The sequence below is a fragment of the Saccharopolyspora karakumensis genome, assembly GCF_004349225.1.
Classification (GTDB): Bacteria; Actinomycetota; Actinomycetes; order Mycobacteriales; family Pseudonocardiaceae; genus Saccharopolyspora; species Saccharopolyspora endophytica.
Genome location: NZ_SMLA01000016.1, coordinates 1 through 113,235 on the forward strand (window position 1 = coordinate 1; position 113,235 = coordinate 113,235).

General features: G+C 70.9%; 101 protein-coding genes and 1 pseudogene. 57 read left to right on the top strand and 45 right to left on the bottom strand.

Annotated elements, in window-relative coordinates; all coding sequences use genetic code 11:
* The first annotated feature begins 86 nt into the window (after positions 1-86).
* The 5 genes from E1202_RS13265 to E1202_RS13285 all read left to right on the top strand — a co-directional run bounded on the left by E1202_RS13265 (position 87) and on the right by E1202_RS13285 (position 9,001).
* A complete protein-coding gene (locus E1202_RS13265) occupies positions 87-1,277 on the top strand; it encodes an FAD-dependent oxidoreductase (RefSeq protein ID WP_165943849.1) in 1,191 nt (396 codons plus the stop codon).
* A 45-nt stretch (positions 1,278-1,322) separates the two neighbouring features.
* Positions 1,323-2,597, top strand: a complete 1,275-nt coding sequence (locus E1202_RS13270; protein WP_235878236.1) for a helix-turn-helix domain-containing protein — start codon at positions 1,323-1,325, stop codon at positions 2,595-2,597.
* Positions 2,598-2,712: 115 nt separating this feature from the next.
* The gene (locus tag E1202_RS13275; RefSeq protein WP_207918617.1) at positions 2,713-4,518 is read left to right on the top strand and encodes an NAD(P)/FAD-dependent oxidoreductase; all 1,806 of its coding nucleotides are present in this window, start codon (positions 2,713-2,715) and stop codon (positions 4,516-4,518) included.
* A gap of 89 nt (positions 4,519-4,607) precedes the next feature.
* A complete protein-coding gene (locus E1202_RS13280) occupies positions 4,608-7,385 on the top strand; it encodes an ATP-binding protein (protein ID WP_235878289.1) in 2,778 nt (925 codons plus the stop codon).
* A 128-nt stretch (positions 7,386-7,513) separates the two neighbouring features.
* Positions 7,514-9,001, top strand: coding sequence for an amidase (locus E1202_RS13285; protein ID WP_132683361.1), 1,488 nt, complete (start codon positions 7,514-7,516; stop codon positions 8,999-9,001).
* Here E1202_RS13285 and E1202_RS13290 read toward each other — a convergent pair.
* Positions 8,998-9,771 (bottom strand): enoyl-CoA hydratase-related protein, encoded by a 774-nt coding sequence (locus E1202_RS13290; RefSeq protein ID WP_132683362.1) that lies wholly within the window; start codon positions 9,769-9,771, stop codon positions 8,998-9,000. The genes E1202_RS13285 and E1202_RS13290 overlap by 4 nt on opposite strands.
* A gap of 181 nt (positions 9,772-9,952) precedes the next feature.
* On the opposite strand from E1202_RS13290, the gene E1202_RS13295 reads away from it, so the two are divergent.
* Complete coding sequence (locus tag E1202_RS13295) at positions 9,953-11,125, top strand: lytic transglycosylase domain-containing protein (RefSeq protein WP_132683363.1); 1,173 nt, start codon at positions 9,953-9,955, stop codon at positions 11,123-11,125.
* A 53-nt stretch (positions 11,126-11,178) separates the two neighbouring features.
* On the opposite strand, the gene E1202_RS13300 is transcribed toward E1202_RS13295, so the two are convergent.
* Positions 11,179-12,297, bottom strand: coding sequence for an NADH:flavin oxidoreductase (locus tag E1202_RS13300; RefSeq protein ID WP_132683364.1), 1,119 nt, complete (start codon positions 12,295-12,297; stop codon positions 11,179-11,181).
* A 158-nt stretch (positions 12,298-12,455) separates the two neighbouring features.
* Here E1202_RS13300 and E1202_RS13305 point away from each other — a divergent pair, with 158 nt between their 5' ends.
* The gene (locus E1202_RS13305; RefSeq protein ID WP_132683365.1) at positions 12,456-12,896 is read left to right on the top strand and encodes an RrF2 family transcriptional regulator; all 441 of its coding nucleotides are present in this window, start codon (positions 12,456-12,458) and stop codon (positions 12,894-12,896) included.
* Between the two features lie 39 nt (positions 12,897-12,935).
* Complete coding sequence (locus E1202_RS13310; protein WP_132683366.1) at positions 12,936-13,775, top strand: MerR family transcriptional regulator; 840 nt, start codon at positions 12,936-12,938, stop codon at positions 13,773-13,775.
* On the opposite strand, the gene E1202_RS13315 is transcribed toward E1202_RS13310, so the two are convergent.
* The 4 genes from E1202_RS13315 to E1202_RS13330 all read right to left on the bottom strand — a co-directional run bounded on the left by E1202_RS13315 (position 13,757) and on the right by E1202_RS13330 (position 17,007).
* Positions 13,757-14,179 carry a thioesterase family protein gene (locus tag E1202_RS13315; protein WP_132683367.1) on the bottom strand — a complete coding sequence of 141 codons (423 nt, stop codon included), beginning with the start codon at positions 14,177-14,179 and terminating at the stop codon, positions 13,757-13,759. The two genes, E1202_RS13310 and E1202_RS13315, sit on opposite strands and share 19 nt — an antisense overlap.
* The gene (locus E1202_RS13320) at positions 14,176-15,129 is read right to left on the bottom strand and encodes a 3-hydroxyacyl-CoA dehydrogenase NAD-binding domain-containing protein (protein ID WP_207918618.1); all 954 of its coding nucleotides are present in this window, start codon (positions 15,127-15,129) and stop codon (positions 14,176-14,178) included. The genes E1202_RS13315 and E1202_RS13320 overlap by 4 nt, the downstream gene beginning before the upstream one ends.
* 17 nt (positions 15,130-15,146) lie before the next feature.
* Entirely contained in the window at positions 15,147-16,034 is an 888-nt protein-coding gene (locus tag E1202_RS13325; protein WP_132679939.1) for a BKACE family enzyme, read from the bottom strand.
* 379 nt (positions 16,035-16,413) lie between these two features.
* Positions 16,414-17,007, bottom strand: coding sequence for a TetR/AcrR family transcriptional regulator (locus tag E1202_RS13330; protein ID WP_235878239.1), 594 nt, complete (start codon positions 17,005-17,007; stop codon positions 16,414-16,416).
* Between the two features lie 108 nt (positions 17,008-17,115).
* On the opposite strand from E1202_RS13330, the gene E1202_RS13335 reads away from it, so the two are divergent.
* Positions 17,116-18,165: an NAD(P)-dependent alcohol dehydrogenase gene (locus E1202_RS13335; protein WP_132683369.1), complete on the top strand. Its 1,050-nt coding sequence runs from the start codon at positions 17,116-17,118 to the stop codon at positions 18,163-18,165.
* Positions 18,166-18,229: 64 nt separating this feature from the next.
* On the opposite strand, the gene E1202_RS13340 is transcribed toward E1202_RS13335, so the two are convergent.
* Entirely contained in the window at positions 18,230-19,702 is a 1,473-nt protein-coding gene (locus tag E1202_RS13340) for a bifunctional phosphatase PAP2/diacylglycerol kinase family protein (RefSeq protein WP_132683370.1), read from the bottom strand.
* A gap of 29 nt (positions 19,703-19,731) precedes the next feature.
* Positions 19,732-20,160: a GtrA family protein gene (locus E1202_RS13345; RefSeq protein WP_132683442.1), complete on the bottom strand. Its 429-nt coding sequence runs from the start codon at positions 20,158-20,160 to the stop codon at positions 19,732-19,734.
* Between the two features lie 351 nt (positions 20,161-20,511).
* Here E1202_RS13345 and E1202_RS13350 point away from each other — a divergent pair, with 351 nt between their 5' ends.
* Together E1202_RS13350 and E1202_RS13355 are read left to right on the top strand one after the other, a co-directional pair.
* On the top strand, positions 20,512-20,700 hold the full coding sequence (locus tag E1202_RS13350; protein WP_132627042.1) for a hypothetical protein: 189 nt from the start codon (positions 20,512-20,514) through the stop codon (positions 20,698-20,700).
* Positions 20,701-20,895: 195 nt separating this feature from the next.
* Positions 20,896-21,786 (top strand): diacylglycerol/lipid kinase family protein, encoded by an 891-nt coding sequence (locus tag E1202_RS13355; protein ID WP_235878249.1) that lies wholly within the window; start codon positions 20,896-20,898, stop codon positions 21,784-21,786.
* A 1-nt stretch (position 21,787) separates the two neighbouring features.
* On the opposite strand, the gene E1202_RS13360 is transcribed toward E1202_RS13355, so the two are convergent.
* Together E1202_RS13360 and E1202_RS32170 are read right to left on the bottom strand one after the other, a co-directional pair.
* Positions 21,788-22,882 (bottom strand): acyl-CoA dehydrogenase family protein, encoded by a 1,095-nt coding sequence (locus E1202_RS13360; protein ID WP_235878251.1) that lies wholly within the window; start codon positions 22,880-22,882, stop codon positions 21,788-21,790.
* Positions 22,818-24,095: an aldo/keto reductase gene (locus E1202_RS32170; RefSeq protein WP_235878253.1), complete on the bottom strand. Its 1,278-nt coding sequence runs from the start codon at positions 24,093-24,095 to the stop codon at positions 22,818-22,820. The genes E1202_RS13360 and E1202_RS32170 overlap by 65 nt, the downstream gene beginning before the upstream one ends.
* A 210-nt stretch (positions 24,096-24,305) precedes the next feature.
* On the opposite strand from E1202_RS32170, the gene E1202_RS13370 reads away from it, so the two are divergent.
* Positions 24,306-25,814, top strand: a complete 1,509-nt coding sequence (locus tag E1202_RS13370) for a serine/threonine-protein kinase (protein ID WP_132683372.1) — start codon at positions 24,306-24,308, stop codon at positions 25,812-25,814.
* Between the two features lie 32 nt (positions 25,815-25,846).
* Positions 25,847-27,883 carry an aminodeoxychorismate synthase component I gene (pabB, locus tag E1202_RS13375; protein ID WP_132683373.1) on the top strand — a complete coding sequence of 679 codons (2,037 nt, stop codon included), beginning with the start codon at positions 25,847-25,849 and terminating at the stop codon, positions 27,881-27,883.
* Here pabB and E1202_RS13380 read toward each other — a convergent pair.
* On the bottom strand, positions 27,818-28,717 hold the full coding sequence (locus tag E1202_RS13380; protein ID WP_132683374.1) for a LysR family transcriptional regulator: 900 nt from the start codon (positions 28,715-28,717) through the stop codon (positions 27,818-27,820). The genes pabB and E1202_RS13380 overlap by 66 nt on opposite strands.
* Before the next feature lie 121 nt (positions 28,718-28,838).
* On the opposite strand from E1202_RS13380, the gene E1202_RS13385 reads away from it, so the two are divergent.
* A complete protein-coding gene (locus E1202_RS13385; RefSeq protein ID WP_132683444.1) occupies positions 28,839-29,819 on the top strand; it encodes a YeiH family protein in 981 nt (326 codons plus the stop codon).
* On the opposite strand, the gene E1202_RS13390 is transcribed toward E1202_RS13385, so the two are convergent.
* Positions 29,809-30,396 (bottom strand): TetR/AcrR family transcriptional regulator, encoded by a 588-nt coding sequence (locus E1202_RS13390; RefSeq protein ID WP_207918619.1) that lies wholly within the window; start codon positions 30,394-30,396, stop codon positions 29,809-29,811. The genes E1202_RS13385 and E1202_RS13390 overlap by 11 nt on opposite strands.
* Before the next feature lie 88 nt (positions 30,397-30,484).
* Between E1202_RS13390 and E1202_RS13395 the strand changes: the two genes are divergently transcribed.
* Entirely contained in the window at positions 30,485-31,219 is a 735-nt protein-coding gene (locus E1202_RS13395; protein ID WP_132683376.1) for an SDR family NAD(P)-dependent oxidoreductase, read from the top strand.
* A gap of 166 nt (positions 31,220-31,385) precedes the next feature.
* Here E1202_RS13395 and E1202_RS31440 read toward each other — a convergent pair whose 3' ends face one another.
* Positions 31,386-31,523 carry a hypothetical protein gene (locus tag E1202_RS31440; protein WP_165943850.1) on the bottom strand — a complete coding sequence of 46 codons (138 nt, stop codon included), beginning with the start codon at positions 31,521-31,523 and terminating at the stop codon, positions 31,386-31,388.
* 181 nt (positions 31,524-31,704) lie between these two features.
* Here E1202_RS31440 and E1202_RS13400 point away from each other — a divergent pair, with 181 nt between their 5' ends.
* From E1202_RS13400 to E1202_RS13420, 5 genes are all read left to right on the top strand, one after another.
* Entirely contained in the window at positions 31,705-32,916 is a 1,212-nt protein-coding gene (locus E1202_RS13400) for an SfnB family sulfur acquisition oxidoreductase (protein WP_132683377.1), read from the top strand.
* Between the two features lie 13 nt (positions 32,917-32,929).
* Positions 32,930-33,550 carry a 3,4-dihydroxy-2-butanone-4-phosphate synthase gene (locus tag E1202_RS13405; RefSeq protein WP_132683378.1) on the top strand — a complete coding sequence of 207 codons (621 nt, stop codon included), beginning with the start codon at positions 32,930-32,932 and terminating at the stop codon, positions 33,548-33,550.
* Positions 33,551-33,658: 108 nt separating this feature from the next.
* A complete protein-coding gene (gene sfnG / locus E1202_RS13410) occupies positions 33,659-34,783 on the top strand; it encodes a dimethylsulfone monooxygenase SfnG (protein ID WP_132683379.1) in 1,125 nt (374 codons plus the stop codon).
* 30 nt (positions 34,784-34,813) lie between these two features.
* Positions 34,814-36,034 (top strand): acyl-CoA dehydrogenase family protein, encoded by a 1,221-nt coding sequence (locus E1202_RS13415; protein ID WP_132683380.1) that lies wholly within the window; start codon positions 34,814-34,816, stop codon positions 36,032-36,034.
* Positions 36,035-36,228: 194 nt separating this feature from the next.
* Positions 36,229-37,356 carry an NAD/NADP-dependent octopine/nopaline dehydrogenase family protein gene (locus E1202_RS13420; protein ID WP_132683381.1) on the top strand — a complete coding sequence of 376 codons (1,128 nt, stop codon included), beginning with the start codon at positions 36,229-36,231 and terminating at the stop codon, positions 37,354-37,356.
* Here E1202_RS13420 and E1202_RS13425 read toward each other — a convergent pair.
* From E1202_RS13425 to E1202_RS13435, 3 genes are read right to left on the bottom strand one after another with little or no spacing between them, the layout of a single operon-like run.
* Positions 37,286-38,131: an SDR family NAD(P)-dependent oxidoreductase gene (locus E1202_RS13425; RefSeq protein ID WP_132683382.1), complete on the bottom strand. Its 846-nt coding sequence runs from the start codon at positions 38,129-38,131 to the stop codon at positions 37,286-37,288. The two genes, E1202_RS13420 and E1202_RS13425, sit on opposite strands and share 71 nt — an antisense overlap.
* Complete coding sequence (locus tag E1202_RS13430; RefSeq protein WP_132683383.1) at positions 38,128-39,033, bottom strand: alpha/beta fold hydrolase; 906 nt, start codon at positions 39,031-39,033, stop codon at positions 38,128-38,130. Before E1202_RS13430 ends, E1202_RS13425 begins: the two co-directional genes overlap by 4 nt.
* On the bottom strand, positions 39,030-40,526 hold the full coding sequence (locus tag E1202_RS13435; protein WP_132683384.1) for a flavin-containing monooxygenase: 1,497 nt from the start codon (positions 40,524-40,526) through the stop codon (positions 39,030-39,032). Before E1202_RS13435 ends, E1202_RS13430 begins: the two co-directional genes overlap by 4 nt.
* Positions 40,527-40,624: 98 nt before the next feature.
* On the opposite strand from E1202_RS13435, the gene E1202_RS13440 reads away from it, so the two are divergent.
* Positions 40,625-41,860 carry a PucR family transcriptional regulator gene (locus tag E1202_RS13440; protein WP_132683385.1) on the top strand — a complete coding sequence of 412 codons (1,236 nt, stop codon included), beginning with the start codon at positions 40,625-40,627 and terminating at the stop codon, positions 41,858-41,860.
* A 168-nt stretch (positions 41,861-42,028) separates the two neighbouring features.
* On the opposite strand, the gene E1202_RS13445 is transcribed toward E1202_RS13440, so the two are convergent.
* The gene (locus E1202_RS13445; protein ID WP_132683386.1) at positions 42,029-43,096 is read right to left on the bottom strand and encodes an NAD-dependent epimerase/dehydratase family protein; all 1,068 of its coding nucleotides are present in this window, start codon (positions 43,094-43,096) and stop codon (positions 42,029-42,031) included.
* Between the two features lie 141 nt (positions 43,097-43,237).
* Here E1202_RS13445 and E1202_RS13450 point away from each other — a divergent pair, with 141 nt between their 5' ends.
* Positions 43,238-44,419 carry a zinc-dependent alcohol dehydrogenase gene (locus E1202_RS13450; protein ID WP_132683387.1) on the top strand — a complete coding sequence of 394 codons (1,182 nt, stop codon included), beginning with the start codon at positions 43,238-43,240 and terminating at the stop codon, positions 44,417-44,419.
* A 9-nt stretch (positions 44,420-44,428) separates the two neighbouring features.
* Here the strand turns inward: E1202_RS13450 and E1202_RS13455 are convergent, their stop codons facing one another.
* Positions 44,429-45,640, bottom strand: a complete 1,212-nt coding sequence (locus E1202_RS13455; RefSeq protein ID WP_207918620.1) for an ATP-grasp domain-containing protein — start codon at positions 45,638-45,640, stop codon at positions 44,429-44,431.
* A 152-nt stretch (positions 45,641-45,792) separates the two neighbouring features.
* Here E1202_RS13455 and E1202_RS13460 point away from each other — a divergent pair, with 152 nt between their 5' ends.
* Together E1202_RS13460 and E1202_RS13465 are read left to right on the top strand one after the other, a co-directional pair.
* Positions 45,793-46,659 carry an SDR family oxidoreductase gene (locus E1202_RS13460; protein ID WP_132683388.1) on the top strand — a complete coding sequence of 289 codons (867 nt, stop codon included), beginning with the start codon at positions 45,793-45,795 and terminating at the stop codon, positions 46,657-46,659.
* A 97-nt stretch (positions 46,660-46,756) separates the two neighbouring features.
* Positions 46,757-48,541 carry a thiamine pyrophosphate-requiring protein gene (locus E1202_RS13465; RefSeq protein ID WP_132683389.1) on the top strand — a complete coding sequence of 595 codons (1,785 nt, stop codon included), beginning with the start codon at positions 46,757-46,759 and terminating at the stop codon, positions 48,539-48,541.
* Positions 48,542-48,904: 363 nt separating this feature from the next.
* Here E1202_RS13465 and E1202_RS13470 read toward each other — a convergent pair whose 3' ends face one another.
* Positions 48,905-49,882 carry a TIGR03557 family F420-dependent LLM class oxidoreductase gene (locus tag E1202_RS13470; protein WP_132683390.1) on the bottom strand — a complete coding sequence of 326 codons (978 nt, stop codon included), beginning with the start codon at positions 49,880-49,882 and terminating at the stop codon, positions 48,905-48,907.
* Positions 49,883-50,029: 147 nt separating this feature from the next.
* On the opposite strand from E1202_RS13470, the gene E1202_RS13475 reads away from it, so the two are divergent.
* Positions 50,030-52,054: a CocE/NonD family hydrolase gene (locus tag E1202_RS13475; protein WP_132683391.1), complete on the top strand. Its 2,025-nt coding sequence runs from the start codon at positions 50,030-50,032 to the stop codon at positions 52,052-52,054.
* Between the two features lie 57 nt (positions 52,055-52,111).
* On the opposite strand, the gene E1202_RS13480 is transcribed toward E1202_RS13475, so the two are convergent.
* Positions 52,112-52,300, bottom strand: a complete 189-nt coding sequence (locus E1202_RS13480; protein ID WP_132683392.1) for a ubiquitin-like protein Pup — start codon at positions 52,298-52,300, stop codon at positions 52,112-52,114.
* 69 nt (positions 52,301-52,369) lie between these two features.
* The gene (locus E1202_RS13485) at positions 52,370-52,648 is read right to left on the bottom strand and encodes a WhiB family transcriptional regulator (RefSeq protein ID WP_132683393.1); all 279 of its coding nucleotides are present in this window, start codon (positions 52,646-52,648) and stop codon (positions 52,370-52,372) included.
* Positions 52,649-52,768: 120 nt separating this feature from the next.
* Between E1202_RS13485 and E1202_RS13490 the strand changes: the two genes are divergently transcribed.
* Positions 52,769-53,518: an alpha/beta fold hydrolase gene (locus E1202_RS13490; protein ID WP_165943851.1), complete on the top strand. Its 750-nt coding sequence runs from the start codon at positions 52,769-52,771 to the stop codon at positions 53,516-53,518.
* On the opposite strand, the gene E1202_RS13495 is transcribed toward E1202_RS13490, so the two are convergent.
* Positions 53,519-53,983: an ATP-binding protein gene (locus tag E1202_RS13495; protein ID WP_132683395.1), complete on the bottom strand. Its 465-nt coding sequence runs from the start codon at positions 53,981-53,983 to the stop codon at positions 53,519-53,521.
* Between the two features lie 65 nt (positions 53,984-54,048).
* Positions 54,049-54,423 carry an STAS domain-containing protein gene (locus E1202_RS13500; protein WP_132683396.1) on the bottom strand — a complete coding sequence of 125 codons (375 nt, stop codon included), beginning with the start codon at positions 54,421-54,423 and terminating at the stop codon, positions 54,049-54,051.
* Positions 54,424-54,492: 69 nt separating this feature from the next.
* On the opposite strand from E1202_RS13500, the gene E1202_RS13505 reads away from it, so the two are divergent.
* Positions 54,493-55,707 (top strand): PP2C family protein-serine/threonine phosphatase, encoded by a 1,215-nt coding sequence (locus E1202_RS13505; protein ID WP_132683397.1) that lies wholly within the window; start codon positions 54,493-54,495, stop codon positions 55,705-55,707.
* Here E1202_RS13505 and E1202_RS13510 read toward each other — a convergent pair.
* Together E1202_RS13510 and E1202_RS13515 are read right to left on the bottom strand one after the other, a co-directional pair.
* Complete coding sequence (locus E1202_RS13510; RefSeq protein WP_132683398.1) at positions 55,704-55,901, bottom strand: DUF2795 domain-containing protein; 198 nt, start codon at positions 55,899-55,901, stop codon at positions 55,704-55,706. The two genes, E1202_RS13505 and E1202_RS13510, sit on opposite strands and share 4 nt — an antisense overlap.
* 68 nt (positions 55,902-55,969) lie before the next feature.
* Entirely contained in the window at positions 55,970-56,860 is an 891-nt protein-coding gene (locus E1202_RS13515) for an alpha/beta hydrolase (RefSeq protein WP_132683399.1), read from the bottom strand.
* 290 nt (positions 56,861-57,150) lie between these two features.
* On the opposite strand from E1202_RS13515, the gene E1202_RS13520 reads away from it, so the two are divergent.
* The 9 genes from E1202_RS13520 (at position 57,151) to E1202_RS13560 (ending at position 67,050) form a co-directional block, all read left to right on the top strand.
* Positions 57,151-57,939 (top strand): MlaE family ABC transporter permease, encoded by a 789-nt coding sequence (locus E1202_RS13520; protein WP_132673170.1) that lies wholly within the window; start codon positions 57,151-57,153, stop codon positions 57,937-57,939.
* 3 nt (positions 57,940-57,942) lie between these two features.
* Positions 57,943-58,782 (top strand): MlaE family ABC transporter permease, encoded by an 840-nt coding sequence (locus E1202_RS13525; RefSeq protein ID WP_235878272.1) that lies wholly within the window; start codon positions 57,943-57,945, stop codon positions 58,780-58,782.
* Entirely contained in the window at positions 58,779-60,101 is a 1,323-nt protein-coding gene (locus E1202_RS13530) for an MCE family protein (protein ID WP_132683400.1), read from the top strand. Before E1202_RS13525 ends, E1202_RS13530 begins: the two co-directional genes overlap by 4 nt.
* A complete protein-coding gene (locus tag E1202_RS13535) occupies positions 60,098-61,126 on the top strand; it encodes an MCE family protein (protein WP_132683401.1) in 1,029 nt (342 codons plus the stop codon). The genes E1202_RS13530 and E1202_RS13535 overlap by 4 nt, the downstream gene beginning before the upstream one ends.
* Positions 61,126-62,151, top strand: coding sequence for an MCE family protein (locus E1202_RS13540; protein WP_408006395.1), 1,026 nt, complete (start codon positions 61,126-61,128; stop codon positions 62,149-62,151). The genes E1202_RS13535 and E1202_RS13540 overlap by 1 nt, the downstream gene beginning before the upstream one ends.
* Positions 62,148-63,332, top strand: coding sequence for an MCE family protein (locus tag E1202_RS13545; protein WP_132683403.1), 1,185 nt, complete (start codon positions 62,148-62,150; stop codon positions 63,330-63,332). The genes E1202_RS13540 and E1202_RS13545 overlap by 4 nt, the downstream gene beginning before the upstream one ends.
* A complete protein-coding gene (locus tag E1202_RS13550; RefSeq protein ID WP_132683404.1) occupies positions 63,332-64,474 on the top strand; it encodes an MCE family protein in 1,143 nt (380 codons plus the stop codon). Before E1202_RS13545 ends, E1202_RS13550 begins: the two co-directional genes overlap by 1 nt.
* Positions 64,471-65,577, top strand: a complete 1,107-nt coding sequence (locus E1202_RS13555) for an MlaD family protein (RefSeq protein ID WP_132683405.1) — start codon at positions 64,471-64,473, stop codon at positions 65,575-65,577. The genes E1202_RS13550 and E1202_RS13555 overlap by 4 nt, the downstream gene beginning before the upstream one ends.
* A gap of 285 nt (positions 65,578-65,862) precedes the next feature.
* Entirely contained in the window at positions 65,863-67,050 is a 1,188-nt protein-coding gene (locus E1202_RS13560) for a PucR family transcriptional regulator (RefSeq protein ID WP_235878274.1), read from the top strand.
* A 2-nt stretch (positions 67,051-67,052) separates the two neighbouring features.
* On the opposite strand, the pseudogene E1202_RS13565 reads toward E1202_RS13560, so the two are convergent.
* Positions 67,053-69,179 (bottom strand): annotated as a pseudogene (locus E1202_RS13565) (GH92 family glycosyl hydrolase); the annotation flags it as partial.
* Between E1202_RS13565 and E1202_RS13570 the strand changes: the two are divergent.
* The 5 genes from E1202_RS13570 (at position 69,090) to E1202_RS13590 (ending at position 73,387) form a co-directional block, all read left to right on the top strand.
* A complete protein-coding gene (locus E1202_RS13570; protein ID WP_132683407.1) occupies positions 69,090-69,311 on the top strand; it encodes a hypothetical protein in 222 nt (73 codons plus the stop codon). The pseudogene E1202_RS13565 and the gene E1202_RS13570 sit on opposite strands and share 90 nt — an antisense overlap.
* A gap of 419 nt (positions 69,312-69,730) precedes the next feature.
* Positions 69,731-72,004: a sensor histidine kinase gene (locus E1202_RS13575; protein WP_165943852.1), complete on the top strand. Its 2,274-nt coding sequence runs from the start codon at positions 69,731-69,733 to the stop codon at positions 72,002-72,004.
* A 5-nt stretch (positions 72,005-72,009) separates the two neighbouring features.
* Entirely contained in the window at positions 72,010-72,432 is a 423-nt protein-coding gene (locus E1202_RS13580) for a roadblock/LC7 domain-containing protein (protein ID WP_132683409.1), read from the top strand.
* Between the two features lie 3 nt (positions 72,433-72,435).
* The gene (locus tag E1202_RS13585; protein WP_132683410.1) at positions 72,436-72,810 is read left to right on the top strand and encodes a DUF742 domain-containing protein; all 375 of its coding nucleotides are present in this window, start codon (positions 72,436-72,438) and stop codon (positions 72,808-72,810) included.
* Complete coding sequence (locus E1202_RS13590; protein ID WP_235878276.1) at positions 72,794-73,387, top strand: GTP-binding protein; 594 nt, start codon at positions 72,794-72,796, stop codon at positions 73,385-73,387. The genes E1202_RS13585 and E1202_RS13590 overlap by 17 nt, the downstream gene beginning before the upstream one ends.
* Here the strand turns inward: E1202_RS13590 and E1202_RS13595 are convergent.
* Positions 73,341-74,684 (bottom strand): flavin-containing monooxygenase, encoded by a 1,344-nt coding sequence (locus E1202_RS13595; RefSeq protein ID WP_235878278.1) that lies wholly within the window; start codon positions 74,682-74,684, stop codon positions 73,341-73,343. The two genes, E1202_RS13590 and E1202_RS13595, sit on opposite strands and share 47 nt — an antisense overlap.
* Here E1202_RS13595 and E1202_RS13600 point away from each other — a divergent pair.
* A complete protein-coding gene (locus tag E1202_RS13600; protein WP_235878280.1) occupies positions 74,670-76,037 on the top strand; it encodes a tryptophan dimethylallyltransferase family protein in 1,368 nt (455 codons plus the stop codon). The two genes, E1202_RS13595 and E1202_RS13600, sit on opposite strands and share 15 nt — an antisense overlap.
* Positions 76,038-76,127: 90 nt before the next feature.
* Positions 76,128-77,420, top strand: a complete 1,293-nt coding sequence (locus E1202_RS13605) for an aspartate aminotransferase family protein (protein WP_132683413.1) — start codon at positions 76,128-76,130, stop codon at positions 77,418-77,420.
* Between the two features lie 105 nt (positions 77,421-77,525).
* Here E1202_RS13605 and arfA read toward each other — a convergent pair whose 3' ends face one another.
* The 6 genes from arfA to E1202_RS13635 form a co-directional block, all read right to left on the bottom strand.
* Positions 77,526-79,040: an arabinosylfuranosidase ArfA gene (arfA, locus tag E1202_RS13610; RefSeq protein WP_132683414.1), complete on the bottom strand. Its 1,515-nt coding sequence runs from the start codon at positions 79,038-79,040 to the stop codon at positions 77,526-77,528.
* Positions 79,041-79,055: 15 nt separating this feature from the next.
* Positions 79,056-79,886 carry a carbohydrate ABC transporter permease gene (locus E1202_RS13615; protein WP_132683415.1) on the bottom strand — a complete coding sequence of 277 codons (831 nt, stop codon included), beginning with the start codon at positions 79,884-79,886 and terminating at the stop codon, positions 79,056-79,058.
* On the bottom strand, positions 79,883-80,761 hold the full coding sequence (locus E1202_RS13620; RefSeq protein ID WP_235878282.1) for a carbohydrate ABC transporter permease: 879 nt from the start codon (positions 80,759-80,761) through the stop codon (positions 79,883-79,885). The genes E1202_RS13615 and E1202_RS13620 overlap by 4 nt, the downstream gene beginning before the upstream one ends.
* Before the next feature lie 11 nt (positions 80,762-80,772).
* Positions 80,773-82,068 carry an extracellular solute-binding protein gene (locus E1202_RS13625; RefSeq protein WP_132683417.1) on the bottom strand — a complete coding sequence of 432 codons (1,296 nt, stop codon included), beginning with the start codon at positions 82,066-82,068 and terminating at the stop codon, positions 80,773-80,775.
* Between the two features lie 322 nt (positions 82,069-82,390).
* A complete protein-coding gene (locus E1202_RS13630; protein WP_132683418.1) occupies positions 82,391-82,789 on the bottom strand; it encodes an alpha-L-arabinofuranosidase C-terminal domain-containing protein in 399 nt (132 codons plus the stop codon).
* Positions 82,786-83,094, bottom strand: a complete 309-nt coding sequence (locus E1202_RS13635) for a hypothetical protein (protein ID WP_132683419.1) — start codon at positions 83,092-83,094, stop codon at positions 82,786-82,788. Before E1202_RS13635 ends, E1202_RS13630 begins: the two co-directional genes overlap by 4 nt.
* A 568-nt stretch (positions 83,095-83,662) precedes the next feature.
* Here E1202_RS13635 and E1202_RS13640 point away from each other — a divergent pair.
* The 3 genes from E1202_RS13640 to E1202_RS13650 all read left to right on the top strand — a co-directional run bounded on the left by E1202_RS13640 (position 83,663) and on the right by E1202_RS13650 (position 87,156).
* Positions 83,663-85,393, top strand: a complete 1,731-nt coding sequence (locus E1202_RS13640) for a linalool dehydratase/isomerase domain-containing protein (RefSeq protein ID WP_235878291.1) — start codon at positions 83,663-83,665, stop codon at positions 85,391-85,393.
* A 198-nt stretch (positions 85,394-85,591) separates the two neighbouring features.
* Positions 85,592-86,053 (top strand): nuclear transport factor 2 family protein, encoded by a 462-nt coding sequence (locus tag E1202_RS13645; RefSeq protein WP_132683421.1) that lies wholly within the window; start codon positions 85,592-85,594, stop codon positions 86,051-86,053.
* A 53-nt stretch (positions 86,054-86,106) separates the two neighbouring features.
* Positions 86,107-87,156 (top strand): CobW family GTP-binding protein, encoded by a 1,050-nt coding sequence (locus tag E1202_RS13650; RefSeq protein ID WP_132683422.1) that lies wholly within the window; start codon positions 86,107-86,109, stop codon positions 87,154-87,156.
* A 46-nt stretch (positions 87,157-87,202) separates the two neighbouring features.
* Here E1202_RS13650 and E1202_RS13655 read toward each other — a convergent pair whose 3' ends face one another.
* Positions 87,203-87,853, bottom strand: a complete 651-nt coding sequence (locus E1202_RS13655) for a 2-phosphosulfolactate phosphatase (protein WP_235878284.1) — start codon at positions 87,851-87,853, stop codon at positions 87,203-87,205.
* A gap of 202 nt (positions 87,854-88,055) precedes the next feature.
* On the opposite strand from E1202_RS13655, the gene pip reads away from it, so the two are divergent.
* Complete coding sequence (gene pip, locus E1202_RS13660) at positions 88,056-89,024, top strand: prolyl aminopeptidase (RefSeq protein WP_132683423.1); 969 nt, start codon at positions 88,056-88,058, stop codon at positions 89,022-89,024.
* A 96-nt stretch (positions 89,025-89,120) separates the two neighbouring features.
* Entirely contained in the window at positions 89,121-90,323 is a 1,203-nt protein-coding gene (locus tag E1202_RS13665; protein ID WP_235878286.1) for a hypothetical protein, read from the top strand.
* Here the strand turns inward: E1202_RS13665 and E1202_RS13670 are convergent.
* The 7 genes from E1202_RS13670 to E1202_RS13700 all read right to left on the bottom strand — a co-directional run bounded on the left by E1202_RS13670 (position 90,320) and on the right by E1202_RS13700 (position 97,971).
* Entirely contained in the window at positions 90,320-91,150 is an 831-nt protein-coding gene (locus E1202_RS13670) for a methylenetetrahydrofolate reductase (RefSeq protein ID WP_235878287.1), read from the bottom strand. The two genes, E1202_RS13665 and E1202_RS13670, sit on opposite strands and share 4 nt — an antisense overlap.
* Entirely contained in the window at positions 91,147-91,770 is a 624-nt protein-coding gene (locus tag E1202_RS13675) for an MBL fold metallo-hydrolase (protein WP_132683424.1), read from the bottom strand. Before E1202_RS13675 ends, E1202_RS13670 begins: the two co-directional genes overlap by 4 nt.
* On the bottom strand, positions 91,767-92,852 hold the full coding sequence (locus tag E1202_RS13680) for an S-(hydroxymethyl)mycothiol dehydrogenase (protein WP_132683425.1): 1,086 nt from the start codon (positions 92,850-92,852) through the stop codon (positions 91,767-91,769). The genes E1202_RS13675 and E1202_RS13680 overlap by 4 nt, the downstream gene beginning before the upstream one ends.
* Before the next feature lie 14 nt (positions 92,853-92,866).
* Positions 92,867-93,460 (bottom strand): sarcosine oxidase subunit gamma, encoded by a 594-nt coding sequence (locus tag E1202_RS13685; RefSeq protein WP_132683426.1) that lies wholly within the window; start codon positions 93,458-93,460, stop codon positions 92,867-92,869.
* Positions 93,453-96,269 (bottom strand): sarcosine oxidase subunit alpha family protein, encoded by a 2,817-nt coding sequence (locus tag E1202_RS13690; protein WP_132683427.1) that lies wholly within the window; start codon positions 96,267-96,269, stop codon positions 93,453-93,455. Before E1202_RS13690 ends, E1202_RS13685 begins: the two co-directional genes overlap by 8 nt.
* On the bottom strand, positions 96,266-96,529 hold the full coding sequence (locus E1202_RS13695; protein WP_132683428.1) for a sarcosine oxidase subunit delta: 264 nt from the start codon (positions 96,527-96,529) through the stop codon (positions 96,266-96,268). Before E1202_RS13695 ends, E1202_RS13690 begins: the two co-directional genes overlap by 4 nt.
* A 212-nt stretch (positions 96,530-96,741) precedes the next feature.
* Positions 96,742-97,971 carry a sarcosine oxidase subunit beta family protein gene (locus E1202_RS13700; RefSeq protein ID WP_132683429.1) on the bottom strand — a complete coding sequence of 410 codons (1,230 nt, stop codon included), beginning with the start codon at positions 97,969-97,971 and terminating at the stop codon, positions 96,742-96,744.
* 419 nt (positions 97,972-98,390) lie between these two features.
* On the opposite strand from E1202_RS13700, the gene E1202_RS13705 reads away from it, so the two are divergent.
* The 4 genes from E1202_RS13705 (at position 98,391) to E1202_RS13720 (ending at position 104,332) form a co-directional block, all read left to right on the top strand.
* Positions 98,391-100,856, top strand: coding sequence for a GcvT family protein (locus E1202_RS13705; protein WP_132683430.1), 2,466 nt, complete (start codon positions 98,391-98,393; stop codon positions 100,854-100,856).
* Positions 100,857-100,956: 100 nt separating this feature from the next.
* The gene (locus E1202_RS13710) at positions 100,957-102,312 is read left to right on the top strand and encodes an L-serine ammonia-lyase (RefSeq protein ID WP_132683431.1); all 1,356 of its coding nucleotides are present in this window, start codon (positions 100,957-100,959) and stop codon (positions 102,310-102,312) included.
* A gap of 10 nt (positions 102,313-102,322) precedes the next feature.
* The gene (gene purU, locus E1202_RS13715; RefSeq protein WP_132683432.1) at positions 102,323-103,162 is read left to right on the top strand and encodes a formyltetrahydrofolate deformylase; all 840 of its coding nucleotides are present in this window, start codon (positions 102,323-102,325) and stop codon (positions 103,160-103,162) included.
* Positions 103,163-103,192: 30 nt separating this feature from the next.
* Positions 103,193-104,332, top strand: a complete 1,140-nt coding sequence (locus E1202_RS13720; RefSeq protein ID WP_132683433.1) for an aromatic ring-hydroxylating oxygenase subunit alpha — start codon at positions 103,193-103,195, stop codon at positions 104,330-104,332.
* A gap of 85 nt (positions 104,333-104,417) precedes the next feature.
* Here E1202_RS13720 and E1202_RS13725 read toward each other — a convergent pair whose 3' ends face one another.
* Positions 104,418-105,800, bottom strand: coding sequence for an MFS transporter (locus tag E1202_RS13725; RefSeq protein ID WP_456238806.1), 1,383 nt, complete (start codon positions 105,798-105,800; stop codon positions 104,418-104,420).
* Between the two features lie 375 nt (positions 105,801-106,175).
* Here E1202_RS13725 and E1202_RS13730 point away from each other — a divergent pair, with 375 nt between their 5' ends.
* Positions 106,176-106,511: a bifunctional 3-phenylpropionate/cinnamic acid dioxygenase ferredoxin subunit gene (locus E1202_RS13730; protein ID WP_132683435.1), complete on the top strand. Its 336-nt coding sequence runs from the start codon at positions 106,176-106,178 to the stop codon at positions 106,509-106,511.
* Positions 106,511-107,683, top strand: coding sequence for an NAD(P)/FAD-dependent oxidoreductase (locus E1202_RS13735; RefSeq protein WP_132683436.1), 1,173 nt, complete (start codon positions 106,511-106,513; stop codon positions 107,681-107,683). The genes E1202_RS13730 and E1202_RS13735 overlap by 1 nt, the downstream gene beginning before the upstream one ends.
* Before the next feature lie 189 nt (positions 107,684-107,872).
* On the opposite strand, the gene E1202_RS13740 is transcribed toward E1202_RS13735, so the two are convergent.
* Complete coding sequence (locus E1202_RS13740; RefSeq protein WP_132683450.1) at positions 107,873-108,535, bottom strand: GntR family transcriptional regulator; 663 nt, start codon at positions 108,533-108,535, stop codon at positions 107,873-107,875.
* Between the two features lie 194 nt (positions 108,536-108,729).
* On the bottom strand, positions 108,730-109,323 hold the full coding sequence (locus E1202_RS13745) for a TetR/AcrR family transcriptional regulator (RefSeq protein WP_132683437.1): 594 nt from the start codon (positions 109,321-109,323) through the stop codon (positions 108,730-108,732).
* A gap of 131 nt (positions 109,324-109,454) precedes the next feature.
* On the opposite strand from E1202_RS13745, the gene E1202_RS13750 reads away from it, so the two are divergent.
* Positions 109,455-110,648 carry an NADH:flavin oxidoreductase gene (locus E1202_RS13750; protein ID WP_132683451.1) on the top strand — a complete coding sequence of 398 codons (1,194 nt, stop codon included), beginning with the start codon at positions 109,455-109,457 and terminating at the stop codon, positions 110,646-110,648.
* Positions 110,649-110,732: 84 nt separating this feature from the next.
* Here E1202_RS13750 and E1202_RS13755 read toward each other — a convergent pair whose 3' ends face one another.
* On the bottom strand, positions 110,733-111,533 hold the full coding sequence (locus E1202_RS13755) for a crotonase/enoyl-CoA hydratase family protein (RefSeq protein WP_132683438.1): 801 nt from the start codon (positions 111,531-111,533) through the stop codon (positions 110,733-110,735).
* 151 nt (positions 111,534-111,684) lie between these two features.
* Here E1202_RS13755 and E1202_RS13760 point away from each other — a divergent pair, with 151 nt between their 5' ends.
* Positions 111,685-112,803, top strand: coding sequence for an acyl-CoA dehydrogenase family protein (locus tag E1202_RS13760; RefSeq protein ID WP_207918621.1), 1,119 nt, complete (start codon positions 111,685-111,687; stop codon positions 112,801-112,803).
* A partial coding sequence (locus tag E1202_RS13765) for an acyl-CoA dehydrogenase family protein (protein ID WP_165943853.1) occupies positions 112,803-113,235 on the top strand: 433 nt, incomplete at its 3' end. The genes E1202_RS13760 and E1202_RS13765, both read left to right, overlap by 1 nt.

The following is a 113,235-nucleotide window of genomic DNA, read 5'->3' on the forward strand; positions in this document are numbered from 1 at the left end:
CGGTTTCAGGGTTTTCACGGTGGTCGCGGGGATAGGATCGTTCGGGGAGTGAGGGGCCGGTCGGTTCTCGGGCGTTGGGGGATGTGTTGGAGCACGTCGTTGTCAGCGGGGGAGGGATCGCCGGGACGGCCCTGGCGCTGGCCCTTCGGACCGCGGGGATCGCCGTGACCGTGGTGGAAGCGCGACCGGCCGATCACGGCGAGGGCGCCGTCGTCCGGATCAACCCCAACGGGATGGACGCGCTGCGCGCCGTGAACGCCCACCAGCCGGTGATCGCCCGGTCGTTCCCGCTCGTGCGCACCGAGCGGATCAACCCCGACGGCAGCCGGATGGGGTACGCGCTGGGCGCCGACCCGAGCTCGCAGCGCGGTCTGCCCCGGGTGATGCACTGGCCGGTGCTGGCGTCGGTCCTGCGGGAGCAGGCCGTCGAACGCGGAGCCGTGTTCCACCACGGCAGCCGCGTCGTGGACGCCGAGGTCGGCGCGACGGCGGCCCTGTCGCTCGCCGACGGCAGCCGGGTCCAGGGCGACGTCCTCGTCGGCGCCGACGGTGCGAACTCCTCGGTGCGCGCGCGGATCAACCCCGAAGGCCCTGAGCCCGAACGGCTGGGCACCCGCACCATCTACGGCTACGCCTCCGAACCGGGCTGCGAACCGCCGCCGCCCGAGGTGATGCGCTCCTACGTGGGCGCGAAGGCGTTCTTCGCCGCCACCCGCGATTCGCACTCCGGCGGCTGCTTCTGGTTCACCAGCCTGCGCGCCCCGGCGCCCCGCGGCCGCGACGAACCGCAGGACCCCGACGCGCTGCGCGCCGAGATGGGCGAACTGTTCGCCGGGAACGGCACGATCGCGCCGACCGTCATCGGCAACTCCGAACGCATCCTGTCCTTCGACGACCACGCCCTGCCGAACGTGCCGCGCTGGCACACCGACCGGGCGATCATCGTCGGCGACGCCCTGCACGTCGCCCCGCCCGCGTCCGAGCAGGGCGCGGCGATGGCACTCGAGGACGGCGTCCAACTGGCCCGCTGCCTGCGCGACCACGCCACCCCGGCGGCCGCGTTCGCCGCGTTCGAGCGGATGCGCCGGGATCGGGTGGAGGCCGTCGTCGCCGCCGGCCGGATGGGCACCAGCCGCGCTCACCACCGGCCGCTGGCCCGCCGCTGGCGCCACCTCCGCACCAAGACCAAGCGCCACTTCACGTGGCAGCGCACGCCCCCGATGGGCGGGGGATGGGCCTACGACCACCACATCGACTGGCCGGAGAGCACCGCGTAGTCGCTGGTCCTTGGCGTGGCGTGAGATGTGGGACACACTGTGGCGGTGCGTCAGGAGAGCTTCGGGGCAGCGCTGCCGGTCGGGGAGGACCCGCACCGCCACGCGCGGCTGCTCGCCCGCGTGCACGACGCGACGGTGGCCGGTGAGGTCCCGCCCGCGCGACCCCGCCCGGTGATCGGCGCGTCCTGGACGCGCATGCGCTCGTGCGGCATCGACCCGGAACGCGGCTGCACCGGTCGGCCGCTGCGGGCCGACGAGCTCGTCGAGCGCAGGCGCGCGTCCGGGATGTCGGAGGTGCTGCCGCTGCTGCGCGGCAAGCTCGCCGGCGTCGCCGAGCAGACGGCCAACATCATGGTGATCACCGACGCGGACGGCCACCTGCTGTGGCGCGACGGGAGCACCGCCGTGCGCCGCAACGCCGACGCGCTCGGGTTCGTCGAGGGCATGAGCTGGGGCGAAGACGTCGTCGGCACCAACGCCATCGGAACCGCGCTGGTCACCGGCCTGCCGATCCAGGTGTACTCCGCCGAGCACTACGTGCGCACCCACCACGCCTGGACCTGCGCGAGCGCACCCGTGCACGATCCCCGGACCGGCAGCCTGCTCGGTGCGGTCGACCTCTCCGGACCCGCCGCCACCGTCAGCCCCACCACCCTCGCGCTGGTCGAGACCGTGGCGCAGCTGGCCGAGTCCCAGCTGCGCACCGCGCACTTCGAGGCGCTCGAGGCGCTGCGCGGCAGCGCCGTCCCCCTCCTGTCGCGGGTCCCCGGACCGGCGGTGGTGACCGACTCGCACGGGTGGGTCGCCGCGTCCACCGGCATCGCGCCGGTCAACCACGTCGCGCTGCCCGCCGCGTGCGGCGCCGGCCGCGCGTGGCTGCCCGCGCTCGGCGACTGCGCCGTGGAACCCGTGCCGGGCGGCTGGCTGGTGCGGCTGATCGACGACGACCCGACCTCGGCGCTCGACGAGCGCACCGCGGTGCGCCTGGACCTGCGCTGCTCGCAGGCCCGCATCGAGGTCACCTCCGCCTCGGGCGGGTGGAGCCACCCGCTGACCCCCAGGCACGCGGAACTGCTGTTCCTGCTGGCCGCGCATCCGGGCGGGCGCACGGCCGCGCAGCTGGCCGCCGACGTCTTCGACGACGAGCTGCGCACGGTCACCGTCCGGGCCGAGATGTCCCGGCTGCGCCGCAACCTCGGCGGCCTGCTGGCCCGACGGCCCTACCGGTTCAGCGAGAACGTCGAGGTCGAGGTGCTGCGGCCGGACGACCCCGGCTCGCTGCTGCCGCACTCGATCGCCCCGGCGGTGCGCGGCGGCTGACCAGCCGGTTGCAACCCCCTGCAACCCGTGCGCCGCGGAGTTCGGTGTGGCTCCATGACTGTGTCATGTGATCGCCACCACTGAGGGCAACGACGCCCGCGCGGGAGGTATTTCCGTGAGCCAGACCGTGGAGCACAACGCGACCCGGACCCGGGTCGAGCAGTGGATTTCCGAGTTCTCCGAGGCCATCGCCGCCCGGGACGCCAATCGGGTCGCGTCGATGTTCGGCGAGGACAGCTACTGGCGCGACCTGATCGCGCTCACCTGGAACTTCAAGACGTCCGAAGGGCGCGAGGACATCGCCGCCATGCTGCGGGCGACGCTGGAGCACGCCGCCCCGAGCGGGTTCACCGTCCTGGGCGAGCCGACCGAGGCCGACGGCGTCACCGAGGCCTGGTTCTCCTTCGAGACCGCCGTGGGACGCGGCACCGGACACCTGCGCCTCGTCGACGGCAAGGCCTGGACCCTGCTGACCACCCTCGACGAGCTCGAGGGGCACGAGGAGCCGAAGAACCACCGCAGGCCGAGAGGCGCCGAGCACGGCGCCAACCCGGACCGGGTGACCTGGCGCGAGCAGCGCGAGACCGAGCTGGCCGAACTCGGCCGCACCCGCCAGCCCGAAGTCGTCATCGTCGGCGGCGGGCAGGGCGGCATCGCGCTCGGCGCGCGGCTCCGCCAGCTCGGCGTGCCGACGATCATCGTCGAGCGCAACGAGAAGCCGGGGGACTCCTGGCGCAGGCGGTACAAGTCGCTGGCCCTGCACGACCCCGTCTGGTACGACCACCTGCCTTACATCGATTTCCCGGACAACTGGCCGGTCTTCTCGCCCAAGGACAAGATCGGCGACTGGCTGGAGATGTACACCAAGGTCATGGAGCTCAACTACTGGGGCTCCACGACGGCGCTCAGCGGCAAGTACGACGAGGACGAGGGCAGGTGGGAGCTCGTCGTCGACCGCGCGGGCGAGCAGGTCACGCTGCGACCGCGCCAGCTGGTGATGGCGCTGGGCGTGTCCGGCAAACCCAACGTTCCGGTCTTCCCAGGTCAGGAGCGCTTCCGCGGCGATCAGCACCACTCCTCCGATCACCCCGGGCCGGACGCCTACCAGGGCAAGAAGGCGGTGGTCATCGGGTCGAACAACTCCGCGCACGACATCTGCGGCGCGCTGTGGGAAGCCGGTGCCGACGTCACCATGGTGCAGCGCTCCTCCACGCACGTGGTGCGGTCGGACTCGCTGATGGAGCACAGCCTCGGCCCGCTGTACTCGGAGGAGGCCGTCGCGTCGGGCATCGACACCCGCACCGCCGACCTGACCTTCGCGTCCATCCCGTACCGGATCCTGCACCGGTTCCAGAAACCGGCGTTCGACGCGATCCGCGAGCAGGACGCCGAGTTCTACGAGCGCCTGGCCGCGGCCGGTTTCGAGCTCGACTTCGGTGACGACGAGTCGGGGCTGTTCATGAAGTACCTGCGCCGGGGCTCGGGCTACTACATCGACGTCGGCGCGTGCGAGCTCATCGCCGACGGCAGCGTCAAGCTCGCGCACGGCGACGTGGCCGAACTGACCGAGAACGAGGTGGTTCTCGCCGACGGAACCCGGCTGGAGGCCGATCTCGTCGTCTACGCAACGGGTTTCCGGTCGATGAACGGTCTGGCCGCCGACATCGTCGGGCAGGAGGTCGCCGACAAGGTCGGCAAGGTGTGGGGCCTGGGCTCGGACACCACCAAGGACCCCGGCCCGTGGGAGGGCGAGGAGCGCAACATGTGGAAACCCACCCAGCAGCAGGGACTCTGGTTCCACGGCGGCAACCTGCACCAGTCCCGCCACTACTCCCTCTACCTCGCGCTGCAGCTCAAGGCGAGGGCGGAGGGCATCCCCACTCCGGTCTACGGCCTCCAGGAGGTCCACCACACCTCCTGATCGCGGGGGTGGGGCGGGGCCCCCATCGCACCCGTCGTTGATCACTTCGGTGCTCGATCGAGGTCATCAGGCGCTAGGCTCGCGGCGTGATGACGGCGGAACCGGTGGTCTTCGGCCGTGAAGCGGAGCTCGGCGAGCTGAGGCGAACGGTGGCGTCGGTGGTCGACGGCACCGGCGGCGCGCTGTGGATCGAGGGCGAACCCGGGATCGGCAAGACCGCGCTGCTGAGCCGGCTCATCGCCGAAGCCGCGCTCCAGGGCTGCGCCGTCCGCAGCGCCACCGCCGACCGGCTCACCCAGCGGTTCCCGCTGCGGCTCGTGCTGGACTGCCTGGGCGTCGGCCCCAAGTCGCAGGAACCGGAACTGCGGGCGCTGCACGAGCGGTTCTCCGGGGCCGACGTCCCGGTGCCGTCGGTCGCCGACGAACTCGCCGGGCAGGTCGCCCAGTGGTGCGCGAACGCCCCGGTGCTGCTGGTCGTCGACGACGTCCAGTGGGCCGACGAGGCGAGCCTGCTGGTGTGGCAGCGGTTCGCGCGACTGGGCGAACAGCTCCCGCTGCTGCTGGTCGCGGCCGCCCGCCCCACGCGCGACCACACCGAACTGCGCGCCGGGGTCCGGCGGATCGCGCTGCCACCGCTGGACGACGCCGCCGTGGCGAGGATGGCGGCGAAGCTCACCGGCTCCTCCAGGATCGGACCTGAACTGCGCCAGGTCCTGGCCGGCGCGGCCGGGAACCCGCGCTACGTCGGCGACGTGGTCGCCGCCCTGACCCGCGAGCGCGCCCTGCCGGTCACGGACGGCAGGGCCGAGCTCGTCCTCGGCGGAGCCGGTGTGCCGCGCCCGCTGTTCGAGACCGTCGTCGAGCGGCTCGGCTTCTTCGACAGCCAGACCACCGGCTTGCTGCGCATGGCCGCGCTGCTCGGATCGACCTTCTCCGCGACCGAGCTGTCCACCGTCTCCGAACGCCCGGTGTCGGCGCTGGTCGGCTACGTGGAGCAAGCGCTGGACACCGGCGTGCTGGTGGAATCGGGGCTGCAGCTGAGCTTCCAGCACCCGCTGGTCCGCCGGGCCCTCTACGAGACGACCCCGACGGCGCTGCGGTTGGCCCTGCACAACCAGGCCGCCCGCGTCCTGCAGGACTCCGGCGCCTCCGTGGAACGGGTCGGCGAGCAGCTGCTGTCCTCGATCTCCCTCGGCGACGCCGAAGTCGACGACCGGGCTCTGGACTGGCTGGTGCGCAACGGGCGAGCGCTGGCCCACCGCGCCCCCGCCTGCGCGGCCGACCTGCTCGAAGCCGCGCTCGTCCCGCTGCCGGCGAACGAGCAGCACCGCGACGTCCTGCTGGCGGCCCGCGCCCTCGCGCTGGTGCAGCTCGAACGTTCCGAGCAGGCGCACGATTTCAGCGAGCGCGCCCTCGACGAGGTCGCCGACCCCTCCTGCGCGGCCGAGCTGACCTGGTACCTGGTGTGGTCGCTGACCGCGCGCCGGATGGCCGACGAAGCCGCGGCCGTCATCGCCGAAGCCGATGCCACCGCCGGGTTCGAACTGCGCTGGCTGGCGCGGATGCGCGCCAAGCTCGCGCAGGCGAAGTTGATGAGCGGGAACTTCACCGAAGCCGAGACCACCGTGGACCGAGCGCTGGCCGAGGCCCACGAAGCCGACGACGACTACGCGCTGGGACTCGCGCTGCACGTCCGGGGAACCGCGCGAGCCCGCAACAACGACCTCGCCGAAGCGCTCGTGTGCTACCAGCAGGCCGGTTCGGCCCTCGGCGACGCCCTGGAGAACGCCGACCTGCTGCTGCAGGTGCTCAGCAACCGGATGATGCTGCTGTTCGCCCTCGGGCACGCCGAGGAGGCCGGGTTCGCGCTGCACGAGATGCTGGCCATCGCCGAGCGCAGCGCCACCCCGTCGCGGCTCGCGGTGGTGCGGTTGTCGGCGGCCAACCACTACTTCACCGTCGGCCGCTGGGACGACGCCGCGGCCGAGCTGCAGGCCGCCGGAGAGCTCACCGCCGAGATGAGCTCGCACCAACTCCGCTGGTTGCACGGACTGTGGGCGATGCTGGCCGGGTACCGCGGCGAGCGCGAGGTCTTCGAGCAGCAGCTCGCGGTGGCCGGCGAAGCGACACCGGATTCCCAGGAGAACGCCGGCTTCCTGATGGTGGCCGGTGTGCTGCGGGCCGAGATCGAGGGCGAACCCCGGCGCGCGATGGCCATCCTCGCCGAGGCGCTGGACACCAGCGAGCGCTTCGGCAGCAACTACGTGTGGTTGCCGATCCTGGTCCGGCTCGCGCTGCAGACCGGTGACGAGCAGGCCGCCACCCGAGCCACCGACGCCTGCGTGCAGGGCGCGACGGTGGGCGCCGCGCCCAACATCCTCGCGGCCGCGCAGCACTGCCGGGGCCTGCTCGAACGCGACCCGATCACGCTGCGCGCCGCCATCGAGCACTACGACAAGACCAACCAGCCGCCCAAGCGCGCTCGGGCGCTGGAGGACCTGGCCGCCGTCCTCGCCGAACGGGGTGAGATCCCCGCCGCCCGCAAGGCCTACGCGCGGGCGGTGGAGATCTTCACCCACCTCGGTGCGAACTGGGACCTCGAACGCGCCGCGGCCAGGATGCGCCCGCACGGCATCCGGTCGCCGCGCGCCAAACGGCTCCGCGCCACCACGGGCTGGGACGCGCTGACCAAGACCGAACGGCAGGTCGCGCTGCTGGTGGGCGACGGGATGTCGAACCCGGAGATCGCGGCGCGGCTGTTCGCCTCGCGGCGCACCATCGAGGTGCACGTCTCGCACGTGCTGGCCAAGCTCGGCGTGCGTTCCAGGGTCGAGGTGGCGGTGGAGGCGACCGGGCATCGAGCCTGACCGCGATCCCGAGATGCGGCTGCGACCTGCGGGAACGGGTCGGCCCGTTGATCTCGGGGAGCCGGGCGGAGATGCTGGGTCCGGTTGTCGGTGCAGCGCGCGCTGCTCGGTGGTGAACAGGAGAACGGGTGGACGTCGAGGAGTACCTGCGGCACGACGGTCTGGGACTGGCCGAACTCGTCGCATCGGGACAGGTGACGGCGGGCGAACTGCTGGAGGCCGCCCGCACCAGGGCGAAGGCGGTCAACCCCGCGATCAACGCCATCGTCGCGTGGCTCGACGAGCACGCCGACCAGCGCGTGGCGGGCGAGCTCTCCGGCCCGTTCGCCGGGGTCCCGTTCCTGCTCAAGGACCTGGGGCACCACCTCGCCGGAGCCCCGAGCTCCGACGGATGCCGCGCGTTCGCCGACCGCAGGTCGGCCATCACCGACACCGTCGTGCAGCGCTGGCTGGACGCCGGGCTCGTCATCTTCGGCAAGACCAACACGCCGGAGTTCGGCTCCAAGGGCGTCACCGAACCGGCCCTGTTCGGCCCCACCCGCAACCCGTGGGACCTCCGGCGCACCCCGGGCGGCTCCTCCGGCGGAGCGGGCGCGGCCGTCGCGGCGGGGATCGTGCCGGTGGCGGCGGCCAGCGACGGCGGCGGGTCCATCCGCATCCCGGCGGCCTGCAACGGGCTGGTCGGGCTCAAGGCCGGCCGCGGTCTGGTCCCCGCGGGGCCGGTGGAGAGCGAACCGCTCAACGGCCTGGCCACCAGCGGAGTCCTCTCCCGCACCGTGCGCGACACCGCCGCGATGCTGGACGCGCTGATCGGCCCGGAAGCCATGAGCCCGTTCGCCACCGCGCTGCCCGACCGCCCGCTGTCCGACCAGCTCGACGAGGAACCCGGCGCGCTGCGCATCGGCTACACCACCCAGTGCGCGCTGCGCGGGCACCCGCACCCGGATGCGGTGCGGGCCGTGGAGCGTTCGGCGGAACTGCTCACCGAGCTCGGGCACGAGGTCGAGGAGGTCGACCCGCCGCACGACGACCGCCAGCTCGGCGCGGACTTCCTGCTGGTGTGGTTCGTCCACCAGGCGGACGAGGTCGACCGCATCAAGCGCGAAACGGGCTGCGGCGACGATGCTTTCGAGCCCGACACGCTGATGATGGCCGCGCTCGGACGGATGACCGGCGCCGTCGAGCTCACGCAGGCCCAGGAGCGGCGGCGCGAGCACATCGCCGCGCTCGCCGGGTTCCACAGCCGCTACGACCTGCTGATGACGCCCACCCTGGGCGAGCCGCCGATCGAGGTCGGATCGCTGGCGACCCCGCCCGCGCTGCAGACCCTCTCCAGGCTGCTGGTGCGCACTCGGACCACGCGCGTGCTGCGTTTGCTGGGCATGGTGGACCAGCTCGTCGAGAAGAACCTCGCCTGGGTTCCCTACACCCAGCTGGCCAACATCACCGGACGTCCGGCGATCAGCCTGCCGCTGCACCGGACCGACGCGGGCCTGCCGATGGGCGTGCAGTTCGTCGGGCCGCTCCAGAGCGAAGCCCTGCTGCTGCGCCTGGCCCGCCAGCTGGAAGTAGCGGCCCCGTGGACGCTGGAGGCGCCGCTGTTCGAGGCGGTCTAGTCCGGCCAGTCGGGGTGGCGCTTCTCCAGGAACGCGGCCATTCCTTCGCGGGCGGCGGGCAGCTGGGAGGCCGCGGCCATGACCTCCAGAGCGATCGCGTAGGCGTCCTGCTCCGGGCGGTCGAGCTGGGCGTAGAGGGTCTGCTTCCCGAGGGCCTTGCTGGTGCGGCTGCCGCGCGTCGCGCGGGCGAGGAGGTCGGCAACGGCGTCGTCCAGGTCGTCGTCGGCGGCCACCCGGTTGATCAGACCCCAGTCCAGGGCCGTCGCCGCGTCGATGACGTCACCGGTGAGCGCCAACTCCATCAGCCGCTTGCGGCCGACGTTGCGGGCCACCGGAACCGCGGGCGTGTGGCAGAACCAGCCGCCCTTGCCGCCGGGCAGCGCGAAGCCCGCCGACTCGGCGGCCACCGCCAGGTCGCACGCGCCGACCAGCTGGCACCCGGCGGCGGTCGCCAGGCCGTGGACCCTGGCCAGCACGACCTGCGGCACCGACTGGACGGTGTCCATCAGCTCGGTGCACAGGCGGAGCAGCTCGCGCACGCCGGTGAGGTCGCGCGCGGCGACGTCGCCGAAGTCGTGGCCTGCCGAGAACACCGGTCCCTCGCCCGCCAGCACGATTCCCGTCGCATCGGACTCGCCGGCCTCGCGGAACGCCGCGAGCAGCTCGGCGAGGTGCTCCTGAGACAGGGAGTTGCGGCGCTTCGGCCGGTTCATCGTGATCGTGAAGGTCGCTTCGTCCCGCCGGGTCAGGATGTGCGCGTAGTCACCCATGATCCGACGGTACCTCGAGCGGAGATCGGGAACCGGAATTCGCACTTCCAATTGGTCGAACCACTTACGCCGAACGGCGGTACAGGTGGTCGCTCCGCCTTTGAACAATGCCGGTACCGCCGCTGAGAACCGCTCGAATCAGACGAGTTTCCAGCGGCGGTTCGATGGGGAGGTGCGGGCATTGGCGTTGCCGGACGAGTTCAGCCGTGGCGAGCGGTTCACCGCGGTGACCACGGGACTCCTGGTGGCGTTGCTGCCGGTTCTGGCCGTGCGCGGGGATTCCGCGCTGGAGGCGGGGGAGCGGCGGCCGCACGCGGCCAGCCCGGCTCCGGCACCGCCGGGCGGCAGCAGGACGGGCGTCAGCGGACGCGTGCCCCACGACCCGGTCCTGAGCCCGCGGTTCCACGAGGACCTGCGGCGGGGCGGGATCGAACGCGGAACCGGCCGGTTGGGGCGAATCCCGGCCGGGACGCTCGGGATTCCCGGCGTCGTGCTCGCCGCGTACCAGCGGGCGCAGGATTCGCTGGCGAAGTCGGATCCAGGGTGCGGCCTGCACTGGTCGGTGCTGGCGGGCATCGGGCGCGTCGAGTCCAACCACGCGCGATCCGGTCAGGTCGACGCCTCGGGACGCACGTACTCGCCGATCCTGGGGCCGCGGCTTGACGGCGGTCCGGGCATCGCGGCGATCCGCGACACCGACGGCGGCGGGCTCGACGGCGACGTGGTGTGGGACCGCGCGGTCGGACCGATGCAGTTCATCCCGGGTACCTGGCGCTCCTACGCGCACCGCGGAGCCGATCCGCACAACGTCTTCGACGCCGCCACGACCTCGGGCCGGTACCTGTGCGCGGGTGGCGGGAACCTGCGCGACCGCGCGCAGCTGGCCGCCGCCCTCTTCCGCTACAACCCGTCGGAGACCTACGTCCGCACGGTCCTGGCCTGGGCGGACCGCTACGCCCGAGGTGTCGTCTCCACGCCGGGCCTGCCGCCGGGGGTGCCGGATCCGACACCGTCGTTGGCGGGGGGCCCACCGGCCGGTGCGGTGATCGCGATGGCGCCGCCCGGCGCCGCTCCCGCGGGCGCGCCACCGGCGCCCGCCCCTGCTCCAGGACCGGCGCCCGCTCCGGCGCCTGCCCCTGCGCCGGCACCCGCTCCGGCTCCAGCGCCTCCTCCGCCGCCTCCACCGGCACCCGCGCCTGAGCCGACGCCGACCCAGCCGCCGCCTCCGCCGAGCGAACCTCCGCCGCCGAGCGAGCCGCCTCCGCCGAGCGAACCCCCGCCCTCGAGCAGCACGCCGCCGCCGGAACCGGCGCCCACGACCACGTCACCGGCGACGGCGGAACCCACCGGATAGCGAGAGGGCGCAGCACGCGGACCCGCGCTGCGCCCCTTTCGGTCTCGCCGAGATCAGTACAGGTTCACCAGGGCGTCCTTGGTGAACGGGACGAGTTCGCGCTGGCGGTCCTCCAGGACCTTCTGGCCCCACAGCGGGTCGGCCAGCAGCGCGCGGCCGATCGCGACCATGTCGAACTCGTCGCGCTCGAAGCGCTCCAGCAGCCGCTCGATGCTCTCCACACCGGCGCCCTTGCCCGCGAGCGAAGCGGCGTCGAAGATCGCGTCCAGGCCGACCGACCCGACGGTGATGACGGGCTTGCCGGTGACCTTCTTCGCCCAGCCCGCGACGTTGAGCTCCGAGCCCGATTCCGGGAACTCCGGCTCCCAGTAGCGGCGACCGGAGGCGTGGAAGGCGTCGACACCGGCGTCGGCCAGCGGCGTGAGGATCGCCGAGAGCTCGTCGGGGTTCTCGGCGAGCTTGGCGTCATAGTTGTCGGCCTTCCACTGCGAGAAGCGCAGCACGACGGGGAAGTCGGGGGCGACGCGCTCGCGGATCGCCTTGACGATGTCGACCGCGAACCTGGTGCGCTCGACGGGGTCGCCGCCGAAGGCGTCGGTGCGCCGGTTGGTGCGCTCCCACAGGAACTGGTCGATGAGGTAGCCGTGCGCGCCGTGCAGCTCGATGCCGTCGAAGCCGATGCGCTCGGCGGCCCACGCGGCCTCGGCGAAGGCGTTGATCAGGTCGTCGATGTCCGACAGCGTCAACGGGGAACCGGCGCCCGGCTCACCGTTCAGGCCGACGCCCGACGGGCCGACGACCGGGGCTTCCGGGAAGGGGTCCGCGCCCGCGGGGCGCTGGATGCCCACGTGCCACAGCTGCGGCATGATCTTGCCGCCCGCGGCGTGCACGGCCTTGACCACGCGCGACCAGCCCGCCAGCTGCTCCTCGCCGTGGAAGCGGGGGATGTCACCGCTGAAGCCCGCCGAGGCGTGGTCGACGTAGGTGCCCTCGGTGATGATCAGGCCGGTGCCCGCGGCGGCGCGGCGCGCGTAGTACGCGGCGACGTCCTCGCCGGGGATGCCGCCCGGGGACTTCTGCCGCGTCATCGGCGCCATCACGATGCGGTTGGGCAGCTCGGCCGAACCGAGGGTGAACGGGCGGGCCAGTGCCTGCGAAGCGCGACTGCTCACAGCGATGCTCTCCTGTCGATGCGTTCCAGGAGTGGAGTCCCGGAGCTCAAGTGTGCAAGACAAACTTACATATTCGATTCAGGAAACTGCAACTGTGACAGTCGCTATTATGGGGGCGTTGCTAGACTTCGGTGCGACTCGGGGACGGAGGTGAGGAGATGCTCGACATCCGGTTCTGCCGCGCGCTTCAGGTGATGATGCGGCTGGCCATCGCGGCCGAGGAGGGCTCGGAGGTCCGCAGCTCCACGCAGTTCGCCGAGGAGCTGAGCACCAACCCCAGCCTCGTGCGCAAGCTGCTCGTCCCGCTGCACGCCGAAGGTCTCGTGATCTGCACCAAGGGTCGCGGCGGCGGTGCCAGGCTGGGCATGCCGGCCGAGGAGATCACGCTCGCCGACATCTACCGCTGCGCCGTCGGCGACAAGCCGCTGTGGGCGCGCTCACCCGACGGCGAGCACGTGTGCATGGTCGCCGCGCGCACCGGCGAGTTCTTCGCCAACCTCACCGCCGAGGCCGAGCGAGCCGTGCTGGCCTCACTCGGCGACCGCACCCTCGCCGACAGCGTTCGCGAGATCCGCGCGCTGGAACCGGCGCATCGCTGACTTGCGGGTGACGCGACGTCAACTGGTTGTCTGGTCGCCATGAACCCGCTGGAGCACAAGCCGCTGACGATCGGCCAGGTCGCCGAGCTCGCCGACGTCTCACCCCGCACCGTTCGCCACTACCACCAGATCGGTCTGCTGGGCGAGGCCGAGCGCGACTCCGCCGGCCGGCGGGTCTACCGGACCTCGGCGATCGCCCGTCTGCTGCTGATCCGCAAGCTCGTCGACCTCGGCCTGAGCCTGTCGCAGATCGAGGGCGTCGCCGACGGGACCACCGAGCTCGCCGACCTGCTCGACGGCGTCGAACGCGACCTCGCCGAGCAGGAGCAGCGCATCGCCCGGCAGCGCGAGTCGCTGCGCCTGGTGCGCGCAGCCGGCGGCGCACCGGCGTTGATCGGCGAGATCGGCGAGGAGAGCGAGCAGATCGCGCGGCTGCGGCGCCACGCCGGTGTTCCCGGTGACCAGCAGCGGGACATGCTGCTGCTCGTGGAGAAGGCGTTCGGCCCGCAGCGCGCCGTGCTGCAGGCCGCCACCGACAACCTCGCCGACACCGACGAGCACCTGCGCGCCCTGGCCGACCGGGTCGCCGAGCACTACGACCACCTCGCCACGGCCGACCCCGACGACCCGAGGGTCGAGCAGTGCGCCCAGGACCAGCTCGACCTCGCCGATGCCGTGCGCGAAGCCGAACTCGCGGCGGGCATCGACGGCGACGCCCTCTGGCAGGACCTCGCCGCCGAGGAGGAGCAGGACCCGGAGGTCAAAGCCCTCGCCATCCAGGCGATGAACTCCGAGGTCCCGCAACTCTCACCGGCGCAGCACCAGGCCCTGCGCCGCTACCTGCAGAAGGCCGTGGCGGCTCAGACGCGACCCGCGTAGTCCGGGGCCGCTTCGAGGCGGGTGGTGAGGGCCTCGGTGATGTCCTCCGGGAACGGCGAAGTGCGACCCTGCTCGGAATCCACGTGCAGGGCCACGAGTTCCGTCGTGGCCCGCAGGACGTCGTCGACCACCATCTCGTGGCAGAGGCGCAGCTTCTTGGCGCCCACCTCGACGACCCGGGTGGTGATGAGCATCTCCGAGTCCGGGGGCACCTCGCGGAGGTAGCGCACGTGGGCCTCGACCGTGTACAGCGAACAGCCGGTCCGCTCCAGGTAGTCGGAGTCCATGCCGATCCGCTCCATCAGGGCGTCGGTGGCGAACCCGAAGACCAGCACGTAGTAGGCCTCGCTGAGGTGGCCGTTGTAGTCGATCCACTCAGGACGGACCTGCTGCCGCATCATCATCGCGCCCCCCGGACCTCGTTGACCGCGCGCATCACCGCGATGACGGCCTTGTCGCGGTCGGCCACCAGCTCCGGGATGCTGCGGCCGTCGGCCGCTTCCTCGCAGCCGTCGACCATGCGGTCGCGCAGCTCGGGGGTGAGCTCCGGGGCTTCCAGCCGCGTCCACGGCGACTTCAGCGACGGCCCGAAGTGGTCGAGCATGTGCGCCATGCCGCCCTCGCCGCCGGCGAGGTGGAAGGTCAGGCACGGGCCCAGCAGCGGCCACCGCAGACCGGGTCCCTCGGTGATGGAGGCGTCGATCTGCTCCACGGTCGCCTCACCGTTGTCGACCATGTGCAGCGCTTCGCGCCAGATCGCCTCCTGCAGGCGGTTGGCGATGAAACCGGGCACCTCGCGGTCCATCTTGATCACGTGCTTGCCCGCGACCTCGAAGAACTCCGCCGCGAAGTCCACCGCCCACTGCTCGGAGGACTCGCCGCCGACGACCTCCACCAGCGGGATCAGGTACGGCGGGTTGAACGGGTGCCCGACGACCAGGCGTCCCGGGTTCGCGCACCGGGTCTGCATGTCGGTCATCGGGTAGCCCGAGGTCGACGAGGAGATCACCACGTCCGCGGGGGTCGCGGCGTCGATCTTGGCGAGCAGGTCCTGCTTGAGCGCGAGGTCCTCCGGCGCGCTCTCCTGCACGAACTCCGCTTCGGCGACGGCTTCTTCGAGTGTGTCGGCGACGGTGAGGTTGTCCCGGGAGGCGCCGTCGGCCAACCCGAGCTCGGTCAGCGCCGGCCAGGCGGCGTCGACGAGCCGCCGGAGCTTCTCGGCCGCGTCGGGCGCCGGGTCCCACGCCGTGACCCGGTAGCCGCGGGCGAGGAAGTGCGCTACCCAGCCGCCGCCGATCACGCCCGCGCCGATGCAGGCGACGTGGCGGACCCGCGATGCGCTCTCGTTGTCCACAGTGGATTCCCTTCGGTTCAGGAGCGGGGCTTGAGGCCGAGCTTCGCGCGGGCCTGGTCCGGGGTGGCGATCTTGGCGCCCATGCCCTCGATGATGGTCACGGCGCGCTCGACCAGCTGCGCGTTGGTGGCCTTCACACCGCGGCTCAGGTAGAGGTTGTCCTCGAGGCCGACGCGGACCTGCCCGCCGAGCAGCGCCGACTGCGCGACCCACGGGAGCTGGTTGCGGCCGATGGCGAAGCTCGCCCAGTTCGCGCCCTCCGGCAGCATGTTCACCATCGCCTGCAGCACGCCGGGATCGACCGGGGCGCCGTAGGGGATGCCCATGCACAGCTGGAACAGCGGCGGGGCGTCGATGAGGCCCTCTTCGATCATCTTCTTGGCGAACCACAGCTGGCCGGTGTCGAAGATCTCCAGCTCCGGCTTCACGCCCAGCTCCTGGATGCGCTTGGCGCCCGCGCGCAGCATGTCCGGGGTGGAGATGTAGAGCTGGCTGCCGTCGCCGAAGTTCAGCGAACCGCAGTCCAGCGTGCAGATGTCCGGCAGCAGCTCCTCGACGTGCGGCAGCCGCTCCAGGCCGTTGACCAGGTCGGTTCCGTCGACCGGCTTGAGCGGGTCGTCCTGGTCGATGAACAGGTCGCCGCCCATGCCCGCGGTCAGGTTCAGCACCACGTCCACACCGGACTCGCGGATCCGCCGCACCGTCTCCCGGTAGACCGACACGTCGCGGGTGCCCTGGCCGGTCTCGATGTCGCGCACGTGCACGTGGACCACGGCCGCGCCCGCGTTCGCCGCCTCGACGGCCGACTGCGCGATCTGCTCCGGGCTGACCGGCACGTGCGGGCTCTTGCCGACGGTGTCGCCGGCGCCGGTGAGCGCCGCGGTGATGATGACCTCTTCGTTCATCGCTCTTCCTTCAAGCTCGTTGCGGTGCGGACCATCTCGCGTCGGATGGCCTCGTGAGGCACCCGGCGCGTCGGCTCCGCGGATCGGCCGGGGGAGTGGCGGTGGATCGTGGCGGCCGACGTCCCGTGCGCCTGCGCGACGCGCGCGGCGATCATCTGCCGAGCCGCCTCGTGGAGCTGGGTGCGAACCCGCGCGACCTGCCCGCCATCCGACACGCACCGGACCGTACCGAGCCCATGCGCAAATCGCAACATCCGACTGAGGGGTCAGTCAGTCGCAATCCGCTGGTCGGTTGCTCGCCTCGCCCTCGCGACCCGATTGCTGCCGTTTTCCGGTTCCTGAACACGGCGGAAATCGGGGTGGTGGAGGTGAGCGGAGGTCAGGGGGACGCGTGGCGGTAGCCCTCGACGGCGACTCGCGCGGCCTGGGCGGATTTCCGGACCACGAGGTCCGGGGTGTAGCCGTGCTTGGTGAAGACGCCGTTGAGCCAGAAGGTGCCGTAGCCGTGGGCCTGGGTGAACAGCTGCTCCATCAGCTCCAGCGCGTCGGCCGGGGCGGCCACCGCCATGGTGCGCAGGAGGAACTGATCGGTGAGGCGGCGGGTCTGGTCGTGCAGCTCGGCGTAGCGGGCGCCCTGCAGGACCTCGGCGTTGATCAAGTCCATCCCGACCCGCTGCCGGATCAGGTACCCGGTGTAGGTGCCCGCGGCGGCGGCGAGCCCCTCGACGGGATCGGTGTGCGCGCCGGCCGCTTGCTCGACCTCGTCGGCCAGCTGGTGGGCGACCTCGGTGGCCACGGCCGCGACGAGGCTCTCCCGCTCCGGGAAGTGCCGGTAGGGAGCGCCGGGGCTGACCTTGGCGCGGCGGGCGGCCTCGGCGACGGAGAAGCTCTCGACGCCGCGTTCGGCGATGAGCTCCAGCGAGACCCGCACGAGCTCGGCGCGGAGGTCTCCGTGGTGGTACTTGCCGCCCATGTCCTGGATCACATCTCTCGATCGGAATATGTAAGAGCCCTCTCACGTCTCGATGTAAGAAGGCTCTTACATCGAGAGCTCGTGCACAAGCTGTTCCATGGAGGGTTCATGAGCACGATCACGAACGCTATCGCCGTTCCGTCCCCGGGGGCACCCCTGGAGCAGACGACGATCACGCGACGTGACCTGCGGCCGGACGACGTGCTGATCGACATCGCCTACGCCGGCATCTGCCACAGCGACATCCACCAGGCCCGCGAGGACTGGGGCACCGCGATCTTCCCGATGGTCCCGGGCCACGAGATCGCGGGCACCGTCGCCGCCGTCGGGTCGGCGGTGACCGAGTACCAGGTCGGCGACCGCGTCGGCGTCGGCTGCATGGTCGACTCCTGCGGTGAGTGCGAGTACTGCCAGGCCGGCACCGAGCAGTTCTGCGTCAAGGGCAACGTGCAGACCTACAACGGCGTCGGCTTCGACGGCGAGAACACCTACGGCGGCTACAGCCGGCAGGTCGTGGTCAAGGATGCGTTCGTCTGCGGCATCCCGGAGGGCATCGGCCTCGACGTCGCGGCTCCGCTGCTGTGCGCGGGCATCACCACGTACTCCCCGCTGCGCCAGTGGGGTGCCGGTCCCGGCAAGAAGGTCGCCGTCGTCGGCCTGGGCGGTCTCGGCCACATGGCCGTCAAGTTGGCCGCCGCGATGGGCGCCGAGGTGACGGTGCTCAGCCAGAGCCTGAAGAAGCAGGAGGACGGCCTCCGGCTCGGGGCGAAGGACTACTACGCGACCAGCGACGAGTCGACCTTCCAGACCCTGGCGGGCACCTTCGACCTGATCCTCAACACGGTCTCGGCCGAGCTGCCCATCGACTCCTACCTGGGTCTGCTGCGCGTCGGCGGAGCCATGGTCAACGTGGGTGCCCCGGGCACGCCGCTGTCCTACAGCGCGTTCTCGCTGATCGGCGGCAACAAGTCCCTGGCCGGTTCGATGATCGGTGGCATCGCCGAGACCCAGGAGATGCTGGACTTCTGCGCCGAGCACGGCATCGGCGCGGAGATCGAGACCATCTCCGCGGACCAGGTCAACGCCGCCTACGAGCGCGTCACCGGCAGTGACGTGCGCTACCGCTTCGTCATCGACACCGCCACCATCGGCGCCTGACGAACGAATCGAGGAGGACCCGGGAGCGCCGAACGCGGGACGCGGCGCCCCCGGGGTCTCCCGCTCAGTCCGGCCGGTAGACGTGCAGCGCTCCGTCGCGGGCCGCGAACTCGAAAACGGTTCCCTTGAGCGAGACCTCGCCGTCGCGGGCCAGCGCCACGGGCGCGCCCAGCACCTCGACCCGAACCCGGTCGCGCTCCTCCTGGACGTAGGCGCGGTTGTGGAACAGCGCCCCGGTCAGGGCTCCTGCGACGAACCGGATCCGGGAGAACGGCAGGTCCGCGCGGATGTAGCGGACGTCCAGCACGCCGGTGTCCAGCCTGGGCCGCCAGGTCGGAGCCAGCCCCTTGGGCTGGTACCCGTTGCCGCCGGCGAAGAACAGCCAGATCTTGCGGTCGATCCCGTTGATCCGCACCGGGATCGGCTCGGCGCTGGCCAGCACCCGCACCAGCGCCGCCGCTCCGGCCGGCCACTTGCCCCAGCGGTGCTCCCACTTCTCGCGCAGCCGCACCATGTCCGGGTAGCCGCCGAGGCTCGCGGTGTTGACGAACCACTGCTGCGGCACGTCGTCGACCTTGACCGTGCCCAGGTCCACGTTCACCGCCGAACCGGCGCGCAGCGCGCGCACGGAGTCGTCGGTGCTGTTCACGCCGAGATCGCGCGCGAAGTGGTTGAGCGTCCCGCTCGGCACCACCAGCAGCGGCAGCCCGCGCACCGCGGCCACGGCCGCTGCCGCCGCGACGCTGCCGTCCCCGCCCGCGACGCCGAGCGCCTTCGCGTCCCCGGTGGCGTCGAGGTGCTCGTGCAGCTGATCGGCCAGATCGACCCCGGGCAGCGGGTGGACGAAGTCGGCGCGCGGCAGCAGTCCGGCGAGCTCGGCGGTGGGGTCCCGGGCGGGATCACCGGATGAGGGGTTGACCAGCAGCACCAGCCCGTCGCCCTCCTCCATCGCGACGGTGCGCGCGCTGGGCCTGGCGATGCTCGGCGCGGTGGGCCGCACCGGCCACCAGCGGCTGGTGGCGGCGGCGACGCCGGTGCCGATCGCGGCGCCGAAGAGCACGTCGGTCGGCCAGTGGACGCCGGTGTGCACCCGCGAGTACGCGACGGCCCCGGCCAGCGGGAGCAGCGCCATTCCCATCGCGGGGGACTCCATCCACACCGCGGTGGTGAACGCGGCCGCCGAGGCCGCGTGACCGGATGGGAACGAGGACGACGACGGCGGTGTGCTGAGCCTGCGGCGCACCGGCAGCAGGTTGGCCGCGGGACGGCGGCGGGGCAGCAGGGGCTTGCCGATGCCGTTGGTCACGGCGCTGGTGAACGCGATCGCGCTGGCTCCGCGCAGCGCCGCTCGCCGCGGCCGCCCGCGCCTGGTCGCCAGCACGGCGGCGACGCCGAGCCACAGCTTGCTGTGGTCGGCGAGGTGGGAGAGCCGGCGCAACGCCGGGTCTGCGGTGCTGCGCGGCCACGACGCCGAACGCAGCACGAAGTGGTGGTCCGCGGACTTCAGTCGGCGGATCGCGCGAACGCTGTTGAGCACGTCGCGACACTAGCCGGTGCGGCTGGAGCTCAGCGACCGTCCGTGTCGCGGAAGATGACCCAGCGCATGACGCTGTACATGTACACCGCTTCGCACAGGCCCGCGATGAGCCGCGACACGTGGTACTGCGTGCCCAGCGCCGCCAGGCCGCTGCCGAGGCCGAGGATGAAGGCCAGGTAGTTGATCAGGATCGCCACCGCGTAGAGCGCGGCCTGCGGCCCGACGGGTGCGTGCGAGCGGAAGTTCAGCGCTCGGTTGAGCACGAAGCTCAGCGCGAAGGCGATCAGGTAGGCGACGGTGAAGGCCACCGGGACCGGCCAGTGCAGCGCGCTGCGGAACAGGGTGAGCAGCAGCAGGTCGAAGGCGAAGGTGGAGCCGTTGATCAGCGCGAAGCCGAGGAGGCTCGGCGCGACGACGCGGGAGAGCCCGAAGGGGAGTCTTCGCGTCACGGCTTCCATCGCGGCGTGGAACCGCTGCCCTCGGTCGGGCTGGGACTGCTGTGCGGTCGGCTCGGCCTGCTGCCCGGCGGTCATGACGCAAACCATGGCATGCCCGGATGCACGCGACTCGCCGAGGGGTCGTGCGCGTGGCGATGACGCCTATCGCTTCAGTGGGAAGTGAAATCAATCCTAAAATCCGGTGAACTCGCGGAAATCGCAATTCGATCCACAATGGAATGCGAATGGAATTCGCCGCATTCGGAACGGATGGCGACCCCGCCGTGAAGATCGACACCGGATGGCGCATAATTGATTCACGGCAGCGCGTGCTCTCCTGCCCAAATTTCGCTCTTTACCTACTTTTCGCTGGTGAGAACTGTGTCCAAGCACGCTCAGCCCCGCCCGGAGGCCGGTATTTCCCGGATCGCCGAAGGTGGGCGCACCTGTCCGCTCCCGTCCGACATGATCGCCCTGCACGGTCCGTGGGGCACCCGCCGAGCCAAGCGCCGTCTGGTCTCGACCGGCGTCGTCACCGCCGACGTCGGCGCCCGCGCCTGACCGAGCGTTCCCGCGGTGAGGTTGAAGGCCGCGAGGCCGGTTCCGCTGCCTCTCGGTGACGCCGCCCGGTCCCTCGACACCCCTGCGGGGTGTGGTCGGTGACCTGGCGGCGGTAGAAAGGACGCCGTCGGTGTCCCCGAACTTCGCAGGAGGCGGACCATTCGCATCGAGCGGCCTGTCACCAAAGCCGCCCTGGTGGTCAACGTGCACTCGCGCACCGGAGGCAAGGCCTACGCCTACGCCCTCGACCGGTTGCGCGAGCTCGGCGTACCCCTGGGCGCCACCTACCCGCTCCAGGATCCGTCGCGGCTGGTCGAAACCGTCGACTCGGCGGCCAGGAGCGGCCACGACCTGATCATCGTCGGCGGCGGAGACGGCAGCGTCAGCTCGGTGGTCGACTGCCTCGCGCACCGCGACGTCCCGCTCGCTCTCCTGCCGCTGGGCACGGCCAACGACTTCGCCCGCACCATGCACATCCCCGATGACCTCGACGGGGCCTGCCGGACCATCCTGGGCAGCCACATCGTCGACGTCGACCTCGGGCTGTGCGGGGACAACTACTACGTCAACCGCGCCTCGGTCGGCATCGGCGCCGAGGTCGCGCAGGCCATGTCGCCGCGGTTGAAGCGCTACGTCGGTCCGCTGGCCTACCCGGTGGCCACCGCCAAGGCGTTCGTCAAGCACCGGCCCTTCGGCGCCAAGCTGAGCTTCCCGGACGGCGATCACGAGGACCGCGAGTACGACAAGCTGCTCCAGGTCTCGGTCGCCAACGGTCGCTACTTCGGCGGCGGGCAGCTGGCTGCCAGCGACTCCGGCATCGACGACAACTCGCTGGACGTCACGGTCATCCGGCAGGGCAACCTCCGCCAGCTCGCCGACGTCGTGCGCGGGCTCAAGACCGGCAAGTCCAGCGATCAGGTCGAGCACATCCGCACCCGCGCGGTGCGGATCGACACCGAGGGCGAGCTGCCGATCAACATCGACGGCGAGGTCGTCTCCAGCACTCCGCAGACCTTCCAGGTCGCGCGCAACGCCCTGCACGTGGTCGTGCCGCGCACCTGGACCGACGGCGAAGCGCCGGAGTAGCTCAGCTGTAGGGCGACGGGGTCGGCAGGTCACCGCGCAGGGTGTACCGGCCGACCTCGACCCGCTTGTAGGCCACCGGGTCGTGCAGGCTGTGGGTGCGCAGGTTGCGCCAGTAGAGGTCCATGCCCACCGAGTTGGCCGTGGCGCGAGCGCCGGTGAGCTCGAAGACGCGGTTGGCGATCTCCAGGCCCACGTCGATCGCGCGCTGCTTGGCTGCGGAGACGAGAACCGCTGCGCGGCCCCGCTGTTCGCGCGTCACCGAATCGCGGTCGGCGTGCAGCAGCTGTGCGAGGTTGGCCCCCGCCGCGTCGGTGAGCGTTTCGGCGGCCCACAGCTTGGACTGCAGGTCGCCGTAGCCCTCCAGCACGTAGAACTCCTCGGTCCCGGAGTTCTTGCCCTCGCCGCCGTAGGGCCAGGCGCGCGTGTGGCCCCGGGTGTAGGTGACGCCGGCGCGCAGCGCGGCCTGAGCGATGCCGAGGTAGAGGTTGGCGAACACCAGGTGCAGCGCGGGCACGTGCAGGGTGCTGAATGCCGACGGGCGGAACTGCTTGTCGACGTACCCGGCGGCGCCGGACCACGGCACCCGGACGTCGTCGATCTCGACGCTGCCGGAGACCGTGAGGCGCTGGCCGAGGTTGTTCCAGTCGTCGCCGAAGGTGATCCCGTCCTGCTGGGCGGGCACGACCGCGAACACGCTGTTCCCGCTGGACTCCAGCGTTCCCTCCATCACCAGCAGGTCGGCGACCTTGCTGCCGGTGGAGAAGAACTTCTTGCCGCGGTAGAGCAGGGTTTCGCCCTCATCGATGACGACGAGGTCGTGGTCGCGCGGGTTGACCACGCCGCCGAAGAAGTGGCCGCGGGTGGTGTAGAGCTCGTCGACCTCGGCGATCTGCTCGGGCGTGCCGACCAGGCGCATCGCCCACGTCCACACGTAGTGGTGGCCCAGCAGCTGTCCGATCGACCCGTCCCCGGCGGAGACCTCGCGCACCACGCGGCAGGCGGTGGTCCAGTGCTGCTCCGCGCCACCGTGCTCAGCCGGACCCAGCAGGGTGACGAGCCCGGAGTCCTTGAGCAGCTGGACCTCTCGCGTCGGCACCGCACCGGCCCGGTCCCGCTCGACGGCGTCGGTGGCAAGAACCCCTGCGACGTCCCGCGCTCGTGCGATCCACCCGTCGGCGGACGATGGCCTGGGCTGTTCGGCCCAACGTGAGATCTCGTTGCTGCTCAAGGCCATCCCCTCCGAGCGAAGCGAAAACGCCACGACGAGAAGCACGATAACGCCCCCGTCGTCGCGGTCTTCCCGCGCCCGGCGAACTTTCCGGCCTCAGGTCAGAGCGGCGTCGCGGGTTTCGGTGCGGTCCGTCGCCGGCGGCGGGGGAGGGGAGAGCAGGGAGATCTCCTCGCGGAGGTCCGGGGTCATGTCGATGTCCAGCGCCGCCAGCGAATCGGCGAGCTGGTCGAGGTCGCGGCCGCCGATGATGGGGGGCGGTGACCGCCGGGGCCGACATCGCCCAGGCGATGGCCAGCGTGGCCGGTTCGACGCCCTGCTGGGCGCAGAAGTCGGTGAACTTCTCGGCGGTGACGTAGTCGGACTCCTGCCCGTAGCGCCGGGCGTAGCGCTCGTTGTCGACCAGGCGTCCGGTCTCGGGACGGCGGCTGGTCCCGTACTTGCCGGTGAGCAGGCCGCCGCCGAGCGGGCTGTAGGTGATGACGCCGAGCTTCTCGGATTCGGCCAGCGGCATGATCTCCACCTCGGCCTGCCTGCGCACGAGGTTGTACATGGGCTGGATCAGCGCGAAGCGCGCCAGCCGGTCCTTGGCCGAGATCCCCAGCGCCTTGGCGATCTGCCAGGCCGCCCAGTTGCTCACCGCCGGGTAGCGGATCTTGCCCTGGCGCTGCAGGTCGTCGAGCGCGCGCAGGGTCTCCTCGATCGGGGTGTGCGCGTCGAAGGCGTGCACGAAGTAGAAGTCGATCCAGTCGGTGCCCAGGCGCCGCAGGCTGGCCTCCACCGCGCGCACCAGGTAGCGGCGGGAGGAGCCCTGGGCGTTGATGTCGGGTCCGGTGGGGAAGAACGCCTTGGAGGTGAGCACGACCTCGTCGCGGCAGTCGGCGATGAGCCTGCCGAGGATCTCCTCGGAGCGCCCGCCCGCGTAGACGTCGGCGGTGTCGAAGAAGTTGAGGCCGAGCTCGCGCGCCTGCTGGAACATCTCGGCCGAGGTCTGCTCGTCGGCCTCGGCGCCGAACGACATCGTGCCCAGGCACAGCGGCGACACGCGAACGCCGGTCGCGCCGACGGTCCGGTACTCCATCACGTTCCTCCCGTGGTCGGTCGGACCACAGTGTCACGCATCGGTCACGTGCCGTCAGGATTTCCGCCGCCCCGGCCGCGAACCGGATGGTGATGCTCCGGAAGCGCTCGTTTTCCCAGTTCGGAGGTCAGGAAGATGCCCGGGGGTCCAGGGCTGATTCCACGTCCGGGTTAGCCTGGTCGGGGTTTTTCCCGAGCAGAAGGGCTACGCGTGGCAGAGGTGGGCGCGCTGCTCGCCGACCGGTACCGGCTGGAGCGGCGACTGGGCAGCGGCGGTATGGGCGTGGTGTGGCTGGCCACCGACGAGCTGCTGGGACGCCCCGTCGCGGTCAAGCAGCTCAACCCCAGCGCGGTGTCGAGCCCCGAGCTCGTCGAGGAGGCCCGGCAGCGGGCGATGCGCGAGGGCCGCATCGCCGCGCGCCTGCACCACCCGAACGCGGTGGCCGTGCACGACGTGATCGAGCAGGACGGCTTCCCCGTGCTGATCATGGAGTACCTGCCTTCGCGCAGCCTCGCCGAGGTACTGGAGACCAAGGGGCGCATGACGCCCGGTGCTGTGGCCAGCATGGGCGCGCAGACGGCCGCCGCCCTCGACGCCGCCCACGCCGCCGGGATCACCCACCGCGACATGAAGCCGGGCAACATCCTGCTCAGCGACGACGGCACCGCCAAGATCACCGATTTCGGCATCTCGCACGCGGTCGACGACGTCGCGGTCACCCAGACCGGCATCATCGCCGGCACACCCGCCTACCTGTCTCCCGAGGTCGCGCGAGGGCAGGCGCCCACGCCGGCCTCCGACGTCTACTCGCTGGGCGCGACGCTCTACGCCGCGGTCGAGGGCGTGCCCCCGTTCGGCGCGGACGCGGAGAACTCGATCGCCCTGCTGCACGAGGTCGCGGCGGGGGAGATCCGCCCGCCGCAGCTGGCCGGTGTGCTGGCCCCGGTGCTGACCCGGATGCTGCACGTCGACCCCGCTCGACGGCCCACGCCCGCCCAGGCGAGCGAGGCGATGCAGGCCGTGGTCTCCGGAGCTCCGTCGCCGCTCCCGCCGGTCACCGACCCGGAGATCACGCAGCCGGTGGCCCGGGTCCCGGCCGGTTCGCCGAGCCAGGGCACCCGCCTCACCAACGCACCGGTCCCCGCGCAACGGCCCGCCCGCTCGCGGCGCTGGCTCTACGCGGCCGCCGGTGCCGCGTCTGTGGTGCTGGTCCTGCTGGCCTTCCTGCTGCCCTCGGGTGAGCAGGAGCAGCCGGTGGAGCAGTCCGCCACGGCGGCCGAGCTCGAACGCGTCGTCTCGGACTACTACGCGCTGCTGCCCGAGCACCCCGCCAACGCGTGGACGCGGTTGGGCACCGGGTTGCAGGCGCAGGGCCGTGCGGGCTACGAGGGCTTCTGGTCGAGCGTGGCCGACGTGCGCGTCATCGAGCCGCCGAGGACCAGCGCGCCCAACACCGTCCTGGTCGGGGTCGAACTCCTCATGGCCGACGGGGTTCGCGTCACCGAGCACCACCAGCTCGGACTGCGCGGCGCCCGGCAGCCGCTGATCGTCTCCGACGCCGTGCTGAACTCCTCGACCAGCACCCCGCCGCCGCCACCTCCGCCTCCACCGCCCGCGCGGACCGAGCGTCCCGAGCCGCCCGGCAAGGAGAAGAAGGAGGAGAACAAGGGCAACGAGGACCGCAAGGGCGAAGAGGACAAGAAGGGCGAGGACAGCTGACCTTCGCAACCCCCGGACGGGAGGGTCGAGTCGTGCGCACGCTGCTGGTGGACAACCACGACTCCTACACCTACAACCTGTTCCACCTGCTGGCCCGGGTCAACGGCTGCGAGCCGCACGTGGTCACCAACGACGCGTCGGTCGACCTGGACGACTACGACAACGTCGTCCTCTCGCCCGGACCGGGCACGCCTGAACGTCCGCGCGACTTCGGCATCTGCGCTGACGTGCTGGCCAGGGCCACCGTGCCGGTCCTCGGCGTGTGCCTCGGGCACCAGGGCCTGGCGGTGAGCGAGGGAGCGCGCGTCGTGCCGGCCCCGGTCGCGCGGCACGGTCACATCACCCGCGTCGAGCACGACGGCGACGCGATGTTCGCCGGGATCCCCACCGGCTTCGGCGCCGTGCGCTACCACTCGCTGTGCGTGGCCGAGCCGGTGCCCGAGGAGCTGCTGGTCACCGCGCGCGCCGAGGACGGGGTGGTGATGGCGTTGCGGCACAGGTGGTTGCCGCGCTGGGGCGTGCAGTTCCACCCGGAGTCCGTCGCGTCCGAGCACGGCGAGCGGCTGCTCGCCAACTTCCGCGACCTCGCCACCCGCAGCGCACCTCGGACCGCGCGACGGGCGCCGCGAAGGGTCCAGCCGCGGAGGACGTTCCGCGCCAACGTCGTGGAGCTCGACGGAGCGGTCGACACCGAATCGGCGTTCACGCGGCTGTTCTCGCAGTCGGAGAACGCGTTCTGGCTGGACAGCTCCCGGGTCGAGGAGGGGCTGTCGCGGTTCTCCTTCCTCGGCGACGATTCCGGTCCGCTCAGCGAAACACTGGTCTACCGCGTCGGTTCCGGCGACGAACCGGTCCTCGACCGGTTGCAGCGGGAGCTGGCGCGCCGCGAGGTCGAAGCACCGCCGCTGCCGTTCGACTTCACCGGTGGTTACGTCGGCTACTTCGGCTACGAGCTCAAGGCCGACTGCGGCTCGCCCAACCGGCACCGCTCACCGACCCCGGACGCGGTGTGGACCTTCGCCGATCGCTTCGTCGCGGTCGACCACCAGCAGCAGCGCACCTACCTGGTGGCGCTGAGCGAGGGCGAGGACCGGTCCGGTGCGGTCGACTGGCTCGCCGAGACCGCCGCGCTGCTGTCGGACTCGGTCCGGCTCGACGAACCCGGTGACGGTGAGGCCGATGGCGTCGAGTCCGCGTTGGCCCGCGACCGCGCCGAGTACGTGCGCGACGTCCTCCGGTGCCGGCAGCACCTGCTGGCGGGGGAGAGCTACGAGATCTGCCTGACCAACTCGGCGGACCTGCCGGCCGCGGAACCGGCGTTGCGGACCTACCGGCGCCTGCGCCGCCGGAACCCCGCGCCGTACTCCGCTTTCCTGCGCGCGGGCGGCGTCGAGGTGGCGTGCTCCTCGCCGGAGCGGTTCCTCAAGATCACCGCGGACGGGGTCGTGGAGGCCAAGCCGATCAAGGGCACCGCGGCGCGCGGCGAGGACCCCGAGGAGGACGCGCGCATCCGGCGGGAGCTGGCGGCCGATCCGAAGACGCGGGCCGAGAACCTGATGATCGTCGATCTGATGCGCAACGACCTCGGCCGGGTGTGCGCGGTGGACACCGTGCACGTGCCCGAGCTGATGGCGGTGGAGACCTACGAGACCGTGCACCAGCTGGTGTCCACGATCCGCGGTGCGCTGCGCCCCGAGCACGACGCGATCGACTGCGTGCGCGCCTGCTTCCCGGGTGGATCGATGACCGGGGCGCCGAAACCGCGCACGCTGGAGATCATCGGTGAGCTGGAGGACCGGGCGCGCGGCGTGTACTCGGGCGCGATCGGCTACCTGGGCTGCTCGGGGGTGGCCGACCTCAACATCGTCATCCGCACGATGGTGCTCGTCGACGGCCGCTGGCAGGTCGGCGCCGGGGGCGCGATCGTGCTGGCGTCGGATCCGGAGGCCGAGTTCGACGAGATGCTGCTCAAGGCCGCCGCACCGACGCGCGCGCTGCCGCCGTCAGTCGGGGGCGCGCATGGCGGTGGCCAGGAGCGCGGCAGCCGGACCGGTGAGCTGAAGCCCTGAGCGCCAGACCGCGTGCAGCGGTCGGCGCAGGTCCAGGTCGGCGACCGGGACCTCCACGAGGCGCTGCTCCGCCAGGTCGGAGGCCACCGCGAGGGTGCTGAGCACCGCCGGACCGGCGCCGGCGACGACCGCGTTGCGCACCGCCGTGGTCGAGCGCAGTTCCAGCAGCGGGGCCACCGGCGTAGCGCCGACCGCGGCCAGCGCCCGGTGCAGCGTTTCCCGGGTGCCCGAGCCGTGTTCGCGCACGATCACCGGGGTGGCGGCCAGTTCGCTGGGGGTCAGCGGTCGCCGCAGCGTCGACCAGGGGTGTCCGGGCGGGGCGATGACGACCATGCGGTCGCGGGCGACGTAGCGGACCGAGACGCCTTCGGGCGGGTCGGGGGTTTCGATGAAGCCGAGATCGGCCTGGCCGTGCCGGACCGCTTCGGCCACGGCCGCGGAGTTGGTGACGTCGAGCTCCAGGTGGACCTCGGGCAGGGCTTCGCGCAGCAGGCTGATCCAGCGCGGCACGAGGTATTCGGCGACGGTCATGCTCGCCGCCACCCGCAGCTTCGACTCCTGCTGGGCGCGCAGCGCGCGGACGCCGTTCATCAGCCCGTCGACGTGCGCGAGGACCTCGCGCGCCCAGCCGCACACCATCTCCCCGGCGGGGGTGGGCGTGCAGCCCTGACGGGTTCGTTCCAGCAGCGCCAGGCCGAGCTGGCGTTCCAGCCGGTTGAGGCGCTTGCTAGCCGAGGGCTGGCTGATGCGCAGCTCGGCGGCGGCCGCCCCGATGCTGCCCAGCTCGCCCACCAGCACCAGCAGGCGCAGGGATTCCGAATCGGGCGGGGTCATTCCCGAAGGGTAGGTCCTGGGCGGGTGCGCTGGGGCCCGGGCATTCCATGAGGCTATGACGACCTGCGCCGGTGACGGCTACCGGCTCGCCGCGCGGTCGGCGAACCTGACCGGTGTGAAGATGCTGACCAGCGCTGACGCCCACCTCGTTCCGGGACTCGTGCTCACCGGCGCGGCCGTGGCCGTGTCGATGCTGGTGTCCTCGCAGGTTCCGGTGCTCAGCGCGCTGACCGTGGCGGTCGCGCTGGGCGTGGTGGTCGGGAACCTGCCGCGCCTGCCCGAGCGGGTGCGGCCGGGACTCGCGTGGGTGGCGCGCACACCGCTGCGCGCGGGCGTGGTGCTGCTCGGGTTGCAGCTGAGCATCGGCCAGGTCCTCGGGCTGGGTGCGGGCACGGTGCTGGCCGTGCTCATCACCGTGGCGGTGACCTTCGCCGGCACGCTGTGGCTCGGCCGGGTGCTGGGCGTCTCGCGCGGGCTGTCGCTGCTGGTGGCGACCGGGTTCTCGATCTGCGGGGCGTCCGCCGTGGCGGCGGTGGAGGGCGTGGTGGACCGCGAGGACGAGGACGTGGCGACCAGCGTGGCGATGGTGACCATCTTCGGCACCGTCGCGATGATCGCGCTGCCGGTGACCTTCGCGGCCACGGGTGTCGGCGCCGACCTCGGCGGGCGGATCGCCGGGGCGGGCGTGCAGGAGGTCGCTCAGGTCGTGGCCGCCGCCTCGCCGCTGGGCGCCTCGGCGGTGACGCTGGCGGTGGTGGTCAAGCTCAGCCGCGTGGTGTTGCTGGCCCCCCTGGTGGCCGGCGTGAGCCTGCTCGGCCGGCGGCGCGCGACGGCGACGCGACCGCCGATCATGCCGCTGTTCGTGGCCGGATTCCTGGTGACCGTGGCGCTGCGCAGCAGTGGGGTGCTGCCGGAGTTCGTCGTCGACGTGTCCCGGCCGGTCACCACGCTGCTGCTCACCGCCGCGCTGTTCGCGCTGGGCACGGCGGTCCGCGTCGAGGCGCTGTTGCGCACGGGACCGCGCGCGTTCGCGCTGGGCACCTGCTCGACGATCCTCGTCGTTGCCCTGGCCACCGCGACGATGGGCCTGCTCAGCCAGTAGCGGGCAGCAGCCTGCGCAGGGCGCAGTCGGCGGCCGTGGCGAGCTCGTCGAGGTCCATGCCGGTGCGCCCGAGCGCGACGATGCCGAGCTGGGCGGCCAGGACGGCCCGGGCGAGTTCCTCGGCGTCGGCGTCGGGGTCGACGTCGCCCTCGCGCTGGGCGCGGTCGAGCGCCTCGGTCAGCACCCGCGTGGTCGCCTCGTAGCTGCGGCGGGCCTCGGCGGCGACGTCGGGCATGCTCATGGCCAGCTCGGCGGTGGTGTTGGCCAGCAGGCAGCCGCGTCGGGCGCCCGTCGCGTCGCACCCCGGACCGCGCACGAAGTCGCGGACGAAGTCCGCACCCCGCTCCGCCGCGGCCAGGCGCTCGCGGAGCATGCGATCGTTGGCCTCGTCGTAGTCGCGCAGCACGCGCAGGAACAGGCTCCGCTTGTCGCCGAACGCGCCGTAGAGGCTGCCCTTGCCGAGTCCGCTGGCGCGCATGAGGTCGTCCAGCGACGTCGCCGCGTAGCCCTTGTCCCAGAACTCCTGGCGGACCGCCGCGACGACACCGGCTTCGTCGAACTCCCGGGGTCGTGGCACGGCACGAGAATACGACTTCTTGACCGTACGGTCCAGAACGGGCAGAGTTGTGGACGGAACGGTCCATAATTCAGGGGAGGTGGGCGGCATGGCCGTCCTGCAGGACGAGGTCGCCGTGGTCACCGGTGGTAGCAGCGGAATCGGACTCGCGATCGCGCGAGCGTTCCGCGACGAGGGCGCGACGGTGTTCATCACCGGACGCCGGAAGGAGGCGCTCGACGAGGCGATCGCCGAGCTCGGCGAGGACGTCACCGCCGTGGTCTGCGACTCCTCGAAGCTCGCCGACCTCGACGCCCTCTACGAGACGGTCCGAGATCGGGCGGGGCACGTCGACGTGGTGGTCGCCAACGCCGGCATCGGCATCGACGCGCCCTTCGGCGAGGTCACCGAGGAGCAGTTCGACGCCCAGTTCGGCGTCAACGTCAAGGGGACGGTCTTCACCGTCCAGAAGGCGCTGCCGCTGCTGCGGCCGGGCGCATCGATCATCCTCACCGGATCGACCGCCGCGACGCACCCGCAGCCCGGCCTGGAGATCTACGCGGCGACCAAGGCCGCGGTGCACCACCTGGCGCGCGGCTGGGCGCACAGCTCCGGTGCGCGCGAGTTCCGGGTCAACGTGGTCTCGCCCGGCATGGTCCCCACACCGGGCCTGCTCGACCTCGTCGACGCCGAAACCCGGGAGCAGGCCCAGCGAACGATCCCGCTGGGCCGCCACGGCAAGCCCGAGGAGATCGCGGTGGCCGCGGTCTTCCTGGCCTCGGACGCCGCGAGCTACGTCAACGGCTCGGTGCTCGCCGCCGATGGGGGAGTCGGGCAGGTCTGACTCATCGGTCGAGGTCGTCTGGCCGTGCGCGGCGCAAATCCGGCCGGACAGGGAGTCGCGGACCACCGGGACCGGGTGTCGGCGCACAGGTCCGGCGGCACCCGGGCCCGGTAGTCCCGGTCGACAGCACCGCAGCTGGTCGAGATCCCCGCCGGCGACGGAACATTCACCCCGCGCTCCCGCATCCGCGCGTCGAGGTCTCGGTGGTGGAGAACGCGACCTCGCGGGTCTTGCGGACCTCGTGCGTCCGCTGGATGAGACGGCCGATCCGGCTGTTGACACCCCGATGGGGTCCTGGTGGCATGAGTGCGTGCTCCCCGCGGATCTGCTGACCAAGCGCCGCCACGTCGACCTCGTTCGCGTGGCCGCGCAGGCCTGTCGCATCCGCTGATCCGCAGCGCTTCTCTCCTCCTTCTCATTCGGCGCAGCCGCGCTTGATCAAGGCTGCCGCGCGCCGTTTTTCGCCGCCTTCGAGGAGCTCTCCCATGGCATTTCCCTCCACCGCACCCACCCCGGTGGCCGCCGTGCTGCGCGACGACGCCGACGCGCTCGTGCAGGCACGCCGTTTGGCCGGCTCGTTCGCGGTCGAGGCCGCCGACCGGGACCGGGAGCGCCGCCTCCCGCGCACCGAGCTCGACGAGCTGTCGGCCAGCGGCCTGCTCGCCGCCACCGTGCCCGCCGACCACGGCGGCGCCGACGTCGGAACCCGCACGCTGCTGGAGGTGTTCCGGCTGCTCGGCGCCGCGGACCCCAGCATCGCGCAGATCCCGCAGAGCCACTTCGCCTACGTCAACGTCCTGCGCGAGAGCGCGACACCGCAGCAGAAGAGGTTCTTCTTCGCGGATGTGCTGGCGGGCAAGCGCTTCGGCAACGCGCAGTCCGAGACCGGCAGCCGCACCGCGCAGGACGTCCAGACCCGGCTGAGGCCCACCGGGGACGGCGGTTTCGCGCTCAACGGCACCAAGGGCTACTCCACCGGGGCACTGCTGGCGCACTGGATCCCGGTGCTGGCCAAGGACGACGCCGACCGCCTCCAGGTCGCCTACGTGCCGCGCGACGCCGACGGCGTCACCGTGATCGACGACTGGGTCGGGATGGGTCAGCGCACCACCGCCAGCGGCACCGTCGAACTCCGCGACGTCCGGGTTCCGGCCGAGCGGATCGTGCCGCACCACATGACCTTCCAGCGCCCGCAGCTGCACGGCGCGCTCGCCCAGGCGCTGCACGCGGCGATCGACGTCGGCATCGCCGGGGGAGCCCTGGCCGACGCCGCGGAGTTCGTGCGCACCCGCAGCCGCCCGTGGGGTGAGTCGGGTGTGGACACCGCGGCCGAGGACCCGCTGACCATCCAGCGCTTCGGCGAACTCGGCATCCGGCTGCGCGCAGCCGAAGCGCTGCTGGACTCCGCCGGTGCGGCCATCGACGACGCGCGGGCGGACCTGACCGAGGAGACCGCCGGGTCCGCATCCATCGCCGTGGCCGCCGCCAAGGCGTTCGCCGACGCCACCGCGATCGAGCTGACCAACGCCCTGTTCGAGGTCTCCGGAGCGCGGTCCAGCCTCGATTCCGCCAACCTGCACCGGCATTGGCGCAACGCCCGCACACACACCCTGCACGACCCGGTGCGCTGGAAGATCCAGCACATCGGTCGGCACACCCTCAACGGCACCCTCCCGCCGCGCCACGGCCAGATCTGAAACGAGGACCCTCATGCTGATCGAAGAACAGGACGTGGCCCTGACGGCGCTCGCCGCAGGAGAAGCCGTCGTCGTGCACGACGCGGGTGAGGAAGGGGGAGTCGTGTTCGCCGCCGGACGCGCCGACGTCGCCAACACCGCGTTCGCCGTCCGGCACTCGTCGGGCTTCCTGTGCGTCGCGCTTCCCGAAAGCCGGTGCGATGAACTGGCTCTGCCGCCGATGTCGCCCCGGGCGCGGCGTGATTCCGCCGCCGCGGTGTGCGTGACGGTGGACGCGGCCGTCGGGGTGAGCACCGGGATCTCCGCCGCCGACCGCGCCCGGGCCGCGCGCGTGCTCGCCGATCCGGCGGCGGTGGCGGCCGATCTCACCCGCCCCGGACACCTGGTCCCCGTGGCGGTCGACCCCGACTTCGCGCAGCCCGGGCTCGCGCAGGCCGCGCTGCGCCTGGTCACCCTGGCCGGGCACGCGCCGGCCGCGGTGTTCGCCCACCTGGTCAGCCCGGTCGACGAGACCCGCATGGCCACGGGTGAGGAGCTGCGCGCCTTCGCCGTCGACCGCGGACTCAGCGCCTGCGACGCGCGGAACTTGACCGAGGGCGACCTCGCCCGCGTCGGCGCACCATCGCCCAGCTGACGCACCCTTCCTGAAAACCCGCCGCAGAGCGGGACATCCCACCGCACGCGCGTGATCCACGCGCGTCGATGCCGCATGCCCGATCCACGTCCGCATTGGAGTCTCCGCATGTCCGAGAACGCACCGCTGAAGTTCGCCTACTGGGTGCCCAACGTCAGCGGCGGCCTGGTCACCAGCACCATCGAGCAGCGCACCGAATTCACCTACGACTACAACAAGAAGCTCGCCGTGCTCGCCGAGAGCAGGGGGTTCGAGTACGCCCTGAGCCAGGTGCGCTACGCCTCGAGCTACGGAGCTGCGCAGCAGCACGACCCGGCCGCGTTCAGCCTCGGCCTGCTCACCGCCACCGAACGGCTCAAGCTCATCGTCGCCGCCCACCCCGGCCTGTGGCACCCGGCGATCCTCGCGAAGTTCGGCATCACCGCCGACATCATCTCCGAGGGCCGGTTCGCGGTGAACATCGTCAGCGGCTGGTTCAAGGACGAGTTCACGGGACTCGGCGAACCCTGGCTGGAACACGACGAGCGCTACCGCCGGACCGAGGAGTTCATCCGCGTGCTGCGCGGGCTGTGGACGCAGCCGAACTTCGAGTTCTCCGGCGACTTCTATCGCATCCACGACTTCAGCCTCCGCCCGCAGCCCTTCGACGTGCCCGGCCGAGCGCACCCGGAGATCTTCCAGGGCGGCAACTCCACCGCCGCGCGCAAACTCGCCGGACGCGTGTCGGACTGGTACTTCAGCAACGGCAAGGACTTCGACGGCTTCTCCGAGCAGGTCGCCGACGTCCAGGGGTTCGCGGCCGACAACGACCACGCCGTGCGCTTCGGGCTCAACGGCTTCGTCATCGCCCTCGACAGCGAAGCCGAGGCCCGCGACGTGCTGCGCGAGATCGTCGACAAGGCCGACGCCGGTGCCGTCGAAGGGTTCCGAAAGTCCGTGCAGCAGGCCGGGAACTCCACATCGGACGGCAAGGGCATGTGGGCCGACTCCGATTTCGCCGATCTCGTGCAGTACAACGACGGGTTCCGCACCGGGCTGATCGGCACTCCCGAGCAGATCGCGCACCGCATCGTCGAGTACAAGAAGCGCGGCGCGAACCTCCTGCTGCTCGGATTCCTGCACTACCTCGAAGACGTCGAGCACTTCGGCAAGGAGATCCTGCCGATCGTCCGCGAGCTCGAAGCGGACCTGGACCGCACCGGTGACCCGATCGGTGTTGGACACGCTCGCTGAAATCCCGGCAACACCGAGAGAAGGAGAGTCATGACCACCACCGAACAACGCCGCTTCACCACCAGGCCCGGCACCGCGCAGGGCTGGCTGGACCGCGCCCGCGAGGTCGCCGGGGTGCTCGCCGAGACCGCGCTGAGCCGCGACCGGGCCAACGAGACACCGCACGAGGAGGTGCGTCTGCTCAAGGAATCCGGCCTGGTCACGTTGCTCGGGCCGCGCGAGCACGGCGGCGCGGGCGAGACCTGGCAGACCGCCTACCGCGTGGTCCGCGAGGTCGCCAAGGGGGACGGCTCGATCGGCCAGCTGCTCGGCTACCACTACCTGTGGGCGTGGGCCGCGCGGCTTGTGGCCACCCCCGAGCAGATCGCCGAGGTCGAGCAGCTCTACACCAGCAACGAGTTCTTCTTCGGCGGCGCTGTCAACCCGCGCGACGACGACCTGGTCATCACCGATGAGGGCGACAACCTGGTGTACCGGGGGCGCAAATCGTTCTCCACCGGCAGCAAGGTCTCCGACCTGACCGTGCTGGAAGGCGTGCTGGAGGGAACCGCCACGCACGTCTTCGCGATCGTGCCCTCCCAGCAGGACGCCATCGTCTACGGCGACGACTGGGACAACCTCGGTCAGCGGCTCACCGAGTCCGGTAGCGTGCGCATCGACGGGGTGCGGGTGCCGTGGGCGTCGGCGGCGGGGTTCGTGGACAAGCGGTTCCAGGCGCTGACCTACAACACCCTCAACGTGCCCACCATCCAGCTGGTGTTCGCCAACTTCTACCTCGGCATCGCCCAAGCCGCGCTGGAGGCGGGGCTGTCCTACACCGCCGGCAACACCCGTGCCTGGCCCTACGGCGGTGACAACAAGGAGTCCGCCGGCGAGGAGTTCTACGTCCTGGACGACTACGGCGACCTGCAGGCCAAGCTGTGGGCGACGGAGGCGCTGGTGGACAAGGCGGGCGAGGAGATCTCGGCCGTGCTGCACGCCGAGCGGGAGGCACTCACCGAGCAGCAGCGCGGTGATGTCGCCGTGCGCATCGCAGCGGCCAAGCAGCGGGTCATCGACGTGGGCCTGGAGATCGCCACCCGCGTGTTCGAGCTGACCGGTGCTCGCGCGTCGTCGAACTCGGTGGGCATGGACCTCTACTGGCGCAACCTGCGCACCCACAGCCTGCACGACCCGGTGGCCTACAAGCGAGTCGAGGTCGGCCGGTACGCGCTGCTCGGGGAGGTGCCCGAACCCACCTGGTACACCTGACCGGACCCGAGGAGGGGGTGCGGGCCACGCGCCCGCACCCCCTCCTCACCCGCCGTTGCGCCCGGAGTCCGGGCGCGGGCGACGTTCCTCCCGAGCACCCTCATATCGGGTGCTGTGCGCCAGGTCACGGGAACTGCGGCGGTGTTCTCTCCGACCACTTGGACGTGGAATCGATCGCGAGGAGCAGTGCTGCGGTGGACGAGATCGGTGTGATCGGGGCCGGTGGCGAAGGGCTGGCCGTGGTCGCCCACCTGTCCTCGGCGGGCCACCGGGTGCGGCTGTGCACCCGAAACCCGCAGCGGGTGGCGGGGATCCGGGACGGAGGCGAGGTCCGGGCGACCGGTGAGCTGGAGGGCCGGTTCCCGGTCGCGCAGGTCACCGCCGACCCGGCGGAGCTGGCGCGGCGCTGCCGGGTGCTGGTGGTCGCCGCGATCACCACCGCTTACCCGGAGATCGCCGCGTCGCTGGCCGCGCACCTCACCACCGACCACGTGATCGTGCTGTTCTCCGGGAAGCTCTGCGGCAGCGCGGAGTTCGCCGCAGCGCTGAGCAGCGGCGGGGCTCCGGAGGTGGACGTGGTGGAGACCGACGCGCTGTTCGCCGCACGTCCCGACGGCGACGACGGCGTGCGGGTCCTCGGCACCAAGCGGTGGAACCTCGTCTCCGGTGCCACGCCCGGTGCGGTCGAACGCAGGGCGCCGGTGATCCGGGAGTGGTTCCCGCAGCTGGAGATCGCCACCAACCTGGTCCACAGAGGACTCACCGATGTCGGTGCGGTCGCCCACGCCCCGATCGCGCTGGCCAACCTCGGCACCATCGACCGCGGCGAGGAACTGCTGTTCTACCTCGAGGGCGTCTCCGACCGGACCGTCGCGTTGCTGCGCGAGGTCGAGCAGGAGTTCCGCGAGGTCGCCGCCGCTTACGGCGCGGCCCTGACGCCCATGCCGGACGTGCTCGACCTCTACTACGGCTGCACCACCACGAGCCTGCTGGACGCGATGCGCAGCGCAGCGCCCTACAAGACCATCCTCGCGCCGGGATCGCTGGACCACCGGTTCCTGCACGAGGACATCGCCTCGACGCTGGTGCCGCTGGAAGCGCTCGCCGCCAAGGCCGGAATCGCCACGCCGATGGTCGGCTCCATCATCAACGTGATGTCCACGCTGTCCGGGAAGCCCTTCCGCCGCAGCGGCAGGACCCTCGAACGGCTCGGCTGGGCCGAGCACGACCACGCCGAGATCCGTCGCGCGCTCAGCCCCGGGAGAACCGCCGGCGCTCGAACTGCGCCGCCAGCGCCGGGTAGCGTCGCGGCAGCAGTCTGACCAGCAGGTCGACCAGTTTCGCGTCGTTGCCGACCAGGACCCGCTGCTTGCCCGCCTCGACGCCGTCGACGATGATGCGGGCCGCTTGCCGCGGCGGCATCTTCAGCAGCTTCTCGTTGTAGGTGCGCACGCGCGCCTCGTCCTCGGGGGTCACCTCGCCGCGCTTGCGCGCGTCCTCCAGACCGGCCGAGGCGATGTTGGTGCGCACCCCTCCGGGATGCACCACGGTGACCTGCACCGGGCGCCCGGCCATGAGCATCTCGGCGCGCAGGCTCTCGGTGAACCCGCGCACCCCGAACTTGCTGGCGCAGTAGGCGGTGCTGCGGGGCTGGCCCATGATGCCGTTGAGGCTGGACACGTTGACCACGTGACCGTCGCCGGAGGCGATGAGGTGCGGCAGGAAGGCCTTGCTGCCGTGGATCACGCCGAACAGGTTGACCCCGAGCACGCGCTCGTAGGTCTCCCAGTCGTTGTCGGCCACCGCGCCTCCGGCGGCGATCCCCGCGTTGTTGTAGACCTGGTGCACCACGCCGAAGTCCGCGGCCACCGACGCCGCGTAGGATTCGACGGCCTGCCGATCGCTGACGTCCAGCCGAGCCGAGCGCACCTGCGCGCCCAGCGCTTCGAGCCGGTCCGCCGTGGCGGCCAGGCCGGTCTCGTCGACGTCCGACACCGCCAGCCGCGCACCCCGGCGGGCCAGCTCGAACGCGATCTCGCGGCCGATGCCCGAACCCGCACCGGTGACCACGGCGACCTTGCCGCGAACCTCGCTCATCGGGCCGACTCCTCTGCTGCGGTGGTGATGTGCTCGGTGGTCATCGCCACCAGCCGGTCGATCAGGCTGGGGGCGATGTGGTGGCCCATGCCGTCGATCTCCACGTAGCGGGCGCCGGGGATGGCCGCGGCCGTGGCGCGACCGCCGCTGACGTGCACCATGCGGTCGGTGTCGCCGTGGATCACCAGCGTCGGCGCGGTGATCCGGCGCAGCTCGGCCGTGCGGTCGCCGCTGGCGTGGATCGCGCTGATCTGGCGCGGCCGGCCCTCCTTGGCACGGGCACCGCCACCGCGTTCCCACAACCCTGCGGCCCACGCGCGTTCGAGGTCGTCGTCCGGCGGGAACGATGCCGAGCCGATGTGCCGCAGCATCCACAGGTGCCGCTCCACCGACTCCTCGACGGTGTGCGCCGGGCCCTTGGCCATGCGCACCAGCGTCGACCGCGCGGGCTGGCCGACCGAGCGGGCACCGGTGGTGGAGAAGATCGAGGTCAGCGACTCGACCCGGTCGGGGTGCCGGGCGGCGACGGTCTGGGCGATCATGCCGCCCATCGACATCCCCAGCAGCTGCACGCGCTTGAGCCCCAAGCGGTCGAGCAGACCGACGATGTCGGCGGCCATGTCGCCGAGGTCGTAGGCGTCGGGCCGGGGCCGGGCGAACAGCTGGCGCAGCCTGCCGGGCGGCGGGGTGCCGATCCGCGACGAGCGGCCGGCGTCGCGGTTGTCCAGGCGCACCACGCGGAAACCGCGCTCGGTGAAGCCGTCGACGAGCCGCTGCGGCCACGAGGTCAGGTCCAGGCCCAGCCCCGCGATGAGCACCAGCGGAGTCCCGTCCGCCGGGCCGTCGACGCGGTAGCAGATCCGCGGGCCCGCGGGCAGGTCGACGAAGAGGTCCTCGCTCATCGGGTCACCTCCGCGCGGGCCTCGGCGCGGGAGAACCGCAGCTCGGGGTCGGTGACGCTGTTCGAGCGCAGCAGCTTGACGTCGGAGTGGTAGCTCAGCGAGGTCAGCCACGGCATCCGGTCGCCCTGCTTGGGCAGCTGATCGACCGAGCGCTGGATGTAGCCGGCGCCGAAGTCCAGGAACGGGCGCTTGGGCATCGCCGGATCGCTGGGAACCGGGCGGCAGATGTCGAGCCCGTAGGCGTCCATGTGGGTCAGCAGGCGGCAGAAGTGCTCGCACAGCAACCCGATCTTCAGCGTCCACGACGAGTTCGTGTAGCCGATCGCGAACGCCAGGTTCGGCACGCCCGAGAGCATCATGCCCTTGTAGGCGATCGTGTCCGGCAGGCGAACGGGTTCGCCGTCGACGACCAGCGGCACGCCGCCGAAGGGCTGCACGTTCAGGCCGGTGGCGGTGATGATGACGTCCGCCTCCAGCTCGGCACCGGATTCCAGCTTCACGCCGCGTTCGGTGAACGTCTCGATCCGGTCGGTGACCACCGAGGCCTGGCCCCGCCGGATCGCCTTGAACAGGTCGCCGTCGGGCACCGCGCACAACCGCTGGTCCCACGGGTCGTAGGGCGGGTTGAAGTGGGTGTCGACCGGATAGCCCTCGGGCAGCGCCTTGCTGTTGACGTAGCGGATCAGCTTGCGCGCGGTCTTCGGGAAGCGCTGGCAGAAGCTCCAGATCAGGCGCTGCTGCAGGATGTTCTTGCGGCGCGCGATCGCGTAGCCGCGCTCGGGGCCGAAGAGGCGCCCCGCGATGTTGGCGACGGCGTCCTTCTTGGGCACCGGCATGATGTAGGTCGGCGTGCGCTGCAGCATCGTCACGTGCGAGGCCGTGTCCGCCATCGCCGGGACGAGCGTGACCGCCGTCGCGCCGCTGCCGATCACCAGCACCTTCTTGCCGGAGTGGTCCAGGTCCTCCGGCCAGTGCTGCGGGTGGATGATCGGGCCGAAGAACCGCTCCCGGCCCTCGAAGTGCGGGGTGAAGCCCTCGTCGTAGCGGTAGTAGCCGCCCGCGCTGAACACCCAGCGCGCGCTGAGCTGGTGGCAAGCGCCGGTCTCGGGGTTCTCCACGTCGACGAGCCAGCGCGCCTGGGCCGAGGACCACTCGGCACCGACCACCTTGTGGTGGAAGCGCATGTGCGGTTCGAGGTCGTTCTCGGTGATGGTCTCGCGCAGGTAGTCGAGGATGCGCGGTGCCGAGGCGATCGACTCCTCGTCCCGCCACGGCTTGAACTCGTAGCCGAAGGTGTGCAGGTCGGAGTCCGAGCGGATGCCGGGGTAGCGGAACAGGTCCCACGTCCCGCCGGAGGCGCCGCGCGCCTCCAGGATCGCGAAGGACTTCGCCGGGTGCGAGGTCTTGAGGTAACGACCTGCGCCGATGCCGGAGATCCCGGCCCCCACGATCAGGACGTCCAGGTGCTCGACCGGTGTGCCGGTGGTGGTCATCGTGCTGCTCCCCGCGCGGACCGACTGCTCTTTCCCCGGGAGCATGCCCGGGGCCCGCTGACTTGCGCCACAGCGACATGCACCAGGATCATGCGGAAATGGTGCGGGATGCTGCGTCCGAGTGGCCGAGGGTGTCCCCGCGGGTGCGGGAGCTGTTCCGGCGGGGTGCCGAGATCGCGTTGAACCCGCACGCCGAGTGGGTCGAGGAGCTGCACGCCGCCGCCCTCGGGGGTGCGCGGGTCCGGCTGGTCGCCGAGGACCCGGCGCTGGCCGCCGCGACCCGTCGTGCCAACCTCGCGAACCTGCTGCACTGGGCGGCCGCCAACGTGCAGAACCCCGGGCGCAGGGTTCCGGCCAACACCAGCTCCGAACTCCTCGAAGCGTCCCGCGACCTGGTGCGACGGGGTTTGGACGAGACCGCGCTGGACTCCTACCGGACGGCGCAGAACGTCGCGTGGCGGCGCTGGATCGAGATCGTCTTCGGCCTCACCGACGACCCCGGCGAGCTGCGCGAGCTGCTCGACGTCTCCGCCGTGTCGATCGGCACCTTCATCGACGACACCGTCGCCGCCGTCAGCGAGCGCATGCAGCACGAGCGCGACGAGCTCACCCGGGGCGCGCACGCGGAGCGCCGCGCGGCGGTGACGCTGCTGCTGGAGGGCGCGCCGATCGGGCAGGCGCGGGCCGAGAGCAGGCTCGGCTACCGGCTCTCCGGACCGCACACCGCCGCGATCCTCTGGAGCGGCGCGGCGGGTTCCGAGCAGGTCGAAGCCGCCGCGGAGGCGGTGACCCGCGCGTCCGGTGCCGACCACCGGCTCACCGTGATCGCCAGCGCCGCGGCCATGTGGGTCTGGCTGCCCGTGGCCACCGCACCACCCGTGGCCGACCTGATCGCGCGCCTGGCCGACCATCCCGACGTGAGGGTCGCGGTGGGCCGTCCCGGCACGGGCGTCGAGGGCTTCCGCCGCAGCCATCTCGACGCCGCCACCACGCAGCGCATGGTCGCCCGGCTCACCTCACCGCAGCAGGTTGCCCGCTACCAGGACGTGCAGCTGGTGTCGTTGCTGACCAGCGAGCCCACCCAGACCGACGAGTTCCTGGCCGACACCCTGGGCGATCTGCGGTACGCCGACGCCGAGACGCGCACCGCCGTGCTGACCTACGTGCGCGAGCTGGGCAGCACGACCCGCACCGCGGAGCGCCTCTACACCCACCGCAACACGGTCCTGCGCCGGCTGGCCAGGGCCGACGAGCTGCTGCCGCGCCCGCTCGCCGAGAACGCCCTCGCAGTGGCGGCGGCTCTCGAAGCCCTGCACTGGCGCGGCACCGGCTAGGCCCGCCCGGCGGAAAAGGGGACCCCCGAGAACGGCCCCGTCCTCCTCCCCAGCCGCGGCACTACTGGGCCTGAGACGTGCTCTCCTGCAACGGAAAAGTCCGGCTGGCTAGTAACGCAGGCGGGTTCCCCGGTTCGACTCCCCGCACGGCGGAGGACCGGCCAGCGCTCAAGGGCGTTGGCCGACGCCCGTGCGGAGTTCCTCGAGCCTGCCGCCCGGGAGGGGGGAGCGGAGCGGAGGGCTGGAATCGCCGGTGGCCGAACGCAAACCGCGCAGGAAGTCGGCGACCGCCTGGGTGGAGCTGCGCCGCGGGCTCCAGCCGAGCTCCTCGCGGGCGCGCCCGGTGTCCATCATCGGCAGCCGCAGGAACGCGTCGAACAGGTCCGGTGACGCGGGCACCAGGTGCAGGTTCCAGGCCGCCGCCAGCACCGCGCGCACCAGCGGCGCCGGAACCGCTGCGGGACGGGCCTGCAGCAGATCCGCCAGCGCGCTGAAGTCCACCACCGGATCCGCCGCGACGTTGAACGCACCCCGGCTGTCGGAGAGGATCGCGAGCCGGTAGGCCTCGCCGACGTCGTCGCTGTGCACCGCCTGGAAGCGCAGACCGGTCGGCAGCGGCAGCACCGGGAGGAGTTCCGGCCGGGCGAGGCTGTTGGGCAGGAACGGTCCGATGAACAGACGTCGTTGCTGCTCGGCGGACTCGGGCTTGAAGCAGAACGCGGTGCGCATCCGGACCACTCGGATGTCCGGGTGCTGCCGTTCGAAGGCGTCGAGGAACCGCTCCAGGTAGGCCTTCTCCCGGCTGTAGGCCGCGGCCGGCCACCCGTGCGTCGGCCAGGTCTCGCTGATCGAGCGCCCGCCGGGCCCGGGCGAGTAGGCGGCCACGGACGAGGCGTAGACGAGGTGGCGCACCCCGGCGGCGGCAGCGGCCTCGAACACCCGGATGCTGCCGAGCACGTTGTTGCGCCAGGTCGTCACCGGGTCGTGGGTGGGCTGGAACAGCCAGGCCAGGTGGACCACGGTGTCCACCGAGGCGAATCGTCCGACCAGGTCGTCCTCCTGGACGTCGGTGCGCTCCCACCGGACGCCCCTGCCCTGTTCGGGTGGTTCCCGGCGGGACAGCGCGGTGATCGCTTCCACCTGGGTGTCGCCGCGCAGCGCGTCCACCACGCTCGTGCCGATGTTGCCGGTGGCGCCGACGATCGCGACTCGCCGGGAACTCGCGGACGCTGCCATGAGGACTCCTGCCATCGGTCCGGACGGTCTCCCCACCACGGGTTCCCCGCAGGCCGCGGCACAAACGCGCTGCCGAGGTGCGGGTTTGCCCGGTGCCGCCACCGGAAAGAACGTGGTGGTGAGCTACTGAGGAGGTGGCCGGTGAAGGCGCTGACATGGCAAGGACCGCGGGACGTGCGCGTCGAGAACGTGGCGGACCCGAAGCTGGAGGCCGACACGGACGCGATCATCCGCGTGACCAGCAGCGGGGTCTGCGGCTCCGATCTGCACCTCTACGAGGTGCTGGCGCCGTTCCTCGACCCCGGCGACGTCCTCGGCCACGAGCCCATGGGCGTGGTGGAGGAGACCGGGTCGGCGGTGAGCGACATCGCGCCGGGGGATCGGGTGGTGGTGCCGTTCAACATCGCCTGCGGCCACTGCTGGATGTGCGAACGACGCCTGTTCGCCCAGTGCGAGACCACGCAGGTGCGCGAGCACGGCAGCGGAGCCGCGCTGTTCGGCTACACCAAGCTCTACGGCAGCGTTCCCGGTGCCCAGGCCGAGTACCTGCGGGTGCCCCAAGCCCAGTTCGGGCCGATCAAGGTGCCGGAAGGGCCACCGGACGAGCAGTTCGTCTACCTCTCCGACGTGCTGCCCACCGCGTGGCAGGCCGTCGAGTACGCCGACGTGCCCAAGGGCGGCACGGTGGCGGTGTTCGGGCTCGGCCCCATCGGGCAGATGGCGGCCCGGATCGCCCTGCACCACGGTTTCCGCGCCATCGGCGTCGACCGGGTGCCGGAACGGCTGAACATGGCCGAGCGGCACGGAGTTCGCACCATCGACGCCGCTCAGCGGGACGACGTCGCCGATGCCGTGCGCGAGCTGACCGACGGTCGGGGAGCGGACTCGGTGATCGACGCCGTCGGCATGGAGGCGCACGGTTCGCCCGTCGCCGAACTGGGGCAGAAGGTCGCCGGGGTGCTGCCCGACGCCGTCGCCGAGCCGCTGATGTCCAAGGCCGGGGTCGACCGGCTCTCCGCGCTGTACGAGTGCATCGACAGCGTCCGCCGGGCGGGCACGATCTCGCTCAGCGGGGTCTACGGCGGCATGGCCGACCCGATGCCGATGCTCACCCTGTTCGACAAGGGCGTTCGGATCGCGATGGGGCAGGCCCACGTGAAGCGGTGGATCCCGGACCTGCTGCCGCTGGTGGGCCACGAGTCCGATCCGCTCGGTGTGCGCGACCTGGCCACCCACCACCTCCCGCTGGACGAGGCCCCGACCGCCTACGACATCTTCCAGCGCAAGGTGGACGGGGCGATCAAGATCCTCCTGGAGCCCTAGGGTCGCGCCTCAGCTGAGGTCGAAGGGGAGGAGCTGCACGCAGCGGTCGAACTTGGCGCGCAGCTCGTCCTCGTCGTCCGCTCCCAGGTAGACGGCGAAGAGCTCGTAGCTGTAGCTGTCCTGCGCCGGGAGTTCCGAGAGCCGCGATCCCTGCTCGGCGATGATGTCCACAGTGGCTCCCGGGAGCTCCTCGGCCAGCCGCGCGAGGTCGTCCTCCGACGGGGTGGAGTCGACCACGGCGTCGTCGAAGACGCGGTGGAACCACTTGGCGGCGATGCGGTGCGGACCTTCGCGGCTGGGCATGGTCGGCTCCTCGCCGACCGCTAGCTGCACCATCGCCTGGTGGTTGGGCATGCCGTCGACCAGCTCGAACAGCGGTGCGTGCGATTGGGAGAGCCGCGGGTTGATCTCGAGGATGTTGACCGCGTCGGTGTCGGTGTCCCAGAAGAACTCGATGTTGAACGTCGAGTCGTTCAGCCCCATGTGCTCGATGACCTCGCGGCTGATCTCGATGATCCGCTCCTGCAACTCCTCCGGGGCCTGCGAGGGGTACTGGTAGCGCAGGAAGCTGGAGGAATCCGGGTAGCACAACGAATCCACGACGCCGTGCACGTGCGCGCGGCCACCGTGGACGTAGCCCTCGGTGGTGAGCTGCTCGCCGCGCACGGCCTCCTCGGCCAGGCACGCCATGCCCCCGGCCTCCTCGATCGCCGGCGGCAGCTCCAGCTTGGAGAGCAGGAAGTCGAAGGCCCGCCCGATGCGGCCGATGCCTTCGCGGATCTCGGCGGCCGCCGCGCGCAGCCCCGCCTCGTCGTCGGCCCTGAACGCCAGGTCGGAGGAGAAGGACTTGACCGGCTTGAGCCACATCGGGAATTGCATCCCCGGCGGCGTCTCCGGCTCGTCCAGGTCGACGATCGCGAAGCCCGGGTGCGCGTCGGTGACCTCGCGCTGCACGAGCCTGCTCCAGTACTTGTGCTCGCACTTGACCACCGATTCCAGGCTCGGCCCGGGCAGCCCGTTGTCGGTGGCCAGGATCGGGACCATCGAGCTGACGGGGAAGTCCCAGTAGCCCACGATCGCGTCGACCGGCTCGGGGAAGTCGTCGAGGCGCTGCTGGGCCTTCTCCAGCAGCTCTTCCAGCCCGATGTCGCCGTACATCAGCTGCTCCTTGTCCAGCAGCGGGTGGAACCGGTACGGCGCGAGGTGCTGGAGCTCGCGCATCAGGGCGAGGTTGCGTTCGTCAGGTCCTAGCAGGAGCACGTTCTTCGGCCGCTCAGTCACACCAACCCGCGTACCCCGGGCACAGGATGTTGAACCCGCGGGAGTGCCGGGTACTCGACAGGTCGCCGAGGACTTCCGATGTGGAGGACGTCATGGAACAGCCGCCCAGCAGCGCACCTGCCCAGCAGCAGACCCCGCCCGGCGCCACCGAGCCGATGCGCCCGCGCCCGCGGGACGAGATGCGCGACTACGTCGGTTCCGGGCACCTCGCGGGCAAGCGGGCGCTGGTGGTCGGCGGGGACTCCGGGATCGGCCGAGCCGTGTCGGTGGCCTTCGCCAAGGAAGGCGCCGACGTCGCGCTCGCCTACTTCGACACCTCGGAGGACGCCGACGCCGAGCGCACCGCCGAGCTGGTGCGCGAGCAGGGCCGCCAGTGCCACCTGTTCCGCGGCGACGTCGCCGAGGAGAGCTTCTGCACGCGCCTGGTCGACGACGCCGCGGAGCGGCTCGGAGGCCTGGACGTGCTGGTCAACCACGCCGGCACGCAGGCGGCGCAGGACGACCTGCGGTCGATCACCACCGAGCAGTTCAAGCGGACCTTCGAGGTCAACGTCTTCGCGGTGTTCTGGTTGTGCAAGGCCGCGCTGCGCCACCTGCCCGAGGGCGGGGCGATCATCAACACCGGATCGGTCAACGGGTTGCGCGGCAACAAGGACCTGATGGACTACTCGGCCAGCAAGGGCGCGGTGCACGTGCTCACGCAGTCGATCGCCCAGTCCCTGGCGGCCTCCGGTGTCCGCGTCAACTGCGTGGCGCCCGGTCCGGTGTGGACGCCGCTGATCCCGGCGACGCTGCCGGAGGACAAGGTGGAGGGGTTCGGCGAGCAGACGCCGATGGGGCGCATGGGCCACCCCGACGAGATCGCGCCGTCCTACGTCTTCTTCGCCTCCGACCGCCTGTCCAGCTACTACACCGGCGAGGTGCTGGCGCCGGTCGGCGGCGAAACCCACCCCGGCTGACCGCGCCCGAGGAGATCGATCAGTTCCCGGTTGAGCGAGCGGACATCCGGGTAGGCGGGTGGGGACGACGCCGACACGGACGATCGGAGGGTGCGGCATGGCCGACACGGTGGCCGACTACCTGCTGCGACGACTGCGGACCTGGGGCGTGGAGCACGTCTTCGCCTACCCCGGTGACGGCATCAACGGGATCCTCGCCGCCTGGGAGCGGGCCGACAACGACCCGCGGTTCATCCAGGCCCGGCACGAGGAGCTCGCCGCGTTCGAAGCCGTGGGGTACGCGAAGTTCTCCGGGGAGGTGGGAGTCTGCGCCGCGACCGGCGGACCCGGCGCCATCCACCTGCTCAACGGGCTCTACGATGCCAAGCTCGACCACGTGCCCGTGGTCGCCCTCGTCGGGCAGCAGGCCAGCACCTCCCTCGGCGGGGCCTACCAGCAGGAGGTCGATCTCTCCTCGCTGTACAAGGACGTCGCCGAGTACGTGCAGTTCGTCTCCACCCCGCAGCAGCTGCCCAACGCGCTCGACCGCGCCATGCGCACGTCGTTCGCGCGCAGGACGGTCACGGCCCTGATCATCCCGAACGACGTGCAGGAGATGACCTACTCGCCGCCGACGCACGCGTTCAAGATGGTGCCCTCCAGCGTCGGCATCTCCGAGGCGGTCACCACGCCGGGGGAGGCGGACCTGGAGCGCGCCGCCGAGGTGCTCAACGCCGGCGAGCGCGTGGCCATCATGGTCGGCCAGGGCGCCCGGAAGGCCGCGGGCGAGGTCACCGCCGTCGCCGACGTGCTCGGGGCCGGTGTGGCGAAGGCGTTGCTGGGCAAGGACGTGCTGCCGGACGACCTGCCGTGGGTGACCGGTGCGGCGGGACTGCTGGGCACGCGACCGTCCTGGGAGCTGATGCGCGACTGCGACACCCTGCTGATGGTCGGCGCGAGCTTCCCCTACAGCCAGTTCCTGCCCGAGTTCGAGCAGGCCCGCGCGGTCCAGATCGACATCGATCCGACCATGATCGGCATGCGGTACCCGTTCGAGGTCAACCTGCTCGGTGATGCCCGGGCGACCCTGTCGGCGTTGCTGCCGCGACTGCGCCGCAAGCAGGACCGCGCCTGGCGGGAGAAGGTCGAGTCCGGTGTCCGGGACTGGTGGGAGGTGATGGAGCGCCGCGCCGGGGTGGAGGCCGAACCGCTCAACCCGGAACGGGTGTTCCACGAGCTGTCACCGCAGTTGCCCGATGATGCCATCATCACCGCCGACTCCGGCTCGGCGGCCAACTGGTACGCCCGGCACCTGCGGGTGCGCGGCCGCATGCGCTGCTCGCTGAGCGGGACGCTGGCCACCATGGGACCGGGAGCTCCCTACGCCACGGGCGCGAAGTTCGCCCACCCGGACCGGCCGGTGATCGCGCTGGTCGGCGACGGCGCGATGCAGATGAACGGGATCAACGAGCTCATCACCATCGGGCAGCACTGGCGCGAGTGGCAGGACCCGCGAGTGGTCGTGGGCGTGCTCAACAACGGCGACCTCAACCAGGTCACCTGGGAGATGCGGGCGCTCAACGGCGCTCCGCAGTTCCTCCCCTCGCAACGGCTTCCGGAGTTCGACTACGCGGAGTTCGCGCGCAGCGCGGGTTTCCGGAGTATCCGGGTCGCCGATCCGGGCAGCGTCGCCGACGCGTGGGCCGAAGCGCTGAGCAGCGACCGGCCCTGCCTGATCGACTTCGTCACCGACCCGGCCGTGCCGCCGATCCCGCCGCAGGCGGACTGGAGCCAGGTCGAGTCGATGGCCGAGGCCATGCTCAAGGGCGACCCCGACGCGTGGTCGGTGGTCACCGAGGGCGTGAAGTCCAAGGCCCAGGAGTTCCTCCCGCGCCGTCGCTGACACGGCGCGAAACGGCGCCCCCGGGAGTCCGGGGACGCCGTTTCGGGTCTCAGCGGTTCCTGCGCCGCTCCGGTGGCACGCGGGGCCCGGTGTGGAGCAGCGAGTTCGCCCGTCCCGTCCTGCTCGGGGCGCCGTCCTGGGACGCCGAGGCCTCCTTGCTCGGTTTCATCGGGTTGTGCTGCGCGACTTCGTCGCGAACCCTCCTGGTGAGTTGGCGGATCCGGTCACCGGGCATGACCACCACGTCCTTTCCCCCCGTCGTCGTTTCCGGGGTGATGAAGCGGCATTTCCTTCGCACCTGTCGGGTTGTCACCGCGGGGTGGGTGGCAAACACGTTGGTGGGAACAGAATTGGCGGTGGCGATCAGCTTCCGGCCGCCTCGCGCAGGGCGGGCAGCAGCTTCTCCCGCGCGAAGCCGAAGAAGCCGGCCGGATCGGCGTCCACGCCGACCTGGACCAGGGCGATGTCGGTGAAACCCGCCTGCCAGTGGGCCTGCACGGTCTTGACGATCCGATCGACGTCGGGGCCGCACGGGATGCCCGCGGTGACGTCGTCGAGCCGCACGTGCTGGGTGGCGGCGGCGAAGCCGGCGGGACCGGGCAGTTCGGCGTTGACCTTCCAGCCACCGGCGAACCAGCGCAGCTGCTCCCAGGCGCGCCGGGCGGCGGCGTCGGCCGACGGGTCCCAGCAGATCGGCTGCTGACCGTACTTGCGCTGGTCACCACCGGTCGCGGAGTCCCAGGCACGGCAGAGCGAGGATTCCGGCTGCACGGCGATCATCGCGTCGGACAGCGGGGCGAAGCGCTGCACCGACTGGTCGCCGGACACGGCGGTGGCCACCGGGACCCGCTGGTCGGGCAGGTCCCACAGCTTCGCCGAATCGACCCGGTAGTGGTCGCCGGTGAAGTTCACGTGGCCGCCGTCGAACAGCGAGGAGATGATCCGCAGCGCCTCGGTGAGCATCTCGTGCCGCACGTTGACCGGCGGCCAGCCCTGGCCGATGACGTGCTCGTTGAGGTTCTCCCCGGCACCCACGCCCAGCGTGAACCGGTCGTCGGAGAGCAAGCCGATCGTGGCGGCCTTCTGCGCGACGACGGCGGGGTGGTAGCGCATGATCGGCGCGGTGACGAAGCTCAGCAGGTCCATCCGCTCGGTCATCTGCGTGACGGCCCCCAGCACGCTCCACGCGTAGGGGGAGTGGCCCTGCTCGTCCAGCCACGGCGAGTAGTGGTCGCTCATCACCGCGAAGTCGAACCCCGCGCGCTCGGCCGCGGCCGCCTGCTTGACCAGCTCGCGCGGCCCCGACTGCTCCGTCATCAGCGTGTACCCGAACCGAACCATGTTCCCCGCCCTCCGGTGCTCGCCAGTCCTGTCCGCGAGTAACCGCGCAGCGGCGCGGTGAAACGTGCGCGCCGGGGCATGGCCGCATCGGTTGATGGGTAGTCAGCGAGTGACGCCCGGGACAGTCGAGGCGAGCGAGGAGGACGCGTGCGCGAGGTCGACGAGCTGCCCTGCGAGATCAAGCAGGAGGAGCACATCTGGATTCCCCTGTCCGACGGAACCCGCTTGGCCGGGCGCATCTGGCGGCCGGTCTCCTCCGACACCGAGCCCGTTCCGGCGGTGCTGGAGTTCATCCCCTACCGGCTGCGTGACCTCACCTCGTTGCGCGACTCCATCCACCACCCGTACCTGGCCGGGCACGGCTACGCGTGCGCCCGCGTGGACTTGCGCGGCAGCGGCGACTCCGACGGGATCCTCACCGACGAGTACCTGGAGCAGGAGCTCGTCGACGCCGAGGAAGTGCTGGCGTGGTTGGCGGAACAACCGTGGTGCACCGGGCGGACCGGCATGATGGGCATCTCCTGGGGCGGTTTCAACGCCCTGCAGGTGGCCGCCAGGAGACCGCCGAGCCTGGGGGCGATCGCGGCGCTGTGCTGCGCCGATGACCGCTACGCCGACGACGTCCACTACATGGGCGGATGCCTGCTCAGCGACAACCTGTCCTGGGCGAGCACGATGTTCGCCTACACCTCCTGCCCGCCCGATCCGGAGGTCGTCGGCGACCGCTGGGAGGAGATGTGGCGCGAACGCATGGAGGAGAGCGGCCTGTGGATCGACACCTGGCTGCGCCACCAGCGCCGCGACGACTACTGGCGGCACGGCTCGATCTGCGAGGACTTCTCCGGGGTCGAGTGCCCGGTGATGGCCGTGAGCGGCTGGGCCGACGGCTACTCCAACGCCGTGTTCCGGCTGATGCAGAACCTCGACGCGCCGCGCCGCGGCCTCATCGGGCCCTGGTCGCACAAGTACCCGCACCTGGGGCGGCCTGGTCCTGCCATCGGTTTCCTGCAGGAGCTGGTGCGCTGGTGGGACCACTGGCTCAAGGACGTCGACAACGGGGCGATGGACGGACCGATGCTGTGCACCTTCATGCAGGAGAGCATGCCGCCGTCCACCAGTTACGAGGAACGCCTCGGACGCTGGGTCGGCGAGCCGTCGTGGCCGTCACCCCACGTGCGCCGCACCCGGTTCCCGTTGGGGCAGAACAGAATCGAGCGGCCGGGGGAGGGGCAGGACGGACGGCGGCTGACGGTCGCCTCGCCGCTGTCGGTCGGTCAGTACGGCGGCAAGTGGTGCTCCTACAACGCACCCCCGGACCTGCCCTACGACCAGCGCGAGGAGGACGGCGGGTCGCTGGTGTTCGACACCGAGCCGCTGACCGAGCGTTGCGAGATCCTGGGCGGGCCGCTGGTGGACGTGTGCGTGGAGGTGGACCGGCCGGTGGCCATGCTGGCCGCGCGGCTCTCCGACGTCAGCCCGACCGGGCAGGCGACGCGCGTGACCTACGGCTTGCTCAACCTCACCCACCGGGACGGGCACGACGAACCGAAACCACTGGAACCCGGTGTGCGGTACCAGGTTCAGTTCTGGTTGAACGGCGTGGCGCAGGCCTTCCCGGCGGGGCACCGCATCCGGCTGGCGCTGTCCACTTCGTACTGGCCGCTGGCGTGGCCACCGCCGGAGCCGGTGCAGCTGACCGTGCACCCGTCCGAGAGCGAGCTGGAACTGCCGATCCGGCCGGCGGAGGAGGCCGATGAGCTGCCCACGCCGCTGTTCGGCGAACCCGAGGGAGCCCCACCGGTGCCCGCGAAGCAGATCACCCCGGGGGAGCAGCAGTGGCAGGTCAGCAGGGACCTGGCCGACTACAGCTCGTCGCTGGAGGTGATCAAGGACCTGGGGCTGGCGCACTTCGAGGACATCGACCTGGACGTCCGCCGGCGCGCCACCGAGCTCTACAGCTGGGTCGGGGAGGACTTCGACTCGGTGCGCGGCGACATCGAGTGGACGATGGGCTTCACCCGCGGTGACTGGTCGGTGCGCACCAGCACCCGCACTGCGTTGACGTCCACGGCCACCGAGTTCCGGTTGCACGCCGAACTCGACGCCTACCTGGGCGACGAGCGCGTGTTCTCCAAGAACTGGGACCATCGCATCCCGCGCGACCACGTGTGAGCACCGAAGAGCGTTGCCGCGCCGGGGAATCGTCCTCCCGGCGCGGCAACGCGGCACTCACTGGCCGTTCTTCTGCACGTAGCCCCGGACGAAGTCCTGCGGGTTGTCCTCGAGGACGTCGTCGATGTCGTCGAGCAGGTCGTCGGTGTCCTCGTCGAGCTGCTCGCGGCGTTCCCGGCCCGAGGTGCTCGGGGCCGGGGCGTCCTCCTCGTCGTCCGGGGGTCTGCGGGTCCTGTCCTGGTGCATGTGGGCCTCCACGGTCGGCGGGCTCGCCCACTGGCCATACCCGTTGCGGTGGAACGCGAATCCCCGCGCTCAGCTCGCCTTCCGGAGCAGGCTGCGGCGTTCCTGCTCGCCGAGACCGCCCCACACGCCGTAGGGCTCGTGGGACCGCAGCGCGTGCTCGCGGCACTGGGCGATGACCGGGCAACGTCGGCAGACGGCCTTGGCCTGGCGCTCCCGCTGGGCGCGGCGCGCGCCGCGTTCGTTGTCCGGGTGGAAGAACCGAGCGGTTCTGAGATCCCGGCACGCGGCGCGCAGCTGCCAGTGCCAGGATTCGCTGGTGGGTTTCGGAAGGCGCTCCGTGGCGGTCATTCTCACCTCCGTGTTGCCGAGGTTGATCATCCGGTCGATCATCGGAATACCCGATGGGGGCTCGGTTCACACATGGCGGCGTCCGGTTCGGACCGGGCCGTTGCGGGTAGCCCGGAGTCGATGCAGCGCACGAGGACCGAACTCGAGCGCCCGGACCTGTCCGAGGCCGGCGTCGTGGCGTGGCACGTCGAGGGCCCGGGCCCTCCGCTGGTGTGCGTGCACGGCGCCGGGGTCTCCAGCCGGGAACTGCTGCCGTTCGTCTCGGGGCGGGCCGGTGTGCGCGAGACGTGGGCGGTGGACCTGCCCGGCTTCGGGTCCAGCCGTCGTTCCGGGCGCCCTCTCGGACTCCACGACCTGGCGCAGGCCCTGGACGTGTGGCGGCGGCAGGTGGGATTGGCGGAGGTCAACCTGCTCGGGTGCTCCTTCGGTTGCCAGATCGCCGTCGAGGCGGCGCTGCTCGCCCCGGAGCACGTGCGCGGGCTCGTGCTGGTCGGCCCGACCACCGATCCGCGGGCCCGCACCTGGCAGGGCCAGGTGCGCCGGTGGTTGCGCAACGCCCGGTGCGAACCGCGCCGGCTCGCACCGCTGACCTTCCGCGACTACCGGGAAGCCGGGCTCCGGCGCGTGGTGACCAGCTTCGCCGAATCGATGCACGACCACGTCGAGGACAAGCTGCCCCGCGTCGGTGCGCCCGCGCTGGTCGTGCGCGGCGAGCACGACGCGCTGGTGCCGCAGGACTGGGCGCAGCGGGTCACCCGGCTGCTGCCGGAAGCGCGCCTGCTGGTCTGGCCCGGCGCGGCGCACATGGTGCCGTTCGCGGCGCCCCACGACCTGGGGAGCGCGGTCGAGGACTTCCTCGTCGCCGCGTGACTAACCGGAGGCCTCCGCGGCGGACAGGTCCCCGGCGGCGCGCTGCCCCCGGAGCTCCCACCGCATCCGCACCCGCGTGCCGTTCTCCCCGGCGGACACGACGGCTTCGTCGGCGAGCCGGTGGATCAGCGGGAGGCCGCGCTTGCGCTCCTGGTCACCGTCCTGCGGCGAGCGCCACGACCCGTGGTCGGTGACCGTCACCTCGACGCCCCGGTCGAGGAGCGAGGCTTCCACGTCGAACGGTCCGGGCATGCCGTCGTAGGCGTGTTCGACCGCGTTGGCCATGGCCTCGTAGGTTGCCAGCGCCAGCGCACCGGCGAGGGTGTCGCCGAGCCCGGCGGTGCGGGCCCACTGGTCCACCTCGTCGCGCAGCACCGGCAAGCTGCCGGCGGAGGCGAGGACTCCGTGGCGGCGCAGACCGTCCACGGCCCCGGGCTCCGGCCCGCCTGACTGAGCGGGTGCCATAGGTCGCTTCCTAACAGTTCTCCGTCAAACGACGCTCAGCTCCTAGGTTCGGCGACTCGGACGGCTCACAAACCCCGTGCGCCGGACAGCGCGTCGTCGCGGTCGGCGAACACGTCGAACTCCTGGTCCAGCCCCATGAGCTGGATCGGGCGCAGCGTGGCGACGTTGGCGGCGACGACCCGGAACCGAGTGCCGGCCTCCTCGGCGTTGCGGTGGGCGCGCACCAGCACGGCCAGTCCCGCCGACGACAGGAACGTGACGTCCATGATGTCGAGCACCAGGACCTCGGGCCCGTCGGCGAGGGCGTGGTTGAGCACCGCTTCGAGCTGCGGTGAGTTGACCAGTTCGACCTCGCCGGTCGCGGTGACGAAGAGCGTGCGGCCCGACCACTCGGCCACCGCGCTGAACGGTGTCGGGTTCTCGTTGATGTCGGTAGCCATGGCTCCATGATGGGGCCGGTGGGCCCACTTGGCAAAGACGCACGGCAGCGTGGCGGTTATGCTGAACGCATGCGTGCTTCTGCGGACTCTTCCGCCGAGGAGCGTTTGCGGCGCATCGAACTGGTCACGGACACCTCGCTGGCTCACCTGGACGTCAACGAGCTGCTGCGTGAAATCCTGGCCCGGGTGCGCGATGTCCTGGGCGTGGACATGGCGACGGTCCTGCTGCTGGATCCGGGCGGTGAGGAGCTGATCGCCACCGCCTCGGTGGGCGTCGAGGACGAGGTGCGGCAGGGCGTCCGGATCCCGGTGGGCAACGATTTCGCCGCCGCCGTGCTCGACTCCGAGCGAGCCGTCGTGTTCGACCGCGTCGACGACGACGTCCTCATCAGCACGCCGTTGCAGCAGAAGGGGATTCGCTCGATCGTCGGAGCACCGATGGTCGCGGGCGGGGACACGCTGGGAGTGCTGTGCGTCGGCGCGTTCGGCGAGCACCGGTTCACCGAGGAGGACGCCGGTCTGGTGCGCATCGCCGCCGATCGCCTCGCCTCGGTCTCGAAGGTCGGTTCCTCGCGCGCGGAACGCATCGCCGCGACCGTGCTGCAGCACAGCCTGCTGCCCGGCCGCTTGCCGTCCGTTCCCGGTGCGTCGATGGACGGCCGCTACATCGCCGGTGCCGATCACGGCATCGGCGGTGACTGGTACGACGTGTTCGAGCTGCCCTCGGGTCGGATCGGCATCGTGATCGGCGACGTCGTCGGCCACGGTCTGCTGGCCGCCGTGGTGATGGGGCGCCTGCGCAGCGCGCTGCGCGCGTACGCGCTCGACGACGAGGAGCCGGCCCGCGTGCTGCACAAGCTCGACCGCAAGGTCACCTACTTCGAGCCGGACGCGATGGCCACCGTGTCCTACGCGATCTACGACCCGGTCACCGCGCGGCTGGAGATCTCGCTGGCCGGGCATCTGCCACCGGTGCTCGCCCTGCCCGGTGATTGCGGCGACCTCGTCAAGGTGCCGGTGGACCCGCCGGTGGGGGTGGAGGTGTCGCGCCGCGAGCGCCGCTCCACCGCCGTCGATCTGCCGGAGCCCTCGGTGCTGTGCTTCTACACCGACGGGCTCATCGAGCGCCGCCAGCAGTCCATCGACGTCGGCCTGAACTCGCTGTGCGAGGCGATCGAGTGCGCGCCCGCCCCCGAGGTCTGCAGCACCGTCACCAACCGCCTGGTGACCGCGGCGTCCGCCGGGGACGACGTCACGCTCCTGGTCCTCAGCCGCCACGGCTAGCTCCCCAGGGCGACCTCCTCGTTGATCTCCTCCTGGTTCTCGTAGGTGCGGTCGGGGACGATGCGCAGCGCGCGCAGCACCTCGCCGTCCACGCCCTGCTGCTCGGCGATGTGCACCAGTTCCTGCTTGCTGACCGGGTAGTGCACCTCCCGCAGGAACGGTTGCACGGTGTCCGGGTCCGGAGGATGGGTCATGACCGCTCACCTCGTCTTCGGCGTGTCCGGGCGGGCTCTGCGCGGTGGTTTCCCGGAAACCGGCCCGCTCAATCACCCACGAGAGCCGAAACACGATCGGTCGCGTGCCTGGCCTCCGGCAGGGATTGCATGATCCAGCCGTGGAACATCCCCGGGTATTCCTCGTAGTCGAGGTCGGCGCCGGTCGTGCGGATGCTGTCGCGCAGCCGTCGCGAGTCGGTCAGCAGCACGTCGCGGGTCCCGGTGAACACGCTGATCGGCGCCAGTCCCGACAGGTCGCCGAACAGCGGGCTCACCCGCGGATCGCGCAGGTCGAGGCCGTCGGTGTAGAGCCGGGCGGCTTCCCGCAGCCCGGGTCCGCTGAGGAACGGGTCGTGCGGCTCGCGCTCGGCGATGCCCGGATCGGTCGTCGTGAGATCCAGCCAGGGCGCGAACAGCACCAGGCGTCGCGGCTGCGGCCGGTCGTGGTGCTTGATCCGCTGCGCCACGAACAGGGTCAGCCCGCCGCCCGCGGAGTCGCCCATGATGATCTGGTCCTCGGCCGGGAGATCGCCGAGGATGCGCTGGTAGGTCTCCCAGATCATCGCCAGCGTCTCGTCGTAGGTGTGCGCGGGGGCCAGCGGGTAGATCGGCACGGTGACCACCGAGCCGGTCGCGTCGATCAGCCGGTCCAGGAACCTCCAGTGAGCCTGCTCGACCTGGTGCACGTAGGCGCCTCCGTGCAGGTAGAGGATGTGCTGCGAGTTCTCCGGCTCGTGGGGGTGCAGCGTGTAGCAGCGGTGTCCGAGCACGTCCGACTCCACGACGTCGAAGCGCCGGTGGACCCAGTCGGGCACCTGCACTCCCTCGGCCTGGTGGCTCTCCGCGCTCTCCCGCAACTTCCCGGGGTCGGCGAAGACCTGCTTGCGCCGCGTCACCCAGTACTTCGCGATGACGGCCCGCGCCTGCCAGCTCACCACGGGCGGAACCTCCTCTCGCGCTTCGACCGGTCTCCGCTCCGGGAGTACCCGTTCCACACCGGTCAAACCGGGACCGGATCGGAGGCGGACGAGCTTGTTCCACTTGGGACCGTGGATGTCGTTGGGGTGGAACGGATTCCGCGAGACCGGAGATGTCTATCGCACGGAGGCCGGGTTCGGGTTACGGGCGATGTGCACCAGAGTGGGGGAATCGCGGGGCAGAGTGCCCCTGGTTGCGAGGTGTGTGGCTGATCACTCTGGATGCCCTGTCGAGACCTCGGGGAGCCGCGATGGGTGTTGGAGTGGCGCGACCGGCCGGTACCGGTCCGCTCAGCGAGACCGGACGGCTGTTCCTGCACGCCGTGGACGTGGCGAGGGCGGTGTTCGCCCGGCCGTTCCAGTGGCGCGAGTTCGTCCAGCAGTCCTGGTTCGTCGCCAGCGTCACCATCGTGCCCACCGCCCTGGTGTCGATCCCGTTCGGGGCGGTGATCGCGCTGCAGCTCGGCTCGCTGACCAAGCAGATCGGCGCCCAGTCGTTCACCGGCGCCTCAAGCGTGCTGGCCATCATCCAGCAGGCCAGCCCGCTGATCACCGCGCTGCTCATCGCAGGGGCCGGCGGCTCGGCGATCTGCGCCGACCTGGGCGCGCGCACCATCCGCGACGAGATCGCCGCGATGGAAACCCTGGGCGTCTCACCGATCCACCGGCTGGTCGTGCCGCGCGTGCTCGCGGCGATGCTCGTCGCCACCCTGCTCAACGGCGTGGTGAGCGTCGTCGGCGTGCTCGGCGGCTACTTCTTCAACGTCATCATGCAGGGCGGCACTCCCGGCGCCTACATGGCCAGCTTCAACGGCCTCGCCCAGCTGCCCGACCTGTGGATCGGCGAGATCAAGGCGGTGATCTTCGGGTTCATCGCCGGGGTGGTCGCCGCGCACCGCGGGCTCAACCCCGCGCCGGGGCCGAAAGGCGTTGGGGACGCGGTCAACCAGGCCGTGGTCATCTCGTTCATGCTGCTGTTCCTGGTGAACGTGGTGCTCACCGCGATCTACCTGCAGCTCGTCCCGGCGAAGGGGATGTGAGCCGTGGTCGTGGCGACCGGCCGGGTCCGGCGGCTGCTCAACGCCCCGCTGCGGGTGCTCGACACCTCAGGTGACCAGGCGATGTTCTACCTGCGCGCCATCGCGTGGGCACCGCGCACGCTGCGCCGCTACTCCAAGGAGGTGCTGCGGCTGCTGGCCGAGGTGACCTTCGGCAGCGGTGCGCTGGCGGTGCTCGGCGGCACGATCGGCGTGATGGTGGGCATGACGCTGTTCACCGGCACCGTCGTCGGGATGCAGGGCTACACCGCGCTCAACCAGCTCGGCACGGCCAGCTTCACGGGGTTCGTCTCGGCCTACTTCAACACCCGCGAGGTCGCGCCGCTGGTGGCGGGCCTGGCGCTGTCGGCGACCGTCGGCTGCGGGTTCACCGCGCAGCTGGGCGCGATGCGCATCTCCGAGGAGATCGACGCGCTGGAGGTCATGGCGGTGCGCAGCGTGCCGTTCCTGGTGACCACCCGCGTGCTGGCCGGGATCGGCGCGGTGATCCCGCTGTACGTGATCGGGCTGATGTCGTCCTACCTGGCGTCCAGGGTGATCACGGTCTACTTCTACGGCCAGTCGGCGGGCACCTACGACCACTACTTCCACCTGTTCCTGCCACCGGAGGACGTGCTGTTCTCCTTCGGCAAGGTGCTGCTGTTCAGCCTGATGATCATCCTGGTGCACTGCTACTACGGCTTCCGCGCCTCCGGCGGTCCCGCTGGGGTCGGCAGCGCGGTGGGCCGGGCCGTGCGCACCGCGATCATCGCGCTCAACGTGCTGGACTTCTTCCTCAGCCTCGCCATCTGGGGCGCCACCACGACCGTGCGGATCGCCGGATGAGGCCGGGCGGGCGGGTCGAGGTGGTGCGCCGCCGCGTGGTCGGGGCGGTGTTCATCAGCGTGATCGTGCTGTTCCTGGCCTCGACGGTCGCGGTGTACCAGAAGGCGTTCACGCCGGTGGTCAACGTGCTGCTGCGCACCGACCGCGTCGGCAACCAGCTGCAACCGCCCTCCGACGTCAAGGTGCGCGGCCTGGTGGTCGGCGAGGTGCGGGAGGTGCGCGCGACCGCGTCCGGCGCCGAGCTCGACCTCGCGCTGCACCCGGACAAGGTGCACCTCATCCCGGCCGAGGTCACCGCGCGACTGCTGCCCAAGACCCTCTTCGGCGAGCGCTACGTCAGCCTCGTCCCGCCACCCGAGCCCTCCCGCGAGTCGCTGCGCGACGACGACGTCATCGAGCAGGACCGCAGCGAGGCGTCGATCGAGTTGGAGAAGGTGCTCAGCGACCTGATGCCGGTGCTGCAGGCCGTCCGGCCGGACAAGCTCGCCACCACGCTCAACACCGTCTCGATGGCGCTGGACGGACGAGGTGAGCAGCTCGGCGAGACGCTGGTGGCCACCAACCGCTACCTGGAGCAGTTCAACCCGGCGCTGCCCGAGCTCAAGGGCAACATCCAGGCGCTCGCCGACGTGGCGCACCTCTACGCCGAGACCACCCCGGAGCTGACGCAGGCGCTGCGCGACCTGGCGGTCAACCACCGAACCGTCGCCGACAACCGCGCCGGCCTCGATCGCCTCTACCGCACGGTGACGACAGGGGCCGCGGACCTCGACGGATTCCTGCGGGCCAACAAGGAGAACATCATCGGCCTCAACGCGGCGAGCCGTGAGCACCTGCGGCTGCTGGCGCGCTACTCGCCCGAATACCCCTGCCTGTTCGACGATCTCGCCGATGCGGTGCCCCGCCTCGACCAGGTCGCGGGCAAGGGCACCGACACCCCGGGCGTGATCCGCCTGCGGGTGCAGATCAGCGACAGCGCCGACAAGTACCTGCCCGGCCACGACGAACCCAGCTGGCAGGACCGGCGCGGACCCCGCTGCTACGACCAGGTCCCGCTGCCCGCCGACCTGCCCGGCGGGGGGCCGCCGCGCGACGGCTCGACGCACCCGCCGCAGCGCGAGAAGCCCGCACCACCGGCCTCGACCAGCCCGAGCTCGTTCACCGGGACCGCGGGCTCGATGCAGCACTCGCCGGCCGAGCAGCGCCTCATCGCGGCCCTGCTGTCACCGGGGACCAGGCTGCGCCCCGACGAGGTCCCGTCGTGGAGCACCTTGCTGGTCGGGCCGCTGTACCGAGGAGCGGAGGTGCAGGTGCGATGAGGTCGATCACGCCGTCGTTGACCAAGCTCGTGGCGTTCATCGCGGTGACGCTGCTGGCCACCGGACTGCTCGGGGTCACCATCGCCAACACCAGCTTCGGCCCCACCACGGGGTATTCGGCCCGCTTCACCGACGTCACCGGGCTCAACGAGGGCGACGACGTGCGCATCGCCGGGGTCAAGGTCGGACAGGTCCGCTCGATCGAGATCGCCGAGAAGCGCCAGGCCCACGTGGAGTTCACGCTCTTCGGCGACCGCGCGCTGCCCGCCTCGACCACCGCGTCGATCAAGTACCGCAACCTCGTCGGCCAGCGCTACCTCGCCATCGAGAAGGGGACGGGTTCCGGAACGCTGCTGCCGGAGGACGCCACGATCCCGATCGAACGCACCCGGCCCGCGCTGAACCTCACGGTGCTGTTCAACGGGTTCAAACCGCTGCTGCAGGCGCTCTCGCCCGAGGACGTCAACAAGCTCTCGCACGCGATCATCCAGACCCTGCAAGGGGAGGGCGGCACCGTGCAGAGCCTGCTGGCGCACATCGGCTCGCTGACCCAGACCCTGGCCTCCCGGGACCAGGTGATCGGCGACGTCATCACCAACCTCAACGACGTCCTCGGCACCGTCAACAGCCGCAACGCCGAACTCGACGAGGTGCTGGTGCAGACCCAGCAGGTCGTCTCCGGCCTGGCCGCGGACCGGGAGCAGATCGGCTCGGCCGTCGAAGGGATCGGCCAGGTCAACGAGGCGACCGCCGGGCTGCTCGCCGAGGGCAGGCAACCGCTGCGCGAGAGCATCGCGCACCTGGGCGTGCTCTCGCACCACCTCGACAACCACCGGCCGCTCGTGGAGCGGTTCGCCGCGGGCCTGCCGAACAAGCTCAACACCATCAACCGCACCGCCAGCTACGGGTCGTGGTTCAACTACTTCCTGTGCCGCAGCTCCGGGCAGGTGCGCATCTCCAGCCTCGGCGTGGCCGTGCCGCTGCCCGCGACGTCCCCCGAGCAGATGCCTGAGAGGTGCCGATGATCGAGCGGCTCAAGCGGCGCGACCCGGCGGCCGCCGGGGTGGTGGGCCTGGTGCTGATCACCGCGATCTCGCTGCTGGCGTTCTACTTCGAGGACTTGCCGGTGGTCGGCGGCACCACCTACCGCGCGCAGTTCACCGAGGCGGCCGGGCTCAAGCCCGACGACGAGGTCCGCATCGCCGGGGTCAAAGCGGGCGAGGTGACCTCCATGTCCTTGCGCGGCAAGCACGTCGAGGTCGCCTTCCGCGTCGACGACGCCTGGGTGGGCGACCGCACCACCGCCTCCATCGAGATCAAGACCCTGCTCGGCCAGAAGTACCTGTCGCTGGACCCGCAGGGCGATCGCGAACAGGACTCCGCCGCAACGATTCCCGCCGACCGCACCCGCTCGCCCTACGACGTCACCGAGGCCTTCCAGGACCTCGGGCGCACCTCCGGCGAGGTCGACACCGCCGCGCTGGCGCAGAGCTTCCAGACCATGGCCGACACCTTCCGCGGCACCCCGGCGCACGTCGGCGAGGCGCTGCGCGGGCTCTCGGCGTTCTCCCAGGTCATCTCCAGCCGGGACCAGCAGCTCAAGCAGCTGCTGAGCAACACCTGGCAGGTCAGCCAGGTGCTCGGCGACCGCGACGAGGTCTTCGCCGAGCTGCTGGCCGACGGCAACCTGCTGATGGAGGAGATCCGCTTCCGGCGCGAAGCGATCAGCACGCTGCTGCGCAGCACCCGGCAGCTCTCCGAGCAGCTGCGCGGTCTCGTCGCCGACAACCACGCCCAGCTGCGACCAGCGCTGACCACGCTGGAACGGGTCACCGACGTGCTGCACCGCAACCAGGACAACCTCGACCGGGGCCTGCAGAACCTCGCGCCGTTCGCGCGGTACTTCAGCAACACGGTCGGCAACGGGCGCTGGTTCGACAGCTACGTCTGCGGTCAGGTCCCGCCGATGCTGCACGCCGGTCCGGTGACGTCCAACGAGGAAGGCTGCCGCCCGCCGATCGCGGGCGGTGCCGGGGGAGGACCGCGATGAGCAAGCGCGCTGTGGCCATCGTCCTCGCTGCGGCGATGCTGATCACCGGCGGTGCCTGGTGGGCCGTGTCGCTGGCCGCGCGCACCTCCGTGACCGCCCACTTCGGAGCCACCGTCGGGTTGTTCCCCGGCTCGGACGTGCGCGTGCTGGGCATGCGGGTCGGCTCGGTGACCGAGGTCGTCCCCGAGGGCACCAAGGTGCGGGTCGAGATGCGCATCGACGACGGCACACCGATCCCCGCCGACGCCAAGGCCGTCGCGGTCGCGCCGAGCCTGGTCAGCGACCGGTACGTGCAGTTCACACCCGTCTACGAGGGCGGACCGGAACTGGCCGACGGGGCCGTGATCCCGCGCGAGCGGACCGCGACGCCGCTGGAGCTCGACGAGATCAACCGCAACACCGACCGCACGATGCGGATGCTGGGACCGGACGGGGCGAACAAGGAGGGCGCGCTGTCGGACTTCCTCGACGTGCAGGCCGCCAACCTCGGCGGGCACGGCGCGGAGCTCAACGACATGCTGCAGCGGTTGAGCCAGGCGACGAGCACGCTGTCGGGCTCCAAGGAGGACATGTTCGCCACCGTCGACAACCTGCAGCTGTTCAACCGCACGCTCGCCGACAGCGACCAGCAGGTGCGCCGGTTCAACACCCAGCTGTCCGACACCGCCGCGTTCCTGGCGGCCGAACGCGGTGAACTCGGCGCTGCGCTGCGGGAACTCGGTCCCGCGCTGTCGGAGACCGCCGGGTTCATCCGCGACAACCGCGCCGTGCTGCGGACCAACGTGGACCACCTGCAGGCCGTGACGCAGGTGCTCGTCGACCAGAAAGCCGCGCTGGAGGAGGTCACCGACCTCGCACCGCTGGGGCTGTCGAACCTCGCCAACACCTACGACGCCTCCACCGGGTCCACCCGCACCCGCGGCAACATCAACGAGCTGACCCACCCGCCGATCGTCATCGTCTGCAAGCTGCTGCGGCAGTCGCCCCCGGACCGCCCGGTGCCGCCCGTGCTCGCCGACGCCTGCAACCGCATCGAACCGATCGTCACCGGCGCGGTCCCGCTGCCGTCCCCGGCCGAGGCGATCACCTCGCTGGAGCACGGACACGCACCCGACATCCCGCTCCCGCTGGTCGACGCCATGCGCGACACCGGCACGCCCCACCCGGGAGGTGGTCGCTGATGCGGATCGCGGTGGCGCTGCTGAGCTTCCTGCTGGTCGCCGGATGCGGCCAGCACGGGTTCACCGGCCTGTACAACGCGCCGCTGCCCGGCGGCGCCGACCTGGGCGACGACCCGTACCGGGTCACCGCGCAGCTCGCCGACGTGCTGGACCTGGTGCCGCAGGCCAGCGTGAAGGTCAACGACGTCGCCGTCGGACGGGTCTCCGGCATCCGGCTCGCCCCGGACGGCTGGACCGCCGAGGTCACCTTGGAGATCAACCGCGACGTGCGGCTGCCGGCCAGTGCCATCGCCCAGTTGCGCCAGTCCAGCCTGCTCGGTGAGAAGTACGTCCAGCTCGACGGTTCCGCGACGGACGGTCAAGCGCTGCTGTCCGACGGCGACCGCATCCCGCTGTCGCGCACGAACCGGCACCCGCAGGTCGAGGAGGTGCTGGGCGCGCTGTCGATGCTGCTCAACGGCGGCGGCATCGGCCAGCTCCAGCACATCAACCAGGAACTCGGCGCCGCCCTGTCCGGCAACGAGGCCGACATCCGCTCGCTGCACCGCAACCTCGAGGTCTTCACCCGGGAACTCGACGGCCAGCGCGACGAGATCACCCGCGCCATCGACGGGCTCAACCGGCTCGCCACCTCGCTGGTCGGGCAGAAGCACGACATCGCCTTCGCGCTGGACAACCTCGGGCCCGGGCTGAAGGTCATCAACGAGCAGCGGGGACAGCTGGTCACCATGCTCCAGCAGATGGACCGGCTCTCCGAGGTCGCCGTGGAGACCACCGAGCGCAGCGAGCAGGACACCCTGGAGAACCTGCGGTCGCTGAGCCCGATCCTGCGGAAGTTGGCGGAAGCGGGCGAGGACATCCCCAAGTCGCTGGAAATCCTGGTCACCTTCCCGTTCACCGACTACACGGTGAACGCGATCAAGGGCGACTACACCAACCTGGACCTGCAGCTGGACCTCGACCTGAGCACCATCGTCGACAACGTGCTGCAGGGACGCCCGCCGCCCACCGGCGGCATCGGGCCCGGCGAATTCCCGCTGCCGCTGCCGCTGCCGGGACCGGCGCCCGCGCCCGCGCCTGCCGTGCCGCCACCGCCGCGACCGGGCGGACCGTTCGACGCAGTGCTCGGAGGTGTCCGGTGATCTCGAAGCGGGTCAAGCTGCAGATCGGGGCGTTCGTGCTGATCGCCCTGGTCGGCATCACCTACGTCGGCGCCACCTACGCCGGGCTGGACCGGCTGGTGTCCTCCCGCGGGTACACCACCATCGCCCGGTTCCGCGACTCCGGCGGCATCTTCACCAACGCCGAGGTCACATACCGAGGACTGCCCATCGGCCGCGTCGGACCGCTGCGGCTGACGCCGGAGGGCGTCGACGTGTCGCTGGAGATCGAGGACAGCGCACCGAAGATCCCGGCCGACACCGACGCCGTGGTCACCAACCGATCGGCGGTGGGCGAGCAGTACGTCGACCTCCGCCCCCGATCCGACGGTGGTCCGCACCTCGGGGAAGGCTCGGTGATCACCAGCGACCGCACCTCGATCCCGGTGCCGCCGGAGGACCTGCTGGCCAACCTGGACCGCACGGTGCGCAGCATCCCGATCGGCTCGCTGCAGACCGTGGTCACCGAACTGGACCTGGCGTTCACCGGCCTCAACGGTCCGCTCGGCACGCTGCTGGACACCTCCCACGCCTACACCCGGCACGCCACCGACCACCTGCCGCAGACGCTGGACCTGATCTCCAGCGGCCGGCAGGTGCTGGAGACGCAGCGGGAGCAGGGCGCCGAGATCGCCTCCTTCAGCCGGGACCTCCACCTGTTCGCCGGGCAGCTGCGGGCCTCCGACCCCGACCTGCGCCGCGTCATCGTCGCGGCACCGGACGTCGCCGAGCAGATCAGCGGGCTGCTGCGGGAAACCGGACCGCAGCTCGGCGGGCTGTTCTCGAACCTGCTGACCACCGCCAACGTCTACCGCACCCGCCTCGACGGCGTGGAGCAGCTGCTGGTCACCTACCCGAGTCTCGCGCAGGGCACCAAGACCACCGTCCCCGGTGACGGGAGAGCCCGGTTCGGCCTGGTCCTCAACAGCTTCGACCCGTTCGTCTGCACCCGGGGCTACCAGAGCACCCACCAGCGAGCGGGCACCGACCTCGCCGAAGTCCCCGCCAACCTGCAAGCCCACTGCGCAGAACCCCCGGGCAGCCCCATCAACGTCAGGGGATCCCAGCACGAGTCACCCCGCTAGGAGCTTCAAGAAGGCGGCGGAGCCGCTGTTCCAGGTGTGGGACTCAGTCGGCACCGCCGCAGGTTCTGAGCGGTTTCGTGGCGAGTACGGCGGGACGCCGTGTATTGGCATACATCAGGAGCGGCGCACGGAGTCCACGGAACCGCTCAGGTTCTGCTACCCGCATCGCCACGCACAACAACCCCAAAGAGCTCCCTTCACCGGCACTCCACAAATGAGACTATTTCGGGCATAGTGCCTGCCGTGACTCGATCGTGGCCCTGTCCGTCCGCTCGGGTTCGGGAGTTGATCCGGCTCGGCGCTGAGACGGCGCTGAAACCGCCCGCGCGCTGGGCGGACGAGCTGCACGCCGCGGTGCTCGCCACCGACCGCACGCAGGCCATCGCGGCCGATCCGGTGCTGGCCGACGGGCTGCGGCAGACCAACGTCGACAACGTCGTGCACTGGGCCGCCGCCAACGTGCAGGACCCCGGTTGCCGCGTCCCGCCGCACCTCGGCAGGCAGGCGCTCGACACCGCGCGGGACCTGGTCCGCCGCGGGCTCGACGCCAACGCCCTCGACACCTACCGGGCCGGGCAGAACGTCGCCTGGCGGTACTGGATGGAGATCTGCTTCGCGCTGACCTCCGACCCCGACGAACTTCGGGAACTCCTCGACGTCACGGCGCTGTCGATCTCCACCTACGTCAACGACACCATCGCCTGCATCAGCGAGCGGATGCAGGCCGAGCTCGACACCCTCATCCGCGGCACCAACGCCGACCGCCGCGCCGCGGTCGCGCTCATCCTCGAAGGCTCCCCGATCAGCGCGCGCAGGGCCGAGCTCAAGCTCGGGTACGGCCTGACCGGGCCGCACACCGCCGCCGTCGTGTGGAGCACCGCCCACGTCGGCCTGGAGGAGCTGGAGAGCGCGGCCGAGGGGCTGGTGTGCTTGACCGGTGCGCGCCGCCGGCTGACGGTGGTGGCCACCGCGGGAACGCTGTGGGTCTGGCTGCCGGTGGCGACCAAGGTGGGCACCGAGGAGCTGTCCGAGCACCTCGGTGCCCACCCGCACGTGCGCGTGTCGATCGGTAGACCGGGGCGGGAGGTGGACGGCTTCCGCCGCAGCCACCTCGACGCCCTGACCGCGCAGCGGATGCTGGCCCGGCTCAGCTCCCGTCGTCAGGTGGCCCGCTACGAGGACGTCCAGCTGGTGGCCCTGATGACGGCCGATCCCGCCCACGCCGACGAGTTCGTCGCCGAAGCGCTCGGCGCGCTGCGCGACGCCGACCCGGAAGTGCGCCAGGTGGTGCGGACCTACATCCGCGAGCAGTGCAACGCCTCCCGCACCGCCGAGCGCCTCTACACCCACCGCAACACCGTGCTGCGGCGCCTGGCGCGCGCCGACGAGCTGCTGCCGCGCCCGCTGGCCGACGACGTGGTCGGAGTCGGCGCCGCGCTGGAAGTCCTGCGCTGGCGCGGCGCCGACGCCTGAGGTCAGCTCCCGACGTCGTAGGACGGGGGAGCGTCCTGCGGGGCGCTGCCCCAGGCGGGATCGGGCTGGTCGCTGAGGGTGAAGTCGAGCGCGCCTCCCGCTGCGACGAAGTCCTCGCCCACCCACGGCTTGGTGCTGTCGGTGCCGTTGACCTTCAGGTTCCGCACGTACTCGGTGTTCTCGGAGGCCTCCGGCGCGTTGACGGTGATGCTCGTGCCGTTGCCGCGGTCGATGGACACCGAGGAGAAGATCGGGCTGGCCAGCACCAGTTCCGACCTGCCCGGGACCTGCGGGTACATGCCGATCGAGGCCCACACCGACCACGACGACATCTGCCCGAGGTCGTCGTTGCCGACCTCACCGTCCGGTGTGGACTTGAACAGCGAGGTCAGCGCACGCCGCACGACGTCCTGGGTCTTGTCCGGCCGGCCCGCGTAGGCGTAGGCCCACGGCGTGTTCAGCGACGGCTCGTTGCCCAGGTAGGCGTAGGGCTTGTCGGGGCCGCCGTTGAGCTCGGTGAAGAACTCGTCCAACCGCGACACCACCTGCTCGTCGCCGCCCATCAGGTCGAACAGCGCCCGGTGGTTGAACGGCACCATCCAGGTGTACTGCGCGCCGTTTCCCTCGGTGTACTCCTCGGTCTGCACCGGATCGAACGACGGCCACGAACCGTCGGCGTTGCGCGGCTGGATGTAGGAGTTGGCGGGGTTGAACAGGTTCTTGAACTTCTGCGCCTGGGCCAGGGAGTGGTCGTGCACCTCGGTCTCACCGAGTCGCGCGGCGAACTGCGACACGGCGAAGTCGGCGCTGTTGTACTCCAGCGTCGTGGCCGCCGAACCCCACACGTCCTGCACGCCCGGCGGGATGTGGCCGAGCGAGTCGTACTCCTCGTGGCCGGGCCGCTCGTCGGTGTTGGTGGCGCCTTCGAGCATCTCCCGCAGCGCGGCCGCGGTGTCGAAATCCGTTGCGCCGAAGGCATGAGCGGTCGCCACCATGATCGGAAGCGGGTCGCCGACCATCACCCCGGTGCCGCCGTTGGCGACGGTCCAGCGGTCGAAGTAGCCGCCCTGCGCGGACTGGTTCACCGCCGACTGCGCGATGTCGGAGGCGACGTCCGGGGCGATCAGCGCCACCAGCGGCAGCTGCGAGCGGTAGACGTCCCACCCGGAGTAGTTGGCGTACTGGGCGTGCCCCTCGGCCGCGGTGTGCACCTGGCCGTCGAAACCCGCGTACTGGCCGTTGACGTCGCTGAGGACGTTCGGGTGCAGCAGCGAGTGGTAGAGCCCGGTGTAGAGCCGCCGCCGGTCCTCCTCGCTGCCGCCGCCCACGTCGATGCGCCCGAGCATGCCGTTCCACGCCGCGCGGGAGCCGTCGCGGACCTCCTCGAAACCGCGCCCGCGCTGCTCGGACTCGGCGTTGGTCCTGGCGTTGTCCGCGCTGACGAACGAGATCCCGACCCGGGCCACGACCTGCGGGGACTGCGCGGTGTCGAACTTGACGAACGCCTGGCCGCCGTTGATCTCGCGGGAGGTGAAGTCGCGGTCGAAGGTCGCGTGGAAGTACACGCGGTAGGTGTTGTCGGAACCGCAGAAGCCGCCGCTGTCGCTGTGGCCGCTGATGCTGTTCGACCCGACCTGCACCGAACCCTTCGCGTCGTTGAACGCCTTGGCCGCGTCCACCGCCAACGCCGCCTGCTGTCCCTGCGGGTAGGTGAACCGGGCGATGCCGGAGCGCGGAGTCGCCGAGAGCTCGGTCCGCAGCCCGTTGTCGAAGGTGACGTCGTAGGAACCGGGGGAGGCCGACTCGCTGTCGTGCGAGAAGGAGTAGTCGCTCACCGGCGAATCGCCGAGGACCGGCATGAACGGGACGTTGCCGAAGTCCCCGCACCCGGCCCCGGAGAGGTGGGTGAGGCTGAACCCGCGAATCCGGTTGTCGTCGTAGGAGTAGCCGCCGTGCTGGTAGGTCGCGGTGTCCGGGCTGAACTGCATCATCCCGAACGGCGCCACCGCGCCCGGGAAGGTGTTGCCCGCTCCGCCGCCGTGGCCGAAGTCCGGCCCGCCGGGCTTGGTTCCGACGAACGGGTTGACGTGCTGGGCCGGATCGTCGATCCGGTCTTGAGCCTCGGCGGCGGGGGCGAGGGCGAGCGCGGTGGCCGCGGCGACCGCGAGGGCCGCGAGCCGGTTGGGAACGTGGGAGCGTCGAACGGTCTTGACGTCGTGCTGGCGCGCAAGGAAGACCTCCCGATTGACAACGTTGTCTAGACCAGGATCTTCCCAACGTAGCGATCAGTCCGAGTCCGTGCAATATCGGGCGAAAATGACAATCGGACAAGCGAGGGTGAATCACGGGCTCGCGAATGACCGCCGCAGTCCCGTCCTCTGAGGAAGATCTGTGCGGGGATCGAGAGAAGAGCGTGACCGAGATTGAGTGCTGCTGTTCATTTCGGTTGAACGCGAAGGCCTCTTCGGATCAGTGATCAACCGCGAAAACCGTGCTGGTACTGTCCCGGCCAAGCGCGGATGATCACGGGACCGGGAGTGCGGCGCGCCCGCTCGCATCGGTGACATCGCCCAATGTCGGGGAATCCCAGCGGAGCTCGTGCTTCGCGCAATTCGCGCCGAGGCTGCCGGGGGGCCGGGGCCTGTCTCGTGGAGAGCACAACCGAAGGAGCGCGGTCGACGTGAAGTTAACCAGGGACAGAACGCGCGAGCCGGACAGGACGAGTCTCCGGCGGCGGATCAGGAACATTCTGATCGCCATCGTCGCGCTGTTCTTCGTGGTCGTGCTCGCCGGTTTCGCGCCCGCGTTCGTCGACGCCCTCATCGTCCGCGCGGTCGCCGTCACCGTGCAGGACACCTCGATCCCGGCGGTGCGGACCTTCGCCGCCGTGCAGTCCGAACGCCAGCTGGTCGCCCGCGCCTTCGACGGGGATTCCACCCCCGACACCCTCGGTCGGCGCTACGCCGCCACCGACCAGGCCATCGCCGAACTCTCCGGCAAGCTCACCGAACTGTCCGGGAACTCCGCGACACCGCCGGACCTCAAGGTCAAGATCGACGACGTCAACACGCTGATCGGGCGGCTGCCGAAGTCCCGTCCCGACTTCCCGCTGGACCCGACCCGCAAGCGCGAAACCCTCCAGCGCTACAACGAGGTCCTCGACGCCGGTGCCGACCTCTTCGACGGGCAGGCCCGCGCCGTCGAGGACGCCAAGGCCGGGCAGGCGGGCATCACCGCCACCGAGTTCTTCCGCGCCGGTGACCAGATGGCGCAGACCGCGCTGCTGGCGTCGCGGGGCGTGGTCACCCGGCTGCATCCCGACGAGCAGGTCAACTTCGCGGTCCTGGTCGGCTCCTACCACGACGAGCTCGAAGAGCAGGCCCCCAACGCCTCACCGCTGGTCAAGCAGCGCTACGAGGAGCTCACCCGCTCCCAGGCCTGGCAGCAGCTGCAGGCCATCGAGCAGCAGCTGATCGCCCACGGCCAGGTGCAGGGCGTGACGATCCAGCAGTGGCACCAGATCACCGACCAGGTCGGCGGGCAGCTCACCGAGATCGCCGTCGAGCAGGCCCGCTACGGCGCCGAACTCGGCCTGAACAACGGTAGCGCCGCGCTGCTGCGCACCGCCCTGTTCGCCGGCCTGGTGCTCGTCGCCACCGCCGGTGCCGCCCTGCTCATGTGGTGGTTCGCCGGACGCCACCTGGTCGCCCTGGTGCCGCAGCGACTGGTCGAACTGCGCGACGCCGTGCGCAAGATCGCCGACGAGGACGTCCCCGAGCTGTTCCGCAGGGTGGAGCGCGGCGAAGACGTCGACGCCTCCGCGTCGCTGCGCTCGCTGGACTTCGGCAAGGACGAGATCGGCGAGGTGGCGGACGCTTTCGCCGGTGCGTACCAGGTCGCCGTGCAGGAGCGCATCAAGCAGAAGCGGACCAGCGACGCGTTCACCCGCGTCGTGGTCGGCATGGCCGCGCGAGTCCAGCAGATCGTGCAGAGCGCCATGCAGATCGTCGACACCGAGGAGCGCGAAGCCGGTGAGGCCGCGCCGCGGTACCGCGCGCTGCTGGTCCTCGACAGCCTCCTGCTGCGGGCCCGTCGGCTGGCGGAGAACCTGCGGCTGCTGTCCGGCAACCGGCTCGCCCGCTACCACCGCGGCCCGACGCCGATGGAGGTCATCCTCGAATCCGCGCGAGCCGAGATCGAGCACTACGGCCGCATCCACACCCGCAAGCCGGGAGCGGTGGCCGTCGACGGCCAGGCCGCGCCGTACCTGATCCGCGCGCTCGCCGAGCTGATGGACAACGCCGCCAACTACAGCTCCCCGCAGGGCAAGGCCCGGGTCTGGACCGAGGAGCGCAGCGGGTCGCTGGTGGTCATCATCGAGGACCGCGGCCTGGGCATGCCTGCCGAGAAGCTCGGCGAGGCCAACACGATCCTGGGCACCGAGGCCGACTTCGCGCTCGGCGGCGTGCAGCGCCACATGCAGCTCGGCCTGCCGGTGGTCTCCCGGATCACCCAGCAGTGGAACATCGAGGTGACTCTGGCCGCGGGCGAGTCCGGCGGCATCCGCGCCGAGGTGTCCATCCCGTCCGACCTGCTGCGCGAGGCCGAGATCGAAAGGGCGGCCCCGGTGGGCGGTTCCAGCGCGCGCGGCACGCTCAGCGGCGCGACCGCGCTGCTGGCCGACCCGGTCGAGACCAGCGCCCGGACGCGACCGGAACCGCCGAGGCCGCGTGCCGAGCCGGTCGAGCAGGAGCCGCTGGAGACCTCGTCGGTGGGCCTGCCGGTGCGGCGCAGGGGAGCCTCGGCGGTCGGCCGGGCCCTCGACGAGGAGAAGAAGGCCCAGGCCGGTTCCGCCAACGACAACACCGGAACCCGGCGCAGCGCGGGCGGTGGCGGGGCCATGGGCTTCGTGTCCGGACGTCAGAACCACAGCAGCGACACAGGTGAGGGGTGAACACAATGAGCGATGGCCGGGATGACTTGAGCTGGGTGCTGACCGACTTCGCACAGCGCGTCGCGGACGTGGACTGCGTCGTGCTGTGGTCGTCGGACGGATTCCCCCGCGGGGCCTCCGAAGGGGTGTCCGAGGAGCAGGCGGAAGACCTCGCCGCGATGTCGGCGTCGGCGTTCAGCTCGTCGAAGCGGGTCAGCGTCATCGGTGGGGGCGGTGATCTGAGCAAGACTGTCATCGAGGGCGCGAACCGGTTCGTGATCCTCGCCCTGGCCGCCGAGCGCACCGGGATCACGGTGGTCGTCGACACCGCCGCCGACCCGCTGATCGTCAACGTCGAGCTGGACCGGTTGCTCGCGCAGGTCGGCGAGCACCTGGTGACCGAGGGCCGCGGTGGCGCCGCGGGCCCGCTGACCGGGACGAGGCCGTAACCCATGTCCGATCAGCAGAACGTCCACGCAGAGGACCCCGTCGCGGGTGTCCGGCCCTTCGTCGTGGCCGGTGCCCCGGAGAAGTCCGACCTGGACCTGGACCTGGCGACCCAGGTGGTCGCCAAGCCCGGTGGCGAGGGGCACCGAGACCTGTCGATGAGCGACAGCGCCGCGCTGGAGCTGGCGAGGAACCCGGTCGCGATAGCGGAGGTGGCGGGGAGCCTGGGCACCCCGGTGCTGACCGCCCGCGCCCTGGTGGGTGCGCTGCTCCGCCGGGGAGTGCTCACCCTCGACGGTGAGAGCAACCCGGAAGAAACCGTTTCCGATGCAACACTGGAATACCTACAGGGGGTTCTGGACAGTGTTAAACAGCTTTGAGCGGCCGCCGGTCAAGCTCGTCATCGCCGGTGGATACGGTTGCGGCAAGACGACACTGATCAAGAGCGTGGCGGACCCGGACCGGTACGTGCGGCTCACCGACGAGCCGATCACCGACGCCAGCGCCTCGGTGGACGCGCTCACGGGTGTTCCGGAGAAGACGACCACCACGGTCAGCATCGACTTCGGCCGCATCAACCTCAGCAACGGCACGCCGCTGTTCCTGTTCGGAATGCCCGGTCAGTCCCGCTTCTGGTCGGTGTGGGACGACCACACCCACGGTGCGTTCGGCGCCGTGGTCGTGGCCGACACCCGTCGGCTGGACGACTGCTTCTCCAGCCTGGACTTCTACGAGGACCGCAACATCCCCTACGTGGTCGCGGTCAACGAGTTCGACGGCACGAAGCGCTACCAGCCCGAGGACATCGCCAACGCGCTGCAGATCGACACCGCCAAGGTCCCGGTGATCAACTTCGACGCCCGCAGGCGCGCCGACGTCAAGGACGTCCTGGCCCGCCTGCTGGAGCACGTCATGAAGCAGATGGCCAGTCAGCAGACCGTCGGCGCAGGTCAGTGAGCCCGTTGTTCCGACGAGCGGGAGTCGCCGGGCGGTCCGCGCCCCGGCGGCGCTCCCGCTTGAGCCCCCGGACGTAGCCGCCGACGTCGACGTTGAGGGCGACCTCCGGGCGCTGCGCGCCGTAGCGCCCGGAGGTCCGGTCGAGGTGGTCGCGCACTTCCGCGGCCATCTCGTCGCGTCCGGGGAGCCTGGCCTCGCCGGTGATGAGGTCGCCGATCCACTCCGCTTGCAGTTCGGCGAGCCGGGTCAGCGAGCCCACCGGGCGCAGAAATCCCGTGAGGTAGAGCCCCTCGTGGCCCAGCGGCACGATCCGCTGGAACAGCGAGAGCCGGCCGTCGCCGTCGAAGACGACGTCGTCGGGGAGCGGCAGTGACATGTCGTAGCCGGTGCAGAGGACGACGGCGTCGGCGTCTTCGGTGCTGCCGTCGTTGAACACGACCTGCTCGGTCGTGAGCTCCTGAATGCCGGGTTTGACGGCGATCTCGCCGTGCGAGAGCCGGCTGAGCAGTTCGTCGGAGATGGTGATCGGCGCGTCCATCACCCGGTGGTCGGGCTCCGGCAGGCCGTAGTCGGCGATGTGCCCGCGCGAGAGGTACAGCAGCACCTCGATGAGCCTGCGCTGCACCCGGAACGGCAGGAACGACCACCAGCGGCTGGCGGCGATCTCGTCGATCGGCAGCCCCATCAGGGTTTTCGGCACCACGTGCGCGCCCCGGCGGACCGACAGCACCGTGCGGGCCGCGACGCGGGAGAGCTCGACGGCGATGTCGCAGGCCGAGTTCCCGAACCCCACGACCGTGACCTTCTTGCCGCGGAACGGTTCCGGGTCGGTGTAGTCGGCGGAGTGCAGTTGCCTGCCCCGGAACACCTCCGAACCGGTGATCGCCGGATCGGGAAGCCGTGGCGCGGAGTGATAACCCGAGGCCATCACGACCTCGCGGAAGTGCCGCGTCCGCGTGCTCCCCCCGCTGCGGCTGGTGACCAGCCATCCGCCGCCGGGAGCCGGTTCCACCTGGTGGACGTGGGTGCCGAACTCGATGCGACCGGTCAGGTCGTGCTCGTCGGCGAAGCGCTCCAGGTAGGAGGCGACCTGGTCGTGGCGCGGGTAGCGCGGGAAGTCCTCGGGCACGGGGAATCCGGTGAACCCGGTGACCTTGCTGGAGGTGTTGAGGTGCAGGGACCCGTAAGCCGGGTGAGAGCTCGGCGAACCGGCGGGGTCGAAGTTCCACACCCCGCCCACGGCGCCATCGCGTTCCAGGCCGACGAAGTCGATTCCGCGGCGATGGAGCGAACGCATCATCGCCAATCCGGAAATGCCGGCGCCGATCACGCACACATCACGGGTGTCAACCTGGGGAGATGTCTTCTTTTCACGACCGTCCACAGTGCCCATCGAACCCTCTCCGCGCGGAGACCATTCCCAATTCGTCGTCTGGATGAGATCGTGTTGATGTTGCTGACAGGCGCCATGCCGCGATCAAGAGTAACCGCGATGCGGAAGGTCGGGGTAGTGCCAAGTACACGAGCGGGATCGTCGTCCGTTCGCCGGTGGGGAGTCTTTCCCACGCACGGCGTGTCATTCACACAGTTCCTGACCAGCCAGTACCGAACCGTTGCCGAACAACTCGGGTTCTCGGCCTCCGATGTGGAGACCCTCGTCACAGAACTCAGCGTTGCGTTGAGCCCCTGGGGCGATCACCCGATCGGCTCTTGTCCGGAGGTTCCCTCTTTTGTTTCGGCGGACGGTTTTCCGGCCGAGATGTCCATCAGCTGGCGAGGCCGGCAGCCCGAGCTCCGGATCCTCTTCGAATCCCTCGGGGAGGACGCGACACCTGCGGGTTGTCAGCGCGCCGGACGCGCGCTCACCGAGCGGCTGGCCGATCGGCCGGACGTCGACCTCACCCGCTACCACCGTGTGGAAGACCTGTTCGTCAGCGACGATCCGCGAGTGAACCGTCCCACCATCTGGCATTCGCTGGCCTGGCGCCCGGGCGAAACCACGCGGTACAAGGCGTACTTCAACCCGCAGGCCGAGAGCGCGGATCCGGTCGACGTCCTGGCCAGGACCACGGAGGCGATGGGACGACTCGGATTGGAGAGACCGTGGGGTTCCGTCCGAATGTGGATGCCGGAAATGATGGACCGGGGAAATGAGATCGAATTCGCCGCTCTCGATTTGACCAATTCGGATCGGGCGCGGGTGAAGGTCTATTTCCGGGTCACCAGTCGCGCGTGGGAAGACCTGGATTCGGTGGCCTCTCTCGCGGCCGGGCACGATTCCGAGCGGGCGGCCCGGGTGTGGCGGTCGCTGTATCACGGTCAGGACAAGGCCGAGGGCGAGGAACCGATGGTCTGCCTCGCTTTTCGCCGCGGCTCGGCGCAACCGGAGGAAGCCAACCTCTACCTCCGATTACCGGGGAACGCGCTGTCCGATGAGGACGCCGCGCACCGCACCGCCGTCCTCATGAGACAGGAAGGCCTCGACCCGGAGCCCTACCTGTCGATGATCGGCTCTCTCGCGCCCCGGCACCCGTCGACGATGACCGGCCTCCAGGACCTCCTGGCGTTCCGCACGACGTCCCCGGACGAGGCCGCCGACATCGGCATGTACCTGCGCTTCTCCGTCTACGACCGGCCCGTCGAATTCTGATCCCGACGAGGAGTGGTGGCGCTTCCTCCGGGAACCGCCACCACCTCCCGGGGACTCCCGTTCACGGGTGTGAGCCCGTAGCTTCGGGGCATGGACGACCTCGCCACACGTGATCTGATCCGCTACTCCGGGCACGGCGCCTTCAGCCCCGGGATCATCGAGCGCGCCGAGGGCGCCTCGGTGTTCACCGAGGACGGGCGCGAGCTGCTCGACTTCACCTCCGGGCAGATGAGCGCGATCCTCGGGCACTCCCACCCGGAGATCGTCAGCACCGTCCGGGACCAGGCCGCCAAGCTCGACCACCTCTACAGCGGGATGCTCAGCCGGCCGGTCGTCGACCTGGCCCGGCGCCTCGCCGAGACCCTGCCGGAACCGCTGGACAAGGCCATGTTCCTCACCACCGGAGCGGAGTCCAACGAGGCCGCGCTGCGGATGGCCAAGCTCGTCACCGGCAAGCACGAGATCGTCTCCTTCGCCCGCTCCTGGCACGGCATGACCCTGGCCGCTGCCAACGCCACCTACAGCACCGGGCGGGTCGGCTACGGCCCGGCGGCTCCGGGCAACTTCGCGCTGCCCGTCCCGGACTCCTTCCACCCCGACATCGTCGACGCGGACGGCGAGCTCGACTGGCGGCGCCAGCTGGACCTGGGCTTCGACCTCATCGACGCGCAGTCCGTCGGCAGCCTCGCGGCCTGCATCGTCGAGCCGATCCTGAGCTCCGGCGGCGTCATCGACCTGCCGCCCGGCTACCTGGCCGCGCTGCGGGACAAGTGCCGCGAACGCGGGATGCTCCTGATCCTCGACGAGGCGCAGACCGGCCTGTGCCGCACCGGCACCTGGTACGCCTTCGAGCGCGACGGCGTCGTCCCGGACATACTGACCCTGTCCAAGACCCTCGGTGCGGGGCTGCCGCTGGCCGCGGTGCTCACCAGCGCCGAGATCGAGCAGCAGGCCCACGACCGCGGGTTCCTGTTCTTCACCACCCACGTCAACGACCCGCTCCCGGCTGCCGTCGGCAACACCGTCCTGGACGTGCTGACCCGCGACCGCCTCGACCTGCGGGCCCGCGAGCTGGGGGAGCGGCTGTCCGGGGGCCTCCGCGAGCTGGCCGGGAAGCACCCGGTGATCGGCGACGTCCGGGGCCGGGGGCTGCTCGTCGGCCTGGAGCTGACCGCCGGTGAGGACGGCGGTGACGTCGACAAGCTCGGCGCCGAGGTCACCCGTCGCTGCACCGAGCTCGGACTGCACATGAACATCGTCCAGCTGCCCGGCATGGGCGGCACGTTCCGCATCGCACCACCGCTGACCGCCACCGAGGCCGAGATCGACCGCGGCCTGTCGATCCTCGACGACGCCCTCAACGGAGTGACCCGGGAGCTGTAGCACCGGCGGATCGTCCCGCGAACGCGAAGGGCGGCGGTCGTCGCCCTTCGCGCCGGTGGTTGCGCGAGGCCTGGCCATCCCGGTTGAAGCGGGAAAGGCCCGACCTCAGCGTCGCAGCCGGATGACGTTCCAGGACAGCGGTGGCAGGGTCGCGGTGAGCGCGCCGCCCTCCACCACGGCACCGTCGAGAGTCCGGGGCCGCACCCGGTCGGGTTCGGCGGCGGTGTTGCGGGCGTGGCGGTCGGAATCGGCGAGGACCCGGTGCTCCAGGACCCGCGTGCTGCCCGCCCCGCGGACGTCGGCGACCAGCTCCAGCGGCAGGTCGGTAGCGCGGTTGACCGCGAACACCACGACGGTGTCCTCGTCCTCCTGCACCGCCGTGGCGTGCAGCAGGTCGACCTCGCCGTACTGGGCGGTGTCGTGCCTGGTCGAGCGCGGCTCGACGCGCAGCACGCGGCCACGTCCGTGCCGGGCGGCGTCGGCGAACGGGAAGAACGTCGTCTGCCGCCACGCCGGCCCACCCGGCTCGGTCATGATCGGCGCGATCACGTTGACCAGTTGAGCCAGGCACGCCGCCGTGACCCGGTCGCAGTGCCGCAGCAACGTCACCAGCAGGCTGCCCACCACGACCGCGTCGGTGAGCGTGTAGTTGTCCTCCAGCAGCCGCGGCGCCACCTCCCACTCCGGCTCGGTGGCGGGATCGCGCAGGCCCCGGTACCAGACGTTCCACTCGTCGAAAGAGAGCTCCAGCCGCTTGGTGCTGCGCACTTTGGCACGCACGTGATCGCAGGTGGCCACCACCGAGTCGATGAAGTGCTCCATGTCCTGCGCTGAGGCGAGGAAGCTGTCGACGTCCCCGCCGGACTCCTCGTAGTAGGCGTGGCAGGAGATGTGGTCGACGTGCTCGTAGGTGTGCTCCAGCACGGTGCTCTCCCACGCGGCGAACGTCGGCATGGCCGAGTTCGAGCTGCCGCAGGCCACGAGCTCCACCCCGGGGTCGACCATGCGCATCACCCGTGCCGTCTCGGCGGCGATCCGGCCGTACTCCTCGGCGGTTTTGTGCCCCATCTGCCACGGGCCGTCGAGCTCGTTGCCCAGGCACCAGAAACCGATCCGGTGCGGCTCGTCGTGCCCGTGCGAGCGCCGCAGGTCCGACCACGCGGTGCCGCCCGGGTGGTTGCAGTACTCCAGCAGCTCGCGGGCCTCCTGCGGCCCGCGCGTGCCCAGGTTCAGCGCCATCATCGGTTCCACCCCGGCGACCTCGACGAACCGCATGAACTCGTTGAGCCCGAACTCGTTGGTCTCCACGGAGCACCACGCCGGGTCCAGCCTCCTCGGCCGCTCGCTCAGCGGTCCGACGCCGTCCTCCCACCGGTAGCCGGACACGAAGTTGCCGCCGGGGTAGCGCACCAGTGTCACTCCGAGCTCGCGCACGAGGTCCAGCACGTCCTGCCGCAGCCCGTCCTCTCGTGCCGCCGGATGCCCCGGTTCGTGGACGCCGGTGTAGACGCACCGGCCCAAGTGCTCGACGAACGAGCCGAACAAGCGCGGGTTGACCTCGCCGACCTCGAAGGCCGGGTCGATCGTCAAGCTCGCACGCGCGCTCTCGTCGTGGGTCATGTTCAGGTCCTCTCCCTATCGTCCCGCCAAACCGGTGTGCGCGACGCCGCGCACGATGTGGCGTTGGAACAGCACGAACAGCAGCAACAACGGCAACCCGGCGATGACCACGGTCGCCATCACCTCGGCGTAGCGGACGCCGTAGCTGCCCTGGACCGTCGCCAGCCCGACCGGCAGGGTCATCGAACCCGGGTCGGCGGTGACGATGAACGGCCACAGGAAGTTGTTCCACGTCGTGATGAAGGTGAAGATCGCGACGGCCGCCAGCACCGGTCGGGACAGCGGCATGACGATGCGCCAGTAGATCCGCCAGCGGCTCGCACCGTCGACGATCGCGGCCTCTTCCAGCTCGCGCGGAACGCCGTCGAAGAACACCTTGAGGATGTAGACCATCGCGGGCAGCACCACCTGCGGGAGGATGACACCCCACGGCGTGTCCACCATGCCGAGGAACACCATCTCGTGGAACAGCGGGACGATCAGCACCTCGGTGGGAACCAGCACTCCCGCGACGACGAACCCGAGAAGCGCCCTGCGGCCGCGGAAATCCGTTCGGGAGAACCCGTAGGCGGCCATGCTGGAGAGCAGCACCACCAGCACCGTCACCATGCCGGCGGTGAAAACGCTGTTGAACAGCCAGATCCAGATGTCGTCCGTCGCCAGTACGCTGCGGTAGGCCTCGAGCGTGAACTCACTGGGCAGCCAGCGCAGCGGTACCTCGGTCGTCTCGGACTCCGGCTTCAGCGACGTCAGCAGGGTCCACGCGAACGGCAGCGACCACAGCGCCGCCAGCGCCACCGTCACGACGCTCAGAACGGCCTTGCCCCCACGGAATCGCTCGGTCATGGTCGGTCTCCTCCCGCTCGGCGGCGTTGGATGCTGAAGTGCGCGAGCGTGAGCAGCAGGATCGCCGCGAAGAACACGTAGGACACCGCTGAGGCGTATCCCGTGCGGTAGTTGGTGAACCCGGACTCGTAGACGTATTGCAGGACCGGTCTCGTGCTGTGCTGCGGACCGCCGTTGGTGATCAGGTAGAACTGGTCGAAAACCTTCAGCGAGGCCAGGACCTGCAGCACCGCGATCAGTCCGGTGGTCGGCCGCAGCAGCGGTAGCGTGATGTGCCAGAGCTGGCGCCACCCGCCCGCGCCGTCCAGCGACGACGCCTCGTAGAGGTCGTGCGGAATCGCTTGCAGCGCGGCCAGGTACAGCAGGAAGTTGAAGCCGACGGTCCACCACACCGTCGCCACGACCACGCCGAGCATCGCCGCGACCGGGTGCGAGAGCCACCCCATCGGTCCGATCCCGAGCCAGGACAGCAGCGAGTCGGCCAGCCCGAACTCGGGCTGGTACATCCACACGAAGATGAGCGCGATCGCCGAGGACGGCAGCACGTAGGGCGAGAAGAACGCCAGCCGCCACAACCAGCGCGCCGGGGCGAGGTGATGGGTGAGCAGCGCCATCACCAGCCCGACCAGGATCAGCGGGGGAGTGCTGGCGGCGGTGAAACCGACGGTGACCCCGAAGGACCGCCACATCGCAGGATCGGTGAGCGCCTCGGCGAAGTTCGCCAGCCCCACGAAGTCGGTGCTCGCACCGGTCAACCCGGCGTCGGTGAGGCTCGCGACCAGGCCCATTCCCAGTGGAAGCACCAGGAACAGCAGGTAGGCGGCCAGGAACGGCGTGACGAACGCGAAACCCGAGCCGGCTCTGCGCGTGGACATGCTGCCTCCGATCATGCCGTGGGGTTGGGTGTGGCGAGCAGGTCCTCGATGACGTACCGGATCTGGGCCACCGCCCGGTCGATCCGCAGCCGGCCGTCCATCGCCGGTCCCAGCACGGCGTTGAGCTCCGTCCACAGCCGCGAGCCCGAACCGGCGAACCACACGTCGGGATCGAGCTGGACGTCGTCGATCACCGAGCGGTACTCCGATTGCGGCTGCATCCGTGCATAGGCGTCGCCGTTGGTCACCGGCAGGTACGCCGGGATGTGCCCGCCCTCCGCCCACCTCGTGCTGTCGCGCAGCAGGGTGGCGATGAAGTCGTAGACGAGGAGATGGTCGCGGTCGGTCCGGTCCCGGTGGGGCAGCACGAAGGCGTGCGAATCGGCCTCGGCGAGCGGTGGGCCGAAGATCCCGGGGAAGCGGGTCATGCCGAAGTTCATCTCCGCGGTGAGGAAGGTCTGCACCTCCCACTCGCCGAACCAGAAGAACCCCGCCCTGTTGCTGCTGAACAGCGCGATCGCACCGTCGGCGTCCATCTCACCGGCGGCCAGGCCTTCCTCGTGCAGACCCTGGACGAACCCGAGCACGTCGGCGACCTTGCGCTCGTCCAGCGCCGAGCGGGTGCCGTCCGGGGTGAACAGCTCACCGCCTGCCTGCCGGTAGAGGCTCCAGAACAGCCGCCACGGGCCCACGCCGTCTCCGGTGGTCTCCAACAGCAGCCCGGTGGATCCGGTCACGCCCTTGACCGCGCGAAGCGCTTCCCGGACCTCGTCGTGGCCGGTGAGGGCACGCAGACGGCCGTGCTCGTCGAGAAGCCCGGCCGCCCTGCAGACGTCGGTGTTGTAGTACTGGACGAACGGGTGGGTGTCCAGCGGGATTGCGAAGAGCCTGCCGTTGTGCATCGACCGCCTCCACAGGCCCGGCGGGAAGTGCTCGGGCCCGATACCGGACTGCCGCAGCAGGTCCGGGCGCATCTCGTCGATGAGTCCGCCCGGTGCGAACGCGGGCAGCCGTCCCAAGTGCAGGATGGCGATGTCAGGTGCGCGCTCGGCGGCGCCGGCCATCGCGAGCTTGGTGTAGTAGCGGTCGCCCCACTCCAGCGTCACGTCCTCCAGCGCGACCCCGGGATGCGCGGCGCGGTAGCCGTCGAGCATCGTCTTCATCGTCTCTCCGTCGCCGCCGCTGAAGAGGTTCCAGTACCGCAGCGAGTCACCACCCCGCGCGAAACCGCACCCGCCGGCCAGCCCCGCGCAGCCCAGAGCCGTTGCGCTGAGCAGGGTTCTGCGGCTCACTCCACGTCCGCTCACCGATTCCACCTCCGTGACACCGTTGTCCGGGTTTCCGACGTGCGGGTCCGACCTCGTTCGGAGCCGCTCGACGCGAGATCACGGCGAATCCGCAACGGGGAAGCAGAAATCCGGCGCCCCCTCCGGCGTCCACCCGAAGGCCTTGACCCGGGTGGGCCGATGCGCTGGATGACCGCCGGTGCTTCGTTCACGGCGCAACCCCGTGGTAGCGCCAGTGCCGCTCCGGTGGTCGCCGGAGCGGCGGGCGCGCCACGACGGGAGATCGCAGGACCGCTCATCGTTGTGCTCCTTGTGGGAGTCGTGGCGCCGCGGCGCCGGGCGATCAGGGCTGGGTGGGACGAATCCGCAGGAACGTGACGGAGTTCGGCGGGAACGTGCAGGTGAAGGTGGCGGCGGCGCAGTCGAAGGTCGCCTCGGCAGGCCGGATCGGTTGCGAGTCGGGCGTGTTCACCACCGCCGGATCGCCCTGCGACCTGGTCACCCGCGCGGCCGGGGCCACCTCACGTCCCAGCTCGACGGTGGTCGGGGCCGGCGCGGGCTGGGCGTTGACCACCTTGACGATGAGCTCGCCGGTGGCGTCGTCGACGGTCACGACCTGGCGGAACATCGGCGACTCGGTTGCCGTGCTCGCCAGCACGCGGTCACCGACGTTGTTCATCAACAGCTTCTGGGTTTCGTAACTGGTCGACCCCCATGACCAGTGGTTGGCGAACCCGATCATGTCGAGGTCAGCGGGACGTGGTCGGTGTTGTCGGCCGGGTCGTACTCGAACGCCCGGTTCTGCACCAGTTCGGCGTAGAGCCCGCCGTCGGCGGCGCGGTTGATGTCCTCGTAGAAGATCCCGTACATCGTGTCGTCGACGATGGGTCCGGTGGCGTTGGGGTCAACGGTCAGCGTGTAGACGGAGTCCTGCGCGCTCGCCGCGTTCGGGGCGATCAGCGCGGTCGCGAGCAGGAGGCGTACGGCGGGAACGGCTCTCGGTCGCATTCTCGACCTGCGCGACGGACGGGGGACGTCTCTCGCCATGTTCGCTCCTCGGTTCAGCGTTCGGTTCGTGACACGCACATCTCCGGGATTGAATGTTCGATATTTCGGACAGTGTCCGGGTTGAGTCGCAGAACAAGTTAGAGGCTGGATCGTGATCCGGTCAACATGCGGGTCACACCGCTTCGCCGGACGTGGTGGCGGCGTGCGACGCCCTCACCGTCGTGGCCCGCAAACTCAGGAACCGAACTCCCGCCCGGAGCGGCTCGCCGACCTCCCATCGGCGGGCCCGCTCCTGCGTTCCAGGTCAGGAGCTGTTCTCGCGAAGCCTGGCCGGGCGCGGGAGGGCGACCGGCGCAACGTCGGGTTCGCCCTCACGCGCACGGCGGTGCCGCATCCAGCGCCACCACATCACCGTGAGTGAGGGGATCGCGATCGCCGCGCACACGGGGCACATGCGACCGAGTAGGCCGCACGCGGGGCATCGCGTCAACGCGGCTCTTCGAACGAGTCGCCGGACAACTCCTGGGGGAGGACGACGCGATGGGGCGCGTTTCCGCGGGGACCACTCTGCCTCGGCCACCGGGCCTGCGACACCCGGCGCCGCTTGGTGCGGACCGGTGCGCTCGGCGGTGCGTTCGTGCTGCTGGGGCTGCTGCCGACCCTGCTCGGGGGCCCGGTGTGGTCGCGAGCCGCGGGGCACGTCCCGGGCTTCGGGATCGTCTACGCGACGCCCACGCCGGGCTGGTCCGTCGAGCTCGTGCCGTGGGTGCTGCTGCACCTCGTCGTGCTGCTGGCGGTCGTGGCCGGTCTGCTCACGGGTGTGCAGCGCGTCATGGCCAAGGGCGATCACCTCACCCTCCCGGCGGTGGTCGCCGCCTCGATGCTGCTGGCCGCGGTCCTCGCGGCCGTGCACGACGGGCACGGGCACGCGCCGCAGGAGTGGGTGCCGGTGGCGGAGGTGCTCGCGGTCGTCGGAGTCCCGGCGGCGCTGCTGGTGCGGGAGCGGCGGCGGGAGCGTTCCGCGCGCCGAGTCGGTGATGCCCGCCAGGCCCGCCTGGACGTGGTCGCGCGCGAGGAGTGGCGGCCAGGCCCGGACGAGCGCGCTGATGAGGACGACCGGGCGCGGCTGGCGCGGTGGGCCGAAACCCTGGCGCTGCAACCGGCGCACGAGTGGAACGGCTTCGGCCGGTTCGGCGACGAGTACCTCCTGCCGGCCATGCGCTACCGCGTCTGGGCGGTGTTCCTGATGCTGGCGAGTCTGCGCCACACCCACACGCCGGCGTACTGCGGATATCGCGACGACGCGCTGCGAGCGCTCGTCCTGCGGATGACCGACAAGCCGGTCTGGCGGTACTGGCTGCGGGAGAACCGCTGGGGAATGCTGCGCGACAGCGCCGACCCGATCGGATCACCGGCGAACGTCATGTACTCCGGCTACCTGCTGCTGATGCTCTCGGCGTACCGCCAGGCGACCGGGGACGAGAGCTTCGACCGGCCCGGCGCGCTCCGGTTCCGCTGGGACGACCGGACCGAAACCGCCTACAGCCACACCGATGTCGCCGAGCGGGTCAGCGCCAACTTCCAGCGCTCTCCGCTGGTGCTGTGGCCGTGCGAGCCGGGACTGGTGTTCCCGTTCTGCAACTCAGTGGCCCTGGCGGGCCTGCGGATGTACGACACCTGCGCCGGCACCCGCCACGCCGAGGCGATCGCACCGAGGTTCCTGCACCGGCTGCGCACCGAGTTCACGGCGCCGGACGGCGACATCTGCACGTTGCAGGCCAGCAGGTTCGCATCACGGCCCGTTCCGCTCGGGGCATCACCAACACCGCGCCCATCGCAGCGCTGCTGTCGCCGCTCGACCCGGACTTCGCCTGGCGCACCTGGGAACTGCTCGTCGCCGAAGAGCTCAACTCCGGCCACTACGCGCGAACCGACCGAGCCGGAAGCCCGGCACCGACCGACGCGGACTGGGGCGGGGGCGCGAACCGCGCGAACGCCCTGGGCTGGAGCATGTTCCTCGCCCGCGCTCGCAGCGCGCCCTGGTACCGCAGGCTGCGCGACGCCGCGCGGAACCTGGAGAACCCGCCCGCGGACTTCCGGATGTTCGACGCGTCGGTGCACGCCAACGGGATCCTCGGCCTGGGCGCGGTCACCGACGAACGCACCTGGCGGGACATGCTGCTCACCCCGTCCCGCCACACCGGCCCCCGCCTCACCGAAGCGCCCTGGCCGGACGTCGCGGTCGTCACCGCGACCACCGACGGCCGGTCCCACGACGCGGTCCTCCGCGGCACCGAGGGGGCTCCGCGCCGTCACCGGCTGGGCTTCGACCAGCTGATCCCGCACCGCACCTACACCGTCGACGGCGCCACCACGCGGGTCGTCACCGCGGACGCGACGGGCAGGGCGGTGGTCGAGGTCGACCTCCGGCCCCGCCATCACCTCCGCCTCACGCGCGGCTGACCCGCGGGCGTGTCCGCTCCACGTCCTCCGCGGCCGGGGCGAGAATGGGGTTCCCCGTCTTCAGGAGGTCGCCGTGCCGGAAGGTCGCCCGCCCTACCCGCCGTTCACCCGCGAGACCGCGCTGCAGAAGGTCCAGGCGGCCGAGGACGCCTGGAACACGCGCGATCCGCAGCGCGTGGCGCTGGCCTACACGCCCGATTCGCAGTGGCGGAACCGAGACGTGTTCCTCAGCGGCAGGGAGGAGATCGTCGCCTTCCTGACCCGCAAGTGGGACCGCGAGCTCGACTACGCGCTGCGCAAGAGCCTCTGGAGCTTCGGGGAGAACCGCATCGCGGTCCGCTTCCAGTACGAGTGCCACGACGCCGGCGGTCAGTGGTGGCGAAGCTACGGCAACGAGCTCTGGGAGTTCGACGAGCACGGCCTCATGCGGCGCCGCGAGGCCAGCATCAACGACGTCGCCATCGACGAGGCCGATCGCCGCATCCGCGGTCCCCGCCCGGAGGCGGAACGCGGTCTCGACATCCCGCTCCGCTAGGGCGGGAGTCCCTGGTCAGGGCCTTCGCGGCCGGTGGTCGGTGGCGTGCGAGGATGACCGCCGGTGAGCGAGTGGATGAACGTGGGGGAGCTGTGACGGCGCGGATTCCGGTGGTCGTGCTGGCGGGCTACTTGGGCTCGGGCAAGACGACCCTGCTGAACCACCTGCTGCGCAACGACGACGGACGCCGGATCGGCGTGCTGGTCAACGACTTCGGCAGCATCAACATCGATGCCATGAACGTCGCCGGGCAGGTCGACATCGCGATGTCGATGGAGAACGGCTGCCTGTGCTGCGCGGTCGACGCCGACGGCGTGGACCCGATGCTGGAGCGGCTGGCCTACCCGGGCGCTCCGCTGGACGTCATCGTGATCGAGGCGAGCGGCATCGCCGAACCGCGCCAGCTGGTTCGGATGGTGCTGTCCTCGCAGAACCCGCACATCGAGTTCGGCGGGCTGGTGGAGGTCGTCGACGCCGCCGAGTTCGACGACACGCGGGCCCGGCACCCGGAGCTCGACGATCATGTGCGGCTCGCCGACCTGGTGGTCGTCAACAAGATCGACCGCGCCGGCGAGGCCGACCGGGACCGGGTGATCGCCGCGGTCCGCGAGATCGCCGACGGTGCCGTGCTGCCCGCTGAGCGGGGCCGGATCTCGCCGGGCATCCTCTTCGACGACGTCGAGGAGCGCGACTTCGGGGCGAGGCAGCTGTCCTTCGCCGACCTGGAGGAGCACGATCACGACCACGACCAGCACATGCACGCGGCCTACGAGTCGATGGAGTTCATCTCCGACCGTCCGCTGAACCCCTCGGCGTTCCTGCGGTTCCTCAACGAGCGCAGCCGGGGCGTCTACCGCATCAAGGGTCCCATCGACTTCGGCCCGTCCGGCGAGAACCGCCGCTTCATGCTCCACACCGTCGGCGTCTACGCCGCGTTCGAGAAGACCAGGTGGAAGGGGCCGCGGGAAACCAGCCTCGTCCTCATCGGCACCGACCTCGACACCGAGGACCTCACCCGCCGACTCCAGTCCTGCGTCGACCCGGACCCCGACACCATCGACGAGCTCGGCATCCTCAACCTCACCCGCCACCTGGACGACTGAGCCCAGGCAGTCCGGGCCCGAACCGACCGGGCGAAGCGGACATCGATCACGGCCAGCACGAACCAAACCCACCTGCTGCGAACCACCGGCTCCGGTCGTCGCCGGTCCCGTCGCGGGTGAGGATGGGGACCGCGTCGGTGGTGTCGAGTTCTGCGGCGATCTCCACGTCTTCGAGGTACCCGATGGCGCTGAGCTCCCGGCCCGAGGCGCAGTTCGCCAGGGTCGCCGGGACATCGGTGGTCGCCGCGTAGGCGGCGCGCGCCGCTGCGGCTTCAGGGGAGAGGTGCCCGCAGCCTCGCTCGTGCAGCGCGGCGATGACGGCTCCGGCGCCGAGCAGGTCCTCCAAGGCCGGGCGGAGGCTCCCGTCCGGCCAGCGCTCGCCCGCGGCGATCACGCTCACCGGGCGGTCGACGGTGCCCCACCCGTGCGCCGACAGGACGCAGGCGGTCGCGGTCGCGTTCCGCAGGCATCCGCTGACGACCGGGACGTCGTCGGCGGCCACGACGGCGATGGTCGAACCGTTGGGCGAGGGCAGCACCAACCGGTCGGTGGAAGGCGCGCGGCGCAGCGCTGCGGGCGACAACGACCAGGGCGACTCGGCGCTCACCTCGCTGCGCCCCACCGCCAGCCGCGCGTCGTGGGACGCGGCGAACGCGACCGCCGTGCCGTCCCGCCACCGGTAGGGGAAGACGTGCATCCCGCGCTCGGCGGCAACGGTGACCGACGTCGTGAACGAGCACGTCCACGATCACCCGGCACCCCGAAGCCAGCGCGCTCGCTCCCGAAGGCCCCCACTCGAACCGCACACCGCAGGAGGGTTGTTGGGCCCAGTGCGTCGTTGTCATCCCGGTGAAGCTAGTGCAGTGGCAGGCTCGGGGGATGCTGCGAGAGGAGATGACGTGTACCCGGTGATCGAGCCGTACGACTCTGGGATGTTGGACGTCGGCGACGGGCACCGCGTGCACTGGGAGGTCTGCGGAAACCCGGAGGGCAAGCCTGCGCTGGTGCTGCACGGCGGTCCCGGCTCCGGCTGCACCCCCGGGATGCGCCGGTTCTTCGACCCCTCGGCCTACCGCATCGTGCTGTTCGACCAGCGCATGTCGGGGCGCAGCACACCGCACGCCGCCGAGCCCGGCGCCGACCTGTCGGCGAACACCACCGAGAACCTGATCGCCGATGTGGAACGGCTGCGCGAGCACCTGGGCGTCGACCGCTGGCTCCTGCAGGGCGGGTCGTGGGGGTGCGTGCTGGCGCTGGCGTACGCCCAGCGGCATCCGGACCGGGTGTCGGAGATGGTGCTCTGCGGTCTGGCCACCGGACGGCGCGCCGAAACCGACCTGCTCACGCGCGGACTCGGCGCGATCTTCCCGCAGGCGTGGGAACGCTTCCGCGACGGCGTGCCCGAATCCGACCGCGACGGCGACCTCGCCGACGCCTACCACCGGCTGCTGATGGATCCCGCCCCCGCCGTGCACCGCGCAGCGGCGCGGGACTGGTCGGCTTGGGAGGAGGCGCTGGTCCCGGACTCCGCGCCGAACCCGATGTTCGACGACCCGGGCTTCGCCCTGGGGTTCGCGCGGGTGGTCACCCACTTCTGGCGGCACGGCTCCTGGCTGGCCGACGAGCAGATCCTGAGCGGAACCGGCGCTCTGGCGGGCATTCCGGCGAAGCTCCTCCAAGGCGTGCTGGACCTGGGCAACCTGCTGGGCACCCCGTGGCAGCTCGAAGCCGCCTGGCCGGGAGCCGAACTGGAGCTCGTGGACGCCGGTCACCGCGCCGCAGGCGGTTTGGCCGAGGCCGTCGTGCGTGCCACCGACCACTTCCGCCCCCAGAGGGGCACCCCTGCGAGCGGTGCAGGCGATCTGTAACGTCGCGACTGCCGTCGTTCGAGCGGACCCGCGCCGACGTGCGCACCGGTCGGGCGCGACGCACCAGACGCGACGAACACCGAGAGGGGACCGAGCATGGCCGAGCAGGACCGGGGTCAGGCCTCCGGTGAAGCCGGCGACCCGGGCGGGGAAGAGCACGACGAGAGCTCCGAGGACCAGCAGGAGGCCGAACAGCTCGCTGAACGCGGTGAGCCGGAGTCGGAGACTCCCGACCGACGCCTCGGGCTGGTGGCCGACCCGGACATGCCCGAGCGCGTCACCCGGCGGCTCGCCCGCGACCTGCCCGAACTGCTCAGCGACGAGGAGCTGTCGTGGGCCGTCGAGGTCGACGTCGACCCGGTGACCGCGGGCAGGCACAACACCCGCGACATCCTGGCCTCCACGCGCGAGCGGATGGACCACCACCACTGGGACCTCGCGATCTGCCTGACCGACCTCCCGGTGCGCGCCAACGGCCGCCCGGTGGTGGCAGAAGCCGATCGCGACCGCGACGTGGCCGTGGTGTCGTTGCCCGCGCTGGGCGGCACCCAGGTGTACCGCCGGTCCAAGCAGGTCATGCTGCAGATGGTCGACGAGCTCACCGGCCGCGACGGCGGTGGCGAGAACCGCTACGGCCTGGACAGCAAGTTCGCCCGGATCCTGGCGCCCGTGCAGCGCCAGGAGCACGACGGCGAGCACGAGGCGGACGTCCGCTACACCACGACCCGCAGGCGCGGCCGGTTGCGGCTGCTCAGCGGCATGGTGCGCTCCAACGAGCCCGCGCAGCTGGTCTTCGGGTTGCGCAGCGCGCTGGCCGCCGCGGTGGCCACCAGCGCCTTCGGCCTGTCGTCCAGCACGATCTGGCAGATCGGCGATCAGCTCGGAGCGTTCCGGCAGGTCATCGCCGCGGTGCTGTCGGTGGCGCTGCTGGTCGGCTGGATGATCCTCGCGCACGGTTTGTGGGAGGAGCGGCGCGGCAACAGCGAGAACGACCGCGATCAGGTGCTGCTCTACAACACCTCCACGGTGGCGACGCTGACCATCGGGATCGGCGTGATGTACGTCGGGCTCTTCGTGGTCAACTTGGTGGTGGCGCTGTTCCTGGTGCCACCGAACCTGCTCGCCAGCAGCCTCGGCCACCCCGCCGATTTCACCCGCTACCTGGCGCTGGCCTGGGGATTCACCACCATGGGAGTGGTCGCCGGAGCCCTGGGCTCCAGCCTCGAATCCGACCAGGCGGTGCGCCAGGCCGCCTACGGCTACCGCGAGGAGCAGCGCCGCCGCGAGCAGGAGCGCTAGGCCAGCTCGGCGAGCCGGGCCTGCCGCCAGCGCTCGGTTCCGGCCAGGTCGTTGAAGGTGAACAGGTGGAACCCGCTGATGGCGTTGCCCGGTGAGGTGATCTGGTCGGTGAGGCCGGTGACCAGCTTGTCCGGCCGGTAGCCGCTGGGCAGGAAGAAGCGCCAGAACATCGCCGACTGCTTGGCCAGGAACCGCGCGGACTGGCCGAGGCCGAGACCCGCCGAGACCCGGATCAGCTTCTGCCGGTTCACGCTTCCCGGAATGCCCACCCGGACCGGCGTGGTGATGCCGGAGTCGTGCAGCCGCCCGGCCCAGCCGATGGTGGTCGCGGGGTTGAAGCACAGCTGCGTGACGATCTCGTTGGCGTGAACGGTCTTGCGCCGCAACGCTTCGGAGATCACCGAGTCCGGGATCGTGCCGTGCCCCTCCGGGTATCCGGCGATGCCGATGTGGGAGAAGTCGTGCCCGCCCTCGGCGAGCGCGATCAGCAGGCTCTCGGCGTCGGGGAACTCGCCGGCGGGCTCGGCGGCGTCACCGCCGACGACGAACAGGCGGTCCACCCCCGACTCCAGCAGCCGCGCGGCGATCTCGTCCAGTTCGGCGCGGTCGCGCACCAGCCGTGCGGCCAGGTGCGGGGCGGCGGCGTAGCCGTTCTTGCCGAGCCGGACGGCCAGGTCGACCGTCGGCTCCAGCCCCCGCGCCTCGGTGGTGGTGACGGTCAGCACCACGTCCCGGGGCACGTGGGCGAGGACCTTCTCCTCGGTGCTGGCGAAGGGCAGCACCTCGTAGGAGGCGTTGCGCAGCGCGGAGGCCGGCACCGCGCTCACCGGGACACCCACTCGTCGAACTGCGCCACGACCTCGCCGATCGTGGTGCCCGGGCCGTGCCCGGGACGGACCCTGGTCCGCGCGGGCAGCGGCAGCAGCCGGTTCCGGATCGAGTCGATGATCGCGTCGCGGTCGGAGAACGAGCGCCCGGTCGCGCCCGGCCCACCGGCGAACAGGGTGTCGCCGGTGAACACGGTCGCCAGGTCCGGGCAGTAGAAGCACACCGATCCCGGGGTGTGGCCGGGGGTGTGGACGACCTGCAGGCTCAACCGTCCGATGTGGAACGTCTGGCGGTCCACCAGACACCCGTCCGGTGCCCGGTCCGGGTGGGTCAGCTCCCACACCGGCCGGTCCATCGGGTGCAGGTACAGCGGAGCGCCGACGGCGTCGGCCAGCTGTGGGGCCACCCGCACGTGGTCGTCGTGGGCGTGGGTGGCCAGCACCGCGACCACTTCGCGGCCCGCGACGAGTTCGAGGACGGCGTCGACGTCGTGCGGTGCGTCGATGACGAGGCACTGGTGGTCGTCGCCCACGACCCACAGGTTGTTCTCGACTTCGTGGACCTCGCCGTCGAGGGAGAACTTCCCCTCGACGGTGGCGTGGTCGAGCCGGATGCTCATGGGAACGTCACCACCGAACGCAGCACTTCGCCGCGGCCCATCTTCGCGAAGGCCGCTTCGACATCATCAAGGGAGATCTCCTCGCTGACGAACTTCTCGAGCGGCAGCCGGCCCTGCAGGTGGAGCTCGGTGAGCATCGGGAAGTCCCGTTCGGGGAGGCAGTCACCGTACCAGCTGGACTTCAGCGCCCCGCCGCGGGCGAAGACGTCCAGCAGCGGCAGGTCCAGCCGCATCGAGGGGTCCGGCACGCCGACCAGCACGGCCGTGCCCGCCAGGTCGCGGGCGTAGAACGCCTGCTCGTAGGTCGCGGGCACTCCCACCGCGTCCACGACCACATCCGCTCCGTGACCACCGGTGAGCTCGCGGATCGCCTCCACGGTGTCGGACTCGGAGGCGTTGACGGTGTGCGTGGCACCGAATCCCCGCGCCCACTCCAGCTTCTCGGGGTCCTTGTCGACCGCGATGATCCGCCGCGCACCGGCCATGGCCGCCCCGGCGATGGCTCCGTCTCCGACGCCGCCGCAGCCGATGACGGCCACCGAATCGCCCGGACCGACCTGGCCGGTGTTGACCGCGGCGCCGATCCCGGCCATCACACCGCAGCCCAACAACCCGGCCACCGCCGGGCGCGCCGCCGGGGCCACCTTCGTGCACTGTCCGGAGTGGACGAGCGTGCGCTCGGCGAAACCGCCGATGCCCAACGCCGGCGAGAGCGGTGTGCCGTCGGCCAGCGTCATCGGCTGGGCGGCGTTGTGGGTGGCGAAGCAGTACTGCGGGCGACCGCGCTTGCAGGCGCGGCAGTTCCCGCACACCGCCCGCCAGTTCAGCACGACGAAGTCGCCCGGTTCGACGTTGTGCACCCCGTCCCCGACGGAGTCGACGACCCCGGCCACCTCGTGGCCGAGCAGGAACGGGTAGTCGTCGCTGATGCCGCCCTCGCGGTAGTGCAGGTCGGTGTGGCAGACACCGCACGCCTGCACCCGGATCACCGCTTCGCCCGGGCCCGGGTCGGGCACGTGGATGGTGGTGACCTCGACCGGCTTGCCCTTCCCGGTGGACACGACTGCACGGGCTTCGGTCACGTCAACGCTCCTGTTCAACGGTTCTGGTGGTATTCGGCCGCTGCGTCGCGGAGCCAGTCGGCGAGGTAGCGCGCGAACGAGGCGCGCACGAAGATCCAGTAGTTCGGCGGTTCGGCGTCGCGGCACAGCAGCACCACGCCGGTGCGCGCCAGCAGGGTTTGCGCGCAGCGGTCGGCACCGAAGGCGCGCCGGTGCAGGTCCAGCGCGCAGCCCTTGGCCAGCAGCTCGGGGGCCTTCGGTCCGGCGACTTCGATGATGGTGCGGTGCGCCGAGACGTCCACGACGGCGCCGTGCTCGTCGCCGAGCGCCTCGGCCACCGTCGCCTGGATCCGGTCGGCCTCTCCTTCCGGGCCGACCAGCAGCCATTCGTCCGGTCCGAGCCAGGCGACGAGCAGCCGTTCGGTGCGCGACACCTGCCCGGACTGGTTGGGCAGCATGGTGCCGAGCGCGGTGCCGATGCGTTCCGCGGCAGGGCTCTTCGGGTCGACGCGCAGCGTGACCTGCGCGGTGAAGGACACCTCGGACAGGTGCAGAGATCCGGGGACGGAGGCATCGGTCAGCACGTCGGCGTGCGAGGCCAGCGGGGATTCGCCGTAGGGCTCAGCCATCGCGGCGGGCTCCTTCCTTGTCGTAGAAGACCGGTTCGGTGATCTCCACGGGCACCAGCTGGTCGCCCACGTGGCTGTAGATCGTCTGCCCGATGCGGTCGCGACCGCCGGCGACCAGCGCGAGCGCGAACGGGCGGCCCAGGGCCGCGCTGCGATAGCTGGAGGTGACGTGCCCCAGCATCGGCACCGGCGGTTCGGGCAGCTCACCGGTGGCCACCAGCTGCGATCCCTCCGGGACGACGGGGGAGTCGGCGGGCGTGAGCAGCCCGACGAGGTGCTTGCGGTCGGAGCGGGTGGTGTCTTCCCTGGTGAAGGAGCGCATGCCGAGGAAGTCGTCCTTCTTCTTCGACACCGCCCAGCTCATCCCGAGGTCGTGCGGGGTGACCGTGCCGTCGGTGTCCTGGCCGACGATGGGGAAGCCCTTCTCCGCGCGCAGCACGTGCATCGTCTCGGTGCCGTACGGGGTGATGCCGAACGGGATTCCGGCGTCGTGCAGCACCTCCCACACCTCGCGGCCGTACCAGCGGGGCACGTTGATCTCGAAGGCGAGCTCGCCGGAGAAGCTGATCCGGCACACCCGCGCCTGGCGGCCCGCGACGAGGCCGTCCTGCCAGGCCATGAACGGGAAGGACTCGTTGTCGAGCTCGAGGCCGGAGGACACCGCGGCCAGCACGTCGCGGGAGCGGGGGCCGGCCAAGGCGATGGTGGCCCACTGCTCGGTGACCGAGGTCAGGTGCACGCGCAGGTGCGGCCACTCGGTCTGCAGCCAGTCCTCCAGCCACTCCAGCACTCCGGCGGCACCACCGGAGGTGGTCGAGATGAGGTAGCGGTGCTCGCCGGTGCGCATGACCGTGCCGTCGTCGAAGACCATGCCGTCGGCGGTGCACATCAGCCCGTACCGGATGCGGCCGACCTTCAGGGTGCTCATCTTGTTGGTGTAGACGAGGTCGAGGAACTCGGCGGCGTCCGGTCCCTGCACGTCGATCTTGCCGAGCGTGGAGACGTCCTGCATGCCCACGCCGGTGCGCACCGCGTCGCACTCGCGCAGCACCGCGGCCTGCATGTCCTCACCCGGCAGCGGGTAGTACCAGGGCCGCTTCCACTGGCCGACGTCCTCGAACGGCGCGCCCTGCTCGACGTGCCAGTCGTGCATCGCGGTGACCCGGACCGGGTCGTAGAGGTCGCCCCGGTCGCGGCCGGCCAGGGCGGCGAAGGCCACCGGCGTGTAGGGCGGGCGGAACGTCGTCGCGCCGACCTCGGAGAGCTCGACGCCCAGCAGCTGGGAGATCACCCCGGAGGACAGGATGCCGGAGGTCTTGCCCTGGTCGTGGGCGGTGCCGATGGTGGTGAACCGCTTGATGTGCTCGACCGAGTCCATGCCCGCGCCGACGGCCTTGCGGACGTCGGACACGGTGGCGTCGCGCGCGAGGTCCACGTACTGATCGTCCTCGCACGCGCAGGTGAGCAGCCACGTCGGCTGCGGTGGGACGACCGGCGGGCTCGCCACCGCGGGCACCTCGGCGAAGTCGGCGTCGAACCCGGCTTCGCGCGCCGCGTCGCTGCCCGCCTCGGAACCGGTGCGCAGGCAGTCGAAGGTGCCGAAAATGCCTGCGGCGGCGCCGATCGAGCGCACACCGCGCGCGCTGCGGTCCGGCACGAACGCACCGATCTCCGCCGAGTAGCGCAGGGTTCCGCGCGACTGGCTGTGCAGGTGCACGGCCGGGTTCCAGCCGCCGGAGACCAGCAGCAGGTCGCAGTCCAGCTCGACGGTCGCGTCCTCGCCCCGCCGCTGCACGGTCGCGCCGTTCACGCGGTTGGTGCCCGAGGTGCCGATCAGGGCGGAGCCGTTGCGGATGGGGATGCCGCGCTCCACGCAGCGCGAGGCCCACACCGTCGACACGACCGCCCGGACGTCCACCACCGCGGCGATGGCGACCCCGGCGTCGTGCAGGTCGATCGCGGCGGCGTAGGCGCTGTCGTTGGTGGTGAACACGACCGCGCGCTCACCCGGGAGCACTCCGTAGCGGTGGAGGTACGTGCGGGCGGCTCCGGCCAGCATCGTGCCGGGGCGGTCGTTGCCCGGGAACACCAGCGGGCGCTCGTGCGAACCGGTCGCCAGCACGACCTCGCGAGCCCGGATGTGCCAGGTCCGCTGCCGGACGAAGGAGTCCTCGCCGTGGTGCTCGACGGCCACGAGGTAGTTGTGGTCGTAGTGGCCGAACACGGTCGTGCGCGGCAGCGCGGTCACCTCTGGGGAGGCGTCGAGCTCGGCCACGACCCGCTGGACCCAGGTGTCGGCGGGCCTGCCCGACAGCTGCTCACCGCTGCCCAGCAGCTGGCCGCCGAACTCGGTGCCCGCATCGGCGATGATCACGCGGGCTCCGCTGCGCGCGGCGCTCAGCGCCGCCGCGAGGCCGGCGGGTCCGGCGCCGACCACGAGGACGTCGCAGTGCGCGTGCGTCGTCTCGTAGCGGGCCGGGTCGGGTTCGGTCGCCAGCCGTCCCTGGCCGGGCAGCCCGGTGGCGGCCAGGCCGTCGCGCAGTTCGACGGTGGTCGCGGTGAGCATGGGTTCCGGGAACGGCTCGTCGATCTGCACCAGCGCGTTCGGTTCCTCGGGGCCGGCGGCCATGATCCCGCGCGGGCGCCCGTGCTTGATGCTGGTGGTGACCTGGTGGACCCCGTTGGCCAGCAGCGCCGAGGCGAGGGTGTCGCCTTCGAAGCCCTCGTACTCCCGCCCGTCGAACCGGAATCGCAGAGCGCGATCCCGGTCGATCCGACCGCCTTCGGCCAGCCTGAACTCGTTGCTCACCTCGTCACCGCCCCGTCGTCGTGGAGGATCTCGTTGGTCCTGGTGTCGCGGCGCAGGGTGAACCAGCGCCGGCAGCCCGCCTGGTGGTTCCACCGCTCGGCGAAGGCGCCCTTCGGATTGGCGCGGTAGAACAGGAATCGCGCCCAGTCCACATCGGACACGGCCTGCGGATCGGCGGGGTAGGACACGTCGGCCTGTCCGCCGTAGTGGAACTCGGTCTCGTTGCGCGGCCCGCACCACGGGCAGGGAATCAGCATCATGGGAGCCTCCTTGTGGGATGTGCGGGGTTGAGCTGCTCGGGGGTGCGGGTGGGGGAACCTGAGCGGCTCCGTGGACTCCGTGCGCCGCTCCTTGAGCATTCGAGTACGCGGCGTCCCGGCGTACTCACCGCGAAGCCGCTCAGAACCCCCGGCGGTGCAAGTTGCATGGCGCTCACCTGAAAGAGGAAGTGGCTATGCCACTTTCGGAAGGACTAGTGCGCCACGCCGGCGGCGCCGTGTTCGTCTACCAGCGCGCCTGTGGTGAACCGGTCCAGGCTGAACGGGGCGTTGAGCGGGTGGGGTTCGTCGTGGGCGATGGTGTGGGCGTAGCACCAGCCGACGCCGGGTGTCGCCTTGAAACCTCCTGTGCCCCAACCGCAGTTGATGTACAGGCCCTCGAACGGGGTCAGGCCCATGATCGCCGAGGCGTCCGGGGTCACGTCCACCACGCCCGCCCAGGTGCGCAGCACGTGCGCGCGGGCGAACATCGGGAACAGCTCGACCGCGGCGGTCAGCTCGCGCTCGATGGTGTGGAACGATCCGCGCTGCCCGTAGGAGTTGTAGGCGTCGATGCCGGCGCCGAGGACGAGCTCTCCCTTGTGCGCCTGGCTGACGTAGACGTGCACGGCGTTGGACATGACCACCGTCGGGTGCACGGGTTCGAGCAGTTCGGAGACCAGTGCTTGCAGCGGGTGGCTCTGCAGCGGCAGCGCAAGCCCGAGCTCGTCGGCGAGCACCGAGGTGTGCCCGGCGGCGGCCAGCGCGACCTTGCCGGTGGCGATGTCGCCGCGCGTGGTGCGCACGCCCACGATCTTGTCGCCCACCCGGTCGAATCCGGTGACCTGGCAGTTCTGCACCAGGTCCACGCCCATCCGGTCCAGGGCGCGGGCGAAGCCCCAGGCGACGTGGTCGTGCTTGGCGATGCCCGCGCGGGGCTGCCAGGTCGCGCCCATGACCGGGTAGCGCAGGTCCGGTGAGGTGTTGAGGATCGGGCAGATCTCGGCCACCTGCTGGGGGTCGAGCCACTCGGCGTCGATGCCGTTGAGCCGGTTCGCCCCCACCCGGCGGACGCTGTCGCGGACCTCCTGCAGGGAGTGGGCGAGGTTGAGCACGCCGCGCTGGGAGAACAGCAGCGGGTAGTCCAGCTCCTCCTCCAGCCCTTCCCAGAGCTTCAGCGCGTGCTCGTAGAGCCCGGCGCTTTCGTCCCAGAGGTAGTTGGAGCGGATGATCGTGGTGTTGCGGGCCATGTTCCCGCCTGCGAGCCAACCGCTCTCGAGCACGGCGATGTTGGTGATGCCGTGGTTGACGGCGAGGTAGTAGGCGGTGGCCAGGCCGTGGCCGCCGCCGCCCACGATCACCACGTCGTAGGACGGTTTCGGGTCGGCGGGGCCCCAGAGCCAGTCCGGGTGCTCAGGCAGGTCGGCGCCGGGAGTGCGCGGCATGAGAGCCCTCCGTTCGATGTGCGGTGAGCGGGTGCTCGACAGGGGAGAGGCACTTATGGACAACTGACATATCAGATGGATACCAAAGGTAGCAGCGCGTGCCGTTAGGTCAAGGGCTGAAGTCCGGACGGGTCGAGATCGCGGCGGCCTTCGAGGCGTTGGCGCCGGTGAGGGCGCCCGGACGGGTGGGCGCGCGTGGAGTGGATCGTGCCCGTCGGTGGAATTTCGGCTGCGCGTGTTGACCGCGAAACCGGAGACGCCTATTTTGATGTGCAGTTGATATATCAGTCCTCGTTCAGAGGGCGTCGATCATCTCCGCGCGGCTCCACTCGGTGCCGGAACTGCTTTCCTCGCAACGCATCCCGCCTCGTCGCAGGCGGAGTCTCCCCAGCTTCACACCCGCCCGTTAGGAGACCACCATGAGCACGACCCCTCGCGTCGTCATCATCGGAGCCGGGATCGTCGGCGCGAACCTGGCCGATGAGCTCACGAGCCGCGGGTGGAACCAGGTCACCGTCGTCGACCAGGGCCCGTTGCCGCTCACCGGCGGCTCGACCTCCCACGCGCCCGGCCTCGTCTACCAGACCGGCCCGTCCAAGACGATGACCGAGTTCGCCACCTACACCGTCGAGAAGCTCCAGGGCCTCGACGACGACGGCGACCGCTGCTTCAACCAGGTCGGCGGTCTCGAGATCGCCACCACCCCCGAGCGGTTCGCCGACCTGCACCGCAAGCAGGGCTGGGCCACCTCCTGGGGCGTTCCCGGCGAGGTCATCGGCCCCGAGGAATGCGCGAAGCTGCACCCGCTGCTCGACGCCGAGAAGGTCCTCGGCGGGTTCCACACGCCCACCGACGGGCTCGCCAAGGCCGCTCGCGCGGTCGTCGCGCTCGCCCGGCGCTCGGTGGCGCGGGGAGCCCGGTTCCGGGGCGCGGTGACGGTCACCGGGATCAACCACAGCCACGGCCGGGTGACCGGCGTCGAGACCGACCACGGCGAGATCCCCGCCGACATCGTGGTGTCCTGCGCCGGGTTCTGGGGCCAGGCCATCGGCGAGATGGTCGGCATGACCGTGCCCCTGCTGCCCATGGCCCACCAGTACGCCAAGACCGACCCGCTGCCCGAGCTGGCCGGGCGCAACGACGAGCGCACCGAGGCCAACCTGCCGATCCTGCGCCACCAGGACCGCGACCTGTACTACCGCGAGCACGTCGACCGCCTCGGCATCGGAACCTACGCCCACCGCCCGATTCCGGTGCGGCTGAGCGACCTCCCGCAGGACGAGGAGACCTCGGAGCGGGCGATGCCGTCGATGCTGCCGTTCACCGAGGAGGACTTCGCCGCCTCCTGGGAGCACAGCAAGCGGCTGCTGCCCGCGCTGGAGACCGCGAAGGTCGACACCGGCTTCAACGGCGTCTTCTCCTTCACCCCCGACGGCGGGCCGCTCGTCGGTGAATCCTCCGAGGTCCAGGGGTTCTGGATCGCCGAGGCCGTGTGGGTCACGCACTCCGCCGGTGTCGCGCGCTCCGTGGCGCAGCTGCTGGTCGACGGCCGCAGCGAGGTCGAGCTGCACGGCTGCGACGTGCACCGCTTCGACGAGCTGGAGACCGCGCCCGACTACGTCGAGGAGACCTCCTCGCGCAACTTCGTGGAGATCTACGACGTCAAGCACCCGCTGCAGCCGAAGTTCTCGCCGCGCGAGCTGCGGGTCAGCCCGTTCCACGCGCGCCAGAAGGAGCTCGGCGCGGTGTTCCTCGAAGCCCACGGCTGGGAGCGCCCGCACTGGTTCGAGGCCAACGCCGCGCTGGTCAAGGACCTGCCGATGGAGTGGCAGCCGCCCGCGCGGGACACCTGGTCGGCGATGTTCCACAGCCCCGTCGCGGCCGTGGAGGCGTGGAAGACCCGCACCGCCGTCGCGCTCTACGACATGACCTCGCTCAAGCGACTGGAGGTCAGCGGGCCGGGGGCGCTGGCGTTCCTGGACCGGCTCACCACCAACAAGGTGGACAAGTCGGTCGGTTCGGTGACCTACACGCTGATGCTCGACGAGGCCGGTGGCGTGCGCAGCGACCTCACCGTCGCGCGGCTGGGGGAGCAGCTGTTCCAGGTCGGCGCCAACGGCAACCTCGACCACGAGCACCTGCGGCGCAACCTGCCCGAGGACGGCGGTGTCGTGCTGCGCGACATCACCGGCGGCACCTGCTGCATCGGCGTGTGGGGTCCGCTGGCGCGCGACCTGGTGCAGCCGTTGAGCCGCGACGACCTCTCGCACGAGGGCCTGAAGTTCTTCCGCTGCAAGCAGATCCACATCGCCGGGATCCCGGTGACCGCCATGCGGGTGTCCTACGTCGGCGAGCTGGGCTGGGAGCTCTACACCAGCGCGGAGTACGGCCAGCGGCTGTGGGACGTGCTCTTCGAGGCCGGCCGGGACCTGGGCGTGGTGGCAGCCGGGCGGGCCGCGTTCAACAGCCTCCGGCTGGAGAAGGGCTACCGCGCCTGGGGAGCGGACATGACCACCGAGCACAACCCCTACGAGGCCGGCGTCGGGTTCGCCGTCCGGCCGCAGAAGGGCGAGTTCGTGGGCCGCGACGCCCTCGCCGGCATCGAACCCGACGCGGTGACGCGGCGCCTGTCGTGCCTGACCATCGACGACGGCCGCAGCGTGGTCCTCGGTTCCGAGCCCGTGTTCGTCGACGGCGTGCCCTCGGGGTACGTCACCTCGGCGGCCTTCGCGCACACCCTCGGAGTGCCCATCGCCTACGCCTGGCTCCCGGCCACGGCGGTGGTCGGAACCCGCGTCCGGATCAAGTACTTCGACCGCATGGTCGACGCCACGGTCGCGGCCGAGCCGCTGGTCGACCCCGACATGCACCGAATCCGCCGCTGAAACCCGGGGCCAGGTCGGTCGTGGTCCGTTCCGCCCGCGCAGTTCGGACCAGAACCGCCACCTGCCCTCGCTCCGCCCCCAACCGATCAGGAGCACATGCATGAGCCTGTCCGTCTTCGACTTGTTCAAGGTCGGCATCGGGCCGTCGAGTTCGCACACGGTCGGACCGATGCGTGCGGCGTTCCGGTTCGTCGACCACCTGCGCCGGACCGGAGCGCTGCCCCGCACGACCCGGCTGCGCTGCGAGCTGTTCGGCTCGCTGGGCGCCACCGGGCACGGGCACGGCAGCGTCAAGGCCGTCGTGCTCGGGCTGACCGGGGAGCAACCGCACCTGGTCGACCCGGTGGCAGTCGAACCGCAGGTGCTGGCGGTGCGCGAGGAGCACCGCATCAGCCTCGGCGGCGAGCACAAGATCCCCTTCGACGTGGACGCCGACATCGTGCTGCACCGCGGTGAACGGCTCGACTTCCACAGCAACGGCATGTCCTTCGAGGCCTTCGACGACGGCGGTGATCGGCTCGTGCGCCGCGAGTACTACTCCGTCGGCGGCGGATTCGTGCTCGACGAGGACGAGACCGACCGCCCGGCGCTCGTCGAGGACGCCGAGCCGGTCGCCCACCCGTTCGGCACCGGCGCCGAACTGCTCGCCCGAGCAGCGGAGACGGGTGGGCGCATCAGCGACGTCGTCCTGGCCAACGAGGCGACCTGGCGCCCCGAGAACGAGACCAGAGGGCACCTGCTGCACATCTGGCAGGTGATGCGGGAGTGCGTCGAGCAGGGCGTGCGCACCGGCGGCGTCCTGCCCGGCGGTCTCGAAGTCCGCCGCCGCGCCCAGGACCTGCACGCCCGCCTCGACGACGACGCCGACCCCATGGAGTGGGTGACCCTCTACGCCCTGGCGGTCAACGAGGAGAACGCGGCGGGCGGCCGGGTGGTGACCGCCCCGACCAACGGAGCCGCCGGGATCGTCCCGGCGGTGCTGCACTACGCCCACCGCTTCCTGCCGGGCTTCGACGACGACGCGGCGGTCCGCTTCCTGCTCACCGCCGGAGCGGTCGGCGCGCTGTTCAAGCAGAACGCCTCCATCTCCGGTGCCGAGGTCGGCTGCCAGGGCGAGGTCGGTTCGGCCTGCTCGATGGCCGCGGCCGGACTCGCCGAGCTGCTGGGCGGAACGCCGGAGCAGGTGGAGAACGCCGCCGAGATCGGCATCGAGCACAACCTCGGGCTGACCTGCGACCCGATCGGCGGGCTCGTGCAGATCCCGTGCATCGAGCGCAACGCGGTCGCGGCGATCAAGGCGATCACCGCGGCGCGGATGGCGCTGCGCGGCGACGGCAAGCACCACGTCTCGCTGGACAAGGCCATCAAGACGATGCGCGACACCGGCGCCGACATGAAGGACGAGTACAAGGAGACCGCTCGTGGCGGCCTCGCGCTCAACATCGTGGAATGCTGAGGAGAAGCCCGTGACATTCACCCTCACCCTGAGCTGCCGGAACCGCACCGGCATCGTCCAGGCCGTCAGCTCGTTCCTGTTCCGGCACGGGTGCGACATCGGCGAGTACCGCCAGTTCGACGACGCCGTGCGCGGACGCCTGTTCCTGCGGGTGCAGGCCAGCGGCGACGATGCCGACCTCGACGAGCTCAAGCGCGGATTCGAGCCGGTGGCAACGGAATTCGGCATGGACTACGCGTTCCACTCGGCGCGGCCCGCCCGCGTGCTGGTGATGGTCTCCAAGCTCGGGCACTGCCTCAACGACCTCATCTACCGCTGGCGCGCGGGCGCGCTGAGCGCCGAGATCGTCGCCGTGGTCTCCAACCACGAGGACCTGCGCCCGATGGCCGAGGCCGCCGGCCTGCCGTTCCACCACGTTCCGGTCACCCCGGAGACCAAACCCGAGGCCGAGGCGCGGCTGCTGCGGCTGGTCGACGACCACGACGCGGACCTGGTCGTGCTCGCCCGCTACATGCAGGTGCTGTCCGATCAGACCTGCAAGGCGCTGCACGGCAGGGCGATCAACATCCACCACTCGTTCCTGCCCGGTTTCAAGGGCGCCAAGCCCTACCACCAGGCGTACGACCGCGGCGTCAAGCTCGTCGGCGCCACGGCCCACTACGTGACCCCCGACCTGGACGAGGGGCCGATCATCGAGCAGGAGGTCATCCGCATCGACCACACCCACGATCCGAGAGCCTTGCAGACCGTGGGCCGCGACGCCGAAGCGCTCGCGCTGTCCCGCGCGGTGCGGTGGTACTGCGAGCACCGCGTCCTGCTCAACGGCAACAGCACCGTCGTGTTCCCCTGACCCCACTCCAGCGCTGAGGAGACTGTGCCCATGACCACCGGTGAGCTTCCCACCACCGAGTCCCAGCTGCCCGAGAGCCTGCGCGAGACGCTGCCGGGGCACCACTACACCGAGCCGGGGATCTTCCGCCTCGAACAGGCGACGATCTTCGAGGCCGGCTGGTTCTGCGCGGTGCGCAGTGCGGACCTGGCCAAGCCGGGCCAGTTCGAGACCGTCCAGATCGGCCGGGAGAGCGTGCTGGTCACCCGCAACCGCAGCGGTGCCATCAAGGCGCACCTCAACGTGTGCCGGCATCGAGGCGCGCGGCTGTGCACCGAGGAGTCCGGCGAGGTGCGCCGGTCCTTCCAATGCCCGTACCACGCCTGGACGTACTCCTTCGACGGCGAGCTGATCGCCGCGCCGAACCTCAACGCCATGGACGACGTCGACCGCACCCAGTACGGCCTGCACGAGGTGCACGTGCGGGAGTGGCTCGGGTACGTGTGGCTGTGCCTGGCCGAGGAACCGCCGTCGTTCGACGACACCGTCATCGGTGACGTCACCAACCGCCTCGGCACGCCGGACGCGATCGTCGGTTACCAGGTCGCCGACCTCAAGCTGGGCAGGCGCGTCGAGTACGACGTGAAGGCGAACTGGAAGCAGATCGTCGAGAACTTCATGGAGTGCTACCACTGCGCCACGATCCACCCCGAGCTCACCGAGGTCCTGCCCGAGTTCGCCGACGGTCTGGCCGCGCAGTACTTCGTGGGCCACGGCGCCGAGTTCGGCGAGGACATCGAGGGCTTCACCGTGGACGGTTCGGCCGGACTGGCCAAGCTGCCCGGCGTCAACGAGGACCAGGACCGCCGCTACTACGCCATCACCGTCCGGCCGCAGGTGTTCATCAACCTCGTGCCCGACCACGTCGTCTTCCACCGGATGTTCCCGCTGGCACCGGACCGCACGCTCGTGCGCTGCGACTGGCTGTACCTGCCCGATGTGGTCGACTCGGGTGCCGACATCGACCGGTCGGTGGAGCTGTTCCACCGGGTCAACCAGCAGGACTTCGACGCCTGCGAGCGCTGCCAGCTGGCCATGGACTCCCGCTCCTACGCCTCCGGCGGCGTGCTGGTGCCCAGCGAGCACCACATCGTCGAGTTCCACGACTGGGTCCGCGAGCGGACCGGCTGACCGCGGCTGAGGAGGTGGCCTCGCACCGGACCGGTGCGAGGCCACCTTCGCGCGTTCGTCGTCGAGACGCGGAAGTGCTCGCGCTCTAGCGCGGAAGTTCCAGCGGCACACCGTCTTCCGACAGCGGCGGTGGTGGTAGCTCGGCGCTGGAGGTCAGCGGCGCGGCTCCGTCCAGCGGCTTGCCCGCGTGCTCGCGCAGGAAGTGCGTGGCGACGATCCCGATGATGCCCGCGCCGATCAGGTAGTAGCCCGGCCAGTCCAGGTTGCCGGTCGCGGTGACCGCGGCCTCGATGATCGTCGGTGCGGTGCCGGCGAACAACGACACCGACAGGTTGAAGATGACCGCGAGGCTGCTGTAGCGGATCATCGTGGGGAACAGCGCGGGCAGCGTCGACGGTGAGACCGCCGCGAAGCACATCAGGCACAACCCGATGATGAGCAGCCCGAGCGCCTGACCGCCCGTTCCGGCGCGCAGCAGCCACACGGCGGGCAGCCCGAGCAGGACCAGGGCGACGCTTCCGGTCATCAGCACGGGTTTGCGGCCGATGCGGTCGCTGAGCCTGCCCACGCCGACGATGGCGCACAGCATCACCACCATGACCGCGACCTGCATGCCCGTCGCGACCGCGTTGCTGGTGCCGCCCTCGCCGTGGCGGGGGAGCGTGCTGGTCAGGTAGGTCGGGACGTAGTTGGTGAGCACGTAGTTGGTGACGTTCCACGCCACGACGATCCCGGCGGCCACCAGCGCGGGAGTCCGGTAGTGGCGCAGCACGATCTGCACCGCGCGTCGCGTCGTCATCGTGGCCAGCACCGGCGATCGCTCCATGAGCTGCCGGAACGCCGGGGTGTCCTCCAGGCGGATGCGCAGGTAGAGCCCGATGAGCCCGAGCGGTAGGGCGAGCATGAACGGCACGCGCCAGCCCCACGCCAGCAGCGCGTCCGGCGGCAGCAGCGCGACCACCGCGCCGCAGGTGCCCGCGCCGAGGGCGTAGCCGGTCAGCGTGCTGAACTCCAGCCAGCTGCCGAAGAACCCGCGGCGCCGGTCCGGCGCGTACTCGGCGATCAGCGTCAGCGCCCCGGTGTACTCGCCTCCCGCGGAGAAGCCCTGCAGCATCCGCACGAGCAGCACGAGGACGGGCGCCAGCAGGCCGGCGGCGCCGTAGTCGGGGAGGAGCCCGAGCAGCACCGTGGCCGCCGCCATCATGAGCACCGTGGCGGACAGGACCTTGGTGCGCCCGAAGCGGTCGCCGAGGCGCCCGAAGACGAAACCGCCCAGCGGGCGCATCACGAACGCGGCGGCGAACGCGCCGAGCGTGTACACCGCCGCCCACGGGCCGAAGTCGGCGAAGAAGACCTGGTCGAGCACCCCGGCGGCCAGGTAGGAGTAGATCCCGAAGTCGTACCACTCGGCGACGTTGCCGACCGAGGCGGCCGCGACCGCGCGGTGGACCGTGCGTTCCTCTTGCACGACAGGCGGTCTCAGACCTCGCCGAGGCCGTCTGGGGCGGTCGGTCATGGGGTCCCCCGGGTGCGACGCGGTGCGCTGGGCGCCGCGAACGGAGTGCGGCGTCGCGGTTGTGACCGCGACCTACTACTGATATATCTGTTGGCGAGAAGGTATCCCCTCGGCATCGCCGAAGCAACACCTCAACCCCCTCATCGCCCGTCCACGAGGCCGTGACGCAGCAGAGCGCGACCTCGCGATGGGGTGCGCCCGGGGGTTGGAACCCCTTGATAAATCCCTGTTTCGGGCGAAAATCTCCCATTGACGAGCGGGCTGCGGACCCCCATCCTGTTGTTGCGCATAGCACGCGGTGTTCCGCTATCTGCAACAGGAGGCGTAATGATCTTGGTTGGTGAGCTGCTCGACCTGCCGCCGGGGGAGTCGGTCCGCGTGCACGGCGAGGTGGCGATCGCGGTGTTCAACGTCGACGGTGAGCTCTACGCGATCGACGACACCTGCTCGCATCAGGACGCCTCGCTGTCCGACGGGTGGTTGGAGGGATGCGCGGTCGAATGCCCGCTGCACGCAGCGTGTTTCGACCTCCGCACGGGAATGCCCAGCGGCCCGCCGGCCAAGAAGCCGGTCCGCACGCACGCCGTCACGGTCGAGGACGGGATGGTCTACGTGCACGAGTCGACTCGCGTCGGCAGCACCGTCGCGGAGGAGGTCGGTTGATGCGCCGCATCACGGTCGTCGGCGCGTCCCTGGCCGGGCTCTCGGCGGTCCGCGCGCTGCGCGAGCAGGGTTTCGAAGGCGAGATCGCGGTGATCGGCGACGAGCCGCACCGCCCCTACGACCGGCCGCCGCTGTCCAAGGAGTTCCTGGCGGGGGCGATCGACGAGGACGACATCCGGCTCACCGACTCCGACGACGACGAGCTCGACGTGGACTGGCGCCTCGGGCAGCCCGCGAGCGCGCTCGACGCGGCCGGTCGCGCGGTCGTGCTCGCCGACGGAACCCGCATCGGCACCGACGGCGTCGTGCTGGCCACCGGCGCGCGGGCGCGGCAGCTGCCCGGCGAGCCGCTCCAGGGCGTGCACACCCTGCGGACCCTGGACGACGCGCGAGGCCTGCGCGCGGAGCTGGTCGCCGGAGCGCGGCTGGTGGTCGTCGGCGCCGGGTTCATCGGCGCCGAGGTCGCTTCGACGGCGGTCGCGCTCGGGTGCGAGGTCGACGTCGTCGACAACGGGCCGGTTCCGCTGCGCCGAGCGCTGGGCGCCGACATGGGCGAGGTGTGCGCCCGGCTGCACGCCCGCAACGGCGTCCGGGTGCACCCGCTGTCCGGCATCGCCGAGATGCTGGGGGAGTCCCGCGTGACCGGGGTGCGGTTGTCCGACGGGCGGGAGCTGCCCGCGGACGTCGTCGTGGTCGGCATCGGGGCCGAACCGAACACCGAATGGCTCGCCGGTTCCGGGCTCGACCTCGACCACGGGGTCAGCACGGACGCGCGCGGCCGGACCAGGGTGCCGGAGGTCGTGGCGGCGGGCGACTGCGCGCACTCCTACCGCGACTACACCGCGCGTCCCATGCGGCTGGAGCACTGGACCAACGCGCTGCAACAACCGGCGGCCGCCGTGGCGGCGCTGCTCGGCCGGGAGCACTCGGCTCCCGCGCACCACGCGGTTCCCTACTTCTGGTCCGACCAGTACGGGCACAAGATCCAGTTCGCCGGCCACCGCACCGAGGACTGCACCGTTCAGATCGAGGAGGGCGACCCCGAATCCGGCGATTTCCTCGCGCTCTACGTCGACGCGGCGGAACAACCCGTAGGCGTGCTCGCGGTCGATCGCGCCCGGCCCTTCGGCCAATGGCGCCGCAAGCTCGCACAGCGCCTCCAGGCCGGTTGAGCGATGAGGTGTTAGCCGCTGTTTCAGGTGTGGGACTCAGCACGCACCGCCGCGGGTTCTGAGCGGTTTCGTGGCGAGTACGCCGCGACGCCGTGCATGGGACGTGCACAAGTCGTGGCGCACGGAGTCCACGAAGCCGCTCAGGTTCCGCCACCTGCACCGCTCAGCGAAGCAGTCGCTCACCAGCTCTTACACCAGGGAGCGCATCGCCTTGTCGAAGTTGAGGACGTGCTCCCTGGCCAGCTGTTCGGCCTTGTCGGGCTTGCGGGATCCGATGGCTCGCAGCAGCGCCGAGTGCTCCATGACGTGGCTGTCGAAGTCCTGCATGCGGTCCAGGAAGACGCAGAAGATCCGCGTCGCGAGGTTGTCGTAGCGGATCAGGGTGTCCTCGAGGTGCGGGTTGCCGGCCGCGTGGTAGATCGTGCGGTGCACGTGCAGGTCCCAGCGCATGACCTCGTCGCGCGCCATCGAGCGGAAGTCCATGCCGTCGAGCTGGTCGACGAGCCCGCCGATCTCCTCCAGGTCGGCATCCCCGGCGATCTCGGCGGCTCGCCGGGCGGCCAGTGGTTCCAGGTGCACGCGCAGGTCGGAGATGTAGGCCAGATCGGTGATGTCCACGGCCGTGGCGAAGGTCCCCCGGCGCGGGTAGGACACGACCAGCCGGTCGATCTCCAGCCGCTTGAGCGCCTCGCGCACAGGGGTGCGGCCGATCTCCAGCGAGCGCGCCAGCGCCGCGTCGTCGATGGCCGTCATCGGCGGGATGTCCAGCATGATCAGCCGGTCTCTGATCGCCAGGTACGCCTTCTCCGCCATGGACAGGTTGCCCGGGTGCTCCTCGCTCGCAGCAGTCATCATCGCCCCGACTTCATCAGAACAGACTTCTGACACATCGAATTCTGGTACATCAGTAGTATAGCAGAAAGCATTCCCGCATCATTCGAAGCTTTTGGAGTTCGCGGTGAAATCATTCTGAATTGTGATTTCCACGGCATCGGACTTGCGATTCACGGGAATCGATCCGGATTCGCCCGGATGTCGGTGCCGCGTCACGGTGCGGGGATCGACAGCCAGGTGAGGGCTTCGTCCGCCGCCGCGGCGGCGCGCTCGTGGGAGCCGGCCTCGCTCCAGGCGACCAGGGCGGCGAAGGTGGCCGCCTGGTATCCGCTGGCCACAGCGGTGGCGGCGGCCGGGGTGATGCCGGGGACGCGGTGGTCGATGAAGCGGGCGAGCTCGTCGATCCAGGGCTGGTAGGCGGTCGGGGCGGTACCTGCGATCTCGGGTTCGGCGCACACGACCCGGATCCAGGCGGGGCCTGCGGGCATCATCGGATCGTCCGAGATGGACGCGACGATCGCGCGGCGGACGGCGTCGCCGACGGGGGAGCCCTCGGGGGTGTCGTCGAGCGCGTCGCGCAGCCGGCGGGTGGCGGCGGGCACGCCGATCCAGGCGATGTCGGACTTGCGCGCGAAGTGGCGGACGAGGGTGCGGACGCTGACGCCGGTGGCCTCGGCGATGTCCTTCCAGCCCACGTCGTCGTAGCCGCGCTCGGCCCAGAGCCGGAAGGCCTCGGTGGCGATGGCGGCGCGGTCGAGCACGGTCGGGCGGCCGCGCTGCGGTGCGGAGGCGTCGCTGTTGCTCACCTCGCCGACGATAGTCGACCGAGCTCTCCGCGCTGGTCAGCCGCTTGTCCTGAATTTTTGGCGGGGTGCGCCAAAATCCTGGTAGGGTGCCGATCGCAACGCTGGACTTCCGACGAGGTGAGGACGAAGCGATGCGCGAAGAGGTCATCCCCGACGTGCTCGCCCCGGCGATGCTGGGGCCGTTGCGGCTGCGCAACCGGGTGCTCAAAGCCGCGACCTACGAGAAGAGGGCGCGTCGCGGACTGGTCACCGACGAGCTGATCGACTTCCACGTGCGGCACGCGGCCGGAGGGGTCGGGATGACCACGGTCGCCTACTGCGCGGTCGCACCGGAGGGGCGCACCGACGGGCACCAGATCGTCTGGCGCGACGAGGCAGCCCCGGGCCTGCGGCGGTTGACCGAGGCCGTGCACGCCGAGGGCGCCGCGATCTCCGCGCAGGTCGGCCACTCCGGGCCGGTCGCCGACTCCACCAAGACGAAGCTGCCCGCGCTCGGGCCGAGCAGGTCGCTGAGCCTGCAATCGCTGCGCCCGGTCAAGGCCGCGACGCTGGCCGACATCGACCGGGTCGTCCAAGCGCACGGCGACGCCGCGAAAATGGCCGTGGCAACCGGTTTCGACGCCGTCGAGATCCACTTGGGACACAACTACCTGGCCAGCTCGTTCCTCAGCCCCAAGCTCAACAAGCGCACCGATGCCTACGGCGGCGGTCTCGCGAACCGGGCCCGGTTCGCGCTGCGGATCATGCGCGCCGTCCGCGAAGCCGTCGGCGACCGGATCGCGATCCTGGCCAAGCTGAACATGGACGACGGTGTGCCCGGCGGGTTCTGGCTGGACGAGGCGATCGCGGTGGCGCAGTGGCTGGAGGCCGAGGGCACCGTCGACGCGCTGGAGATGACCGCGGGCAGCTCGCTGCTCAACCCGATGTACCTGTTCAAGGGCGACGCCCCGGTTCGCGAGTTCGCCTCGGTGATGCGCGAACCCATCCGCACCGGTGTGAAGCTGGTCGGCAGCAGGTTCCTCCGCGAGTACCCCTACCGGGACGGCTACCTGCTGGACGACGCCCGCCAGATCCGCACGGCGGTCGGCTTGCCGATGGTGCTGCTCGGGGGCGTCACCAACCGGCAGATCATGGACACCGCCATGCGGGAGGGCTTCCAGTTCGTGGCGATGGGCCGTGCCCTCCTCCGCGAGCCCGACCTGATCAACCGCATCGCCGCGGACCCCGGCACCCGGTCTCTGTGCAACCACAACAACCGCTGCATGGTCACCATCTTCACCGGCTCCCGCTGCGTCCTGACCCCGGAGGACCCACCCCGCCCCTGATTTCAGCGGAACTCGGGAACCGGAACTCAGTGGAAATCGGGAACCCGAGTTCCACTGAAATCAGGGACCACACCTGCGGAGCGGTCAGCGGCCTCGGTAGGTGCCGGGGCGCTTGTCGAGCACGGCGTTCATGGCTTCGGCGTGGTCGGCGGTGTGGTGGGAGAGGGCCTGCATGGTGGCCGAGAGCTCCAGCACGTGGCGCAGGTCGTTGGTCCGGGACTCCTTGAGCAGCCGCTTGGCCATCCGGGTGGCGTGCGGCGGGTTCTTGGCGATCCGGGCTGCCAGCGCGCGAGCCTCGTCGAGCAGCTGCTCCGGTTCGACGACGTGCGCCACCATGCCCCATTCGAGCGCCTTCGCGGCCGTGACGCGGTCGCCGGTGAGCGCCATCTCCGCCGCGCGCTGCGGGCCGATGGCCTGGGTGAGGAACCAGGCTCCGCCGTCGCCGGGGATGATGCCCAGCTGCACGAACGACTCGGCGAACCAAGCGTTGGTGGAGGCCACCCGCAGGTCGCACATCATGGCCAGGTCGCATCCGGCCCCGACCGCGGGCCCGTTGACGGCGGCCACCATCGGGACCTCGCACTCGGACAGGGCCAGCGGGATCCGCTGGATGCCGTCGCGGTAGCCGTTGCGCATCTCCCACGGGCTGCCGCTGAACATGCCGGCCTTCTCCCGCATGTCGTTGACGTTGCCGCCCGCCGAGAACGCCTTGCCCGCTCCGGTGAGCACCACGCACCGCGCGTCGAGGTCCTGCTGCACCCGCCGCGCGTTGTCCTCGAACGCCTCGATCAGGTCCGCACCGGAGATCGGATTGCGCTGATCGGGCAGGTTGATCGTCCAGGTCTCCACGTGATCGGCGCGCTCGACCAGCAGCACATCGGACATGAGAAGCGTTCCTCCAAAGCAGCGGGCCTGACTCGGCGACACCCTACGTGCACGTGCGCCACCAGGTCATCGGCAAGGCCCGTTGACCTGGGACGTGCGTGCCGGTTACGTGGTGAGCGCAACCGGTCCGGATCCAGTGCAGGAGTGGTCGATGCCGTCGTTGATGCCGCCGCCCGTTCGCGAGGACCAGCAGCTGGACGCGGTGCGCCGGGAGGTGCGGGGTTTCCTCGCCGAGCAGGTCGCCGCGGGCGCGTTCGAACCGGCCGTGGACAGCTGGTTGAGCGGGTGGGACGTGGGTTTCACACGCTCGCTCGCCGAGCGGGGATGGCTGGGCATGACCGTGCCCACCGAGTACGGCGGCCACGGCAGGACGTTCCTGGAGCGGTTCGTGGTCACCGAGGAGCTGCTGGCCGCCGGGGCGCCGGTCGCCGCGCACTGGATCTCCGACCGGCAGGTCGCGCCGAACCTGCTGCGCTTCGGCAGCGAGCGGCTCAAGCGGGAGTACCTGCCGCGCATCGTGACCGGCGAGGTGTTCTTCGCGATCGGCATGAGCGAGCCGGATTCGGGCTCCGACCTGGCCGGCGTGCGCACGCGGGCGGAACGGGTCGACGGCGGCTGGCGGGTGCGCGGCACCAAGCTGTGGACCTCCGGGGCCCACGTCGCGGACGCCTTCATCGCCCTCGTCCGCACCTCGCCACCAGGGGAGGAGCGCCACGACGGGCTGAGCCAGTTGCTGGTGCGGCTGGACTCCCCGGGCGTGGAGATCCGGCCGGTCATCTCGGCGAACGGATCGCACCACTTCAACGAGGTCCACCTCGACGAGGTGGTGGTGCCCGACGATCACGTCGTGGGGGAGATCGGTGCGGGCTGGCACCAGGTCACCTCGGAGCTGGCGTTCGAGCGCTCCGGGCCGGAGCGGTTCCTGTCCACCTACCAGCTGGCGAAAGCCCTGGTCGGGAGTCTGGAACCGGCCGAAGCGGGCAGGATCACCGGCAGGCTGGCCGGACTGCACCAGATGTCGCTGTCCATCGCCGCCGCGCTCCAGCGCGGAGAACGGGCGGACGTTCCGGCAGCGCTGGTGAAGGTCCTCGGAACCGTACTCGAAGGTGACATCGCCGAGCTGGCCGACCTCGCGACCCCGTCCGGCGAGACCGGCGACGTCGCCGCCCTCACCCGCCGGGCCGTGCAGCAGCGGCCCGGGTTCACGCTGCGCGGTGGGACGAACGAGATCCTGCGAGGCGTCATCGCACGCGGATTGGGAATGCGCTGATGACCACCGTCGACCCAGAGCTGCGCGACGTGCTGCGCGAGGTCCTCGCCGGCGATCTCCACGACCGGCTCGACCAGACCACCAGCGGCGTCGCCTTCGACGCGGATCTGTGGGAACGCTTGAGCCGACTCGGTTTCACCGCCCTGACCGCCCCGGAACAGCAGGGCGGATCAGGAGCGGGCTGGCCCGAAGCCGCCGCCCTCCTGAGCGAAAGCGCAGCGGCAGCACGACATCTCCCGTTCGCCGAGAGCGACCTGCTGGCCCACTGGCTCCTCCGCGCAGCCGGAATCCCCGCGGACGACCCGACGACTCCGCTCACGCTCGCGATCGTCGAACCCGACGGAACAGCCCGCGTGGTCCCCTGGCTGGACCAAGTACCCGCGGTCCTCCTCTTCCGCCGCCCCAACGGCACCCACGCCGTATCCGAAACCC

Excerpts from the sequence above, each read along its gene's own strand:
- E1202_RS13280 (WP_235878289.1), top strand. The coding sequence starts at position 4,608 with ATGACGGCGGAACCGGTGGTCTTCGGCCGTGAAGCGGAGCTCGGCGAG.
- E1202_RS13290 (WP_132683362.1), bottom strand. The coding sequence starts at position 9,771 with ATGGGTGACTACGCGCACATCCTGACCCGGCGGGACGAAGCGACCTTC.
- E1202_RS13305 (WP_132683365.1), top strand. The coding sequence starts at position 12,456 with ATGCTCGACATCCGGTTCTGCCGCGCGCTTCAGGTGATGATGCGGCTG.
- E1202_RS13310 (WP_132683366.1), top strand. The coding sequence starts at position 12,936 with ATGAACCCGCTGGAGCACAAGCCGCTGACGATCGGCCAGGTCGCCGAG.
- E1202_RS13315 (WP_132683367.1), bottom strand. The coding sequence starts at position 14,179 with ATGATGATGCGGCAGCAGGTCCGTCCTGAGTGGATCGACTACAACGGC.
- E1202_RS13325 (WP_132679939.1), bottom strand. The coding sequence starts at position 16,034 with ATGAACGAAGAGGTCATCATCACCGCGGCGCTCACCGGCGCCGGCGAC.
- E1202_RS13330 (WP_235878239.1), bottom strand. The coding sequence starts at position 17,007 with ATGGGCGGCAAGTACCACCACGGAGACCTCCGCGCCGAGCTCGTGCGG.
- E1202_RS13335 (WP_132683369.1), top strand. The coding sequence starts at position 17,116 with ATGAGCACGATCACGAACGCTATCGCCGTTCCGTCCCCGGGGGCACCC.
- E1202_RS13345 (WP_132683442.1), bottom strand. The coding sequence starts at position 20,160 with ATGGAAGCCGTGACGCGAAGACTCCCCTTCGGGCTCTCCCGCGTCGTC.
- E1202_RS32170 (WP_235878253.1), bottom strand. The coding sequence starts at position 24,095 with ATGGAGTACCGGACCGTCGGCGCGACCGGCGTTCGCGTGTCGCCGCTG.
- E1202_RS13380 (WP_132683374.1), bottom strand. The coding sequence starts at position 28,717 with ATGACCCCGCCCGATTCGGAATCCCTGCGCCTGCTGGTGCTGGTGGGC.
- E1202_RS13385 (WP_132683444.1), top strand. The coding sequence starts at position 28,839 with ATGCTGACCAGCGCTGACGCCCACCTCGTTCCGGGACTCGTGCTCACC.
- E1202_RS13395 (WP_132683376.1), top strand. The coding sequence starts at position 30,485 with ATGGCCGTCCTGCAGGACGAGGTCGCCGTGGTCACCGGTGGTAGCAGC.
- E1202_RS31440 (WP_165943850.1), bottom strand. The coding sequence starts at position 31,523 with ATGCCACCAGGACCCCATCGGGGTGTCAACAGCCGGATCGGCCGTCTC.
- E1202_RS13400 (WP_132683377.1), top strand. The coding sequence starts at position 31,705 with ATGGCATTTCCCTCCACCGCACCCACCCCGGTGGCCGCCGTGCTGCGC.
- E1202_RS13405 (WP_132683378.1), top strand. The coding sequence starts at position 32,930 with ATGCTGATCGAAGAACAGGACGTGGCCCTGACGGCGCTCGCCGCAGGA.
- sfnG (WP_132683379.1), top strand. The coding sequence starts at position 33,659 with ATGTCCGAGAACGCACCGCTGAAGTTCGCCTACTGGGTGCCCAACGTC.
- E1202_RS13415 (WP_132683380.1), top strand. The coding sequence starts at position 34,814 with ATGACCACCACCGAACAACGCCGCTTCACCACCAGGCCCGGCACCGCG.
- E1202_RS13425 (WP_132683382.1), bottom strand. The coding sequence starts at position 38,131 with ATGAGCGAGGTTCGCGGCAAGGTCGCCGTGGTCACCGGTGCGGGTTCG.
- E1202_RS13430 (WP_132683383.1), bottom strand. The coding sequence starts at position 39,033 with ATGAGCGAGGACCTCTTCGTCGACCTGCCCGCGGGCCCGCGGATCTGC.
- E1202_RS13435 (WP_132683384.1), bottom strand. The coding sequence starts at position 40,526 with ATGACCACCACCGGCACACCGGTCGAGCACCTGGACGTCCTGATCGTG.
- E1202_RS13440 (WP_132683385.1), top strand. The coding sequence starts at position 40,625 with ATGGTGCGGGATGCTGCGTCCGAGTGGCCGAGGGTGTCCCCGCGGGTG.
- E1202_RS13445 (WP_132683386.1), bottom strand. The coding sequence starts at position 43,096 with ATGGCAGCGTCCGCGAGTTCCCGGCGAGTCGCGATCGTCGGCGCCACC.
- E1202_RS13455 (WP_207918620.1), bottom strand. The coding sequence starts at position 45,640 with ATGCGCGAGCTCCAGCACCTCGCGCCGTACCGGTTCCACCCGCTGCTG.
- E1202_RS13460 (WP_132683388.1), top strand. The coding sequence starts at position 45,793 with ATGGAACAGCCGCCCAGCAGCGCACCTGCCCAGCAGCAGACCCCGCCC.
- E1202_RS13465 (WP_132683389.1), top strand. The coding sequence starts at position 46,757 with ATGGCCGACACGGTGGCCGACTACCTGCTGCGACGACTGCGGACCTGG.
- E1202_RS13470 (WP_132683390.1), bottom strand. The coding sequence starts at position 49,882 with ATGGTTCGGTTCGGGTACACGCTGATGACGGAGCAGTCGGGGCCGCGC.
- E1202_RS13480 (WP_132683392.1), bottom strand. The coding sequence starts at position 52,300 with ATGCACCAGGACAGGACCCGCAGACCCCCGGACGACGAGGAGGACGCC.
- E1202_RS13485 (WP_132683393.1), bottom strand. The coding sequence starts at position 52,648 with ATGACCGCCACGGAGCGCCTTCCGAAACCCACCAGCGAATCCTGGCAC.
- E1202_RS13490 (WP_165943851.1), top strand. The coding sequence starts at position 52,769 with ATGCAGCGCACGAGGACCGAACTCGAGCGCCCGGACCTGTCCGAGGCC.
- E1202_RS13495 (WP_132683395.1), bottom strand. The coding sequence starts at position 53,983 with ATGGCACCCGCTCAGTCAGGCGGGCCGGAGCCCGGGGCCGTGGACGGT.
- E1202_RS13500 (WP_132683396.1), bottom strand. The coding sequence starts at position 54,423 with ATGGCTACCGACATCAACGAGAACCCGACACCGTTCAGCGCGGTGGCC.
- E1202_RS13505 (WP_132683397.1), top strand. The coding sequence starts at position 54,493 with ATGCGTGCTTCTGCGGACTCTTCCGCCGAGGAGCGTTTGCGGCGCATC.
- E1202_RS13510 (WP_132683398.1), bottom strand. The coding sequence starts at position 55,901 with ATGACCCATCCTCCGGACCCGGACACCGTGCAACCGTTCCTGCGGGAG.
- E1202_RS13520 (WP_132673170.1), top strand. The coding sequence starts at position 57,151 with ATGGGTGTTGGAGTGGCGCGACCGGCCGGTACCGGTCCGCTCAGCGAG.
- E1202_RS13530 (WP_132683400.1), top strand. The coding sequence starts at position 58,779 with ATGAGGCCGGGCGGGCGGGTCGAGGTGGTGCGCCGCCGCGTGGTCGGG.
- E1202_RS13535 (WP_132683401.1), top strand. The coding sequence starts at position 60,098 with ATGAGGTCGATCACGCCGTCGTTGACCAAGCTCGTGGCGTTCATCGCG.
- E1202_RS13545 (WP_132683403.1), top strand. The coding sequence starts at position 62,148 with ATGAGCAAGCGCGCTGTGGCCATCGTCCTCGCTGCGGCGATGCTGATC.
- E1202_RS13550 (WP_132683404.1), top strand. The coding sequence starts at position 63,332 with ATGCGGATCGCGGTGGCGCTGCTGAGCTTCCTGCTGGTCGCCGGATGC.
- E1202_RS13580 (WP_132683409.1), top strand. The coding sequence starts at position 72,010 with ATGAGCGATGGCCGGGATGACTTGAGCTGGGTGCTGACCGACTTCGCA.
- E1202_RS13585 (WP_132683410.1), top strand. The coding sequence starts at position 72,436 with ATGTCCGATCAGCAGAACGTCCACGCAGAGGACCCCGTCGCGGGTGTC.
- E1202_RS13600 (WP_235878280.1), top strand. The coding sequence starts at position 74,670 with ATGGAGCGAACGCATCATCGCCAATCCGGAAATGCCGGCGCCGATCAC.
- E1202_RS13595 (WP_235878278.1), bottom strand. The coding sequence starts at position 74,684 with ATGCGTTCGCTCCATCGCCGCGGAATCGACTTCGTCGGCCTGGAACGC.
- E1202_RS13605 (WP_132683413.1), top strand. The coding sequence starts at position 76,128 with ATGGACGACCTCGCCACACGTGATCTGATCCGCTACTCCGGGCACGGC.
- arfA (WP_132683414.1), bottom strand. The coding sequence starts at position 79,040 with ATGACCCACGACGAGAGCGCGCGTGCGAGCTTGACGATCGACCCGGCC.
- E1202_RS13615 (WP_132683415.1), bottom strand. The coding sequence starts at position 79,886 with ATGACCGAGCGATTCCGTGGGGGCAAGGCCGTTCTGAGCGTCGTGACG.
- E1202_RS13620 (WP_235878282.1), bottom strand. The coding sequence starts at position 80,761 with ATGTCCACGCGCAGAGCCGGCTCGGGTTTCGCGTTCGTCACGCCGTTC.
- E1202_RS13630 (WP_132683418.1), bottom strand. The coding sequence starts at position 82,789 with ATGATCGGGTTCGCCAACCACTGGTCATGGGGGTCGACCAGTTACGAA.
- E1202_RS13635 (WP_132683419.1), bottom strand. The coding sequence starts at position 83,094 with ATGGCGAGAGACGTCCCCCGTCCGTCGCGCAGGTCGAGAATGCGACCG.
- E1202_RS13650 (WP_132683422.1), top strand. The coding sequence starts at position 86,107 with ATGACCGCCGGTGAGCGAGTGGATGAACGTGGGGGAGCTGTGACGGCG.
- E1202_RS13655 (WP_235878284.1), bottom strand. The coding sequence starts at position 87,853 with ATGCACGTCTTCCCCTACCGGTGGCGGGACGGCACGGCGGTCGCGTTC.
- E1202_RS13665 (WP_235878286.1), top strand. The coding sequence starts at position 89,121 with ATGGCCGAGCAGGACCGGGGTCAGGCCTCCGGTGAAGCCGGCGACCCG.
- E1202_RS13675 (WP_132683424.1), bottom strand. The coding sequence starts at position 91,770 with ATGAGCATCCGGCTCGACCACGCCACCGTCGAGGGGAAGTTCTCCCTC.
- E1202_RS13685 (WP_132683426.1), bottom strand. The coding sequence starts at position 93,460 with ATGGCTGAGCCCTACGGCGAATCCCCGCTGGCCTCGCACGCCGACGTG.
- E1202_RS13695 (WP_132683428.1), bottom strand. The coding sequence starts at position 96,529 with ATGATGCTGATTCCCTGCCCGTGGTGCGGGCCGCGCAACGAGACCGAG.
- E1202_RS13700 (WP_132683429.1), bottom strand. The coding sequence starts at position 97,971 with ATGCCGCGCACTCCCGGCGCCGACCTGCCTGAGCACCCGGACTGGCTC.
- E1202_RS13705 (WP_132683430.1), top strand. The coding sequence starts at position 98,391 with ATGAGCACGACCCCTCGCGTCGTCATCATCGGAGCCGGGATCGTCGGC.
- E1202_RS13710 (WP_132683431.1), top strand. The coding sequence starts at position 100,957 with ATGAGCCTGTCCGTCTTCGACTTGTTCAAGGTCGGCATCGGGCCGTCG.
- E1202_RS13720 (WP_132683433.1), top strand. The coding sequence starts at position 103,193 with ATGACCACCGGTGAGCTTCCCACCACCGAGTCCCAGCTGCCCGAGAGC.
- E1202_RS13730 (WP_132683435.1), top strand. The coding sequence starts at position 106,176 with ATGATCTTGGTTGGTGAGCTGCTCGACCTGCCGCCGGGGGAGTCGGTC.
- E1202_RS13735 (WP_132683436.1), top strand. The coding sequence starts at position 106,511 with ATGCGCCGCATCACGGTCGTCGGCGCGTCCCTGGCCGGGCTCTCGGCG.
- E1202_RS13740 (WP_132683450.1), bottom strand. The coding sequence starts at position 108,535 with ATGACTGCTGCGAGCGAGGAGCACCCGGGCAACCTGTCCATGGCGGAG.
- E1202_RS13750 (WP_132683451.1), top strand. The coding sequence starts at position 109,455 with ATGCGCGAAGAGGTCATCCCCGACGTGCTCGCCCCGGCGATGCTGGGG.
- E1202_RS13755 (WP_132683438.1), bottom strand. The coding sequence starts at position 111,533 with ATGTCCGATGTGCTGCTGGTCGAGCGCGCCGATCACGTGGAGACCTGG.
- E1202_RS13760 (WP_207918621.1), top strand. The coding sequence starts at position 111,685 with ATGCCGTCGTTGATGCCGCCGCCCGTTCGCGAGGACCAGCAGCTGGAC.